The 113,190-nt window shown below is 65.6% G+C and carries 101 protein-coding genes, 3 tRNA genes, 1 pseudogene and 1 riboswitch (2 of these 106 running past the window's edge); of the genes and pseudogenes, 44 read left to right on the top strand and 61 right to left on the bottom strand.

Going from position 1 to position 113,190, the window contains the following annotated elements:
- Both ACOGXH_RS16480 and ACOGXH_RS16475 read right to left on the bottom strand, forming a co-directional pair.
- On the bottom strand, positions 1-1,771 hold the 5' portion of the coding sequence (locus ACOGXH_RS16480) for a hypothetical protein (RefSeq protein WP_419930174.1). It extends 1,334 nt beyond the left edge of the window; only the first 1,771 of its 3,105 coding nucleotides appear in the window; its start codon is at positions 1,769-1,771; the stop codon falls past the left edge of the window.
- Positions 1,772-1,881: 110 nt separating this feature from the next.
- Positions 1,882-3,063 (bottom strand): tyrosine-type recombinase/integrase, encoded by a 1,182-nt coding sequence (locus ACOGXH_RS16475; protein WP_419930173.1) that lies wholly within the window; start codon positions 3,061-3,063, stop codon positions 1,882-1,884.
- 299 nt (positions 3,064-3,362) lie between these two features.
- On the opposite strand from ACOGXH_RS16475, the gene ACOGXH_RS16470 reads away from it, so the two are divergent.
- Complete coding sequence (locus ACOGXH_RS16470; RefSeq protein ID WP_419930172.1) at positions 3,363-6,182, top strand: hypothetical protein; 2,820 nt, start codon at positions 3,363-3,365, stop codon at positions 6,180-6,182.
- Between the two features lie 14 nt (positions 6,183-6,196).
- Here ACOGXH_RS16470 and ACOGXH_RS16465 read toward each other — a convergent pair whose 3' ends face one another.
- The 7 genes and pseudogenes from ACOGXH_RS16465 to panB all read right to left on the bottom strand — a co-directional run bounded on the left by ACOGXH_RS16465 (position 6,197) and on the right by panB (position 12,171).
- On the bottom strand, positions 6,197-7,690 hold the full coding sequence (locus ACOGXH_RS16465; protein ID WP_419930171.1) for a hypothetical protein: 1,494 nt from the start codon (positions 7,688-7,690) through the stop codon (positions 6,197-6,199).
- A gap of 67 nt (positions 7,691-7,757) precedes the next feature.
- Entirely contained in the window at positions 7,758-9,134 is a 1,377-nt protein-coding gene (dnaB, locus tag ACOGXH_RS16460; RefSeq protein ID WP_419930170.1) for a replicative DNA helicase, read from the bottom strand.
- Between the two features lie 157 nt (positions 9,135-9,291).
- Positions 9,292-9,738 (bottom strand): 50S ribosomal protein L9, encoded by a 447-nt coding sequence (gene rplI, locus ACOGXH_RS16455; protein ID WP_419930169.1) that lies wholly within the window; start codon positions 9,736-9,738, stop codon positions 9,292-9,294.
- Positions 9,739-10,145: 407 nt separating this feature from the next.
- Positions 10,146-10,388, bottom strand: a pseudogene (gene rpsR / locus ACOGXH_RS16450) (30S ribosomal protein S18); the annotation flags it as partial.
- Positions 10,388-10,876 (bottom strand): single-stranded DNA-binding protein, encoded by a 489-nt coding sequence (ssb, locus tag ACOGXH_RS16445; protein WP_419930168.1) that lies wholly within the window; start codon positions 10,874-10,876, stop codon positions 10,388-10,390. The gene ssb and the pseudogene rpsR, both read right to left, overlap by 1 nt.
- Positions 10,877-10,892: 16 nt before the next feature.
- Positions 10,893-11,237: a 30S ribosomal protein S6 gene (rpsF, locus tag ACOGXH_RS16440; RefSeq protein ID WP_419930167.1), complete on the bottom strand. Its 345-nt coding sequence runs from the start codon at positions 11,235-11,237 to the stop codon at positions 10,893-10,895.
- Between the two features lie 79 nt (positions 11,238-11,316).
- The gene (gene panB / locus ACOGXH_RS16435; protein WP_419930166.1) at positions 11,317-12,171 is read right to left on the bottom strand and encodes a 3-methyl-2-oxobutanoate hydroxymethyltransferase; all 855 of its coding nucleotides are present in this window, start codon (positions 12,169-12,171) and stop codon (positions 11,317-11,319) included.
- A 129-nt stretch (positions 12,172-12,300) separates the two neighbouring features.
- Here panB and ACOGXH_RS16430 point away from each other — a divergent pair, with 129 nt between their 5' ends.
- Entirely contained in the window at positions 12,301-13,701 is a 1,401-nt protein-coding gene (locus ACOGXH_RS16430; RefSeq protein WP_419930165.1) for an amidase, read from the top strand.
- 71 nt (positions 13,702-13,772) lie between these two features.
- Here ACOGXH_RS16430 and ACOGXH_RS16425 read toward each other — a convergent pair whose 3' ends face one another.
- Positions 13,773-14,168, bottom strand: coding sequence for a DUF5318 family protein (locus ACOGXH_RS16425; RefSeq protein WP_419930164.1), 396 nt, complete (start codon positions 14,166-14,168; stop codon positions 13,773-13,775).
- A 205-nt stretch (positions 14,169-14,373) separates the two neighbouring features.
- On the opposite strand from ACOGXH_RS16425, the gene ACOGXH_RS16420 reads away from it, so the two are divergent.
- Genes ACOGXH_RS16420 through ACOGXH_RS16395 form a run of 6 tightly spaced genes read left to right on the top strand, consistent with a single transcriptional unit; the run spans position 14,374 to position 22,375 of the window.
- Positions 14,374-15,111, top strand: a complete 738-nt coding sequence (locus ACOGXH_RS16420) for a class II aldolase/adducin family protein (protein WP_419930163.1) — start codon at positions 14,374-14,376, stop codon at positions 15,109-15,111.
- Between the two features lie 28 nt (positions 15,112-15,139).
- Positions 15,140-17,560 (top strand): CaiB/BaiF CoA transferase family protein, encoded by a 2,421-nt coding sequence (locus tag ACOGXH_RS16415; RefSeq protein ID WP_419930162.1) that lies wholly within the window; start codon positions 15,140-15,142, stop codon positions 17,558-17,560.
- Positions 17,561-17,605: 45 nt separating this feature from the next.
- A complete protein-coding gene (locus ACOGXH_RS16410; RefSeq protein ID WP_419930161.1) occupies positions 17,606-18,481 on the top strand; it encodes a hypothetical protein in 876 nt (291 codons plus the stop codon).
- Positions 18,482-18,519: 38 nt separating this feature from the next.
- On the top strand, positions 18,520-20,772 hold the full coding sequence (locus tag ACOGXH_RS16405; RefSeq protein ID WP_419930160.1) for a molybdopterin-dependent oxidoreductase: 2,253 nt from the start codon (positions 18,520-18,522) through the stop codon (positions 20,770-20,772).
- Between the two features lie 36 nt (positions 20,773-20,808).
- Positions 20,809-21,897, top strand: coding sequence for a phosphotransferase family protein (locus ACOGXH_RS16400; protein ID WP_419930159.1), 1,089 nt, complete (start codon positions 20,809-20,811; stop codon positions 21,895-21,897).
- Between the two features lie 49 nt (positions 21,898-21,946).
- Positions 21,947-22,375, top strand: a complete 429-nt coding sequence (locus ACOGXH_RS16395) for a nuclear transport factor 2 family protein (protein WP_419930158.1) — start codon at positions 21,947-21,949, stop codon at positions 22,373-22,375.
- A 3-nt stretch (positions 22,376-22,378) separates the two neighbouring features.
- On the opposite strand, the gene ACOGXH_RS16390 is transcribed toward ACOGXH_RS16395, so the two are convergent.
- The 10 genes from ACOGXH_RS16390 to ACOGXH_RS16345 form a co-directional block, all read right to left on the bottom strand.
- A complete protein-coding gene (locus ACOGXH_RS16390; RefSeq protein WP_419930157.1) occupies positions 22,379-23,113 on the bottom strand; it encodes a hypothetical protein in 735 nt (244 codons plus the stop codon).
- Between the two features lie 66 nt (positions 23,114-23,179).
- On the bottom strand, positions 23,180-23,875 hold the full coding sequence (locus tag ACOGXH_RS16385; RefSeq protein ID WP_419930156.1) for a hypothetical protein: 696 nt from the start codon (positions 23,873-23,875) through the stop codon (positions 23,180-23,182).
- A gap of 309 nt (positions 23,876-24,184) precedes the next feature.
- A complete protein-coding gene (locus ACOGXH_RS16380) occupies positions 24,185-24,454 on the bottom strand; it encodes a hypothetical protein (protein ID WP_419930155.1) in 270 nt (89 codons plus the stop codon).
- Positions 24,455-24,456: 2 nt separating this feature from the next.
- Complete coding sequence (locus ACOGXH_RS16375) at positions 24,457-24,702, bottom strand: hypothetical protein (protein WP_419930154.1); 246 nt, start codon at positions 24,700-24,702, stop codon at positions 24,457-24,459.
- Positions 24,703-24,828: 126 nt separating this feature from the next.
- Positions 24,829-27,135 (bottom strand): arylsulfatase, encoded by a 2,307-nt coding sequence (locus tag ACOGXH_RS16370; RefSeq protein ID WP_419930153.1) that lies wholly within the window; start codon positions 27,133-27,135, stop codon positions 24,829-24,831.
- A gap of 32 nt (positions 27,136-27,167) precedes the next feature.
- Positions 27,168-27,950, bottom strand: coding sequence for a VOC family protein (locus ACOGXH_RS16365; RefSeq protein WP_419930152.1), 783 nt, complete (start codon positions 27,948-27,950; stop codon positions 27,168-27,170).
- A gap of 51 nt (positions 27,951-28,001) precedes the next feature.
- Positions 28,002-28,595 (bottom strand): hypothetical protein, encoded by a 594-nt coding sequence (locus tag ACOGXH_RS16360; protein WP_419930151.1) that lies wholly within the window; start codon positions 28,593-28,595, stop codon positions 28,002-28,004.
- Entirely contained in the window at positions 28,592-29,500 is a 909-nt protein-coding gene (locus tag ACOGXH_RS16355; RefSeq protein WP_419930150.1) for an amidohydrolase family protein, read from the bottom strand. Before ACOGXH_RS16355 ends, ACOGXH_RS16360 begins: the two co-directional genes overlap by 4 nt.
- The gene (locus tag ACOGXH_RS16350) at positions 29,501-30,220 is read right to left on the bottom strand and encodes a class II aldolase/adducin family protein (RefSeq protein ID WP_419930149.1); all 720 of its coding nucleotides are present in this window, start codon (positions 30,218-30,220) and stop codon (positions 29,501-29,503) included.
- A 13-nt stretch (positions 30,221-30,233) separates the two neighbouring features.
- The gene (locus tag ACOGXH_RS16345) at positions 30,234-31,337 is read right to left on the bottom strand and encodes an amidohydrolase family protein (RefSeq protein ID WP_419930148.1); all 1,104 of its coding nucleotides are present in this window, start codon (positions 31,335-31,337) and stop codon (positions 30,234-30,236) included.
- Positions 31,338-31,417: 80 nt separating this feature from the next.
- Here ACOGXH_RS16345 and ACOGXH_RS16340 point away from each other — a divergent pair, with 80 nt between their 5' ends.
- A complete protein-coding gene (locus tag ACOGXH_RS16340; RefSeq protein ID WP_419930147.1) occupies positions 31,418-32,281 on the top strand; it encodes an NAD(P)-dependent oxidoreductase in 864 nt (287 codons plus the stop codon).
- 28 nt (positions 32,282-32,309) lie between these two features.
- Here ACOGXH_RS16340 and ACOGXH_RS16335 read toward each other — a convergent pair whose 3' ends face one another.
- The 8 genes from ACOGXH_RS16335 to ACOGXH_RS16300 all read right to left on the bottom strand — a co-directional run bounded on the left by ACOGXH_RS16335 (position 32,310) and on the right by ACOGXH_RS16300 (position 39,626).
- Entirely contained in the window at positions 32,310-32,630 is a 321-nt protein-coding gene (locus ACOGXH_RS16335) for a hypothetical protein (protein ID WP_419930146.1), read from the bottom strand.
- Between the two features lie 44 nt (positions 32,631-32,674).
- Positions 32,675-33,859, bottom strand: coding sequence for a Fic family protein (locus ACOGXH_RS16330; RefSeq protein ID WP_419930145.1), 1,185 nt, complete (start codon positions 33,857-33,859; stop codon positions 32,675-32,677).
- 84 nt (positions 33,860-33,943) lie between these two features.
- Positions 33,944-34,768: an HpcH/HpaI aldolase family protein gene (locus ACOGXH_RS16325; protein WP_419930144.1), complete on the bottom strand. Its 825-nt coding sequence runs from the start codon at positions 34,766-34,768 to the stop codon at positions 33,944-33,946.
- Between the two features lie 54 nt (positions 34,769-34,822).
- Entirely contained in the window at positions 34,823-36,319 is a 1,497-nt protein-coding gene (locus tag ACOGXH_RS16320) for an ABC transporter substrate-binding protein (RefSeq protein WP_419930143.1), read from the bottom strand.
- A 67-nt stretch (positions 36,320-36,386) separates the two neighbouring features.
- A complete protein-coding gene (locus ACOGXH_RS16315) occupies positions 36,387-37,235 on the bottom strand; it encodes a phytanoyl-CoA dioxygenase family protein (RefSeq protein ID WP_419930142.1) in 849 nt (282 codons plus the stop codon).
- Positions 37,232-38,746, bottom strand: a complete 1,515-nt coding sequence (locus ACOGXH_RS16310; protein ID WP_419930141.1) for an alpha-L-arabinofuranosidase C-terminal domain-containing protein — start codon at positions 38,744-38,746, stop codon at positions 37,232-37,234. The genes ACOGXH_RS16315 and ACOGXH_RS16310 overlap by 4 nt, the downstream gene beginning before the upstream one ends.
- Positions 38,746-39,549, bottom strand: a complete 804-nt coding sequence (locus ACOGXH_RS16305) for a phytanoyl-CoA dioxygenase family protein (RefSeq protein WP_419930140.1) — start codon at positions 39,547-39,549, stop codon at positions 38,746-38,748. The genes ACOGXH_RS16310 and ACOGXH_RS16305 overlap by 1 nt, the downstream gene beginning before the upstream one ends.
- A gap of 3 nt (positions 39,550-39,552) precedes the next feature.
- Positions 39,553-39,626 (bottom strand) — tRNA-Ala (locus tag ACOGXH_RS16300).
- A gap of 94 nt (positions 39,627-39,720) precedes the next feature.
- Here ACOGXH_RS16300 and ACOGXH_RS16295 point away from each other — a divergent pair.
- Both ACOGXH_RS16295 and ACOGXH_RS16290 read left to right on the top strand, forming a co-directional pair.
- On the top strand, positions 39,721-40,845 hold the full coding sequence (locus tag ACOGXH_RS16295; protein WP_419930139.1) for an acyl-CoA dehydrogenase family protein: 1,125 nt from the start codon (positions 39,721-39,723) through the stop codon (positions 40,843-40,845).
- Positions 40,846-40,854: 9 nt separating this feature from the next.
- Positions 40,855-42,105: an acyl-CoA dehydrogenase family protein gene (locus ACOGXH_RS16290; protein ID WP_419930138.1), complete on the top strand. Its 1,251-nt coding sequence runs from the start codon at positions 40,855-40,857 to the stop codon at positions 42,103-42,105.
- 13 nt (positions 42,106-42,118) lie between these two features.
- Here ACOGXH_RS16290 and ACOGXH_RS16285 read toward each other — a convergent pair whose 3' ends face one another.
- The 4 genes from ACOGXH_RS16285 to ACOGXH_RS16270 are packed head-to-tail and all read right to left on the bottom strand — an operon-like array spanning position 42,119 to position 46,614.
- A complete protein-coding gene (locus ACOGXH_RS16285; protein ID WP_419930137.1) occupies positions 42,119-43,006 on the bottom strand; it encodes a hypothetical protein in 888 nt (295 codons plus the stop codon).
- Positions 43,007-43,056: 50 nt separating this feature from the next.
- On the bottom strand, positions 43,057-43,299 hold the full coding sequence (gene xseB / locus ACOGXH_RS16280) for an exodeoxyribonuclease VII small subunit (protein ID WP_419930136.1): 243 nt from the start codon (positions 43,297-43,299) through the stop codon (positions 43,057-43,059).
- Between the two features lie 13 nt (positions 43,300-43,312).
- The gene (xseA, locus tag ACOGXH_RS16275; RefSeq protein ID WP_419930135.1) at positions 43,313-44,725 is read right to left on the bottom strand and encodes an exodeoxyribonuclease VII large subunit; all 1,413 of its coding nucleotides are present in this window, start codon (positions 44,723-44,725) and stop codon (positions 43,313-43,315) included.
- Entirely contained in the window at positions 44,722-46,614 is a 1,893-nt protein-coding gene (locus ACOGXH_RS16270) for an ABC transporter ATP-binding protein (protein ID WP_419930134.1), read from the bottom strand. The genes xseA and ACOGXH_RS16270 overlap by 4 nt, the downstream gene beginning before the upstream one ends.
- Before the next feature lie 62 nt (positions 46,615-46,676).
- On the opposite strand from ACOGXH_RS16270, the gene ACOGXH_RS16265 reads away from it, so the two are divergent.
- Positions 46,677-47,273: a copper resistance CopC family protein gene (locus ACOGXH_RS16265; RefSeq protein WP_419930133.1), complete on the top strand. Its 597-nt coding sequence runs from the start codon at positions 46,677-46,679 to the stop codon at positions 47,271-47,273.
- A gap of 1 nt (position 47,274) precedes the next feature.
- Here ACOGXH_RS16265 and ACOGXH_RS16260 read toward each other — a convergent pair whose 3' ends face one another.
- Positions 47,275-47,724, bottom strand: coding sequence for a nucleoside deaminase (locus ACOGXH_RS16260; RefSeq protein ID WP_419930132.1), 450 nt, complete (start codon positions 47,722-47,724; stop codon positions 47,275-47,277).
- A 54-nt stretch (positions 47,725-47,778) separates the two neighbouring features.
- Here ACOGXH_RS16260 and ACOGXH_RS16255 point away from each other — a divergent pair.
- Positions 47,779-47,865 (top strand) — tRNA-Ser (locus ACOGXH_RS16255).
- A 39-nt stretch (positions 47,866-47,904) separates the two neighbouring features.
- Here ACOGXH_RS16255 and ACOGXH_RS16250 read toward each other — a convergent pair.
- Positions 47,905-49,374, bottom strand: coding sequence for an ABC transporter substrate-binding protein (locus tag ACOGXH_RS16250; protein ID WP_419930131.1), 1,470 nt, complete (start codon positions 49,372-49,374; stop codon positions 47,905-47,907).
- A gap of 131 nt (positions 49,375-49,505) precedes the next feature.
- Between ACOGXH_RS16250 and ACOGXH_RS16245 the strand changes: the two genes are divergently transcribed.
- The 4 genes from ACOGXH_RS16245 (at position 49,506) to ACOGXH_RS16230 (ending at position 51,872) form a co-directional block, all read left to right on the top strand.
- Positions 49,506-49,739, top strand: coding sequence for a type II toxin-antitoxin system ParD family antitoxin (locus tag ACOGXH_RS16245; protein WP_419930130.1), 234 nt, complete (start codon positions 49,506-49,508; stop codon positions 49,737-49,739).
- 10 nt (positions 49,740-49,749) lie between these two features.
- Positions 49,750-50,070: a type II toxin-antitoxin system RelE/ParE family toxin gene (locus ACOGXH_RS16240; protein WP_419930129.1), complete on the top strand. Its 321-nt coding sequence runs from the start codon at positions 49,750-49,752 to the stop codon at positions 50,068-50,070.
- Positions 50,071-50,402: 332 nt separating this feature from the next.
- Entirely contained in the window at positions 50,403-51,242 is an 840-nt protein-coding gene (locus ACOGXH_RS16235) for a TauD/TfdA dioxygenase family protein (protein ID WP_419930128.1), read from the top strand.
- Positions 51,243-51,428: 186 nt separating this feature from the next.
- Positions 51,429-51,872, top strand: a complete 444-nt coding sequence (locus ACOGXH_RS16230) for a Fur family transcriptional regulator (RefSeq protein ID WP_419930127.1) — start codon at positions 51,429-51,431, stop codon at positions 51,870-51,872.
- A 48-nt stretch (positions 51,873-51,920) separates the two neighbouring features.
- Here ACOGXH_RS16230 and ACOGXH_RS16225 read toward each other — a convergent pair whose 3' ends face one another.
- The 4 genes from ACOGXH_RS16225 to ACOGXH_RS16210 are packed head-to-tail and all read right to left on the bottom strand — an operon-like array spanning position 51,921 to position 56,406.
- Positions 51,921-52,937 carry a WD40 repeat domain-containing protein gene (locus ACOGXH_RS16225; RefSeq protein ID WP_419930126.1) on the bottom strand — a complete coding sequence of 339 codons (1,017 nt, stop codon included), beginning with the start codon at positions 52,935-52,937 and terminating at the stop codon, positions 51,921-51,923.
- Positions 52,934-53,914 carry a CobW family GTP-binding protein gene (locus ACOGXH_RS16220; RefSeq protein ID WP_419930125.1) on the bottom strand — a complete coding sequence of 327 codons (981 nt, stop codon included), beginning with the start codon at positions 53,912-53,914 and terminating at the stop codon, positions 52,934-52,936. Before ACOGXH_RS16220 ends, ACOGXH_RS16225 begins: the two co-directional genes overlap by 4 nt.
- Before the next feature lie 36 nt (positions 53,915-53,950).
- Positions 53,951-55,621, bottom strand: a complete 1,671-nt coding sequence (locus ACOGXH_RS16215; RefSeq protein ID WP_419930124.1) for a flavin-containing monooxygenase — start codon at positions 55,619-55,621, stop codon at positions 53,951-53,953.
- Positions 55,591-56,406, bottom strand: a complete 816-nt coding sequence (locus ACOGXH_RS16210) for an alpha/beta fold hydrolase (protein ID WP_419930123.1) — start codon at positions 56,404-56,406, stop codon at positions 55,591-55,593. The genes ACOGXH_RS16215 and ACOGXH_RS16210 overlap by 31 nt, the downstream gene beginning before the upstream one ends.
- 214 nt (positions 56,407-56,620) lie before the next feature.
- On the opposite strand from ACOGXH_RS16210, the gene ACOGXH_RS16205 reads away from it, so the two are divergent.
- The 3 genes from ACOGXH_RS16205 to ACOGXH_RS16195 all read left to right on the top strand — a co-directional run bounded on the left by ACOGXH_RS16205 (position 56,621) and on the right by ACOGXH_RS16195 (position 58,883).
- The gene (locus tag ACOGXH_RS16205; protein ID WP_419930122.1) at positions 56,621-57,730 is read left to right on the top strand and encodes a DUF1214 domain-containing protein; all 1,110 of its coding nucleotides are present in this window, start codon (positions 56,621-56,623) and stop codon (positions 57,728-57,730) included.
- Positions 57,731-57,825: 95 nt separating this feature from the next.
- Positions 57,826-58,749, top strand: coding sequence for a hypothetical protein (locus tag ACOGXH_RS16200; protein ID WP_419930121.1), 924 nt, complete (start codon positions 57,826-57,828; stop codon positions 58,747-58,749).
- 56 nt (positions 58,750-58,805) lie between these two features.
- Positions 58,806-58,883, top strand: a tRNA-Arg gene (locus ACOGXH_RS16195).
- Between the two features lie 6 nt (positions 58,884-58,889).
- On the opposite strand, the gene ACOGXH_RS16190 is transcribed toward ACOGXH_RS16195, so the two are convergent.
- Genes ACOGXH_RS16190 through ACOGXH_RS16170 form a run of 5 tightly spaced genes read right to left on the bottom strand, consistent with a single transcriptional unit; the run spans position 58,890 to position 67,035 of the window.
- The gene (locus tag ACOGXH_RS16190; RefSeq protein WP_419930120.1) at positions 58,890-59,078 is read right to left on the bottom strand and encodes a ferredoxin; all 189 of its coding nucleotides are present in this window, start codon (positions 59,076-59,078) and stop codon (positions 58,890-58,892) included.
- A complete protein-coding gene (locus ACOGXH_RS16185) occupies positions 59,078-60,364 on the bottom strand; it encodes a cytochrome P450 (protein ID WP_419930119.1) in 1,287 nt (428 codons plus the stop codon). Before ACOGXH_RS16185 ends, ACOGXH_RS16190 begins: the two co-directional genes overlap by 1 nt.
- Entirely contained in the window at positions 60,357-63,266 is a 2,910-nt protein-coding gene (locus ACOGXH_RS16180) for an ABC transporter permease subunit (protein ID WP_419930118.1), read from the bottom strand. Before ACOGXH_RS16180 ends, ACOGXH_RS16185 begins: the two co-directional genes overlap by 8 nt.
- A gap of 2 nt (positions 63,267-63,268) precedes the next feature.
- Positions 63,269-65,470, bottom strand: a complete 2,202-nt coding sequence (locus ACOGXH_RS16175) for an ATP-binding protein (protein ID WP_419930117.1) — start codon at positions 65,468-65,470, stop codon at positions 63,269-63,271.
- 44 nt (positions 65,471-65,514) lie between these two features.
- Positions 65,515-67,035 (bottom strand): ABC transporter substrate-binding protein, encoded by a 1,521-nt coding sequence (locus ACOGXH_RS16170; protein WP_419930116.1) that lies wholly within the window; start codon positions 67,033-67,035, stop codon positions 65,515-65,517.
- A 108-nt stretch (positions 67,036-67,143) separates the two neighbouring features.
- On the opposite strand from ACOGXH_RS16170, the gene ACOGXH_RS16165 reads away from it, so the two are divergent.
- The gene (locus tag ACOGXH_RS16165) at positions 67,144-68,343 is read left to right on the top strand and encodes a phytanoyl-CoA dioxygenase family protein (RefSeq protein WP_419930115.1); all 1,200 of its coding nucleotides are present in this window, start codon (positions 67,144-67,146) and stop codon (positions 68,341-68,343) included.
- Positions 68,344-68,361: 18 nt separating this feature from the next.
- Here the strand turns inward: ACOGXH_RS16165 and ACOGXH_RS16160 are convergent, their stop codons facing one another.
- The 3 genes from ACOGXH_RS16160 to ACOGXH_RS16150 all read right to left on the bottom strand — a co-directional run bounded on the left by ACOGXH_RS16160 (position 68,362) and on the right by ACOGXH_RS16150 (position 72,209).
- Positions 68,362-69,804 (bottom strand): hypothetical protein, encoded by a 1,443-nt coding sequence (locus ACOGXH_RS16160; protein WP_419930114.1) that lies wholly within the window; start codon positions 69,802-69,804, stop codon positions 68,362-68,364.
- A gap of 129 nt (positions 69,805-69,933) precedes the next feature.
- The gene (locus ACOGXH_RS16155; protein WP_419930113.1) at positions 69,934-70,758 is read right to left on the bottom strand and encodes a tyrosine-protein phosphatase; all 825 of its coding nucleotides are present in this window, start codon (positions 70,756-70,758) and stop codon (positions 69,934-69,936) included.
- Positions 70,758-72,209, bottom strand: a complete 1,452-nt coding sequence (locus tag ACOGXH_RS16150) for a hypothetical protein (protein WP_419930112.1) — start codon at positions 72,207-72,209, stop codon at positions 70,758-70,760. Before ACOGXH_RS16150 ends, ACOGXH_RS16155 begins: the two co-directional genes overlap by 1 nt.
- 155 nt (positions 72,210-72,364) lie before the next feature.
- On the opposite strand from ACOGXH_RS16150, the gene ACOGXH_RS16145 reads away from it, so the two are divergent.
- The 3 genes from ACOGXH_RS16145 to ACOGXH_RS16135 are packed head-to-tail and all read left to right on the top strand — an operon-like array spanning position 72,365 to position 78,443.
- Positions 72,365-74,587 (top strand): MFS transporter, encoded by a 2,223-nt coding sequence (locus ACOGXH_RS16145; RefSeq protein WP_419930111.1) that lies wholly within the window; start codon positions 72,365-72,367, stop codon positions 74,585-74,587.
- A 2-nt stretch (positions 74,588-74,589) separates the two neighbouring features.
- On the top strand, positions 74,590-77,616 hold the full coding sequence (locus ACOGXH_RS16140) for an ABC transporter permease subunit (RefSeq protein ID WP_419930110.1): 3,027 nt from the start codon (positions 74,590-74,592) through the stop codon (positions 77,614-77,616).
- A gap of 14 nt (positions 77,617-77,630) precedes the next feature.
- Positions 77,631-78,443, top strand: a complete 813-nt coding sequence (locus ACOGXH_RS16135) for a tyrosine-protein phosphatase (RefSeq protein ID WP_419930109.1) — start codon at positions 77,631-77,633, stop codon at positions 78,441-78,443.
- A gap of 1 nt (position 78,444) precedes the next feature.
- Here ACOGXH_RS16135 and ACOGXH_RS16130 read toward each other — a convergent pair whose 3' ends face one another.
- From ACOGXH_RS16130 to ACOGXH_RS16110, 5 genes are all read right to left on the bottom strand, one after another.
- Entirely contained in the window at positions 78,445-79,284 is an 840-nt protein-coding gene (locus tag ACOGXH_RS16130; RefSeq protein ID WP_419930108.1) for a MurR/RpiR family transcriptional regulator, read from the bottom strand.
- Positions 79,285-79,380: 96 nt separating this feature from the next.
- The gene (locus ACOGXH_RS16125; RefSeq protein ID WP_419930107.1) at positions 79,381-80,250 is read right to left on the bottom strand and encodes an SDR family NAD(P)-dependent oxidoreductase; all 870 of its coding nucleotides are present in this window, start codon (positions 80,248-80,250) and stop codon (positions 79,381-79,383) included.
- Entirely contained in the window at positions 80,247-80,705 is a 459-nt protein-coding gene (locus tag ACOGXH_RS16120; RefSeq protein WP_419930106.1) for a VOC family protein, read from the bottom strand. The genes ACOGXH_RS16125 and ACOGXH_RS16120 overlap by 4 nt, the downstream gene beginning before the upstream one ends.
- A 92-nt stretch (positions 80,706-80,797) precedes the next feature.
- Positions 80,798-82,105, bottom strand: coding sequence for a 30S ribosomal protein S1 (locus ACOGXH_RS16115; RefSeq protein ID WP_419930105.1), 1,308 nt, complete (start codon positions 82,103-82,105; stop codon positions 80,798-80,800).
- A gap of 48 nt (positions 82,106-82,153) precedes the next feature.
- Positions 82,154-83,083 carry a TIGR03621 family F420-dependent LLM class oxidoreductase gene (locus ACOGXH_RS16110; protein WP_419930104.1) on the bottom strand — a complete coding sequence of 310 codons (930 nt, stop codon included), beginning with the start codon at positions 83,081-83,083 and terminating at the stop codon, positions 82,154-82,156.
- A gap of 50 nt (positions 83,084-83,133) precedes the next feature.
- Here ACOGXH_RS16110 and ACOGXH_RS16105 point away from each other — a divergent pair, with 50 nt between their 5' ends.
- Entirely contained in the window at positions 83,134-85,365 is a 2,232-nt protein-coding gene (locus ACOGXH_RS16105) for a UvrD-helicase domain-containing protein (RefSeq protein WP_419930103.1), read from the top strand.
- 6 nt (positions 85,366-85,371) lie between these two features.
- On the opposite strand, the gene ACOGXH_RS16100 is transcribed toward ACOGXH_RS16105, so the two are convergent.
- Complete coding sequence (locus ACOGXH_RS16100) at positions 85,372-85,863, bottom strand: hypothetical protein (RefSeq protein WP_419930102.1); 492 nt, start codon at positions 85,861-85,863, stop codon at positions 85,372-85,374.
- Positions 85,864-85,986: 123 nt separating this feature from the next.
- Here ACOGXH_RS16100 and sucC point away from each other — a divergent pair, with 123 nt between their 5' ends.
- The 4 genes from sucC (at position 85,987) to purH (ending at position 90,268) form a co-directional block, all read left to right on the top strand.
- Positions 85,987-87,135, top strand: coding sequence for an ADP-forming succinate--CoA ligase subunit beta (sucC, locus tag ACOGXH_RS16095; RefSeq protein ID WP_419930101.1), 1,149 nt, complete (start codon positions 85,987-85,989; stop codon positions 87,133-87,135).
- The gene (sucD, locus tag ACOGXH_RS16090) at positions 87,132-88,016 is read left to right on the top strand and encodes a succinate--CoA ligase subunit alpha (RefSeq protein ID WP_419930100.1); all 885 of its coding nucleotides are present in this window, start codon (positions 87,132-87,134) and stop codon (positions 88,014-88,016) included. Before sucC ends, sucD begins: the two co-directional genes overlap by 4 nt.
- Positions 88,017-88,187: 171 nt before the next feature.
- Complete coding sequence (purN, locus tag ACOGXH_RS16085) at positions 88,188-88,751, top strand: phosphoribosylglycinamide formyltransferase (protein ID WP_419930099.1); 564 nt, start codon at positions 88,188-88,190, stop codon at positions 88,749-88,751.
- Positions 88,748-90,268 carry a bifunctional phosphoribosylaminoimidazolecarboxamide formyltransferase/IMP cyclohydrolase gene (gene purH, locus ACOGXH_RS16080; protein ID WP_419930098.1) on the top strand — a complete coding sequence of 507 codons (1,521 nt, stop codon included), beginning with the start codon at positions 88,748-88,750 and terminating at the stop codon, positions 90,266-90,268. The genes purN and purH overlap by 4 nt, the downstream gene beginning before the upstream one ends.
- A 42-nt stretch (positions 90,269-90,310) precedes the next feature.
- On the opposite strand, the gene ACOGXH_RS16075 is transcribed toward purH, so the two are convergent.
- On the bottom strand, positions 90,311-91,159 hold the full coding sequence (locus ACOGXH_RS16075) for a methylenetetrahydrofolate reductase (protein WP_419930097.1): 849 nt from the start codon (positions 91,157-91,159) through the stop codon (positions 90,311-90,313).
- A gap of 126 nt (positions 91,160-91,285) precedes the next feature.
- Here ACOGXH_RS16075 and icd point away from each other — a divergent pair, with 126 nt between their 5' ends.
- The 12 genes from icd (at position 91,286) to cobT (ending at position 101,940) form a co-directional block, all read left to right on the top strand.
- Positions 91,286-92,482 carry an NADP-dependent isocitrate dehydrogenase gene (icd, locus tag ACOGXH_RS16070; protein WP_419930096.1) on the top strand — a complete coding sequence of 399 codons (1,197 nt, stop codon included), beginning with the start codon at positions 91,286-91,288 and terminating at the stop codon, positions 92,480-92,482.
- Between the two features lie 57 nt (positions 92,483-92,539).
- Positions 92,540-93,526, top strand: coding sequence for a malate dehydrogenase (locus ACOGXH_RS16065; RefSeq protein WP_419930095.1), 987 nt, complete (start codon positions 92,540-92,542; stop codon positions 93,524-93,526).
- The gene (locus tag ACOGXH_RS16060; RefSeq protein WP_419930094.1) at positions 93,527-94,426 is read left to right on the top strand and encodes an aminotransferase class I/II-fold pyridoxal phosphate-dependent enzyme; all 900 of its coding nucleotides are present in this window, start codon (positions 93,527-93,529) and stop codon (positions 94,424-94,426) included.
- A riboswitch (cobalamin riboswitch) is annotated at positions 94,417-94,477 on the top strand. Its footprint overlaps the gene before it by 10 nt.
- Positions 94,478-94,584: 107 nt before the next feature.
- Positions 94,585-95,631 carry an ABC transporter substrate-binding protein gene (locus tag ACOGXH_RS16055; RefSeq protein ID WP_419930093.1) on the top strand — a complete coding sequence of 349 codons (1,047 nt, stop codon included), beginning with the start codon at positions 94,585-94,587 and terminating at the stop codon, positions 95,629-95,631.
- Between the two features lie 8 nt (positions 95,632-95,639).
- Entirely contained in the window at positions 95,640-96,737 is a 1,098-nt protein-coding gene (locus ACOGXH_RS16050) for a FecCD family ABC transporter permease (protein ID WP_419930092.1), read from the top strand.
- Complete coding sequence (locus tag ACOGXH_RS16045; protein ID WP_419930091.1) at positions 96,734-97,552, top strand: ABC transporter ATP-binding protein; 819 nt, start codon at positions 96,734-96,736, stop codon at positions 97,550-97,552. The genes ACOGXH_RS16050 and ACOGXH_RS16045 overlap by 4 nt, the downstream gene beginning before the upstream one ends.
- Positions 97,549-98,124, top strand: coding sequence for a cob(I)yrinic acid a,c-diamide adenosyltransferase (gene cobO, locus ACOGXH_RS16040; RefSeq protein WP_419930090.1), 576 nt, complete (start codon positions 97,549-97,551; stop codon positions 98,122-98,124). Before ACOGXH_RS16045 ends, cobO begins: the two co-directional genes overlap by 4 nt.
- Entirely contained in the window at positions 98,121-98,756 is a 636-nt protein-coding gene (locus tag ACOGXH_RS16035) for an adenosylcobinamide amidohydrolase (RefSeq protein ID WP_419930089.1), read from the top strand. The genes cobO and ACOGXH_RS16035 overlap by 4 nt, the downstream gene beginning before the upstream one ends.
- Positions 98,753-99,265, top strand: a complete 513-nt coding sequence (locus ACOGXH_RS16030) for a bifunctional adenosylcobinamide kinase/adenosylcobinamide-phosphate guanylyltransferase (protein WP_419930088.1) — start codon at positions 98,753-98,755, stop codon at positions 99,263-99,265. Before ACOGXH_RS16035 ends, ACOGXH_RS16030 begins: the two co-directional genes overlap by 4 nt.
- A gap of 5 nt (positions 99,266-99,270) precedes the next feature.
- On the top strand, positions 99,271-99,984 hold the full coding sequence (locus ACOGXH_RS16025) for an adenosylcobinamide-GDP ribazoletransferase (protein ID WP_419930087.1): 714 nt from the start codon (positions 99,271-99,273) through the stop codon (positions 99,982-99,984).
- Positions 99,981-100,898, top strand: coding sequence for an adenosylcobinamide-phosphate synthase CbiB (gene cbiB, locus ACOGXH_RS16020; protein WP_419930086.1), 918 nt, complete (start codon positions 99,981-99,983; stop codon positions 100,896-100,898). Before ACOGXH_RS16025 ends, cbiB begins: the two co-directional genes overlap by 4 nt.
- Before the next feature lies 1 nt (position 100,899).
- The gene (gene cobT / locus ACOGXH_RS16015; protein ID WP_419930393.1) at positions 100,900-101,940 is read left to right on the top strand and encodes a nicotinate-nucleotide--dimethylbenzimidazole phosphoribosyltransferase; all 1,041 of its coding nucleotides are present in this window, start codon (positions 100,900-100,902) and stop codon (positions 101,938-101,940) included.
- A gap of 8 nt (positions 101,941-101,948) precedes the next feature.
- On the opposite strand, the gene ACOGXH_RS16010 is transcribed toward cobT, so the two are convergent.
- Positions 101,949-102,323, bottom strand: a complete 375-nt coding sequence (locus tag ACOGXH_RS16010; protein ID WP_419930085.1) for an SCP2 sterol-binding domain-containing protein — start codon at positions 102,321-102,323, stop codon at positions 101,949-101,951.
- A 28-nt stretch (positions 102,324-102,351) separates the two neighbouring features.
- On the opposite strand from ACOGXH_RS16010, the gene ACOGXH_RS16005 reads away from it, so the two are divergent.
- On the top strand, positions 102,352-103,005 hold the full coding sequence (locus ACOGXH_RS16005; RefSeq protein WP_419930084.1) for a hypothetical protein: 654 nt from the start codon (positions 102,352-102,354) through the stop codon (positions 103,003-103,005).
- On the opposite strand, the gene ACOGXH_RS16000 is transcribed toward ACOGXH_RS16005, so the two are convergent.
- The 6 genes from ACOGXH_RS16000 to ACOGXH_RS15975 form a co-directional block, all read right to left on the bottom strand.
- Complete coding sequence (locus tag ACOGXH_RS16000) at positions 102,956-103,903, bottom strand: DUF368 domain-containing protein (RefSeq protein ID WP_419930083.1); 948 nt, start codon at positions 103,901-103,903, stop codon at positions 102,956-102,958. The genes ACOGXH_RS16005 and ACOGXH_RS16000 overlap by 50 nt on opposite strands.
- A gap of 15 nt (positions 103,904-103,918) precedes the next feature.
- The gene (locus ACOGXH_RS15995; protein ID WP_419930082.1) at positions 103,919-104,362 is read right to left on the bottom strand and encodes an OsmC family protein; all 444 of its coding nucleotides are present in this window, start codon (positions 104,360-104,362) and stop codon (positions 103,919-103,921) included.
- 15 nt (positions 104,363-104,377) lie between these two features.
- The gene (locus ACOGXH_RS15990) at positions 104,378-105,133 is read right to left on the bottom strand and encodes a succinate dehydrogenase/fumarate reductase iron-sulfur subunit (protein ID WP_419930392.1); all 756 of its coding nucleotides are present in this window, start codon (positions 105,131-105,133) and stop codon (positions 104,378-104,380) included.
- 8 nt (positions 105,134-105,141) lie between these two features.
- Entirely contained in the window at positions 105,142-107,064 is a 1,923-nt protein-coding gene (locus ACOGXH_RS15985; protein WP_419930081.1) for a fumarate reductase/succinate dehydrogenase flavoprotein subunit, read from the bottom strand.
- Positions 107,064-107,864, bottom strand: coding sequence for a succinate dehydrogenase cytochrome b subunit (locus tag ACOGXH_RS15980; protein ID WP_419930080.1), 801 nt, complete (start codon positions 107,862-107,864; stop codon positions 107,064-107,066). The genes ACOGXH_RS15985 and ACOGXH_RS15980 overlap by 1 nt, the downstream gene beginning before the upstream one ends.
- 119 nt (positions 107,865-107,983) lie before the next feature.
- Positions 107,984-110,095 carry a glycoside hydrolase family 2 protein gene (locus ACOGXH_RS15975; protein ID WP_419930079.1) on the bottom strand — a complete coding sequence of 704 codons (2,112 nt, stop codon included), beginning with the start codon at positions 110,093-110,095 and terminating at the stop codon, positions 107,984-107,986.
- 31 nt (positions 110,096-110,126) lie between these two features.
- Between ACOGXH_RS15975 and ACOGXH_RS15970 the strand changes: the two genes are divergently transcribed.
- Positions 110,127-111,536, top strand: coding sequence for a magnesium chelatase (locus ACOGXH_RS15970; RefSeq protein WP_419930078.1), 1,410 nt, complete (start codon positions 110,127-110,129; stop codon positions 111,534-111,536).
- Here ACOGXH_RS15970 and ACOGXH_RS15965 read toward each other — a convergent pair.
- Positions 111,518-112,759 carry a family 1 glycosylhydrolase gene (locus ACOGXH_RS15965; RefSeq protein WP_419930077.1) on the bottom strand — a complete coding sequence of 414 codons (1,242 nt, stop codon included), beginning with the start codon at positions 112,757-112,759 and terminating at the stop codon, positions 111,518-111,520. The genes ACOGXH_RS15970 and ACOGXH_RS15965 overlap by 19 nt on opposite strands.
- A gap of 50 nt (positions 112,760-112,809) precedes the next feature.
- Here ACOGXH_RS15965 and ACOGXH_RS15960 point away from each other — a divergent pair, with 50 nt between their 5' ends.
- Positions 112,810-113,190, top strand: partial view of a hypothetical protein gene (locus tag ACOGXH_RS15960; RefSeq protein ID WP_419930076.1) — the beginning only. The gene runs 1,719 nt beyond the window's last position; the window shows 381 of its 2,100 coding nt (coding positions 1-381); the start codon lies at positions 112,810-112,812; its stop codon lies beyond the right edge, outside the window.

Below are 113,190 nucleotides of genomic sequence, written 5' to 3'. Positions count from 1 at the left end.
TGATTGCGGGGGTAGTTCCGTCGTCGCCGTCATGATTGATCTGGGCGATGGGCAGATTCACGCTGTCCACCTCGGGCACCGAGAAGGAGGCCGTCTCCTGATCAGCGTTGTCGATGCTCAGATAGGGCTTCCTCGGCAACCTGATCGCAGCTGGGGTTCCATCAGTGTTGAGTGCAGGGCCTGTTGCAGGTTCAGGATCGACAAGCGGGTAGGCCAGCTCAGTCCAGGTGAAGGCGAGGTCGTCGCCGTCGGCGTCGAACCCGATACCCCGCAGCATGACCTGACCAGTAGGCAGGTTGAAGGCACCGATGGTGCCACCGTTAGGACCATCGCCAACGGTGATGGTCTCCGGCGCAACCGCCTCGGGGGCCGAGTTGCGGACGGCCACGATGGTCACCGTGGTCGTAGAGCTGCGCATCGGCGTACCGAGATTATCGGTGATGGTGATGTTGACCTCGTACTCAGTTCCCTGAGGAGCGGTTCGCGGAATCATCAGCGTGGCACTGGTCGCACCTTGCGCAGTCGGCCTGGCACCCTCAAACGAGGTAAGGAGGCCGGTGCTGCCACCAGCGGCACCGATATCGGCGTCAAATGGCATCGCCGTGATGGTCACAGTGTGGTTGGGCTCAACCAAGTACCGGTTGGGTCCCAGCTTGCTTTCAACAACAGCACCGTCATCCGCATCCGTATCAGCGTCGGGACCGTCGGCGGTCACGGTGATTGGGGCTGCGCGGGTGCCGGCCACCGGATCGTTGGGCTGGTCGTGGATGACGATCAGCACGTCGGCGGTGTCGGTGTTACCGCCATCGGTGGCACCGTTGTCGTCAATCGTCAAGCGGTAGTAGCTGAAGAACGGTTGCGGGCCGGAGCCGTCATCGTTGTACAGCGGCGCCACAATCCGGAGATTGGTTGGGCTGAGGGCTTCGGGGGTGCCGTCGGCAGCCGGGGTGTGGGAGCTGATCTTCATGCCGGTGGCGCCAGCGCCCTCAGCATCAGTGCCACCAGGCAAGGTGTCGTCCACAGCGCCAGCATTTGTCGAGACACCGGTGTCTTCGCTGCTGTCGTAGACACGGGTCCAGGTGAAGTTGGCATCAGTCAGGCGGGTGTCGGGGTCGGAACTGCCGGAACCGTCAATCGTCAGCAGGGCGCCTTCCTTGATGTGCCACTCGTAGTCAGAGTTGTCGCCTTCACCTGGGCGGGAGATGATGGCGTCAACAGTGAACTGCTCGTCATCCTCATCGACCATCCCGTCGCCGTCGTCGTCGTAATTCTCAACGGCGGTGGGGTTGGGCAACAAGGCGGTGATGGTGATGTCGGCGGTGGGGCTCTCGGCGGCCCGGAAGTTATAGGTCACCGTGTCGGAATCAGACAGGGCGCCAACAGATGTCCGCGGATCGGCGTCCCACACCGTCAACCGGAATTCAATGGTCTGGCCGTAGCGGGCGATGGATGCGTCGTTCGGAACGATGAACGATGCATTTGCCGCGTTGGGATTGGTGATGGCCAGCCAGTCCTTATAGGTATCGGTCACCACTTCCCAGCGGAACTGTGCGATCCCGTTGTTGGCGGCGCCGCTGGCCGCGTCGGGATCGAAGCTTCGATCTCCGGTCAACGCCTGGACCACATAGTCGTCCGTTGGGTCGGTGGCCGTGCCGTTGTCGTTCGGCGTGGCAGCGCCGAGGACACCGATCGCGACAGGGGGGATGTTGGGCGGGGTTTGCGCCTGGGAGCCGGGCGCGGCCCAGATCAGCACGCTTGCAACCAACGCCAACAGCGCCCCTAGCGCGAGCAAGGACCTGCGACGACCAGCAGCACTCCCGCCGCCGGAGCCAGATCGGGTCTATAGGGGCTGGTCAGCGGAATGCAAGATACGAATTGTTACTACTGGTGTGTCCTTCTTGGGATGCGGGCAAGAAAGTCGGCCCATTCCTCCATCAGGCTAACCCGCTTCTCAAACAGATCAGTTCTCAGGTAGGCCCGCTCCACCTTGGTGCCCACGGTGTGGCCCAGGGCCATCTCGGCGATCTCCCACGGGTAGTCGGTGGCCTCGGCCGCCCAGCTTCTGAACGAGCTCCGCAGTCCGTGGGGAACCATGCCCGCGCCCATCTCTCTCAACAGCTTCGACAGGGTGCTGTCGTTTTGCGGCCGCCCGGTGAGTGAGGGGAAGATCAGGCCGCTGTTGTCGATGATCTTCTCAGCCTCGTCCAGCACCTTTAGCGCCGCGTCGGTCAGCGGCACGCGGTGCTCGGTGAAGGTTTTGGTGCGGTGGGCTGGGATGGTCCAAACCCGAGACTCCCGGTCGATCTCTTCCCACGTTGCGAACCGAACCTCACCGGAGCGACACGCCGTGAGGGCCAGGAACTCAAAGGCCAGCTTGGTTCCCTGCCAGGCGCCCGACGCATAGACGGCGGCAATCACGTCGGCCACCCTTTCGGCGGGAATGGCGGGGTGGTGCGTTCCGCCGTTCTGTCTCGGCAGGGCAGCGGCCAGTGCGTCGCCCGCCGGGTTGTCTTTGCGATAGCCCTGGGCGATGGCCCACTTCATCACCGAGTTGATGCGCCGGCGCTGTTTTCTGGCGATCTCCGGCAAGGTGAGCCAGATGGGTTCCAACACGCCGAGAACGTCGCCGGGGGTGATCCTGTCCACCTTCTTGTCAGACAGGGGAGCGGCGTGGCGGGCGAGCTGGGTGCGCCATGCCTCGGCGGTGCCTCCCCCGTTCTTCCAGCCGGCGGAGTGCATGGCGATTACCTGCTCCACGGCCTCGGCAAAGGTGGGGATGCCGGCGCCGCGCCGGGGGTCGCCTCCCCTGCGGACCGTGCGGTGGTTGTCCAACGCCGCCTCGCGGGCCTCGGCGGGCGAAACCAGCCATGTGGGGCCCAGCCCCATGTGGGTGGGCCTGCCGTTGATGATGAGCCGTTGCACCCACGATTTGGTCACGCCCCCGTCCTTGGCCTCCCGCACTCGCAGGATCAGCCCGTGGGAGCCGTGGCCTCCGTCGCCGTAGGCTCCCGGCTCTTTCACTGTGGCCACGAACTTCGCCGTGAGCCTCTGCCTCGCTGCCATGGTGCCTCCCAGTTGTTAGTGGTTTTGTTACTGAGAGAAGCATCTTCAACGACGTGTCTCGCTATGTCCACCGCTTTCGAGGTCGCTTGGTTCAAGGACGTTTTCGTTGGTTCTGGCTCAAGTAAGAGCAATCTGTCGATAATATGGGGGTGTTATACGAAATGTGTAACGACTGCTAAAGATTTTCCCATCGAGACCGCCTGACTTCATTTCCAGGTTGGCTATCTCCTGCCACCGGCGCCCTGCGTCCACCCGTCTGGGCGATTGCAAGCATAAGACTGGCTATTATGCCCATCAGAATGGCATTTTCAATGGTGGCGCTGTCGGTGGCGCTGTCGGGGTGGGCTGTGCTTGGGGCGGTGGCGCAGGAACAAACCCAGGTGCGGCCAGTTGCGGTTGCCACAGTTGGTGGTGTGACGACAGATCGGGATGCCGGGACAACCACCGTTGAGCTGGACGGCTCGAGAAGTTTCGATATTGACGGCGACATCGTCAAGTACGAGTGGGAGGTGGTGACCGGGTCCCTTGCCGGAATCCCTATAACCCCGTCTCCTGCTGATGAGGCAAATGGAATTCCGGCCGGACGTACGGCGACCTTTGTGATCTTTACCAGGGCGCTGGTGAGAGAGAATGTCGATTCCATCGAGTTTCGGTTGACGGTGACCGACAATGGATTTCCCGAAGCCTCTCGAAGCACGACAGTGTCAGCCAGCGTCAATCACGACCCAACCGCAGTGATAACCGTGTCGGCCAAGCAGCCGGCTCCGAGAGGCCAGCAGGTGACCGGTTACGACGACAACGGCAATGGCCTGGTGGATGAGAATGAAGAGCGCTATACCGTGGAGGGAGTTATCCACGCCCCCGGTGAGGGCGGCAACCGGGATTTCGAGTGGGACATCCGCGAGGGCTCGCTCCTCGTGGTAGACGGATCGGCCAGCTACGATCCCGACGGCCCGTTGCCTGACAGCGCATTTCGCTGGGAGCGCATCTACGCCAGCGATGTGGCCTCAGTCACCGCCACGCTGCCCGTCTCTACCGACGGTCAAAGGACGCTGAGCACCGATGAGGATCCCGATGTCGTGGGCAGCATCACGTCGGAGACGGTGGGTCGGCTGCCGTTTGTACGCGGAGATACTGCCGATACCTACTTCTTGTATTACCGACTGACGGTGACTGACGAGCACGGAGCGTCGGCGCAGCAAATCGTCATGATCGTGATTCGCGACGCCCATGCCGCGCCCACTGTGGAAATCGAATTGTCCGCCACTGACCCCAATCCGTCGACCGCTGAAGACCGTTTGGTGGGAATCCAAGCCGCCGGCGAGAACCGCTATGTGATATCCCCCGAGGTGGCTGAGGACGGCATCACCCTCATCGCGGTGGGTACCGCCGACGGAACTGCCCGCACCAGGGTGTTGGAGCACACCTGGAGCGGCCAAGGAGTGGAGCCCGACGACGACAACCGACCTGGATCGCGCACCACCGCATTGTTCACCGCTCCCGAAGGCGTGCAGCAGGGCGAGTCGTTTACAGTCACCGTGGAGGTGGCTGATCCTGCCGACCACACAGGATCGACATCAGTGGAGCTGATGGTGGCCGACAACCTGCCCCCGGAGGCCGCGGCCCCCGAAGATATCGATACCCCCGACGGCAACAACGGTGGCTTCCCGGACACCGATCCGCCGAGCGGGGTCGTCGTGCTGCAAGGCCTGGGATTCGACCCTGATGGCTTTGAGCTGGACTATCGGTGGGAGCAAGTGCTCAACGCCTCGGGCAGACCGTTGACGCTTGCTTACAGGGGGCCGCGCTTGTCGCTGGCTGGCGCCGATACCCGTTCTGCCCAGTTCACCTTGCCCGAGGTCACCCGGGGTTCTCAATACGTTGTGTACATCCAATTGACCGTTACCGACCGGTGGGGTGTGTCGGATACTGACATTGTGCGGATCACCATTCGCGACGGCGATGACGACCTCAGGGCCGTACCCGGTCCGGATCAGCGAGTTTTCCCCGGCAGCTTCGTCCGCTTGCAGGGCCGAATCAGCACCGGGTTGGTCAGCGAAGAGGCCCTGGGCGCGGCGACCTACCAATGGGTCTATACCGGCATCGAAACCCATCCCCGCACCGAGGATCGACCCCAGATCACCCAGGCCGAAGCCGCCGAGGGCTTTGTGCTGGGGGAGTGGTTCCCCAATGCCGACGGCACCTACCACCCGACTGCCGGCGGCCGGCTCAAGTCCGTATCCGGGCGGTACCCCTATTTTGACGCTCCTCGGCTAGACGGGTTCAACAGCGTCAAGCTCGTCTTCGCCCTCACCGTCGGCAACGTGCCCGGCCAGCAAGCCCACACCGATACCGTGATCGTCACCGTGGTCAACGGCTACTTCTCTGGCCTCATAGAAGGTCCCGACTACTGCGCCAATCGCAGCCTGGGCGGACCGGAGACCTACCCGATGGACTCAAATGGCGATCACGTGGCCGACATCTGTGCCCTCAACTCCACCAGACGGGCCACCATCGCCCGCCAGCACGCATTGGAGCGCCTGGCCGCCCTCAACCCCGACGAGTACCGCAACGCCCTCCACGGGCCGCCCGATATACCGGCGACGCCCGATATCGACGAGTCCGATCCCTCCCTGGGCACTTGCATTGGCGCCCCTATGGATTTTCCCGGCGATACCGCAACATCGCTGGCGGCCGACGCCTGCGGGTCCAAAGGGGCCGACGAACGCCGGCTGCCCTCGGTGCCCGACCCGCTCGATCCCACCAAGGCCGCCCGGTTCTTTTCCGGCCCGGTGATCACCGGCCCCTACTTCTGCATCGACTTCAGCCTGGGCGGCGCCCGCCTCCACGCCTTCGACAGCAACGGCGACGGCGTGGCCGACATCTGCTCGCTCGCCCACACCCGCCGCGCGGCCGTAGCCCGACAAAACGCCCTCGAAGCCGCCTTTACCGCTGACCACCCCCAATACCACGCCGCCCTTGCCGCCGCCTGCGCCGCCCTCGGCACCCTCGACTTCGGCGACAGCGCAGCCGACCTGGCCACTGACCATTGCAGCGTGCCCCCAACGTCTATCCCAGACCGAGGCACACCGCTACCAACGGTACCGCCAGCCGCCTAGACCGAGCGGCTAGCTCAGGTTGCGCACCATTCGATATAGGGAAGGTTGGCCAGGTCGTCTGGCAGCTTGATCTCGATGCCGTCGATATCCGCATCGGCGACTGTGATGAATGCGGCTTGGTCGATGCGGCTGGTTAGGCCCTCGCCCCCGTGCCAGCCGATGAACGAGCACTCGTGGTATCGGTCTGCGTACAGGTGGATCACGAAAAAGCCGCTTACCACCCTGGTGAAGAACGAGCCGTCGGCGTCGGTGATGGCCCAGGCGCTGTTGGTGGATTCTCCGGGCCACATCCATAACAAGAAGTCCTCTATCGGCTGATCATCGGGCCCCAGCACCACGCCTTCCACGCTGTAGGCCGCGGTATCGACGGTCTCGTGGCACGAAGACGTGACTGTCGCGTCGCCGTACACTTCGTGCAAGAGGGCGGCCAGCGCCGGGTCGTAGTCGATCAGCTCAGCTCTGGTGTTGATGTTGTTGTGGGTTGGATTGGGAGGACCGTTCAGGTCGAACCATCCCACCGTTCCCTCGGCCCAGTACTCGTTTTCGTCAGTGGCGGCGTAGGTGTGCTTCCAGAGGCCCGCAGCGAGGGCGTTCTCATAGGCCGCCCTGACGCGGGACCGAAACTCGGTGTCTCCCATTTGGGCCTCGATCGCCATGTTGAGAACGGCATGGCCGATTTCATGGATCATGACGTCATCATGGGGGAACACATCGTGTTCCAGGCAGAGGACGTTCTCAACCGCCGCGGTCATCAGGGGGAGAGATGTCGTGGGCCCGAGACCCCCTCCCTTGGTTGTGACGTTCCAATCTCTGTCGGGGAAATCCTCATTCAAGTTGCTGAACTCCGGGATCTCGGTGATCACGGTGCCTTCGGCCATCATCGTGACGTGCATGCCTGATTTGGCCAGTGCCTCAATGAGGTCGGGCCGGTTGGCCAGTACTTCGAAGATGAGATCTCGGGTTGTGTACAGGGCCCGGTCGGGCACCGAAGCGGCCGTGACGATCGGAATGCCGCTGGCATCAAGGTACTTCTGATAGAAGGGATCGAAGCCCAGTTCGGCGGGCGGGGGCCCAAGCGGCGGAAGCTCTTGTTCTGCTGGCGCCGGTGCGGGAGCACCGTCGATGCATCCGCCGGGCACGATCTGGGTGTCGACGTCGAACCGGCAGCGGTAGGCGTTCAACAGGGCTTCCTGGGCCCAAATCAATAAGTCGCGGCCGGCAACGTCTGCGGTGGTTGGAGTGCCGGTGAACGGTGCCGGCCCCTCAGCGGGCTGTGCCGGCATGCCGTTTGTGCATCCGCCGGACACGATCTGGGTGTCGATGTCGAACCGACAGCGGTAGGTGTTCAGCAGTGCCTCTTGGTTGGCTATCAGCTGATCGCGGGCCTCGACGTCTCCCACTGTTTGCGCGGAGGCCGCAGGCGGCAGCGCAATGACAGCGATTGCCGCAATTGCGAGGGACAGAACCACACCAATGACGATGTGATTGCGCCGCAGTGCTCGAGGCATCGCAATGAGAATACCTATTATCCAACCCCTCCCCGCCGAGGCCGCTTAGCTCTTTTGGCTTGGTGGCTTAGGCGGTGCGGGCCATGTTGGCGAAGCGGGTGTAGTGCTGCTGGAAGGCCAGGCGGGTCTTGCCGGTGGGGCCGTTGCGGTGCTTGGCCAATAGCACCTCGGCGGTGCCCTGATCGGCGGTCTCGGGGTTGTAGAGCTCGTCTCGGTACAGAAAGATCACCAAATCGGCGTCCTGCTCAATAGAGCCCGACTCCCGCAGGTCGGCCAGGATGGGCCGCTTGTCCTGGCGTTGTTCCAGGTTGCGGGAAAGCTGCGAGAGCGCCACCACCGGGCATTGCAGCTCCCGGGCCAGGATCTTGAGCCCCCGGCTGATCTCCGACACTTCCACTTGGCGGTTCTCGGCGGAGTGGCGCCCGGTCATCAGCTGGAGGTAGTCCACCACCACCATGCCCAGCTCACCCACTTGGCTGCGCAGCCGCCGTGACTTGCCCCTGATCTCCATGATGGTCACCGCCGGGTTGTCGTCCACCCAGATGGGCGCCTCCGACAGCCTTCCGATGGCGGTTGACAGATCAGACCAGTCTTGGTCGGTGAGCTTGCCGGTGCGCACCCGGGAGGCGTCCACCCGGGCCTCTGAGCACAGAATCCGCTGGCTGATCTCGAGTTGGCTCATCTCCAGCGAGAACACCAGCACCGGCTTGCTGGCCCGCATGGCGGCATGGGCCGCCATGCCCAGGGCGAAGCTGGTCTTGCCCACGGACGGGCGGGCGCCCACCACCACCAGGGTGTTGGGTTGCAGGCCGCTGGTGATCTCGTCGAGGTCGTTGTAGCCGGTGGGGGTGCCGGTGACGATCTCGCCCTGGTCGTAGAGCTTCTCGATGCGCTCCAAGTTGGCCGGCAACAGCTCGGAGATGCGGGCGGTGGAGTCGCCCATGCGGTCCGCCGCCAGCCGGTACACCATGGCCTCGGCGGAGTCCACCGTTTTGACCACGTCGTCGCCGCCCTCGTAGCCCAACTCGGAGATCTCCCCGCCGATCTCGATCAGCTTTCGCAGGGTGGCCGCCTCGTGGACGATGTTGGCGTACTTGGCCGCATTGGCCGACGCCGGGGTGCCGGTTTGGAGCTTCACCAGTGCGGCGTTGCCCCCCACCTTGTCGGACAGGCCCCGCCGGTTCAGCTCGGCGGCCACCGTCACCGCATCGGCCGGCTCCCCCTCGGCGTACAGCGAGCACACCGCCTCGTACACATGGGCGTGGGCCGGGCGGTAGAAGTGCTCGGGGCGGATCAGGTTCACCGCGTCGGCGATGGCGTCGCGGTTCAACAGCATGGCGCCCAGCAGCGCCTCCTCAGCGTCGAGGTCGTGGGGCGGCACTCGCCCCAAGCGCCCCGGAGGCGGTGATCCGCCGTTGTCGGAATAGTCGAATGGATCGCTCACAAGCTGTACCTATTGTCCCGGCGGCGGTGACAATTTGGTTAGGCGACCGCATTCCACGGCTGCCTACTGTGGCAAACGACCGATGTGTAACGCTAGGGGAAGCCCTGTTGAAATCGGGGTATAACCTGGGGATTTGCCGAGAACGGCATTTTCAGGACTATTCGGCGGCGACTACCTCGACGGTGATGGGGAATTCCACCTCGGGATGGGGCTTGGCCGTTACCGAGTGGCTGCCCAGTTCCTTGATCCCATCGGAGTCGATGGCCCTGCGCTCGAGCATGATGTTGGCCTGCTCGGCCACCGCCCGCACTATGTCGGCGGTGGTGACCGAACCGAACAGCTTGCCCTCTTCTCCGGCCCGAGCGGCGATGTGGATGGGGGTGGACACCAGTCGGGAGGCCATCTCCTGGGCCTCGGCCAGCTCTTTGGCGTCTTTCAGCTCGCGGGCCTGGCGCATGCGCTCGGCCTGGCGCTCGGCGCCCGGTGACGACTTGAACGCCTTGCCGGCCGGGATCAGAAAATTGCGGGCGTAGCCGTCGGCCACATCCACCACGTCGCCCTTTTTGCCCAGGGCGTCCACGTTGTCGCGCAGCACCACCTTCATGACGCCGGCTCCTCGTCGCCAGCCTCATCAGACGCCGTTTCTTCGGCGGCTGGCTCTTCGGCGGCAGCTTCCTCAGCCGAGGGCTCTTCAGCCGCAGGCTCCTCGGCTACCGGCTCTTCAGCCGCAGCCTCGGGGGCCGGGGCTTCCTCGACTGGAGCCTCGTCGGCGGGCACCTCAGCGGGGCCAGCATCCACCGGAGCGGCATCAACCGGGCCAGGGGCTTCCTCGAAGGGCATCTCAGCAGGAGCGCCGTCCATGGCCATCTCGACGGCCTCGGGATCATCGGGGTCCATCTCCCCGGGCGCCCGCATGCCGGGCGGCGGGGTGGAGGGCTGGGGCACCGGCCCCTCGAAGCGGCTGTCGTCTCGCATCCTCGACGAACTGCGCTGGGTGGTGATCCGGTTGTTGTAGGGCAGAAGCGCCATCTCGCGGGCGTTCTTGATGGCCCGGGCGATCTCCTTTTGCTGCTGCTGGTTGTTGCCGGTCACCTGGCGGGCCCTGATCTTGGCCCGGTCGGACATGAACCGCCGCAGCAGGTTGATGTCCTTCCAGTCGACATAGCCGATGCCCTCTTGGGTGAGGACGCTGACCTTCTTCTTGCGCCGCCGGCTGATGTCCTTTGCCTTGGGCTTCTTGGGTCCCTTGGCCATTAGAACGGCTCCTCGTCAGGCACGTAATCAGACGACTGGCTGCGCTGCTGGCGGCCGCCACCGCCGCCACCCTGATAGCCGCCGCCACCACCCTGGTTGCGGCCCCCGCCGCCTCCGCCGTCGCGACGCTCGTTGCGGATCACCTCGACGGTGGCCCACCGCAGGCTGGGCGACACCTCGTCGGCGATGATCTCAACCTTGGAGCGGCGCTCGCCGTCCTGGGTCTCCCACGACCGCTGCTCCATACGCCCGCTCACCACCACACGGGTGCCCTTGACCAGGCTCTCGCTCACGTTCTCGGCCAGGGTGTTCCAGCAGGTCACGTCGAAGAACGACACCTGTTCCTCGGTCTCGTTGGTCTGGCGGTTCTGCCAGCGCCGGTTCCAGGCCAGCCCGAAGGTGGCCACCGCGCTGCCGCCGGCGGTGAATCGAAGCTCCGGGTCCCGGGTCATGTTCCCGGTAACGGTCACCGTGTTGTCGAATGCCATCTCTGTGTCTCCTTGGTTACCCGGCCGCAGCCAGGGGGGTGCCGTCGCCCAGAAGGCCGCGTCGGGCGGCCTCGTTGTCGGGCAGACGGATCAGCTTGTGGCGGACCACCTCGTCCGCAAGTTGAAGGAGACGTTCCAATGAGCCCATCTCGCGCGTCTCGGTCACGAATTCGAGAACCAGGTAATAGCCCTCGGATTGATGGTTGATCTCGTAGGCGAAGCGGCGCTTGCCCCACCGGTCTTCGGCCTTCATCTCGCCGCCGTTGGCGGTGATGTTCTCGGCCACCTGGGCGACGCAGGCATCCACGTTCGATTCCTCGACGCCCGCGTCCAAAATGATCATCAACTCGTATGCCCGCATGGCGAGCTCACCTCCCTGTGGACCCGGTGGCTACCGGGGCCCCGAAAACCGGGGCAGGGCCTTTATTTCAGCCAGAACTCTATCCGACGTGGCCGTAAAGGCCCAACGCCATCTCCTCGTCGGGATTCATCTCATAGCACTCGTCGATTTCGGGAAATGCGCCGGAGCGGACATCGGCCGCAAACTTGGTCAGAGCGTCCACCCCGTCGGCGTGCATGGCGGCGTAGCGGCGCACGAACCGGGGTACCATCCTGGTTTCCAGGCCCAAGACGTCGTGGAATACCAGAACCTGGCCGTCGCAGCCGCCGCCCGCGCCGATGCCGATGGTGGGCACGTCCACCGCGTCGGTGATCATCTGGCCCACCGCGGCGGGCATCCCCTCCAACACGATGGCGAAGCATCCGGCGTGGGCCAGTGCCTTGGCGTCGGCCACCAGGCACAGTGCCGCCTCGCTGCTGCGCCCCTGCACCCGATAGCCGCCCTGGGCCAGCATCGACTGGGGGGTGAGCCCCAGATGGCCCATCACCGGCACCTGGGCGGAAATGATGGCCTCGATCATGGGCACCCGCTCCGAGCCGCCCTCCAGCTTTACGGCCTGGGCCCCGGCCCGCACTAGTTGCGCCGCGTTGGTGACGGTGTCGGCGGTGGTCACGTGGTAGCTCATCCACGGCATGTCGGCCACCACCATCGCCTTGGGGCGGGTGCGAGCCACCGCCGCGGTGTGGTGGGCCATCTCGTCGACGGTCACGCTCATGGTGTCGTCGTGACCCAGCACCACCATGGCCACCGAGTCGCCCACCAAGATGAGATCGGCCCCGGCCTCATCGGCCATGCGCGCGCTGGGGGCGTCGTAGGCGGTGAGCATGACCAGGGGGTCGTCGCCAGCGCTGCGCTTGCGATGGCTGATAGCGGGAGCAGTGAGCTTCGAGCCCATGTTGTTCTCCTTTCCCGTCCAGCGCACTTCGGCTGCCGGCGGTTGCCGCCTACTGTAGTCCACCGTCCTGGCACCGGTGCCAACCCCTCGCCTGCAAATGCCCGGTGTTCGGCCGCTAGCGTGCCAAACATGGACGATTTGTTGGACCGAACCGACGCAGTGGGACTGGCCGATGCCATACGGGCCGGGGAGGTGTCGGAGGCCGAGGTGCTGGAGGCCACCATGGCCCGCATCGACGAGCGCAACCCCGAGATGAACGCCATCACCACGGTGGTGGAGCCCGAGCCGGCCGTCGACGGGCGGCTGCGGGGGGTGCCGTTCGCCATCAAAGACCTGCACTTCGCCATGCGGGGCACGGTGTCCACCCACGGGTCGCGGTACTTCGCGGATGCCCCGGTGGACGACCATGACGCCGAGGTGGTGAGCCGCTACCGGGCGGCGGGGATGGTGCTGGTGGGGCGCACCAACTCGCCCGAACTCGGCCTCTCGACTACCACCGAGCCGGTTCTGTTCGGCCCGTGCGCCAACCCGCTGGACCCTGGCCGCAGCGCGGGCGGCTCCAGCGGCGGGGCGGCCTCGGCGGTGGCCTCGGGAATGCTGACGGTGGCCCATGCCTCCGACGGGGGCGGCTCCATCCGCATTCCGTCGTCGGCGTGTGGGCTGTTCGGGCTCAAGCCCAGCCGGGGCCGGGTGAGCTTTGGCCCCGACGCCGGGGAGAACTGGAGCGGCTATTCCACCACCCATGTGGTTTCTCGCACGGTGCGCGACAGCGCCGTGCTGTTGGACCTGACCTCCGGTCTGGCTCCCGGCGATCCCTATGTGGCCCCGTCGCCCGATGGGACTTTTGAAGCGGCCCTCGGGGCGCCGCCGCCCTCGCTGCGGATCGCGGTGTGGGACGGGTCGGCCGACGGCATCGAGATCGATGCCACTGCCCGGGGAGCGCTGGACGCCGCGGTGGCGCTGTGCGAGGAGCTGGGCCACCGCCTGGAGGAGGAGACCCAATTGCCGGTGCGCCGGGGGATGGGCGGGCCCCAGGGCGTGATCACCTCATCGAACATCGCGGCCATGATGGCCCGGCGCGAGGCCGCCTGCGGGCGGGCCCCCGGACCTGACGACCTGGAGCCGGTGGCCGCCTCCCTGGCCGCCCGCGGGGCCACGCTCACCGGGCCCGAGTATGCCCAGGCCATTCTGGACAGCCACCTGATGGGCCGGCTCATGGGCGACTACCACGAGTCGGGCATCGACATGGTGCTCACTCCCACGCTGGCCCGGGTGCCGCCGCCGCTGGGCGAGCTGGTGGCCACCACCGACGACGTGGCCGAGTGGGGCGCCCGCCAGGGGGCCTACAGCCCGTTTTGCGCCATGGCCAACGCCACCGGCCAGCCGGCCATGTCGGTGCCCCTGCACTGGGACGACCAGGGCCTTACCGTGGGCAGCCACTTCATCGCCCCCTACGGGGCCGAGGCGCTGTTGTTGAGGCTCGCCGCCCAGCTTGAGGAGGCCCGGCCCTTCTGGCCCCAGCCCCGCTAGCCGCGGTGCCCGCCGGGAGGCGGGTGGGCTCAGGGGATCAGCTGGCGGACTGGTTGGCGACTAGCCGGCGGTCAGCGGGATTGCAGCACGTAGCTGCGCAGGAGGTGGTTCCAGTGGCAGTCGGGGCACACCTCCACCTCGTAGCAGGTGAAGCGGCCCTTGCGCCGGGCCAGCTTGGCGATCTCCGCCGCGTAGCTGATGCAGCGCCCGAAGGCCGGCAGCCGGGGCCCGAACACGTACGACACCAGCTTCAGCTCGTCGCCCTGGCACACCGGGCACGGCTCGTTGGCCGGGGTGCCAACCTCCCGGCCAGCCCGCACCAGCTCCGGATGGGCGTCGCACACCTGGTCGGCCATCCGGGTCCCGCTCTTGAGGCGGTGCAGCACATGGGCCCGCACGAGGCGATAGTCCACCGTTGAGGCGGGCTCGGGTTGAACCCCTACTGCTGCGGCCATCGGGTCGGCCATGGCGACAGAGTAGCCACAACTGTCAAGCGCGGTGCTCAACTTCTCTCCGACACCGCCAGCCTGCTTTCCGCTAAAATCCGGCGGCTTTGCTCTTCGCCGGGCGACGGCTTCCGGCGGTCTTGATCTTGCACCGGCGACTCCCTCGGGCGGCTTTGCCCGCGGGGCGGAAGGGCCATTTGTCATCGGCAACCACTACTGTGAGGCCATGGCGTTCACCCCCACCGCTGAGAAACTGATCCCCGACATGACCACCGCCGAGGAGCTGGTGCTGCTGGCCCGATGCCTGTGGTCCGAGGGCTACAACGACCATCTGGCCGGCCACATCACCGTGAACATGGGCGACGGGACCCTGATGTGCAACCCGTGGCTCATCACCTGGGACGAGCTGCGCCCAAGCCAGGTGATCCGCATCGACCTCGACGGCAACGTGGTGGAGGGCGACTGGCCGGTGCCCCCCGGCATCCCGCTTCACCTGGAGCTGCACAAGCTCCGCCCCGGCGTGGCCTGGGCCATGCACAACCACCCGCTGTACGGAACGGTGTGGGCCGACATGGCCGAGGTGCCCCCCGCCATGGACCAGTCGTCGTCGCTGGGCGGCGGCGAGCTGGTGCTGGTGGACGAGTACGACGGTGCGGTCAACGACCCCGCCTCGGCCCGAAGCGCCTGTGTGAAGATGGGCGACGCCGAGCTGGCCCTGTTGGCCGGCCACGGGGTGTTCGTGCTGGGCAACTCGGCCCGGGCAGTGCACCAGCGGGCGGTGGCCCTCGAGCAGCGCTGCCAGCGGGCCTGGCACGTGCGGGCCGCCGGCGGCAAGCTGACGCCGGTGCTGCCCGACAGCTACGTGGAGATGATGAAGCGCAGCTCCGGCGACAATTTCATCGGCTTCTGGGAATCCATGGTGAGAACCGAGCTGCGCCGCGACCCCGACCTGTTGTCGGGCTGATCGCCGGCCGAGCACCGAGACCGCAGCCATGAGCGGAGCACTCGACGGCGTTCGGGTCCTCGATCTGACCACCCGGATGGCCGAGGTCGCCGGCAAGACGATGGCCGACCTCGGCGCCGAGGTCATCAAGGTGGAGCCGGTGGTGGGGTGCGACGCCCGCACCACCCCGCCGTTCGCCGCCGATGGCCGCTCGCTGTTCTGGGAGGCGTGGGGGTTGGGCAAGCACAGCGTGGTGTGCGACGTGGACGCCCCCGGTGCCCGCGACCAGTTCCGGGCGATGGTGGCCGGCGCCGATGTGCTGTTGGAGTCGTTCGCCCCTGGCTACATGGCCGGTTTGGGCCTCGGCCCCGACGACCTGGCCGCCATCAACCCCGGGTTGGTGTACGTGTCGGTGACCCCGTTCGGCGCCGACACCCCCGACGCCGGGGTGCCCATGACCGACCTCACCCTGTCGGCCGCCGGCGGGCTGTTGGCCATGCAGGGCGACCACGACCGGGTTCCCACCCCGGTGGGCTATCCCGAGACGTCGTTTCTGGGGGCGATGCAGGCCGCGGCCGACGCCATCATGGCGCTGTGCGAGCGCGACCGCAGCGGCCTGGGCCAGCACCTCGACAGCTCCATCCAGGCCGCGGTGATGTGGTCGCTGATGTCGATCACCAGCTATGCCGCTTTGGGCGAGGACTTCCCCGGCCGCGGCGACGACCGGGCCCAGGTGACCCACCCCGAGATCGCTCCGGGTTTGCGGATGCCGTTCATCGAGCCCTGCGCCGATGGGTATGTGGGCATGACCCTGGTACTGGGCGACCAGGGCAACCGGGGGATGAAGTCGCTCATGGCCTGGGTGATCGCCGAGGGCGCCCTCGACGACGACCTGGCCGAAGTGGACTGGGAGCGGTATCTCGAGATGCTGGGCGACGAGACGCTGAGCGTGGCCGACGCGGGGCGGGCGCTTGATCAGATGCTGGCCTTCATCAAGACCAAGACGCAGGCTGAGATCCAGGAGCAGGCGGTGGCCGGCAAGATGCTGGTGTCCCCCTGCTACACCGCCGCCCATCTGGCCGCCGACCCCCAACTTGCCGCCCGGGACTTCTGGGCGGAGGTGGACGGCGCGGTTCATGCCGGGCCGTTCGCCCGCCTGTCGGCCACCCCCATCGCCTTCCGCCACCCCGCCCCCGCGCTGGGCCAGCACCAATCGCTGGTGGACGACTTGGCACCGGTTCGTGCGTCGGCCCCCAGCAAGGTTTGGGCCGAGCCCCGGGGCGCGCTGTTCGAGGGGCTGAAGGTGGCCGATCTGTCGTGGATCGCGGCGGGGCCGCTCATCGCCAAAGACCTGGCCAACTTGGGGGCCACTGTGATTCGGGTGGAGACCGAGGCCCGCCTCGACACCCTGCGCTGGATACCGCCTCATCTGCCCCACGCTTCGCCCATGAGCGCCGGGCACCCCATGGCCAACATGAACCAGTCGAAGCTCGGCCTGGGGCTCAACTTCACCATTCCCGAGGCCAAGGCGGTCATAAACCGGATGATCGAGTGGGCCGATGTGGTGGTGGAGAACTACACCCCTGGCACCGCCGACCGCCTGGGCTTCGGCTACGAGCGGGTGCGCGAGCTCAACCCCGCGGCGGTGATGCTGTCGAGCTGCATGCGAGGCCAGACCGGTCCCGAGGCCCGCCACACCGGCTTCGGCCTGCACGGGGCCTGTTTGGGGGGCTTCACCGCCATCACCGGCTGGCCCGATCGGCCGCCCCATCCGCCCTGGGGGGCCTACACCGATTTCATCTCCCCCCGCTATGCGCTCTCTGCGCTGGGCGCTGCCCTGCACTACCGCAACCGCACCGGCCAGGGCCAGTACATCGACCTGTCCCAGATCGAGGCCTCCATCCACTTCCTGGCCCCTTTGGTGCTGGAGTACCGCGACAGCGGCCAGGTGCGAAACCGGCCCGGCACCGATTGCGAGCGGGCCGCCCCCCACGGGGTGTTCCGCACCGCCGGCACCGAGCGCTTCTGCGCCGTCGCGGTGGAGACCGATGAGCAGTGGGAGGCGCTGCGCTCGGTGGTAACCGACCTGGGCATGGTGGACGACCGGTGGTCGGAGATGGGGATCGCCAACGCCGAGGAGCTGCTGACGGGCTGGTTCGCCGAACAGGACGGCTTCGAGGCCGCCCAGAAGCTGCGGGCCCGAGGCGTGCCCGCCTATGCGGCGCTGCGGGCCAGCGACTTCTATGCCGACCCCAACCTTGTGGCCCGGGAGTTCTTCATCGAACTCGACCACGGCGCCATCGGCAAGATGACTTTCGACGGGTCGGTCACCTTGTTCTCGGCCACCCCCGCTCGGCCCTGGCGAGCCGGCCCCCTGGTGGGCGAGCACACCCAGCAGGTGATGTCGGAGATCCTCGGCTTCTCCGACGAGGAGATCACCGCCCTGGCCGCCACCGGCGCGCTGACCTAGCCGCCGCATTCCCAGCCGTCGCCCACCGACCCGAGGAGCCATGCCATGACCGCCAGCGAGCCTGATCGAACCCCGGCCGACCGGTCGGTGTATGAGCGCCTGGCGCTGCACCTGCCCAACGACATCGGAATTGGCAGCGCTCTCATCACCATGGTGGAGCCGCACGTGGGCCAGGAATACGAGTACAACCGCTGGTACGAGGACGACCACTTCTTCTCCGGGGCCATGCACGGTCCCTGGGTGTACGCCGGTAGACGCTGGGTGGCGCCCCGGGCGCTGCGCGACCTCCGCCCCGTCGTTGACGAGCCCGCGTTCGAGCCTCCCGACGCCGGCTGCTACATCTCGCTGTACTGGAGCACGCCCGGCCACGAGGACGACACCGAGCGGTGGAGCTTCTTGGCCATGGCCGAGGCCCTCATGCCCCACGGCCGGGGCTTTCCCCAGCGCGATCACGTCTACACCGCCTTCCACCACTACCGATTCGGCGTGGTGCGCCCCAACAGCGGCCCCATGAAGCCCCACCTGGCCCTCAACCACCCCTTCGCCGGGCTGGTGGTGGAGGTGGTGGACGCCGCCACCGTCGCCGACCAGGACGACCTCGAGCAATGGCTGGCCCGCGACCACCTGCCCTCGGTGCTGCTGGGCTCGCCCGCGGTGATGTGCCTGGCCTTCGCCCCCCGGGAGTTCGCCCAGGGCCGCATCGAACAGCCCGGCACCCCGCCGGTGGCCCCCACCGCCAAGGTGGGCCAGCGCCTGTGTCTCTTGTGGTTCTTGGAGCAGGATCCCGCCGAGGTGTTCCCCGACGCCTTCGCCTCCCACCACAACGCCCTGGCCGCCCACCCCAAGGCCTCGCTGGCCCTGTCGGCCCCCTTCATCCCCACCATCCCCGGCACCGACGCCTACGTCGACCAACTCCGCTGAATTCCGGGGTGTAACCGGCTCTAACTAACATCGCCTGCGTGACTGTGGAGACCCATTCCCCTGAATCTGCTGGCTCCGGCGACCAGGTAAAGACCCATTTCCGGACCTGTCCGCTGTGTGAGGCCATGTGCGGGCTGGAGATCAAGACCGACGGCGAGAAGGTGCTGCCCCCCATTCGGGCCGACCGCGACGACGTGTGGAGCAAGGGCTTCATCTGCCCCAAGGGCACCACGCTGGGCCATCTGCACGAGGATCCCGACCGGGTGCGGGTGCCGCTGGTCAAAGACGAGAATGGCACCTTCCAAGAGGCCACCTGGGAGGAGGCCTACGCCCGCTGCGAGGAGCTGCTCCACGTTGTGCGCAACACCCACGGGGTTGACGCCATGACCTACTACATCGGCAACCCCGCGGCCCACAACTTCTCCATCAGCCGCTATGTGGGCGCGCTGGTCATGCAGTCGGGCGTGCAGATGGGCTATTCGGCGGGCACCGTGGACCAGTGGCCCAAGAACGTGTCGTCGGAGTGCATGTACGGCAACTCCTGGACCTTCCCCACCCCCGACATCATGCGCACCCAGTACCTGGTGGTGATGGGGGCCAACCCCCACGCCTCCCAGGGCAGCCTGCTGGCCTGTCCCGACGTGCTGGGCGAGATGGACAAGATCCGCGAGCGGGGCGGCAAGTGCGTGGTGGTAGACCCCCGCCGCACCGGCACCTGCGACCACGCCGATGAGTGGGTGCCCATCACGCCGGGCACCGACGCCGCCTTCCTGCTGGCGTTGTGCCATGTGCTGTTCGACGAGGGCTTGGTGGATATGGGCACCATGGCCAATCACGTCAACGGCCTCGACGAGGTGGGGGCCCTGGTGGCCGACTGGACCCCGGAGAAGGTGGCCGACACCACCCAGGTGCCCGCCGAGACCATCCGCCGCTTGGCCCGGGAGATCGCCGCGGCCGACAGTGCGTGTGTTTATGGGCGCATCGGTTTGTGCAACCAGGAGTTCGGCACGCTGGCCTCGTGGCTCATCGACGTGGTGAACCTGCTTACCGCCAACTTCGACGTGCCCGGCGGGATGATGTTCGGCAACCCCGTGGCCCCGGCCATGGTCACCCTCAACTTCGAGGCGCCCAAAGAGCCCGAGTTCGGCCGCTGGCACAGCCGGGTGAGGGGCGCTCCGGAGGTGCTGGGCCAGGTGCCGGTGTCGTGTCTGTCCGAGGAGATCATGACGCCGGGCGAGGGCCAGATAAAGGCGCTGGTGGTGGTGGCCGGCAACCCGGTGATCAGCTCGCCCGAGGCCGGCCGCCTGGATGAGGCCCTGCCCATGCTCGATGCCATGATCTGCATCGACAACTGGGTCAACGCCACCACCCGCCACGCCGATGTGATCCTGCCCGGGCTGTCCCCGCTGGAGCAGCCCCACTGGGACGAGATGATCTGGTCGTGGGCCGCCCGCACCGCGGGCAACTGGTCAGACCAGATATTCGACTACGGCGACCGTCCCGACGAGTGGGAGATCCTCGTGCGGGTGGGCGCTTTGATGGGCGGCCAATCCAACGACGAGATCGACGAGCGCGCCATCGACGACGGGTTCTTCGCCGGGCTGTGCATGTTCTTCGGCCTCGACGCCGAGCATGTGCTGTCGCACTACGACGACGGCGGCCCCGAGCGGATGACCGACTTGATGATCCGCATCGGCCCGAAGGGCGACCGCTACGGCGAGAACCCCGACGGGCTCACCCTCCAAGACTTCAAGGACAACCCCCACGGCCTGGACTTCGGGCCGATGGTGCCCCGGGTGCCCGACATCATCCACACCCCGTCGGGCAAGATCGAGATGGCCCCGCCCTACATCACCGCCGACGTCGGCCGGCTCCAGCGCCGGCTGGGCCGCGACGACGGGATCGTGCTGGTGAGCCGTCGCCACGTGCGCTCCAACAACTCGTGGATGCACAACGTGAAGGCGCTGGTTAAGGGCAAGGACCGCTGCACGCTGCTGGTGCATCCCGACGACGCCGACGGCATCGGACTGGCCGACGGCGCGGTGGCCCGGGTGAGCACCGAGATCGGCAGCATCGAGGTGCCCGTTGAGGTGAGCGACGAGATGATGCCCGGCGTGGTGAGCCTGCCGCATGGCTGGGGTCACAACCTCGACGGGGTGCAGCTCTCGGTGGCCAAGGAATTCGCCGGCGTCAACAACAACTTGCTGGCGCCGGGCGAGCTGGTGGACGAGATCTCCGGCAACGCCATCGTGAACGGGATCAAAGTAGAGGTGGTCCCCGTCCCCGCCTGATGTTTCAGCGGCTTAGCTAAGTATTCTCAGGCTTCTATGGCTATTCCCCAAGACCGCGACATCGAGGCCATCAAGGCTTCGCTGTCCGATTGGATGAACACCCGGCCGGGCGTGTCCGGCGCCGAGGTGACCGAGCTGGTGAATCCCGAGGCCTCCGGGTTCAGCAACGAGACCCTGGTGTGCGACGCCGTCTACACCCGTGACGGCCAAACCCGCGACTCGGGCATCGTGGTGCGCAAGCGGCCCACCGACTACGCCATCTTCCCGGCCTACGACATGAGCGTGCAGTACCGGAGCATGCAGAACATGGCCGCCTGCGGCAGCGTGCCGGTGCCCGAGGTGCTGTGGGTGGAGGACACCGGCGAGGTGCTGGGCGAGCCGTTCTTCATCATGGATCGCCTGCACGGCCGGGTTCCCTCCGACAACCCGCCGTTCTTCCAGGAGGGCTGGGTGTTCGAGGCCACGCCTGAGCAGCAGGCCGCGCTGTACAACTCGTCGGTGGACACGCTGGCCGCGGTGGCCTCCACCGACTGGCAGGCCAACGGGTTCGACTTCGTGGGCCGCCCCGAGTACGGCGGCCCGGGATTCGCCCAGCAGCTCGGCTACCAGCGCTACTACGCCGACTGGGCTGCCGAGGACCGGCCCAAGCCGCTGATCGACGCCGCCTTGGACTGGTTTGTGGCCAACGACCCCTCAGGCTCGATGCCCACCGAGTTGAACTGGGGCGACGCCCGGCCCAGCAACCTCATGTACGGCGACGACTTCAAGGTGATGGCCGTGTTCGACTGGGAGATGGCCGACCTGGGCCCCGGCGAGGTGGACCTGGGGTGGTTCCTGTACATGAACCGGTTCTTGAGCGAGGGCGCCGGCATCGACTGGCTGCCCGGCTTCGCCGACCGGGACGGCACCATCGCCCGTTGGGAGCAGGCCATGGGCCGCAAGGCCGAGCACGTCGACTACTTCGAGGCCTGGGGCTGCTTGCGCTTTTGCATCATCATGGTGGCCATCGTGAACATGCAGGTGAAGTACGGCACCTTCCCCGCCGATTTCGGCGCCCAGTACGAGCGGGTCAACCCCTCCACCCAGATGCTGGCCCAGTACCTGGACATGCCCGAGCCCGAGTGAGCCTTGCCTTGGCCAGTCAATTCCCCGTCCATTTCCGAGTGAGCCACCCATGAGCGAAGCTGAGAATCGAGCGCTGGCTGAAGCCCTGTTCGCCGCCCTGGAGGCCATGGATTGGGCGGCGGTGGCCGAGCTGTTCACCGACGACGGCGTGTACCAGGACATGCCGTTCGAGACCGACTCCGGCGGCACCGTGGGCCACGCCGGCATCGTCGCCAAGCTGGAGGTGGGCCTGTCGATGCTGGACCGCTTCGAGATGGGCGTGTCCGACATCTGGGTAGACGGCGACAACGTGGTGGTTGAGCGGGTGGAGGTGTGGTACCACCCCGACGGCACCGTGGCCAGCCTCCCCGTTCTGTGCCGCCTCCAGATCCGCGACGGCAAGATCGCCCACTGGCGCGAGTACTGGGACTACAACTACCTCATCGCCCAGCAGCCTGATTCCTGGCTCCCCCAATCCCCCCGCCCCCGCTGGGACTGACCCCTACCAGTAGTTCCGCTTCTTGAGTACCGCCTCGGCGGAGCGGAACAGCAGCAGCCAGGTGAGTACGAGCCCCATGGCCATGAGCGCGAGGTAGACGAAAAGGCCGATCACTCCGACAAAGAGAATGAGGGGCAGAAAAATCAGCGAAAAGTTGATGGATTCATTCACCGAAAAGCTCCGTGAGGGTGATGCCACGGTCTTGGCTGCGGCGATGCCCAGCGAAAGGCCGGCTGAGATGACACCGCCCAGCAGAACGGCCGCAAACGCCGACCGCCGGGTTGGGTTGAGTCCTACCTTGGCCAGATAGCGGGTGGTTGCCTCGGGCCTGACCTTGGACGCGGCTACGCAGAGCATGGTGGATATCAGGGCAAGGACCCCGGGAATGCTCAGCAGACCCAACCAGCCATAGACGTTTACTTCGTCTCTCTCGGTGATGCCCATGGTGGCGTATCTTCCCGCCAGCCCGGCGTAGATCCCCAGCATGCAAAGCGGTCCCAGAACGAAGAACCACCATTTGCGCCAGTACTCCAGCCAATACTCCACCGTCAGCCAGATGAGCGCGGCCAACACCGCCAGCGAGGCGATGAGCCCAATCGGGTGGGCCAACTCATTCAGCCACCCCGGCGCCCGCCAGATGAAGTACAGCTGTTCGGAGCCGGAGTAATCCGTCTGATCCCCAAACAGATGCCACACAGCCACCGGCAGCAAGACCACCAGCCCCACTGCCGGAATCACATGCCGATACCCCGGCCTCCGCCTCCAAACTCTTATCGCCCCATTTTGCCCCGCTGGGACTGACCGCTACCAGTAGGCCTTTCGCCGCAACACCAAGTCGGCGGAACGGAACAGGACGAACCAAGCGGAGATCATTCCTGTGACGAGGAACACTGTTTTGACCAGAAGGAACGGCGAAAAGACCACCATAATGACCGCAGCGAAAATCAAGGAGTCGAAAATCTCCACAAGATAGGTGTGAATTGAGGGCTCCGAGAAGAATTTCCACGTGATTACTGCCAGTAAGGCGAGAAATCCTGGAACGAGCGATAAGCCGGACAACAGGAAATCGGATTTGATCTTGGTCTTGGCTTTGAGGGCCGCAATGTATGCAGGGTCGATCTTGTAGATGGCTCCGGCCGCAATGATGAGCAAGGCTCCGTAAACGACGGGGGCAGCCAAGAAGAACTCCGAGCCGAATGCGTTGGGCCAACCGGGATCCCCTGGGTCAGGTCGGCCTCGGCCGGCTGTGGCATCTCTGCCTACCTCTGCGGTGTATATCCCCATGAGGCAAAGTGCGCCCAGAGTTACGAACCACCAGTGGCGCCAGCCGCGCAGCCAAAACTCCAAAACCAGCCAGCCGAACGCACCCAACACCGCTATCACGGCAAGGAGGCCAACTGGGTGAGGCAGTTCGCTGAGCCAGTTTGGTGCTTTCAGCGAATACTCAGGGTCGGAGACGTAATCGCGTTGGCCCCGGAGGTGCCACACGGCAATCGGCAAGAACACCACTAGCACCGCAGCCGGAATGAACACCCGATTGCGCGGCATTTGAAGGCTCTCCGGGATCGAAGGAAGTTGAGGTGTTGGAGGGCTCCCTGGCGGGGGCGGTGGCGGGAGCGACCGGTCGATCCCATCGGGATCAGAAGCGCTCACGTCTTCTAAACGCTTGTCGCCCGGATTTGGTTCCATCAGTGGACTGCCTGCAAGCTCGACAAGCCCCCCGCCAAACGTTACACCCCCTTACAACCAATGCCGTGTCGCCCCAGCCTCTCGGGACTAAACGCGGCGCCCCGATGGCGCTCCGTCAGGTCACAGATAGGAGTCGAGCGCGTCTCGGATGACTTGGCTCTCGGACGTGTTGTCAGATGCTGCACGCTTCTTGATACGGCTCTTGTAGCTCGGTGGGGCTCGGAACGTGTACACCTCAGCCCTGGCCTCGCCGAGCCTGGGCGACCGGCGGCGAGTCTTCTTGATCCCAACTAATTCCTCAGGTGTGAACTGGCGGTTTTCAAAATCAGCAGAGATTGCCTTGATGTCCTCGTCGGAGATCTTCTGTTTGGGACTGGTGTCGCTACTCATTGTCAAGCGCCACTTAGGTAAGCCCGGAACACAGGTCGTAGCGGCATCGCGTGGATAACCAAGTCTTCGTCGGCGAACTGTAGGTACAGGATTTCGAGCAGGTTGCCCGCGATGCTGGGGCCGATGCAGAGGCTCTTGGGTGGTTCATGTTCGATGTCGATGTCGAAATAGCCCAGCGCGTTTGCCCAGGCATGCTGGATATCTTCGTCAGTAAAACCGTGTCGGTAGGCCGACTCGAATATCCTCAATGTCTAAGTGTAATACGTTTTAGCGGCGAGGGCACCTTGGATCTCCCAAATTCACAGGTATGCCACTTTCTCCCCTATGCATACCACTGCGAATTACGAATTTCAATGAGTTTTATGTTATTCCCTTTATTCGAAGCGGGCGCCCATTTCTTTGAGGATTTGGGCGGTGTGGATGGAGGCCAGGGGGCCTTGTTGGCCGGGGGTGTAGGTGACGGCCTCGATGGCATTGGTGTAGGGGAAGGGGCCGTGGCGCTCATACACGTCCCATGACACGGGGGAGCGGCGGTCGATGCCCACGTCGATGCCCTCGAACGGGGCCATGGTCCACATGCCCATGAACCCCTCGCCGGAGTCCTTCTCATCGCCGTCCACCAGTATCCGCAGATCCCAGGCGAAGCCATCGGTGATGGTGAAGTCGAGCCGCACCGAGCGCCGGCCCTCGGCCAGCGGGCCGCCCGACAGGCGCCGCATGTGGCCGTAGCCGTTGTGGACGTATACCACCTCGCCACCTTCGACATAGCAGGCGTAGCCGCCGCCCTGGTCGCCGTGGGCCACCAGCATGCCCTCGTCGCCAGAGGCGTAGTCGAACTCGATGTCCACGGTGAACGACCGGGCCTGGATCATCTTCATGCTGCGATAGCGCTCCAGGGTGTCGGTGCCGGGCACGATCCGCACCGGCGTCTCGTACACCTCCTCCGACGGCGGCCGCTGCACGTACTTGAGCATCGACCCCTCGTCCAGCGGGTACACCTGGTAGCGATGGGCAGCCTGTTCCCAGGCGTCGATGAGCTCTTGGCGCCGCTCGGGCTCGGCCTCTGAGAGATCCACCGTCTCGGTGGGGTCGTCGCTGAGGTTGTACACCTCCCACTCGTGGTCGCCGAACGGGGTCATGGGCAGATGCAGGGTGACCGCCTCCCAGCCGTCGCGGTAGAACCCCCGGTGGCCGCCCTGCTCGTAGTACTGCTCGCTGTGGTGCTCAGCCGCCTCGGCTTCGGCGAGGGTGGGGGCGAAGCTGGCCCCCACCAGCGGGCCCTTCAGCGGCTGGCCGTTGCGCTCGGTGGGGGCTTGGAGCCCCACGATGTCGAGCACGGTGGGCAGCACGTCGGTGATGTGCAGGTACTGGCGGCGGAACCCGCCGGGATCGGCCACCCGCTCGGGCCACGACGAGATCATGGCCACCTGGTGGCCCCCGGCATGGGTGTTGATCTTGTAGAGCCGGAAGGGCGTGTTGCCGGCCATGGCCCAGCCCCGGGGATAGTGGGCCAGGGTCTGGGGCCCGCCCAATAGGTCGAGGCGGGCGTGGTCTTCGTCGATGTCGACTGGGGTGGGCGACAGCACCTCGAAGTATTGCGAGCAGCCGGTGTCCTCGCCCTCTCGAGAGGCCCCGTTGTCGGAGGTGAACAGCACCAGCGTGTTGTCCCACTCGCCCAGCTCCTCCAGCGCGGCCCGCAGTCGCCCGAGGTTCTGGTCGACGTTGTCCACCATGGCGGCGAACACCTCCATGTAGCGGGCGAACACCTCCTTTTGGGTGGTTGACAGCTCGTCCCACGGGGTGACGTCGTTGCGCTCCTCGGAGTTGCGGGGCGGCAGCGTGGTGTCGGCGTCGAACATGCCCAGCTCGATCTGGCGTTGGAAGCGGCGCTCTCTGATCTCGTCCCAGCCGGCGTCGTAGGCCCCGCGGTACTTATCGATGTCGGCCTGCTTGGCCTGGAGCGGGGCGTGGACCGCCCCATGCGACAGGTACAAAAAGAACGGCTGGTCGGGCCGGGCCGCCTTCTGCTCGCGCACCATGCCGATGGCCTCGTCGGTGATGTCGTCGGTGAAGTAGTAGTCGTCGGGGTATTGGTCGGTGCGCACCACGCTGTTGTCGCGGATCAGCCGGTGGGGGTGGTGGAAGTTGGTGAACCCGTCGAGGAAGCCGTAGTAGTGGTCGAAGCCCCGCTGGAGCGGCCACGAGTGCCGGGGCCCCACCAGGTTGGAGTCCTTGCACAGGTGCCATTTGCCCACCATCAAGGTGGCGTAGCCCGCCGCCCGCAGGATCTCGGCCATGGTGGCGCAGTGCTCGGTGAGCTCGGAGCTGTAGCCGGGGTAGCCGGGGTCGAGGTGGCACACGTTGCCCACCCCCACGTCGTGGTGGTTCAGCCCGGTGAGCAGCGACGCCCGCGTGGGCGAGCACATGGGGTTGACGTGGAAGTTGAGGTAGCGCAGCCCCTCGGCGGCCATCCGGTCGATGTGGGGGGTGTCGATCTCCGAGCCATAGCAGCCCAAGTCGGCGAAACCCAGATCGTCCACCAGCACCACCACGATGTTGGGCGCCCCTTCGGGAGCCCGCACCGCCTCGGGCCACCACGGGTCCGATCCGGCGATGGTGCGCCCCGCTCTACCCTCCCAGCCCTCATACGGCTCGTGCCTTCTCGCGGTGTCGTCGCTCATAGGAGCCTCCTAATGGGTGGTATCGGCCGGTCTCAGACCGGCGAGAAGGTGGGGTCGAGGGCGATGACCCAGAACATGGCACCGGCGTTGTCCACCAGCTGGGCCATGCGCCCCGGCGGGGTGTCCATGGGCGGGACCACCACATGGCCGCCCAGCTCCAGGCACTGCGCCGCGGTGGCATCGCAGTCGTCCACCGCGAAGTACACCGCCCAGTGGGAGGGGATGGCCGGCGCGGGCAGCGGCCCGGCACTGGCGATCATCTCGCCGTTGAGCATGATGCCCGTCGAGTCCTCCATGTCGAGGGGCACCGGCGTCCAGCCCAGCACCTCGGAGTAGAAGCCCAGGGCCTTGTCGACATCAGAGGAGAGGAGCTGGTTCCAGCACAGCGTGCCGTGCTCGCTCTTCAGCGCGGCGCCGTCTTGGCCCACCGCCTCCCACAGCACCACCACGGCGCCGGAGGGGTCGGCCACCACCAGCATCCTCCCGGCGCCCGACGGCTCCATGACCGGGCCCATCGGCGTGCCCCCGGCCGGCCCCACCTTGGCCATGGCCTCGTCGGCGCTGTCCACGGTGATGTAGGTCTCCCACACGTTGGGAATCCCCATCTCGCACATCTGCTGGGGCTTCTCCATGAGCCCCAGCACCGGCTTATCGCCCTTCAGTCCCAGGGTGTAGACCACCTGATCGCCCTCGAGCTCGTCGTGAAAGCTCAGACCGAACAGCGCCGAATAGAACTCCCGGGCCTTGTCAGGCTCCTCAGTACACAGGTCGACCCAGCTGAAATCCCCATGGGCGTAACCGTCTATCTCAGGCATGGTCGTGCTCCTTACGCCTGTTCTCGGCTGAATTTCAGGCAGCGTACAAGCTCAGATGGCGTCGCCCACATTGGTGCGGCGGGCGGCGATGGCCCAGGTCAACAGCGACAGGATGATCAGGGGATCGATGACGTTCCACGCGCCGCTGTCATTGGTGAAGTAGGCGTTGACGAAAACTGCCACGGCCATCCCCGTGGCGATGACCGCGGCGATGAAGACGAACGGGTTGGTCGGTTCCATGCCTTGGCGCTGGGCCATAACCCGGCGCCATCCAGTGCAGATGGCCACGGTGGCGCAGGCGATGAACAGCGGATTGACGGTGTTCCAGATATTGCCGCTCTCCTTGAAGACGTCGGTGTAGTTGTTGAGCAGGTAGGCCACAGCCAGCGCCACCAGGCACACTGTGCGCACCCACGGCACCTTGCTGGTGTTGCGCCACAGCAGCCAAACGCCCACGATGGCCAACACGACGGTGCCCATCTGCCAGAGTTGCCACTTCCAGTTGTCAGGCCCCTCGGCGTTGGCGTCTACCTCCACCGATCGCTCGGCCCACATGAAGACGGCGACAGCCAGCATGCCCGCCCCGATCAGGGAGTCGATGATTCCCAGATCCCGCCGTCGGAAGATGTGCTCAATCATGCTCATGCCATATTGAACACCCGCAGGGCGTTGTCCCGCAGGAATTTGGTCCAAACATGGTCGCGAAATCCCACGTCGCGCATCTCGGTCATGATCCGCTCCAGCGATAGCCCCGAGGGAAAGTACCCCGCGTACATCACCTTGTCGGCCCCCCGGGTGTTGGCGTAGTCGATGATGGCCCTTGGATAGTGCTTGGGGGCGAACGCCGAGGTGGAGTAGTGCAGCCCCGGCCATTTCAACATGAGCTTCACCATGAGGTCTTCCCACGGCTCCGAGCCGTGGCGGGTGACCAGCACCAACTCGGGGAAGTCGTAGCACACCTGATCGAGGTGCTCGACGTGCTGGGGGCCGAATGGGAATCGGGGCCCGGGCACGCCGGCGTTGATGCACATGGGGATCTCCAGCTCGCAGCACGCCGCGTAGATCGGGTACATCAGCGGTTCGTTGATGTCGACTTGGGGGTGCAGCCCGGTGGGGAAGCAGGCCGCAGCGATCACGCCGAGCTCGTCAACCGCCCGGCGCAGGTCGCGCACTGCCTGCACGCCCAGGTTGGGGTCCACCAGATAGCTGCCGTAGAGGCGATCGGGGTGCTCGGTGACCCCTCGGGTGCCCCAGGTGTCGCCGAAGTTCACCGGCAACAGCCCCTTGTCGATGCCCCAGAGGTCCATCTCGGCCAGCAAGTAGGCGATGAAGTCCACCGTGCCGTCCACTTGGGGCAGGTCTTTGAACATGTAGGCCGCGCCGTGGCCGAAGCTGCGGCTCTCGGTGTCCTTCAGCAGCCCCTGGAAATTGGCGTACCAGGAGTCACGGTCCGACGGCACGCCCAGCATGAGGTCGACCACACCAATGCTGTCCATGGGATGGGGGGCCATGGGGTGGGGGGTTGGGGCCGCCCCAGAGTCGTCGGCCATTCAGTCGGCCAGCGTCTCGAACAGGTCGGCGTCGGTCTTGCGCAGCCGGCGGTAGTTGGCCTCCCACATCATGGGGATGAAGTGCTTGTGGTACGCCTTCTTGGCCCGGGCCGCCTCGGCCTCGACCATCTCGTGGCCCCCCACGATCTGGGCCTCGAAGTGGGCCCGAGCCGAGGTCTCATAAGCGATGGCCTTGATGGTGGCCTCCTCTAGCGAGGGGCACACGAAGCAGGCGCCGTGGTTGCCGATGAGCACCACCGACTTCTGGCCCAGCGCCTCGGCCATGAGGGGGCCGTCCACCGGGGTGCCCGTTCCGTCGTCGGCGTAGTGGGCCTGCTCTTGGTAGAACAGGCAGGCGTCGGCCGAGTACAGCCCCACGTCTTTTCCGGTGGTCGACAGCACCTCTACGTAGTGGGAGTGGGTGTGGATCACCGAGTTGGCGTCGGGACGGGCCTCATAGAATCCGGCGTGGAACCGCACCGCGGGTGAGGCCGGCGTGTCGCCGTCGAGCAGGTTCAGCTCCATGTCGTAGCAGTTCACGTCGCTGGGCAGCGTCTCGCTGAAGTAGCCGAACGGCGACACCCAGAAGGCGTCGGCCCGTTCGGAATCGCGCACCGACACGTGGCCCGCCACCCGGCTCTCGCAGCCCTCCCGGGCCAAAATGCGCCGGGAAGCGGCCACCTGGAAAGCGGGATGGTCTTCGGTCCAGGTCTTGGTCATCGGCCCTCCCTGGTCATATTTGGATGTCGTAGAGCTGGCGAACGTTGCCTGACACGATGGCATGGCGCACATCATCGGGGGCGTCGGCGAAGTGCTCGGCAATCACCGCTTGGCTGTGGGGCCAGGTGGACACGTGGTGGGGGAAGTCGTTGCCCCACATCATGGTCTCGGTGCCGATGATGTCGCGGGCGGCCACGCCGGTGAGGTCCCGCATGAACGTCACCCGGAAGTTCTTGCGCCAGTAGTGCGACGGCTCCTGCTCGCAGTTCATGTCCTTGAGGAGCTGGGAATGGCGGTGGAACCAGTAGTCGGCCCGCTCCAGCAGGTTGCCGGCCCAGCCCACGTCGTTCTCGGCCGACACGATCTTGAGATCGGGGAAGCGGTCGAACACCCCGCCGAAGATGAGGTCGAGCACTACCTCCTGGATGTCCACTGTTTGCAGCACCGAGCGGGTGGAGGTGCCCTGGTCCCAGGCCTTCTTGGGATCCCGGGTGGTGGCGGCGTGCAGGTTCACCGGCATGAAGTGCTCCACTGCCGCGGCCCACAGCGGGTCGAACGCCGGATCCTGGTAGGGGTTGTCCTCCCCGCTGACCACCGGGATCATCACTCCTTTGAGCCCCATGTCGCGGCACCGCTTGATCTCCTTGGCGGCCCGCTCCAAGTCCACCGGCGACAACAGGGCGATGCCCACGAAGGTGTCGGGGATCTGGCTGACGAACTCGCCGACCCAGGTGTTGTAGGCCTCGAACAGGGCCCACTGGAACTCCACGTCTTGGATGGGGTACATCTGCATGGCGATGGTGGGGTACAGCACCTCGCCGGTCACCCCGTCGGTGCGCAGGGCCTCCATGCGGACCTCGGGGTCCCAGCCCACGTCGGGCACGTCCTCGTCCCAGCGGCCCTTGGCCCTCACGTTGTCGTCGGTGCGCATACACCCGGCCAGCAGCCCGATCGGGGGAAGCCGGGCCTGGTCGCACACCAGCCGGTCGGTGGTCTCCTCGTGGACCAGGCGGGGCGCCCGGTCCCGGTAGGCCTCCACCGTGTAGATCTGCCACAGATCGTGGGGCTCGATCACATGCGAGTCAGCAGAGAACACGTCGAAGCCGTTGTCGCTCATCGCCTTTGATGTTATGGGAAGGCTGTTGCAGCCGCCCATCGCCGGGGGTGCAGGGCAATGGGACGGTTATCGTGGCCGACGTGAGCATTTGTGCATTCATCGGACTGGGCAACATGGGCTTCCCCATGGCCGGGCATCTGGCGGCCGCGGGCCACGAGGTGAGGGTGTTCAACCGGACCGCGGCGGTGGCCAAGCGCTGGGGCGAGCAGCACCGCGGGACGGTTTGCGCCACCCCGGCCGTGGCGGCCGACGGGGCCGAATTCGTTTTCACCTGTGTGGGGGCCGACGACGACCTGCGGGCGGTGGTGCGGGGCGACGACGGCGCTCTGGGGACGATGGCCGCCGGTTCAGTGCTGGTAGACCACACCACCGCATCGGCCGAGGTGGCCCTTGAGTTGGCCCAGGTGTGCGCCGAGCGGGGGATCGGTTGGCTGGACGCCCCCATCTCCGGGGGCCAGGCCGGGGCGGAAAACGGCGTGCTGACCGTGATGTGCGGGGGCGAGCCGGAGCATTTCGAGGCCGCCTGTCCGGTGATGGACGCCTATTCCTCGGCGGTCACCCTCATGGGCCCGGCCGGATCGGGCCAGCTCACCAAGATGGTCAACCAGATCCTGTGCGCCGGGGCTGTGCAGGGGGCGGCTGAGGCGCTGGCCTTCGGCGAGCGGGCCGGACTCGACATGGAGAAGGTCCTGGCCGCGGTCACCAAAGGGGCAGCGGGCTCCTGGTACCTGCAAAATCGGGGCCACACCATGGTGGCCGACGAGTTCGACTTCGGCTTCGCCGTCGACTGGATGATCAAAGACCTAGGACTGGTGGCCGACGCCGCCGCCGAGCTCGGCGCCCCAATCCCCCTCGTCGAGCTCTGCCAGCGCTACACCCAAGCAACCGCCGCCGCCGGCGAGAACCGCCTCGACACCACCGCCATCATCCGCCGCTACCGCTAGCGGAGTCGGCTGGGGTGAGTTGAAGCCCTTAACCGGCGTATTTGAGGTGGGAGGGGGCGAAATCGTCGACGAACAGCATGATCTCCCCGGGTTCTAGGGCCTGGTCGTTCGGCTCGAGGTCCAAAGGTTGCACGCCAAGGAGAACAGCACCGAGTTTGGCAGTGTGCAGAGGCTCCGTCGGGAGATCGAATGAGAAAAATCCCTCTTCGTTTGTGATCGTCTCCAGCGTTGAGGACTCACCCGCTGTGGTCTTGGTTGCCAGCCAGACTTCGACGTTAGCGACATAGGCCTGGCCGGTTACCCCGACAAGCCGCCCGTGAAGGATGCGAGATGAAGTCTCGTCTGTCATCGCTTGCATTTTGCCACGGGTGCTTCTCAAGTGGTCCGCCGAGGTCAGGCGGAAATGCCTGGCAACATTCTTTGGGGGAGGGTGACGTAGGGGTCGTCGTTCGTTCGGGGGGGTCGATCGGCTCGGATATTGATCCATAGGTCACGCAGTTCTTGAGAGCCGTGATAGGTGCGACCTCGGCCCGCGCCTCTCGGCTCGAGGATCCTGGCATCGACCATTGCTTTCAAGTCTCGGCTCGCAGTGAGGTCAGAGATTGGGTCTCCGTCGGTCATCTCAACTAGGCGTGAGTAGATCGGTCGGCGCAGTCTTCGACCACGTGCTGCATCGGCTAGCGCGCCGGTCACTCGATTCGGCAGGTTGTACCGGTCGACAAGTTGGGTGATGACGTCGTAGAGCTCCTCGGTCTCGCGGATGCGCCTCTGCAATGTCCATGCTTGTCGGTAGTGGGCCCTGAGCATGAAACGTATCCACGGTCGGGCTGAATTCTCCGGGTGCCAGTTGCCTTGGCCAACTTCAGTTAGGACTGCGTAGTAGTCGTCGGTGTTGCGGCCCAGGTACTCCTCGACCGAAGAGAAGATCGGGGAGACAATGCCCTCACCTGAGAGCACCATTGTCTGCAAGGCCCGGGCCATCCGTCCGTTGCCATCGCGGAAGGGGTGGATCATGACCAGGTTGAGGTGAGCCATTGCGGCCCGGAATATGACGGGTACAGAATCATCGTTGTATAGAGATTCGATGAGTTGGACCATGAGTGGCTCGACAAGTTCCACATCGGGCGCGTCATAGACACGGTCCCCGTTCTCATCTTCCACCCAGACCGGTCCTTGTCGGTAGAGGCCGGGTCGGGCGCGAAGGTCGTGTTTGGTCATCATGAAGTGGAGAGACCTCAATAGAGATTCGTCGATTTGAGTTTCGGCTTCGGCTAGTTGAAGGACATACGTCATGGCATCCCGGTAGCCAACTAGAGCCAGCCTGGTTTCCTCTGTGGTATCAAGTGGCTCTTCTCCCTCGATGGTGTCGAGCACGTCGTCGAGGGAGGCTCGGTAGCCCTCGATCCAGTTAGAGCCTCGTACTGCCCGGGCAAGACTCATTTTCCGCAGATGGCCAGCCCACCTTCGAGGCTTGTGTCGTACAAAAATGGAGAGGTCTCGCCGCAAACGCTCGATCTCTTCAATCACTATGAGGTCGGCGTCGTCCGGTTCTGGTGTGATGAAGATAATCAAGGACATGGCTTAGAACATATCATATTATGATAGGAAAAAGCTATCAACATGTCTTGATATCCGACGCAGGGACACTGGTGGAGCTAGGACCTAGTAGAGAGACTCGCCGCCTGCTTGGGTGCTGGGGTCGGTATTGCCGCTGAGGGCGTCGAGGACGGATTGGCGGTGGGCGGTGACGCTGGCGGAGAGGGCGGCGTTGTCGGCGGTGACGGTGACCAGGCGGAAGCCCTGCTCGACCCGGGTGGGGGTGAGCGATGGAGTGGAGTGGATGCCGGGGACCACGCCGTGGTTCTGACAGGCGGCCACGATGGCGGCCAGGGCATCGTCAAACGACGTTTCGCCATCGTTGTTGCCGGGAGGCAGGCCCAGGCTCACCGACAGGTCAGCCGGGCCGACGTACACGGCGTCGACCCCCGGGGTGGACACGATGTCGTCCAGATTCTCCAGGGCGGCCACCGTTTCCACCATGGGGATGCATTTCACCGCCTGGTTGGCCCCGGCGAAGTAGCCGGGCCCGTCGCGCAGCGCCACCCGGGTGGGGCCGAAGCTGCGGGAACCCTCAGGGGCGTAGCGGCAGGACCGCACCGCGGCCTCGGCCTCCTCACGGCTGTTGACCATGGGGATGATGACGCCCAGCGCCCCGGCGTCGAGCACCCGGCCGATGATGCCCTGCTCGTTCCACGGCACCCGTACCACCGGGGTAGATGCGCCCAGGTCGATGGCGGCCAGCATCGCCAGCGCGTCGGAATAGTCGGCAAAGCCGTGCTGCATGTCGATGCACACGTAGTCGAACCCGGCCCGAGACATGATCTCGCAGCTCATGGCCGAGGGCAGGCCCGCCCAGGCGCCCAGCGCCGGGCGCCCTGAAGCGAAGGCTTCGGCCAGCGGGTGGGATGGGGATGCCGCGTTGCTCATGGCCGCAACCGTATCCCTCCAATATGGCGGCTTGGTCAGTTCAACTGAGCCCGCCTATGGCGTGGCGTCCCGCATCGGGCCGGCCGGGACCAGCTGGCCTCGGGCACCAAGATCGGGGTCTTGCTCCAAGAGCTGGAAGGAGTCGTTGCTGGAGAGCTTGTCCGGCCCCAACGATGCGTAGGGCTGGCTGACAATCGAGAACTCTCCAACGTTGGCGATGGCCTCGGCGAAGGTCTCATGGGTCAGGTTGGGCCCGGCCGCGGTCGCCAGCAACTCGAAGAGCTGGAGGAACCGGCAGTGGGCGGAAAGGGCAGTAAACCAAAGCGGCTCGCCCTCTTCGAGGGTGTCGGGGTGCTTGATCTCGATGTCGGGATGTTTGGAACTAAACGCGTCCAGGCATTCCTTGAACCGGGGATCGGTCTCGAATGTCTGGGCATTTGTCATAGCCCCCACGGTGATCACACCCCGGGCCGACTCAGGGTCGACGTTGTTGCCGATGTTGGGGCCCAGCCCGGAGGCGTCAGTAGCCCAGATATCCACCTCGAGACCGTTGAGCCTGGCATTCTCAATGCCGGCCGAGGCGTTGCCGACGAGCAGAAGGGTGTCGGCGTCAGCCGCCCTGATGCGCTCGGACAACGTGGCCCACTCCTGATTCTGGGCAATGAGATCGGCCACTTGCGAGGAGGTGGCGATCTCAAGTACGGGCTCGACTCCCCGATCCCGCAGCAGGTTGGCAACCTCCTCGAGTTGGGGAGCCGCAGTTATGTCGGCAACCACCGCAATCGATCTTCCCTGAAGCATTCCCTCCGCATCCAGCAGGGTGAACAGGGCACCCGTGCTGACATCGCGCGTCACCCGCTCGTTGACCCAGGGGGCCCGAGCCACGGCCAGTCGTTCGGGGGTGATGGTCCCGCCGACCAAGATCGTCTCCTGTTGATCGACGATGCAGGTGTTGGCCACCTCGGCCGGGCCGAGGAATCCGAACAAGATTGCGAACACCTCGTTGTCCTCGGCAATGCGGAGGCAGGCGGCCTCGGCTTCGGTTGCGCCGATGGGGCTGTATTTGTCCATGATGACTTCCAACCGCCGGCCGTTGATGCCGCCCCGGTCGTTGACGTCGTCGACCAGCGCTTGGATGACGAGCTCCTGGTCGCCCCAGGTGGCTGGCGAGAAACCGAGTTCCACCAGTTGCTCGATGTCGAGGTAGGTGACGCCGATGGTGATGGTGTCGGCGGTCACGCCTCGCCATGTGGCGGTGAGGGGAATCTCCGGCTCCGGCTCCTCGGTAGGGGCCGGTTGGAACTCGGGCTCTTCCTCTTCGGGAGCATCCTCTAACGCTGGCTCTGGCTCCGGTTCGGGGGAAGCCTCTTCTGGCTCGGGTTCGGCCGCTTCAGGTTCTGGTTCCGGCTCGGGCGCGGCTGGTGCCTCAGTGGCTGGCGCAGGGGCGGGAGCGTCGGTATCGCCATCGTCGTCGTTGCCACCGCATGCCGCGGCGACCATGGCCAGAGCCACGAGCACCCCGACAAGCCAGCGCATCTTCTTGGTCTTCATGAGGTTCCCCTTCTGTGTCCCTCGCGGGTCCCGGGCTCGGGTCAGCTCAGGCCGCCCGACTGAGGGATCATATTCGATCAGGGGTTACCGGTCCCCCTGAGCGGATCACCGCGTACTGGCGCTCGGGGGCGTCGCAGGGTGCCCGGCCGGTGGGCGGTCCCTGGGTTGGATCGCCGGTGAGCAGTTCGGCTCCGGCGGGGGCGTATTGGAGGATGTAGGCCTTGCGCACCTCATCGGTGGTGTTGGGACCAGTGAGATGGGGCGTGAGCGACGAGAACACCACCGCGCCCCCGGCGGGCACCGGGGCGGCTACCGGATTCTCGCACTGCTCGAAGCACTCAAAGCCCAGAGGATCGACATAGGTGTGGGCCAGCGTCCCGTGGAGATGGACCCCGGGGGCCACCCACGGGCAGCCGTTTTCGACGGTGGCGTCGTTGAGGGCCAGCCACACGGTGAGGTACTGCTGGGGCTCGATGAAGGTGTAGCCGTTGTCCTGGTGCCAGGGGAATCGGCGGGGCTTCTCGGGCTTCTTGTACACCGCCTGGTCCCAGTACAGGTTCACGTCGGGGCCGACCAGGTCGAGGCACACCGCGCCGATGCGGGGATCGGCGGCCACTTGGCGCAGGGTGTTAGACCGGGCCACCAGATGGGGTGTGAAGGTGATGGCTCCGGCCTCGGCGATCATCAGCCGCTCGCCTTCGATTTGGCGAAGGCCGGCCTCGGTCTCGGCTTCGATAGCGTCGATCTCGTCTGTGACTGCGGTGATGGTGTCGGCGTCGAGCAGGTCCTCCATCACGAAGAACCCCTGGCGGTTGAACTCTTCGGTCTGCTCGGGGGTGAGAGCCGCGGGCGTCGAGGTAGCCGGACGCCAGGCGAAGTCCTGGTTCCAAGGGTGGGGGGTGTGGCGGCTGCTCATTGTGAACCGAGGAACACCAGGGTGACGTGGCTGTGGGGCGGCATCACTAGCGGGCCGTCAATGTCGATCTGGTCTTCGGTCGGCACCACCCGGTCGGGGGCTTCGGGCGTGTTGGCGGCGGCCGGGTCGTCGGCCCACAGGGTGATGCGCTGAGCCTGCCCTGCGATGCCGTCGAGGCCTACCAGCAACTCGTCGTCGGGCAGGCGGTTGACCAGCGATAAGTGGACTTGGCCGGAGTCGGGGTCGACGGTGCCCGCCGCGTCCAGCGCCGACAGTGATCCTCCCGGGGCATTCGTAGCGTCGATCCCGGCCTCGGTCAGCGCTCCCACATCCAGGCCGGTGCCCAGGGCGAAGTGTCGGGCCACGGCCAGGGGGTGGAAGGTGGTTTGGCGCACCACGCCGTCGGGAGTGGTGAGGATCGGGCCCAGCACGTTCACCATCTGCGCCTGGGTGGCCAAAGACACCTTGTCAGGATGACGCCACAGCACATGCAGCCAGGTGGCGTGGGCCAGCGCGTCTTTGAGGTCGAAGTGGTACTCGATCATGGGAACGGGCTCAGTATGCACCGGCGGCCCGACTTCGGCCCGCAGCCGCCGATTGATCACCTCGGGCTGGTTGGTCATCGACAGGTAGGGCTCAGGCCACACCCCCCACTCGTCGATGCAGATCCGCAGATCGTGATTGAGCTTGCGCCGCCGCTTGGCTGCCCCGATGAGCCCCCAGGTGTCGCAGATTTCTGCCTCAGAGGCCATCGGGCCGGCCAGAGCGCCTTCGTAGCTGAGCTCATTCCAGTAGAAGTGCAGCGACAGCCAGTCGAGCACCACTCCGGCCTCGTTGAGCACCGTCCAATTCCAGTCGGGGTCGTCGGCGCCCACCCCCACCAGCGAGATGCGGTTGTCGGCCCACCGCAGCAGCTTGCCCCACTCCCGGGTCAGCTCGGCGTAGGAATCGGCCGAGGTGTGCAGGTGCTGCCACCACCCGAAGTTCTCGTTGCCGATGCCCCAAATGGGAACGTTGTGGCGCTCGGGGTGGGGGCCAGCCTGCCGCAGCGCAACCTCGGGAACCGGCAGGTCGCTATTGCAGTAGGCGAGCCACTCCAGGGCCTCGTCGATGGTCCCGGTGGAGGCGTTCAAGTTGAGATAGGCAGGGGCGCCCAGCAGTCGGGCGTAGGCCAGAAACTCCTCGGTGCCGAACCGGTTGGTTTCCAGCATCGACCAGGCCAGATCGAACCGGGCCGGGCGGTCTTCTGCCGGCCCGATGCCGTCTCGCCAGTGGTAACCCGAGGCGAAGTTCCCACCCGGCCAGCGCAACACCGGCGGGGCCAGCTCCCGGGCCGCTTCCAGCACGTCGATGCGGTACCCGTGGGCGTCGGCCAGCGGGGAGTCCGGCTCGAAGACCCCGCCGTAGATCGCCCGCCCCATGTTCTCCAGGAACTGCCCGTACACCCGGTCGTCCACCACCCCCGTCGTGCGCCGGGAATCAACCAGAACGGTGGCGGTTGGCGTGGGCATTACCCCACCAGCTGGCCGTTGCGAAGCAGGGGGTCGAAGCGGTACATGGGGTTCTTGAAGCCGTCGAACTGCTCGAATCCCAGATCTTCGGTGCCGGCCGGGCAGCAGTGATACACCATGGCGGCGCGGATTCCGTCGGACACGTTGTCGGTGGAGCAGTGCATGAGGTGGCTGTCGAACACCAGCAGGTCGCCGGGCTGCATCATCACCGACTGGCTGTCGGACATGTCGTGGTCGACGATCTCCACATACCCCAGGTTGGCGTTGGGCCGCCGGTCGGGGACGTGCTCGTGGACCGGTTCGGCGTGGCTGCCGGGCAGGATGTGCAGGCAGCCGTTCTCCAAGGTGGCCTCGGTCACCGCCAGCCACAGCCCCACGATGGGCCGGGCCGGTTCGAAGGGGAAGTAGAAGCTGTCTTGGTGCCAGGGCTGGCCCCAGGCACCGGGGTTCTTGAAGATGAACTGCGACAAGAAGCAGTCCACGTCGGGGCCGATCAAGTCGCGCAGAATTCCCGTGATCCGCTCGTCGTGCAAGAACGACAGGAACGCCGGCCGGTCGTGCAGGGTGAACACCTTCGACACGGTGTCCTCTGGGCGATCGCCGCTCAGGTTCCCCTGGGACTCCGGGGCGACATGCATGCCCTCTGGGGTGATCCCCGACTCGTCCACCTCGCGCACCACGCCCACAACATCGTCGAGCATCCGGTTCCCCACCTCGGCCGGTGCAAACTCGTCCAAAATGAAAAACCCCTGAGCGTGGTAGCTGTCGAGCGCGGCGGGGGGCAGGGTGGACGTCGTCGCCATGAGTGGAGCTGATGGGACTCGAACCCACGACCCCCTGCTTGCAAAGCAGGTGCTCTAGCCAGCTGAGCTACAGCCCCGGACCTCTCAATCGTAATGGTCTCGATTCTGAGGGGGCGATCCAATACCCGTCTCAATGTGACCGGTTGGCGCTGTCGTGGTGGAATGGCCCCGGTGAGAGTCGATCTGAGCGACGATCAGGAGTTCTTCCGGGAGACGGCTCGTCGGTTCATCGAGGCCGAGGTGCCGGTCAGCGTGGTGCGGGAGTGGCACGACCTGCCCGACGGATACCCGCCGAGCTGGTGGCAGGCCGCGGCCGAGCTGGGCTGGACCTCGCTGATGGTGCCCGAGACGCTAGGCGGCGGCAGCATCTCGGGGCGCCCGATTGTTGACTTGACCATCGTGGCCGACGAGATGGGCCGGGGTGTGGTGCCGGGGCCATTCATGCCCACCAATGTGGTGGCCGACACCCTGGGCCGTTCGGGCACCGACGATCAGCAATCGCTGCTCGAGGGGGTCATGGCCGGCGAAGTGGTGCTGGCCTGGGCGCATTGCGAACCGGGTGGCGACTGGTCCGCCAGCCATGTGGCCGCCGCAGCGTCCTCGTCGAACGGCGGCTATTTGATCACCGGAACCAAGACCGCGGTGGAAGCCGGAGCCCAGGCCAATCACCTGCTGGTGACCGCTAGGACTCCCGATGGTTTGGCCCAGTTTCTGTTGCCGTCTGACGCTCCCGGCATCACCATCACCCCCCAGGATTCGCTCGATCTGGGCCGGCGATTCGCCGAGGTGCGCTTCAAAGGAGTAGCCGTCGGCCCCGAATCTATGGTGGGCGAGCCGGGGGCGGCCGCTGAAGCCGATGTGGAGCGCCAGCGGCTGGTGACCGTGCTGCTCCAGTGTGCCGACAACGCCGGGTCGGCGGCCAAAGTGCTGGAGTTCACCGTGGAGTACGCCTTCGACCGGTACTCGTTCGGGCGGCCCTTGGCCTCGTATCAGGCTCTCAAGCACCGTTTCGCCGACATGAAGCTGTGGTCGGAAGCCTCTCAGGCAGCGGTGGACGGGGCCGCCGATGCCCTGGCCGCCGGCGACGACGAAGCCCGCATGGTGAGCGTGGCCAAGTCGTATGTGGGCGACCACTCGGTGGATCTGATGCAGGACTGCGTGCAGATCCACGGCGGCATCGGGGTCACCTATGAGCACGACCTGCATCTGTATCTGCGCCGGGCCACCGTCAACCGGGGCCTGTTCGGCACCCCAGCCGAGCATCGGGACGCCCTGTCGGAAATGGTCGGGTACTAGGAGGAGACGATGGACGACTTTGTATACGCCGCCACCGATCCCGCCGAGTTGGCCGAGTACCGGGACGAGGTCGAGACGTGGATGAATGAGAACATGCCTCGGCGCGACCCGGTCAACCCCTGGCACCCCACCCATGACGACGACCTGAAGAGCACCCGAAATCGGGAGCTCCAGCGCCGGCTCTCCGACGGGGGATACGCCGCGGTGTGCTACCCCAAGGAGTACGGGGGCCAGAGCCTGACCATCGCCCACCAGCGGATCATCGACGACGTGAGCATGGACTTCGACATGCCGATCCTGTTCAGCGTGCCCACCCTGTCGATCTGCGGGCCGACCATTCTGGAGTGCGGCACCGAGGAGCAGAAGCAGCGCTATATCCCGGCGTGGATCCGAGGCGATGAACTGTGGGTGCAGTTCATGTCTGAGCCCAGCGGCGGCTCCGACATGGCTGGGGCCTTGACCCGGGCCGACCGGGACGGCGACACGTTCGTCATCAATGGCTCCAAGATTTGGAGCACGTTCGCCCAGCGCTCCGACTATGCCCTGATGCTGGCCCGCACCAACTGGGAGGTGCCCAAGCACCGGGGCCTCACCATGTTCATCGTGCCCATCCACCACCCGGGCATCGAGATTCACCCCATCCAGATGGTGGACGGCACCGAGGAGTTCTGCCAGGAGTACTTCAACGACGTCATTATTCCGGCCGAGAACGTGGTGGGCGAGGTGGACGACGGTTGGACGGTGGCCAGCCGTCTGCTGTTCCACGAGCGGGCCGCGGTGGGCAATGCCTCTCCCTACACCCAAGGCCGCCACCGGAACCGGTCGGCCGACGGTCTGGATGATCTGGCTGACATCGCCCGGGACTTCGGCGGCAACGTGGGCCGTCAACGCCAGCGCTTGGGAGAAACCGAGACGTTGAGTCGGGTGGAGGTTCTGCTGTCCGACCGGGTGGTGAAGGGAATCGAGAGCGGCTACTTTCCGGCGCCGGCCGGATCACTGGTTCGGCTGTTCCACGGCGTGTCCCGAGCCGACCGGTTGACAGTGGCCATGGAACTGCACGGCGATCGGGCCCTGGTGTGGAATCAGGGCGAGGACACCGGCTCCTACGGCGTGGAATTCGTCCAGCGCCAGCAGACCTGCATTGGTGGCGGCACTACCGAGATGGCTCGCAACATCATCAGCGAGCGGATCCTCGGCATGCCCCGCGAACTCGCCGCCGACCGCGACCTCCCCTTCAACCAAGTCCCCCGCAGCGGCTAGCTGCGCTGAAGCGCTACGACGCCAGGGGGCGGCCGAAGGGAAGGGAGTCTTGCCAGGTGCTGAGGAAGCTCTCGGCCCGGTAGGCGGCGGCTAGGAAGAGGCCGTCGGAGTGGTCGGCGATTTCCTCTAGCGACGCGGTGATCTGGGCGGCGGCGTCGGCGGCGATGGCGTCGGGGGTGGAGTCGCCGGTGGGCCACCAGGCGAACAGCGATCCGGCGGTGGAGATGAAGTCGGGGACTACGGTGGTGCCGGCCCGGCCGAGGATGGCCAGCGCCCGGGCGGTGACCGGGATCGGGCCGTAGGGGACCAGAGTGCCCACTTGGAGTTGTTCGGCTGCGGTGTGGTCGATGGCCCCCATCTTGGAACCGGCGAACAGCACGTCGACTTGGCCGTTCATTTCCACCATTGAGCCGCCCCGATCCTCAACTGCGGTAGTCAAAGCGTCGCAAACCGGTCCTGAGCCCTCGATGGCCACGGTGCGGCCGTCCAACCCGCCAGCCGCAGACGTCGCTGCGGCCACCACCCCCGCGATGGTCGCCCGATCGGCCACGTCTCCTATGGCGGCTCGGGGATCAGCCTCGGCCAATGACTCCAAAGCGGTTCGAGGCACCCGGGTGCCGGGCTCAGGCAGAAAGCGGCCTGAGGCCACCATGGGGGCGATCTCGGCGGTGAATTTGGCTACTGCGTCGGCTCGGTCGTCGTCGACGGCGTTGATCCCCGCCGAGGCTCCGCTGCGCTGCATCTCGAAGGTGGCGAAGGCGTAGGTCATCGACCGGGCCAAGTCGCTGGCCCCGCCGGGGAGGATCTTGCGGGCCGATCGGACGATGCCCACCGACTCGGGCGCGTCGGCCAAGTCGAAGACGATGAAGGCGTCGACCGTGTCGAGTTTCTCTATGGGCAAGACCTGCTCCCCGCTTGGTCTGTTGTCGGCGAAATACCGACTGTGTCGTTCTAGTCGTCTGAGGAAGCGTCTTCCGAGTCGGATGACGAGGACTCGTGGTCCAGTCCGGCCACGATCTCTTTCACCCGCACCTCGGCGTCGTTGATCCGCCCCCGGCACACCCGAATCAGCTCCGCGGCCCGCTCGACTTTCACGGCCAGCACGTCGATGTCGATGTCCTCGGCCTCCAGCTCACCCAGAATCTGCTGAAGCTCGCTCAGCGCGTCGGCGTAGCCGATCTCTTGTGTACTCATCGTCTCGTACTCCTCATTGTTCTTCAGACACGGTGCTGTGCAGCTCGCCTTCGGCCAGGGTGGTCACCAGCTCATCGCCTGCGGCAACCGCCGATGAGTTGCGCACAACTTTGTCGCCGTGACGGGTGATCGACCAACCGCGGGCCAAGATTGCCCGGGGATCGAGAAGTCGAGCCCGGCCCTCCAGGTTGACCAACTCTTTGGTGGCTGCCCTCGGGATTCGCAGAGCCTGGGCCATCACGCCTGACATCTTCATTTCCAGCGTGCGCCGCCCGTCGACAATGGCCGCAGTGGCCCGGTGGCGCATGGTCCCCGCGCAGTCGTCCACCTTGCGGGTTTCGCCCCGGGTTCGGGTCTCGGCCAAGTCTCGAACCCGCCCTGCCCGGCCCTCCAACCGGCTGCTGGCGCGATGCAGATGGCCCTCGGCGGTTCTAGCCGTGGTCTGGCTCACTGCCAGCAGTCGCCGGTTGGCGTCTTCCACCAGTCGTTGGGCCCACTCGGCAATTCCATCCCACGCCGCCTCAGTTGCCTGCAAATGGGCCCGAGCCACGCCCACAATGAACACCGCCGCCGCGGTGGGCGTCTTCTGGGCCTCGTGAGCTACCTCGTCGATGATGGTCCGGTCGATCTCGTGGCCAACCCCGGACACCACCGGCACCGGGGCGTTGGCGACGGCCCGGGCCACCGCCTCGCTGTCGAAGGCCACCAAATCGGTGCGGGCCCCGCCCCCTCTCACCACCGCGATCACGTCCACTCCGGCTCGCCCCACCGCGGCTATAGCCGCGGCGATAAGCGGAGGCGCGTCGGCGCCCTGCACCGGGGTGTCGGCCAACAGCACCTCCCAGGCCAAGCCGCTGTTCACCAGCTCGTCGCAGAAGTCGTGATGAGCCGCGCTGCCGTTGGAGGTCACCAGCCCGATCCGCAGCGGGGCTACGGGAAAGGGCACGCCCTGGTTCATGGCCAAGAGCCCCTCGTCGCGCAGCTTCTCCAGCAGGCGCAGCCGCTCGGCCTCCAGCTCGCCCAGCGTGAAGTTGGGGTCGATGCCCGACATGTACAGCTGGAGGCGGCCTCCGGGAGGCCAGAAGTCCAGCTTGCCCAGGATGCGGATCTTCATCCCGTCTTCCATGGCCATGCCACCGTGGCGGCGCAGCGTCTCCTCCACCCGCTCGCGGTTGAACCGGAACAGCGCCACCGACACTGATGCCTCGGGCTGCTTGCCGGCGCCGTTGTCGGGGTCGGGCTCCACCAGGTCGAAGTACATGTGCCCGCTGCGGGCCCGGCTCAGGTTGCGGATCTCGCCCTCCACCCACAGCTCGTCGCCGAAGGCGTCGCTCAGCACCTGCTTGATTCGGTCGGCCAGCTCGGCGACGGTGAACGTCACCGGGCCGGCCGCGGCCCTCGGATCAGCGGAGTCGAACAGGCTCATGCCGTGCTCTCAGCGGGAGACCGCTGCTCGTTGCGCACCAAGGTGCGGTACAGCTCGGCGTACAGCCCGTTGGCGGCCAGCAGATCCTCGTGCTGCCCCGATTCCACCAGCTCCCCTCGGTCGAGCACCAAGATCAAATCGGCGTTGGTCACCGTGGACAGCCGGTGGGCGATTACCACCGCGGTGCGCCCTTGAAGGGCAATCCCCAAGGCCTGCTGCACCAGCGCCTCGTTCTCGCTGTCGAGGTGGCTGGTGGCTTCGTCCAGCACCACGATGGCCGGGTCTTTAAGCAGCACCCGGGCGATAGCCAGCCGCTGTTTCTCACCGCCCGACAGGCGGTAGCCCCGCTCGCCTACCACCGTGTCGTAGCCCTGGGGTAGTGAGGCGATGAGGTTGTGGATGTGGGCTGAACGGCAGGCGGCCTCCATCTCGGCCTCGGTGGCGCCGGGCCGGGCATAGCGCAGGTTGTCGCCCACCGTCTCGTGGAACAGGTGGGGATCCTGGGGCACCACCCCCATGGAGGCTCGCAGCGACTCCTGGGCGACGTCACGCACGTCGGTGCCATCGATCAGCACCGCTCCGGTGTCCACGTCGTAGAGCCGGGTCAACAGCGCGGCCAAGGTGGTCTTCCCCGCTCCCGATGGCCCCACCAATGCCACCAGCTGGCCCGGTTCGATCACCGCCGACAGGTGGCGCAGCACCGGCTGGCCGGTGGCCTCCGGGGCGGCCGTGTCGGTTTGCAGCGAGGCCAGCCGGTCGTCGCTGGGCGGATAGGTGAAGGTCACGTCGGCTAGTTCGATGCGCCCCTTGGGCTGTTGCAGGGCCATCGCATCGGGCCGGTCGGCGATGGGGTTGGGGGTGTCCAGCACCTCGAACACCCGCTCGAACGACACCAGCGCGGTCATCACATCCACCCGGGCGTTGGTCAAGCTGGTGAGCGGGGTATAGATCCGCACCACCATCAGCCCCATGGCGGCCAGCGTTCCCACGGTGATGGCCCCAGAGATCACCAGCTGGGCCCCCACCCAGTACAGCACCGCGGCGCCCACCGCCCCCACCAGGCTCAAAGCGATGAAGAACGTCCGCCCGTACATGGCGCTGCGCACCCCGATGTCTCGCACCCGTCCGGCGGTTGATCCGAACCCGTCCCGCTCCTGGTTGTGGCGCCCGAACAGCTTCACCAGCAGTGCCCCCGACACGTTCAACCGCTCGGTCATCACCGTGTTCATGGAGGCGTTGTGCTCCATGGACTCCCGGGTGAGGGCCTGGAGCTTCCGGCCCACCCGCTTGGTGGGCAAGATGAACACCGGCAGCAGGGCCAGCGCCATCAGCGTGAGCCGCCACTCCAGCAGGAACATGGCCACCAGCGTGGTGGCCAGCACGATGGTGTTGGACACCACCGACCCCAGCGTGCCGGTGAACGCCCGCTGGGCGCCGATCACGTCGTTGTTCATGCGGCTGATGAGCGATCCGGTCTGCACCCGGGTGAAGAACGCCATAGGCATCCGCTGCACGTGGTCGTACAGCTTCACCCGCAGGTCGTAGATCAGCCCCTCGCCGATGCGGGCCGACCAGTAGCGCTCGACAAACGACAGCGCCGCCTCGCCGAAAGCGGCCAGCACGATGATCCCGGCCAGCAGATGCACTTGGCCCCGGTCGCGGTTCTCGATGGCCTCGTCGATGATCTGCCGGAACAGCAGCGGGGGCACCAGCGACAGCAGCGCTCCCAGCAGCAGCACCACCACGAACCCGATGAGCATGGCCCGGAAGGGGCGCGCAAAGCTGGCCACCCGGCGGATCGTCTGCCCGGCTATCTGCTTGCCCCTGACCCCGGTTGGGTCGTGGCCGATGGCGCCGTGGGCGCCGCCCATCGCATGCACTGACTGCACGATACGCCCCGCTAGTGACAGTCGGCTGTTTGGAGGGCCAAGTTGGGTCGTAGGGTTGGGAAATGCGGGCTCGGACCCAAAAGGCAGTGGCGCTGGTGGTGGCCATCGCCATCGTTTTGGCCTTGCTGCTCTCGCTGTTGGTCGTGTTCAGTGACACTGCCGCGGCTCATGCCGAGATGCGCCGGTCGGCCCCGAAGCCCGATCAAGCAGTCGGAGGACTGGTCGACCGGGTGGAAATGGAGTTCCGGGAGCCCATTGAGCCCCACGATCAGAACGGGGTGGCGCTGCAATATCCCGACGGCACCCGCGCTTTGACGGCGATTGAGGTGAACGGCCACCTAGTGCGGGGCCACTTCGACCCGCTTACTGAGCCCGGCACCTACAAGGTGATCTGGGAACTGCTGGACCAAAGCGATGGCGATTGGGCCACTGAGGAGTGGGAGTTCACCTACGACCCGGCTGCCGCCCCACCAGAGTGGCTTCCCGAGTCGGCCGCCGAAGGGTCGGGCGGCGATGGCGGCATCAGCGGGGCCACCGTGGCGTTGATAGTGATCATCCCCGTGGCCGTGGTGTTAGTCGTCTGGCTGTTCTGGCCCCGCCGCCGAGGGGAAGATCGGGCCCAGCAGCGGAGGAGCGCCCGCACCAAGAAGCGCCGCTGATTCAGCGGCGTTCGGCAAAGAACTCCCGGAGCAGGGCGGCGGACTTCTCTCGGCCCACCCCGGCCACCACCTCGAAGTTGTGGTTGAGCCGGGGATCGGCGCCCAGGTTGTAGAGGGTTCCGCAAGCCCCCGCCTTGGGGTCTTCGGCAGCGAACACCACCCGGGCCACCCGGGCCATCACTGCCGCGCCGGCGCACATCGGGCACGGTTCCAGGGTGGTGGCCAGCACCGCCCCGTCGAGCCGAGACGTGCCCTGTACCTTGGCTGCGTCCCGCAGTGCCAGGATCTCGGCGTGGGCGGTGGGATCGTTGGTGCTCAACCGCTCATTGTGACGGGCGGCCACCACTTTCCCGTCGATGGCTACCACTGCGCCGATGGGCACCTCGCCGCCCTCAGCGGCCCGCCGAGCCTCGGCCAACGCCAGATCCATGAGCTGGCGATCATCGGTCACGTGGTCAGGATATGGGCTGGGAGGCCGCCGACACCGCTCACTATTCTGAAGGGCGGAAGGTTGCCAGAGCGGACGAATGGGGCGGCCTCGAAAGCCGTTGTGGCCTCCGGGTCACCGTGGGTTCGAATCCCACACCTTCCGCGCTAGCCGATGAGGCTCATCGGGATCACGCCGTGCATCTCATCGGGGAACGAAGGCATCCAACTCCGCGTCGTAGACGAACAGCGCCGGCTGGGCGTTGGACACCCACGGCTTGTCGGGGGCCAACGACCCGCTCGGCGACCCGGTCATGGGGAATGTTCCGAGGTTGTAGCCAGCCTGGAGGAAGCTCTCCGGGGTGAGGTTGGGCCCGGCGGCTGTCGCCAGCGCCACAAAGACGTCCCACGCCGCGCAAACCTCGATCGCGGTCCCGGCTTGGGCATCTTCGGCTTTGCCGGACGTTCCCAAGCCCTGATCGGTCGCCGCGTTGATGATGTCGAAGCACTCGGGAATGCCATAGAGGCCTTGGGCGGCCAGTTCTTCGGCGCCGGGCTCACCGGTGGCAATCAGATTGGAAAACAGGCTCAGATCGGCGCCCATCGCGTTATTGCTAGGCGCGTCGTTGGCCGGGGTGACGATGTTCCAGTCGGTTAGCCCTGCCCGCACAAGCCCTTGCAGGCTTCCGGCCACTGCGCCGTCGACGTTGATGATCCAGTCGGGGTTGCGCGTCCGCCACCGCTCGACGTGGATGTCGATCTCGGCCTCCGCAGCAATAAGATCCTCCCCGCCGACCTGCTGTCTGGTGACCTCGACAATCTCGGCCCCGAAACTGCGCAGCAGTTCCTCGGCGGTCTCGATCCGCCCGTCGACAGAAGCGCCGTAGATGACCACCCTGGCTCCCTCAAGCTCGGGCCTCAACAGTTCCAGTCCGGCGAGCAGCGAGCCGAACTGGTACGGGCGGGTGGTGATCAAGCGCCCGTCGCTCATATCGAGATCCTGCTGATCCAAGTCGGAGGTGTTGATGACGATGGTCTCGTTGAGGTCGATGTAGCAGAAGATGCTGCCCCAGCCGGCGGGCATAAAACCGAGCACCAAGAACACCTCGTTGTCTTCGGTGAGAGCCACGCAGGCTGCTTCGAACGCCACCGAATCGAGGATGTCCCATTGTTCGGTGATGATCTCCACCTGACGCCCATTGATCCCGCCGGCAGCATTGGTGGCGTCGACCAACGGCTGATACCGGGCCAGGATGTCGCCCACATCGGCAAAGACGGTCACATCGGTGATGGCAACGCCCAAAGTGATTGTGTCGGCCGTCACGCCCCGAGCAGTCGCCATCAGCTCGACAACTTCTTCTTCGTCCTCGTCGCTCTCTTCGGCGTCGCTCTCCACGGCGCCGCTTTCCTCAGGAGCGTCTGCGGGGGAGCTGTCTTCCTCTGAAGCCCCGCTCTCGGCCGTGCTGCTCTGCTCAGAGTCTCCGTCGGCAGCGGCCGAGTCGCCCCCGTCTTCTGGCGCGGCACTGTCCTCATCAGGAGCGGTCGTGGGCTCCGGTGCCGCCGTCGCCTCACTCGCGCCCGCCGAATCGGTTGGGGACTCGTCTGAATCCCCACCGCACCCGGCAAGAAACAGCGCCATCACAACCACTAGGGCCAGCCATTTCCCTCGGCGCATCACTTCCCCCTCGCGGCCTACTAGTGAATTCCGCGACAATGGTAATTCGCTTACTCCGCCTATCAGCCAAAGAGTAGCCGGAGATCGTGTAGTGCTTTGGCAAGGTTTGCCAAAGCACTACACTCTGAGCGATGACCACGATGAATGTGTCGCTCCCCGATGACCTCAAGTCCTTTGTCGACTCCCAAGTCAACGATGGCAACTACGGCTCGACAAGCGAATACGTGCGCAACCTGATCCGTCGCGACCACGGCCGCCTCCAGCTCCGCAACGCCCTCCTTGAAGGCGCCCGTTCCCCCATCGCCAACAACGCCGACTCCGACTACTTCGCAGCACTCCGAACTCAGGCCCAAGCCAGCTCCTGAGTTCACGCCAGTGCAAGCCAGCCTCCGCGCCGCCGCAGCGGCCGACATAGCCTCCGCGGTGAGCTACTACCGCGACCAAGCCGGTTCTGAAACAGCAGTCGAATTCGTCGATCAACTCGAAGCCGCAGTCGAGCACCTCCGTCGACACCCTCTCACCGGATCCCTCCAATTCTCCTATGAACTTGAGATTCCAGACCTGGGGAGCTGGCCTCTACGCAAGTTCCCGTACCTGATCTTCTACGTGCCTGACGACAATCACATAGACATCTGGCGCGTCCTGCACGCCCGACGAGACATTCCAGCCATCCTCACATCTGAGCCACCGGAGTGAGCTTCGCCCGGGAGGAACACCGCCAAGCCAGCCAGTGATCTTCACCGGAAGCAGCGGGAAATCGACCGGGGTTGGTCAACTACTGAAAGCGGAATCAGCCAGAGACGTCGAGGATCAGGCCCAGCACTCCACCTCGATCTCCACCTCTGACGCAAACCCTCGAAGTTGCGAAGTCAGCGGCACGACCTGAATGACATTGGGCATATCGATGGCACTACGGCGCCACCCGCCGCGCTCTCCTCGATTGCTCGAACCAGAGATATCGATCATCATCGACCGGAACTAAGCTGGCTTCGCACCCTACTTGTGCATGGTCGATGGAGAAGGCACGTATGAGAGTCACCCCCGTCTCGGGATCGCTGGGCGCTGAGCTATCCGGGGTGGACCTGGTCGATTTGGACGACGACGCCAAGAAGATGCTTCGCGAGGCCATTGTGGAACATGAGGTGGTGTTCATCCGCGGCGCCTTCCTCGACGAAGAACAGCACTTTGCTCTGGGCCGGGTACTCGGCGAGCCCAACATCTGGCCCCTGTTTGCGTTGATGGGCGTCACCGAGCCGACCATGGCCGTTATCGAAGACGGCCCCGACAGCCCGCCCGAGGCTGACTATTGGCACACCGACGTTACCTATGTGGCCGAACCACCCGATTTCGCCCTGCTGCAGGCCAATATCGTGCCCGAACGCGGCGGCGACACCCTGTGGGCTTCGATGACCGCCGCATTCGAGGCCCTGTCGGAGCCCATGAAGGGCTTCTGCCGCGGCTTGACCGTCCGACACAGCTGCGACGGCTTCATTGCCGGTATGGAGCGCAAGAACCCAGGATCGTCGGCCGAGAACGACATCGGACGGCGATTTCGCGATGCCTACCCCCCCGTGGACCACCCCTTGATTCGCATACACCCCGAGTCAGGCCGAGAGGTGCTCTTCCTTGGCGGAACGTTTATGCAGCGAGTCAACGAGCTCACCGAGCACGAGAGCGCAGCGCTGCTGGATCTGTTGGGGCGCCACATCGATGACGCCCGCTTTCACTGCCGGTGGCGCTGGCAGCCCGGCGACCTCGCCATCTGGGACGAGCGCTCCACCAACCACCGATCTGCCGCTGACCACTTCCCCCAACACCGCCAAATCCGCCGCTGCGACGTGGGCAGCGCCCGCCCAACCCGCCACTAGCGGCGGCTAGTGGGCAGCCACGCCATGCCATTCTTCCTGCATTTCCCAGTAGCTGGTTTCGCCGCGGAGCAAACGGCAAGCTATTTCGGGAAGCTCGCTGCATGGGTCCTCTCCGAACCAGCGATGGTGGATGGTCGACGACAAGCCCAGGTCAAGCAGCCCAGGGCGGTTCAGTAGGATAAGCCGATGGGCCCGCGGCTTGTCGATACTCACAACTTGGTATCGGCCCGCCTTCGTGAAGCCGGCCAGCTCTACACCAAAGGCCGGCGGGAACTCGTCGATCTCCTCCTTCGCGCCGGTCGGCCAGCAACCATCCCTGAGATGCTGGAACTGCGTCCTCGTCTGACTCAAAGCTCGCTTTATCGCAATATGGCCGACCTCGAGAGCGTGGGCGTCGTGCGACGAGTCGCCGGAGTCGACGACTCGACTCGCTACGAGTTCTCCGTCGACATAATCGGCCATCACCACCACACCATCTGCACCGTGTGTGGAGGGGTTGACGACTTCTTCATGCCTGCTGCGGCTGAACGCAGTCTTGAGACAGCACTCGACGAGGCGCTGAGCACGACGGGTTTCCAACCGAAATCTCATCGGCTTGACGTGTTCGGAACCTGTCCCGCCTGCTCCTAGCCGCCACGGCTCGCCGACGTCCTCTGAACCAACCAGAAAACCGCGCTGTCAGATGGCGAGCTTGACGACGCCTCCGTCGGCCCGCCCGATCAGAAGGTCGTCGTCGCTGACCCACTGAATCCGGCTAGTCGAGACATCGGACTCGACCGCAGTGGCTGGAGAGAGATCCTGGCCGGCGCGCGTCGGGGCACCCCATACGATGGTGCGACCATCGCCTCCCCCCGTAGCGATGTACGCGCCCGATGGGCTCCATGCGAGGCCCTCAATGTGCTTGTCGTGACCGGATGAGGATGCCGGAGCCGTGCCGGCTGGTCCGCTACCGCTGAAGTCCCAGACAGTGAGCTCGCCCAGGCACGCCACCGCGAGCCAACGGCCGTCGTCCCGGAACGCAAGTCGCTCGATCTTTGACGGGTAGCCATCCATGGAGAGTTCCCGACCGCTCCACAGCTTCCACAGATGGACGGTTGAGTCTTGTGCCCCGGCGCAGGCCCACTTTCCATCGGGCGACAGTACGAGCGCGAGCAGCGAACCTCTCCAGTCGAAGCGCCGGCTACGCCCGCTCCGCGGTCCGACAACGTCGTGCCAGTCGACGCCGCCGTACGCGGCCGCACCGACGCGCGTGCCGTCGAGCGACCAGGCAACCGCCGTGACTGTGGAGGGTTGATCGTCGAAGTCGTGGAGGAGCGCGCCGTCCTCGTCGACGATGAGCAGGCGACGGCCGGCGCCGATCGCCAGCAGAGGGGAATCTGGCGACCAGGCCAGCGCCGTCGCCCACTCAGACCCAGCGACGAACCCCGCAGGGGCCCCTGTGTGGTCGTAGATCCGGACATGTCCGTCCTGCCCACCGACCGCGAAGCGGCTCCCATCAGAAGACCACGCCGCGCTCAGAGCACCCATTTCATGGCGTTCCAACGGTTTGGCTGATCCGTCAGCGGTGTCGATGAGCACGACGTCGCCGCCCAACGACCCGGCCACGGCCTGGTGGCGGGGCGGCGAGAGTTCGAGTACGCCCACATAGTCCTCGAGGTCCACCCGCCATTGAGCGGCAGGCGAGGTGTCGGTCATACGAGGCAGGACCGGAAGCTTGCCTCTAGCGATGCCCGGTCGAGATTGCGCCCGATGAACACAAGGCGATTGCGCCGCTTTTCGCCACCCCAAGTCCCGTGGGCCTGACCATCGATGAGCATGTGGACACCCTGGAACACATACCGCTCCTCCCACCCGGCGATAGACAAGATGCCCTTCGAGCGGAATATGTCGGTGCCCTTCGTACCTAAGAGATTGCCCATCCACTCGTTGAGCCGGTCAATGTCGAGGTCGCCATCCACCTCGATGCCAACCGACGTGACCGTCAGGTCGTGCTGGTGCTCGGCATCGGGATCCAGGAACTCCGGATCATCGGCCAACACCCGGTCGAGCGAAAAGGCGCCGACCTCGAGGATCGCATCTAAGTCCACCTTTCCATGCTGGGTCCGGATGATCGGAGCAAGCGGGTTGACCTCTCGGATCCGGGACTCGACCTCGTCAAGCTCGCGATCGTCGGCAAGGTCAATCTTGTTGAGCACAATCCGATCGGCGAAGGCCAGCTGCTCGACAGCTTCGTTCTCCACGCCCTCGGGCTTCTCTTCGTCCAGGTGGGGTAGGAGGTGCTTGGCGTCAACCACGGTGACGATGGCGTCGAGCCGCAACTGGTCAGCCATCTCGTCGTCAACGAAGAACGTCTGGGCCACCGGCGCAGGGTCGGCAAGCCCGGTCGTCTCAATGAGGATCTGGTCGAACCGGTCTTTGCGTCGCATCAGATTGCCGAGGATGCGGATCAGATCGCCTCGCACGGTGCAGCAGATGCAGCCGTTGTTCATCTCGAAGATTTCTTCCTCGGCATCGAGCACGATCGCATCGTCGATGCCGACCTCGCCGAACTCGTTCTCGATTACCGCAATCCGCTTCCCGTGCTGCTCGGTGAGAATGTGGTTCAACAACGTGGTCTTGCCCGCGCCCAAGAACCCCGTCAGCACCGTTACAGGAACTCGCTCATCAGCCATGGCTTAATGATAATGGTTCCCATTCCCGTGTCTATTTCAGCGCTGATTCCATCGTAGGTGCGGTTTCCGGGCGGCAGTGTGGTGAGCTTCCCGAAAAACGAAACCCTTGTAGCCGTTGGCGGCGTTTTCTTCGCAGATCTCGCGGTAGGTGTGGGTGCCGCCGAGGTAGAAGGTGACCCCTTGGGGCTTGCCTTCGATATTGGCGCCCGTCCACCAGGAATCCGTTTTGCCGACGATGCTCTGGGCGGCGATGTCGTGGACCTGCTGGGTCCATTGGGCTTCGGCCTCGGGGTCGGCGTCTATGCGGTGGAGACCGTGGTCGAGCATGTGGGCGAGGCAGTCGGCGATCCAGTCGACATGCTGTTCGATGGAGAAGATCACGTTGCTGAACACCGCGGGGCTGCCGGGACCGGTGATCATGAAGAAATTGGGGAATCCCGACGCCACCAGGCCCAGATAGGCGCCGGCCCCTTCGGCCCATTTGGCCCGGAGCGGCAGTCCGCCGACTCCCCGGATGTCCATGGCCAGCAAGGCGCCGGTCATGCCGTCGAAGCCGGTGGCGTACACGATCAGGTCGAGTTCGTAGGAGTCCTCGGTGGTTCGCAGTCCTTGAGGGGTGATCTCCTCAATGGGGGCAGTCGCCACGTCTACCAGCGTCACGTTCTCCCGGTTGTAGGTTTCGAAGTAGTCGATTTCCACGATCAGCCGGCGGGCGCCGAGGGGGTGGTCGATGGCCAGGAGGCTCTCGGCCACCGCCGGATCGGCGACCTTCTCTTTGATCTTGTCCAAGACGAACTGCGACGTGATCTGGTTCGACTCGGCGTTGGTCATCACGTCGTCGAAGGTTCGGGCGAAGCCCGGCCCGCCCAGCGCCCACGAGTCCTCCATGATCCTCGTACGGGTGGTCTCGTCGACTTCGAGAGCCGACGAGACCTCGGGAGGCCGACGCCCCATGCCGACCGGGTTGGATCGCTTGAGCTCCCACCGCTCGCGGTAGTTGTGCTTCAGCTCCTCAAGGTGGTCGGCGTCGATTGGCCGATTGCGGGCCGGGATGGCGAATTGCGGGGTGCGCTGGAACACGAACAGGTGGTCGGCCTGTTTGGCCAGCTGCGGGATGGCCTGCACGGCCGTTGACCCGGTGCCGATCACGCCGACCCGCATGCCGGTGACGTCGATGCCGCCCTTGGGCCAGCGGGCGGTGTGGATCTGTCGGCCCTCGAACGTTTCGACGCCCTCGAACCGGGGCGTGTTCACCTCCGACAGGCAGCCCGCGGCCGAAATGAGAAACCGAGCCGAGACTGTCTCGCCGTTCGATGTACTGATCAGCCAGCGGCACTGGTCGTCGTCGAAGCGGGCCTGATCCACGCGGGTCTCGAACTCGATGTCGCGGCGCAGGTCAAAGCGGTCGGCAACGTGGTTGAAGTATCGCTCCAGCTCCGGCTGGGTAGGGAACCGCTCAGTCCACTCCCACTCCAGTTCGAGCTCCTCAGAAAACGTGTAGCAGTAGTCCCAGCTCTCCACGTCGCACCGAGCGCCGGGGTAGCGGTTCCAGTACCAGGTTCCGCCCACCCCATCGCCCTTCTCGTAGACCTTGGCCGACAGTCCGAGCCCGCGAACCCGGTGGAGGGCATAAAGCCCGGCAGCGCCGGCGCCGATGATGACGACGTCGAAGTCCACTAATTCTCCTGATTCCGGTCGCCAAGCCATCTCAGCACAACCGCAGCGACTGCCTCGGGTTGTTCGGGCAACAGGGCGTGACCGGCGCGGGGGATGGTGGCGAGTGTGGCCCGGTCGCCGAGCTGTTCCACGATGGTGCTGGCGTTGGTTGGCAGGGCGACCATGTCGTCCTCGGGCTGCACGACCAGCACGTCGGCCTGGCCGGCTTGCCACCAGTGGCTCGGATCGAGCGAGGTCGACGCATGTGCCTGGCCCCCCGAAGCGTTGCGGTGCCATCCGTCGAACCAAACCGAGGCGTCGTTGCCGGGGGCGAAAAAGGCCTTGGCCACCGCGGCTTGGTGCTCAGCGTCGGAGGCGTCGGACATGAAGACGGTCCGAAGGGCTTCGAGGTGCTCGGGCGCCGCCGGTATGAGACCCCCGCAGGCCAGCAAGACCACGCTCTCCACCAACTCGGGGTATTCGGTGGCGGTCATCCGGGCCACACGATTACCGAAGGCGTGGCCCACCAGCGTGGCCGGGGCAATGTCGAGGGCCTTGATGACGGCGGCGATGTCGGCAGCTAGATCGAACATCGAGAGATCGTCGAGTGGGCCGGTGCTGGCCCCGATGCCCCGGGGCTCGGGGGCAACGGCCATGTAGCCGTGGTCGGCCAGGCGCACTGACAGGTCGTCGAAGTCGTCGGCCCCGCGGCCCAGCGATGGGATCAGCACCACCGCGGGACCCTCCCCGGCGATCTTCACCTCTATGGGACCCGCCGGGCCGTCCATGATCTCGGTGCGTCGATAGCCGTCGGCAACATCAATCCCGCTCTGCATACCGCCGATCTTTACACGGCTTCGCAGTTGCCGCAGGTGGCTTGGGCGTTGGGCATTGCGGATGACTGTCTTCCTGCGGAAGTAGTATCCGGCACATGGGTGACGCACTTGGCATCGAACATCTCTTTGATCTCTCCGGGTCGGAGAAGGTGCCCTACCGCATCTTCCCCGGCGTGTACTAGGAGGACGCTCCTCTACGGGATCGAGCGGGTAGGTGGCTGCTGACGTGGATCCCTCAATCGAGGCCTGGCGGGCGTACTGCCAGGCGATGGCCGACGCCGGGGAGTTGGTGCTGGCCGAGGGAGCGCCGGATCATGCCAATGCCCGCGCCGAGGGCATTCGGGCGCTAAGCCGATTCTTTGTTTTCGGGTTGGAGAATTGCCTGGAGCGGGCCGATCCGCAGCGACCGGAGTTCGTAGACGTCCAGACCACCATCCGCAAGTACATGGGTGACAACCCCGACCAGACTTATTTCTCTGCTTCCATCAGCGGCGATCGGTCGTACCGGATCAACGCCACGATGGCCGGGGCAGTGGCCGTAGAGATCGGGGTATACGCCGGCAGCTTCGCCAGCGGTGGAGGACGACGATTGGTGGACGCGGTGGAGGACACCACGCTGTTGGTCGACCCCGACGGGAGCTATGAGCTGCTGCTCACCCCCGACCCCGAGCCCGACAACCCCAATCAGCTCCGTTTGGAAGCCGACGCCAGCTCGGTTCTCATCCGCACTTACTTCACCGATCTGGCCGTGAGGTTGGCCCATCCCCGGCCTACCATCGAGGCCATCCCCTCCGCGGGGCCTGCCCCCATGCTCACACCTGATCAGCTGCGCCAGGGGCTGGAGATATCCGTACTCATCGCCACCGGTTCGTTCGGCTGGTGGGTACAGCAGAGGAAGAAGGTGCCGAGTGACGTGCCCGTCAACACCTTCCCGCCGCTGCCCGACGAGGGCGACCTGCTCACCCCCGAGAACGTGCGCTACCTCTCCGGCGACTGGGAGCTCGCCCCCCACGAGGCGCTGGTTTTGGACTTCGACCCGTCGGGCGGGGCCGACTACTGGGCGTGGGTGCTGCTGAGCCACTGGGGCGAAACGGTGGATTGGCGAAATCGAACCGCGGTCATCAACGGAGACACCGCGGTGCGCCGCGACGATGGCACAGTGCGCCTGGTGGTGGCCCACCAAGACCCCGGTATGCCCAACTGGCTGGACACCGCCGGTCACCCCCAAGGATCGCTCAGCCTGCGCTGGTTCCGCTCTGACGCCCCTCTGCCCGTCGCCGATGCCCGGGTAATTCCCTTCGACCAGCTGCCCACTGTCGAATAGCCGATCAGGTCGCCCTTCGACCTGATCGATTCGAGACCTTGACCCGTGGTGCCGGGAGTACGCTGGGAACGTTGTCAATCGGGAAGGGAAGAACCATGAGTGACGACGCTTTCACCACCAGATCCGAGGAACCTGCGTCGCAGGACTTCGCCGACCAAGAACCCGAAGACGCCATGGCCGAAGGCTCCCCCGAAGCCGCTGATGCGGGTGGCGACGATGGGGGCGGCACTGGGATGTTGGGGCCACTCGAGCTTCCTTCTACAGGACGCATGTTTGTTGTGGTTGGCGGGGCGGCGATGGCTCTGTCCACGCTGCTTAGTTGGCTCGAGGTGGGGAACGACAGCTTCCCCAACATTGCCGGTGTTGGTGTTTCGACTTTCGGTGTTGGAACGATTGTCTTTCTGGCGGGCTTGTTGCTTGTCCTGAGGCGCCTGACTTCTGGCGTCGCAATGGGAATTGCTCTGGGTGCACTCGGAAGTACGTTGGTATACATCACGATTGTCGGGTTAGACAATGGTCTTGCCGCGGGGGTATGGGTCGGTTTGGCAGGTTCGGCGATTGCCGTCTTGGGAGCATTGATTCTGGTCTTCGAAGAGGAGGATAGACCACAACTGCAACTGCGTCCCTCGGCAGCTGCTCTTGGTGCCGCTTTGGCCGTTGTCGCCTCATTTTGGCTTGATTGGGTGCTCAATTCCTCTGCATTGATAGCCAATCGCAGAACAGGTGAGGAGGCGTTCAATGGTCTGCATTCAGAAGTTCTCTTTGGCTTTCCTATCCTCATTTTGGGGGGGATTGTCCTAGTTCTTCTCACCGAATTGACGACAATGCAAACCCCATTTGCGAAAGACAGACAGCAGTGGATCTACCTCATGATCCAGATGGCCGGTGTCGCCATTGCGGTGACTGCTGGCTCCAACGTTGTGGGGCTGATGATGCTTGGGGTCTTCGCGTTCGGCTCTGGGCCTCTGGTGGCATTGGTGGGCGGGGTCATAATCACCCGCTCGATCAAGGAGGCGTGATCGCGCCAATCCGGTAGCGGGCACGGGTTATGGGCCGGGTACACTGGCTGCTGCCCGCGCTTGTAGCTCAGTTGGATTAGAGCGTCTGACTACGGATCAGAAGGCCGGGGGTTCGAGTCCCTCCAAGCGCGCCACGCCCCTCAATCCACCCGGATAGCCCGGGTAGGGCACCGCACCTCAGCCTCTCGCACCGCGGCCTCGTGTTCCGCCGGCACTTCTTCGACTGTGGCTCGGGCATAGCCGGCGTCCTCCAGCACGAAGACTTCGGGGCACAGCACTGTGCACACGCCGTGGCCGCCGCATACGTCGTCGTCCACCGACACCCTCATCAGGAATCGGCGCCCACCGGAGTGAACTCGAGGCCCAAGAAGGCCAGTCCTCGCAGGATGTGAGTGGGCACGTAGACGAAGCGCCGCTCGCCGGGCGGACCGTGCGTCGCCTCGGAGACTCGGATATCGGCCATGCGGTCGAGGATGCGGTTGAGGCTCACCCGGGCCTCGGCCCGGGCCAGGGGGGCGCCGGGGCAGGTGTGGATGCCCCGGCCGAAGGCCAGGTGCGACCGGGCGTTGTCTCGCTCGATGTCGAGGGTGTGGGGATCGGGGAAATGCCGGGGATCGCGGTTGGCCGCCCCGTTGATCACCATGACCGTGGTGCCCGCGGCCAGATCAACCCCGCCAACGGTCACCGGGCGCTGGGTCAGGCGGAAGTCTCCCTTGATCGGGCTCTCGATGCGCAGCGCCTCCTCCACCAAGTTGGGGATCAGCGAGCGGTCGCTGCGGATTCGGCTCTGGAGCTCGGGATCCTCGGCCAAGAAGAACAGCATGGTGCTGAGCAGCCGCACGGTGGTTTCGGTGCCGGCCGCAAACACGTTGGCGGCGATCCGGACCGCATCGATCACCTCAGGGGTGGACCCGTCGGGAAAGGTGGCGCTGGCCAGGCCGGTGAGCACGTCGTCGCGGGGGTTGGCCCGGCGATCCTCGATGTAGGTGCTGAACTGGTTGTAGAGGAACTCGAGGGGGTTGTGGGCCATGGCTTGCTCGTCGGTCGAGCCGATGCCGTGGTCGTCGGGTCGGCGCAGAAGCTGCTGGGTGAAATTGTCCCGGTCGTCGTCGGGCACTCCCAGCAGGTCGGCCACCACCAGCAGGGCGAACGGCTGGGCGAAATCGCGGATGAACTCGCACTGGCCCTGCTCGATGAAGGTGTCGAGTTGGCGGTCGGCCAGCCGCCACATGAACTCCTCATTCTCGCTCAGGCGCTTGGGGGTGATGAGCCGCATGAGCAGCGACCGGTGGTCGGTGTGGGCGGGCGGGTCCATGGTGGGGAGCTGGTCGGACATGGGCAGCTTGTCGCGGTGCTCGGCAATGAGGCCGCTGATGTCGTCGCCCTCCAACGGAACCGGAAACCCAGGAAAGGGCCCCGACACCGCGTTGCACGCCGAGAAGCCGTCGTTGTCGTTGTAAACCTCGATGGCCTCGGCGTAACCGGTGATCATCATCACGTCGTGGTGGGGCTCGGGATGCACCGGGCACTGGGAGCGCAGGTGGTCGAAGTACCCGTAGGGGTCGGCCACCAGATCCTTGTCGGTGAAGAAGTTCCGGCTGTCCATCTCAGTCATGGCTCGTCTCCTCTGGGGAATCGAGTCTGTCACGGGGCGCGGCCGCGCCGCTGCGGGCGATGGCCCGCTCGTCGGTGCCCAGGTAGCTGGCAATTACCAGCGGGTCGTTGCGCACCTCGTCGGGCGTGCCCTCGGCGATGATGGTCCCGGCTTCCAGGCAGTACACCCGGTCGCTGATGCCCATGATGAAGGGCATGTCGTGCTCGATCACCAAAAGCGACGCGCCCAGCTCCTCACGGATCCGCAGCACCAGCGGGGCGAATGCCTCCGTCTCCCGCTGGGCCACCCCGGCAGTGGGCTCATCCAGGCACAGCACCCGGGCTTCCAGCGCGATCAGGCACGACAGTTCCACGATGCGGCGGGTACCGGTGGACAGCTCGCTGATAAAGGAGTTGGCGTAGCGCCCCAATCCGAAAAAGCTGATGAGCTCATCGCCTTCAGCTTGTCGGGTTCGCTCCTTGCGTCGGGCGCTGGGCAGCCCCAACAACGTGGGGATGACCTGGGAGCGACCTCGGGCTTCGAGTGCCACCTGGATGGTCTCCCGCACGCTGAGGTCGGGGAACAGGTCGGCCCGCTGGAAGGTGCGACCCAGTCCCAGACCGGCCCGACGGCTGGGGGAGAACCGGGTCACGTCGGTGCCGAATATCTCCACTTGGCCGTCCGACGGCACAAACCCGCCAACGGCGTTCATCAGCGTGGTCTTGCCCGCGCCGTTGGTGCCGATGAGTCCCACCACCTCCCCCGGCTGCATGTTGAGGTCGACGTTTTCCACCGCGTGCACCCCGCCAAACTGCACCGATACCCCGGTGGTGGCCAGCGCGGGAACCCCTGACGGGGAAGACCGGTCGGCCAGCGCGGCCGACACGGCCCGGGCCGGGATGGGGGCGGGCTCCCGCTCCACGGTGGTGTCGGGTATGCGCTTGGCCGCCGCCGCGAAGATGGCGTCGCGAATCGAATAGGCCACCTGGATCAACCCGCCGGGTAGATACATGAGCAGGATCAGGACGCCCGCCCCTGAAGTGAGCAAGCGGACCTGCTCGGACTCGGCGAAGAACGACGGGATGCCCACCACCCACAGCGCACCCAGGACCACCCCCCAGATCGACGACAGTCCGCCGATAACCGCGATGGCCACCACCCGCAGCGATTCGTCGGGGGAGAAGGCGGTGGGCCCGAACTGCACCCGCAGCCCGGCGATGAGGCCGCCGGCCAGACCGGCCAGCGCCCCGGAGATGGCGAACGCCACCAGCTTCATCCGGGTGGGCGACACAGTGAACGCCGCCGCGCTCTGTTCGTTGTCGCGCACCGCGATCAGCGACCGGCCCACCCCGCTGCGGCGGATACGGCTCACCAAGATGGCGCACAAGCACAGCACGGCCAGGCACACGTAGTAGTAGGTGCGCTGCGACCGGAGGTCGAAGGTGTCGCCCCACCGGGCCCGGGGCAGTCGCACCACCAAGTCGCCCCCGGTGAGCACATCGCGCTCAAGCAGCCAGTTTTGGGCCGTTACCGCGAAGCCCAGAGTGATTACAGCCAGAAACAGCCCCCGGACGCGCAGCGCGGGCAAACCCACCACCACTGCGGTCAGCAGGCAGGCGAAGGCGGCCAGGAACACCGCCCCCTCGAAGGGGACCACGGGCAGTTCGAACTCGCTGTCGCCGATGGTGAAGTTGACGCCCCGAACCATGGCGGTGGTGAGCATGGCCCCGAGGCCGGCGAATGCGAACTGACCCAGCGAGAGCTGACCGGCCCAACCGGTGAGCAAGGTGAGCGACATGCCCACGATGGCCAACAACAGCATGAGGGAGTAGAGGAAGTGGCGAGACGGGCGGGTCACGATCAGCGGGAGCACGATGGCCACCGCCAATGCAACGGTCACGGTGATTTGGGGCAGATAGCGCACCCACCAGAGCTGCTGAAGCTGGCGGGGCACCGGCCTCACCCGGGGGGCGAACGACATCGATTGGGCCCCTTCGCCGCCTCCCTGGCGCCGGTAGTACGACAGCACCGAGATCAGCATGGCCCCCAACAGCGCCGCGTCGATCAATCCGGGTTCATCGAAGTAGTTGAACAGCAGCGTCGCCTCGGCCCCGCCGATCACCGCTCCGGCCACAAGCGCCACCGGCAGCGAGTGCATCCGGGCGATCAAAGCGGCGGCAAGGGCCCGCAGCAACAGCCCCGGCCCCAGCGTGGCCGCCTCGATGACAGTTCCCTGGCCCTTGAGCGGGGCCACCAGCACCGCGGTGATGGCCGAGAGCAGTCCGGCGATGATCCACACCGCGGTGGACATGGCCTTGGTGCTGATGGCCGACAGTCGGGCGGCGTCGGGATTCTCGGCCGAGGCCCGGATGGCCGTCCCGTACTTGGTGCGCTCCAAGAACAGCGCCAGCACGGCGACAACTGCTGGCACCACAATCAGCACCAGCAGCTGCGCGCTGCGAATCCTGATGTCGAACAGCTCCCAGCGCCCATCGAACGGGGTCGGGAAGCTGGCGATGGCGGTGTAGTTGGGTAGCCAGAAACCGGCCAGAAACACCACCTGCGCGGCGCCCATGGTGGCCACGAACAAAATCACCTTGGGAGCGTTGGCCAACCGCCGCACCACGGTGAGCTCGATGATCCCGCCGAAAGCGGCTCCTGAGGCCAGCCCGGCGATGAGAGCGATCGGATAGGGCACCCCGTATTTGGCCACCAGCAGTCCCAATAGCGCGCCGCCGAACGCCCCGACCTCGGCATGGGCGAGGTTGACCACCCGCGTGGATCGGAAGATCAGCACCAGGCCAACGGCCATCACCCCGTAGGTGATGCCGGTGACCAGCCCGTTGAACAAGATCTGCCGGTTGAAGGTGAACGCCAGCACACCATCCACGGTGCCCAGCACAGCGTTTGCGGCTGCCAGCACGCTCAGCCGCCCGATCCCGACTGTCCGAGGAACACAGCTCGGGCCAAGTCATCTCGCTCGGCCAACTCCTGGGCCGGCCCCTCAAAGCGGATTTGCCCCTTCTCCAGGAAAATGGCCCGGTCGGCTACGGCTAGGGCCACGTTCAGCGACTGCTCCACGATGATCATGGTCTGACCGTCGGCGCGGAGCCGCTCCACCACTTCCAGCAGCGACTGCACGGTGACGGGAGCCAAGCCGAGCGACAGCTCGTCGATCATCAGGATCTCCGGGTCGTGCATAAGCGCCATAGCCAGCGACAGCATCTGCTGCTGCCCGCCGGAGAACTCCCCGGCGACCGCGTTCCGGCGCTCGGCGACAACCGGGAACAGGTCGTAGGCCCGTTCCAGGCGAGGCTCGAGCTCGGCCTGGCCGTAGCGGAACCCGGCCATGCGTAGATTCTCCTCCACCGACAAGCCGGGGAAGATGGCCTTGCCCCCGGCCAGCTGCACGATCCCGATCTTGGCCCGCATTCCAGGGTCGGCATAGGTGATGGTGCGCCCGTGGAGCCGCACCACTCCTCTCTGGGGCACCCCCAGGCCGCTGACCACCCGCAGCACCGTGGACTTGCCCGCGCCATTGGTGCCCAACAGCGCCAGCGACTCCCCCTGGCGCACTTCGAAGCCGATGTCGAACAGCACCTGCACCTTGCCGTAGGAGAAGTCCAGGTTGCGCACTTGCAGCACCGGGATGTCGGCTGCGTCGGCGGCCTTAAGGCGCTCCGCCTCGTCTTGCTCTTCTTCCAGTTCCTCGATGACCAGTGCGATGTCACCTTCGATGAACCGGGAGCCATAGGCCATGAGCGTTCCCCCCACCAGCGTGGCCGGCAGGATCACGACGGTGATTGCGGTCTGCTCGCCGTGGACATCGCTGAGCATGCCGGTGATCACTGCGCCCAGAAACGCCCCGAACAGGAACATGTAGATGCCCACCAGTGCGGTGCCCCGGGACCTGAGCCGGTAGGGGATGACCGAGGCGATCACTCCCGGCAGAATGGCGAAGGCGGCCCGGGCGAAGGCGTTGGAGGCGCCCAGGAATATCCCGAGCAGCCACACCGCGGGCATCCATATCCCCACCACTTGGATGGCGCCGAAGGTGACGACGAGGACGCCGATGAAGATCATGGCCCGGGAGGGGTGCTCTTTGAACAGGGCGTCGGCCCGCTTGCCCGATACCGCGGCCCCCACGAAGCCGGGCAGCACGGTCAGTGATCCGAACACGCCACGCTCGAAGGCAGTCAGCCCGAAGTGGTCCTCCAGATGGAGGTTGATGAAGATGATCGTGGTGAAGATGGCGAAACCGATAGCCGCCATCCCAGTGAGGTAGTAGTAGAACGACTTGATCTTGCGGAGCCGCTCAAAGGCCACCGACAGCGAGATGGGCAGCTCGCCTTCGGTCTGCTCCAGTTCCTTGCCCAGAACGGCCTGCATCTCGTGGCTGCCCCGCCGGGGCTCCCGCACAAAAAACGCGCTGATGGCCAAGGGAATGCCCATGATCCCCATGACGAGAAACACCCACCGCCAGCCCTCGTCGCCGGTGGCGATCAGCACCACCAGCCCGGCCACCAGCGGGCCCAGTGCTTGGCCGGCCATCTGGAACCAGCCGTTCAGGGCGAAGACCTTGGCCCGAGCCCCGATCGGGTAGCCGTCCATCAGCATGGGCCCGGCCACCGGGATGTAGTACGACTGCCCGAGCCCGGCGCCCATTCGGGCGATGAACAGCAAGAACGCATTGGAGATGGCGCTGGTCACCATGACCACCACAGACCACAGCGACATCGCCGCCCCCACCACCAGCTTGCGGGGCATGCGATCGGCCAACGAGCTCAGCGGTATGGAGCCCAGCAGGAACAAGATGCCGAAGGCGCCCCCGATGGCGCCGATAACTCCGTCGGAAACGTCGAGTGACTTCTGGATGTCGGGGGCGATGACCGCAAAGGCCGATGTCTCCAGGGTTTCCACGAAGCCGAGCAGGCCGATAAACCCGATCAGCCCCTTCCCGCCCCGGCGCAGACCTTGGCGCAACGTGATCTGTTCGGCGTCGAAGCTGCCCTGCGGGCCGCGCTGGGCGGCCTCAGCGGCGGCTATCTCTTGTTGGCGGCGTTCCTCTTCGTCGAAGACCCTGGCGACCAAGTCCGCCGGGGTCTCCGACCGTGGGGATTCGGTCATCCCTTCAGATGGGCCACGAACGCTGTCTGATTAGTGGGGTTGGCCTATTGATCAAGCATCATGCGAGCGCCGTCGACCTCCACCCAGCAGGAGCAGTCGGCCCTGTACTCCTTGAGCGTGACCGCGTTGGGGGCGTCGTGCTTGGTGGGAGTCCACGAGCCGGAAATGTCGCCGAGCTGGTAGCCGCCGAGCGACTCGAAGCCCTGGATGAGCGTGGTCTGATTTACGGTTCCGTAGGTCTCCTGAGACCAGTTGGCTGCCGCTTCCACGTTCTTGATGAACAGGCAGGTGCTGCCCACCGCGCTCCAGGCGTCTTGATTCTCGACGGTGTCGTACTCGATGCCGGTGACCTCGGTGAATACGGCATTGCACTCGATGGTGTGCTCGTCGGGGCTCAGTCGGTCGAGGCCGTAGCTCAGCCCGTACAAGCCGTAGAAGGCGGTGGGGTCGGGGTTCCTCTGATAAACCGCCTGGGCTACCGAGGCAAACACCAGGTTCTCAATATCGCTGACCAGCCATTGCGGCCTGAAGTCATTCTGAGTGCCCAGAAAAACCGCGATTCCGAACGGCGAAGGAGGCAGCAGAGAGAACACGGTGTCCACGTCGGCGGCCTGCATGCGCTCCAAGCCGATGTCCACCTGCCCACAGGAAGTGCCTTGGCAGGGCAGGGCCACTTCGTCGGCCAGTTCGTATCCCGCGTCGGCCAGTGCCGCCTTGAGCACGCCAGCAGCCACCTCGTGCTCGCCGATGTCGCCGCGCATCAGTCCGAGTGTGCGGCCTTCGAGCAGGCCCTGGGCATCGGCTGCGGCAGGCCAGGCCCCGACCAGCCGCTCGGTGGTCATGGCCTGGGAGAACAGCCGCCCGTTGGAGCGGTCGTATATCTCTTGGGGCAGGATGCCCGACAGCATGTAGGCGATCCGCTCATGGCCCTCGGTGGCGCACAGCACGGTCTCGGCTGTCACCCCGCCCACGTAGTGGACAATGGCCACCTGATCGTCCTCGGTGGCCGCGATGCAGGCGGCCTGCTGGTCGGTGGCCGACGCTCCCGGCGGATAGGTGTGGAACACGATCTCGATGTTGCGCCCGCCCGCGCCTCCTCGGGCGTTGACCTGCTCGGCAAAGACCTCGTAATTGCGAGGTATGTCGCCGGTGTCAGGCAGGATGCCTGCTTCTTCAAGCTGCTTGCTATCGCTGCGCAAAATAGCGATCTTGATGGTGTCGTCGGTGATGCCCACAGTTGACCCGTCGGGCACCGGGATCGGAGTGGGAGCTTCCGTCGGCTCGGGATCGGGCTCAGGCTCGTCAGCGGGCTCGGGGTCGGGGTCGTCGGCCGGCTCTTCGACTGGCTCGGGCTCGTCAGCGGGCTCGTCGGCCGGCTCGTCGGCTGGCTCCGGCTCCGGAGCGGGCTCATCCGCGGGCTCATCGGCCGGGGCTGGCGCGCTGGTGGGAGCCGGTTCGGCAGCCGGAGTGTCGTCGGCGTCCTCCGAGCTACTGCACGATGCTGCGACCAGCGCAAATACCGCGACCAGGACGAATAGGGCATTGCGCCACTTTGTGCGATTCATGACATCCCCCTGCAAGGTCACTGCCTGTTGTGATGAGATGGTTTCCGAGCCGACGCTAACAGAGCGGAAGTAGCGTTGCCAGAAAACGGATATGAGGTTTTCACAGTAATGACAACCACGCCCCTAGGAGTTCGCCAAGCCCTCGCGGGCGAGGCTGCGGTGACCAGTCGTGAGGGGTTTGACCTCGGCGATTTGCGCTCCATCGTGGAGGTTGAGGTTGCTCTGGACGAGTACCCGCTGGCCGACGCGGTGGTGGACCGGGCGCTGGTGTACCGAACCGAGGATCTGCGGGGAGGTCTGCGCGATCTGGACCAGGCCGCCGCCGTTCGCAGTGAGCTGACCCGGGCGCTGCACGACGGTCCAGGGGTGATTGTGATCACCGGGGCCATCGAGCCCGCAGTGGTCGACCGGGCCACCGAGGTATTCGAACAGATCATCGCCGAGGAGGGAGAGGCCGGAACCGGCGGGGGCGACCACTACGCCGAGCCCGGCGCCAACGACCGGCTGTGGAATGCGCTGGAGAAGCTGGCCGTGGCCGACCCCGAGGTCTTCGTGGACTACCACGGGAGCGACATGATCGACTTGGCCTCGCTGGCCTGGCTCGGTCCCGGCTACCAGATCACTGCCCAGGTGAACGCCATCAATCCCGGTGGGGCAGCCCAGATGCCCCACCGGGACTACCACGTGGGGTTCATGACCGACGATGTGGCCGAGCGCTATCCCATCCACGCCCACCGCCTGTCGCCGCTTCTGACCCTGCAAGGGGGCATAGCCCACTGCCACATGCCGCCGGAAACGGGGGCCACCATGCTGTTGCCCCATTCCCACAAGTACGAGCTCGGTTACCTGGCGTGGCGGCGCCCCGAATTGATCGAGTACTTCGCCGAGCACCATGTGCAGATCGAGCTGGACAAAGGCGATTTGGTGTTCTTCAGCCCAGCGGTGTTCCACGCCGGCGGTCACAACCGCACCAATGACGTGCGGCGGATGGCCAACTTGCTCCAGATCTCTTCGGCTATGGGCCGGGCCACCGAGGCGGTGGACCGGGAGCGCATCGTCAACGCCATCTACCCCGTGCTGCTGCGCCGCCAAGAAGAAGGACTTGATCCCACGGTCATCGCCTGCGCGGTGGCGGCCAGCGCCGAGGGCTATGCCTTCCCCACCAACCTCGACCGCGACGTGCCCATCGGCGGACTCACCCCTCCGTCACAACAAGACTTGGTGCTCGAGGCCCTGGCCAACAAGACGACCCCCGACGAGCTGGCTGCTCAACTCACTGCCCACCGCCACCGCCGAGCCACGCACTGAACCGCTATGCGATGCCCATCAGCCGGCTGACACAAATTCCTCTTTTTCGGCATCCCATATCACCTTGACCAGCGGGGAGTCGTCGGCGCCTATCTTCCCCTCCCTCATTGAAGCCGCAGACATGCCCGGCAGGTCGATCGACCCGAGATTGGCCGCCGCCTCCAGGAATGTCTCGTTGGTGAGGTTGGGGCCAGCTGCGGTGGCAATGGCGGCGAACAGCCAGACCGTCTGACAGGCCCTTACCACCAGATCGAGGTTGATGGGCTGGCTGGGATCTTCGGTCACGTTGACCGTTTCGACGTTCCCGTCCTCATCGGTGATCTGAGCGTTGTTGTAGTTCTCCACGCACTCATTGAGCAGGGGATCGTCCCCCCGGTCCCAGAACGTCTTAATCTGCGCCGGTGCGTACACGTGAAGCTGGATAGCGGTGGGATCGACGCCCAAGTTCAAGTAGAGGTCTTCGCTAGACTCGCTGGTGATCTGCGGGATGTCGATCCCCGCCCTGATCATGGCCCCAGACATGAGCGCAGGCTCCAGCGAATACACCAAATCAGCATCCTCATCGACGATCCGCTGGACGATCACGTCGTGATTGGCCTCGGCGGCCTGCACATCGTCAACCGCGGTCACCCTGCTCACCGAGGTGATGGTGGCGCCGTGAGCCTCCAGCGATTCGACGAGGGGGTCGGTGAGAGAGTCTTCGCTGGCCAAGATGCTGAAGTGGACCCTCTTGCCATCGATGAGCCCGTCGGCCGCGGCGGCGGCGATCAAGTTAAGCTGGATTCCCAACTTGGTGGCCTCGGTGGCGAAGAGCAGGCCATTGGAGCGGCTAATGGCCTCCGGTGTCACATCGTTGCCGTTGACGGCGATGGTGTTGTTGCGCTCGGTGTAGCAGAGCTCATTGTCCTCGCGAAGCCAACCGACGAAGGCGAAGACCATCTTGTCTTCTACGAACTTCACGCAGGTGGCGTCGGCCTCCACTGTTCCGATGACGTCGAGGACATCAATGAAGGGAACGAGCATCCGGCCGTTGATTCCGCCGGCGGCGTTCACCGCGTCCACAGCCACCTGCCACTTGGAGGCCAGGTCGCCCTGGTCGAATCCGAACATCTCGGCATCGAGGGAGGTCATGCCGATGCGAATCTCCGTTTCGGTGACCCCTCGGAATGAGGCGGTCAGCGGCACTGGAGTCGCCTCGGGTTCGTCGGCTGGCTCATCCGCGGGCTCGTCGGCGGGTTCGTCGGCTGGCACATTCGCGGGCTCGTCGGCGGGTTCATCCGCGGGTTCATCCGCCGGTTCGGGCTCATCCGCGGGTTCTTCGGCCGGGGCCGGCGCGCTGGTGGGCGCCGGTTCGGCCGCCGGAGCGTCGTCGGCGTCCTCCGAACCGCTGCACGATGCTGCGACCAGCGCAAATACCGCGACCAGGATGAATACGAGATTGCGCCATTTTTTGCGATTCATGACATCCCCCTGCGATGTGACCACCAATTGCGATGAGATGGCTCTCGCAGCGAAGCTAACAGAGCGGAATTTGCGCTGCCAGAAGGCGGATGCGAGGACTTTGGCGGGGATCGGCAGCCGTCAAGAGGCCTATTGAGCGGAGCTGAGATAGGTCGACTTGAGTCCGGCAATCGTCTCGTCGGTGAGATGAAGGTGCGTACGGGCGTAGCTGTCGATGCCGCCGCACTCTGAATCGATGTGGTCGAGAAATGCCTGCATCTGCGGTTCATGGGCGCCGAGTATGGGCCACAGCGAAGGGGGGGCCAATCGACGGATTTCTTCGATCTCCTCGGCCCCGACTGTGTTGGTGGCGAGGTAGTCGTCCATCACCGCCTCACGCTGGACGCCGAGCACTCTGAGCAGCAAGGCGGTGGCCACTCCAGTGCGATCGACCCCGCCTTCGCAGTGAAAGAGGAGGGGTCGGCCCATGGCCGCGACCAACTCTGCGAAGAACGCGGCGAAGACGGGAGCGAAATCAGTGGCGAAGCTCACGTACCGTTTCACGCGGTCGCCAGCGATGTCGATGCTCAGTTCGTCGACCATCTTGCTCATGGCTTCGAAGTCCCGGTTGAGCCAAAGACCGATAATCTCCGCCCTGTGCTCCGACTGATTCCTTTGTCCGACGGTAATCGAACTAGCGTTTCCGGGGTTGTCGATAGGCAGGTTCACCCACCGCACGTCGAGGTCGTCGAGCTGGTCGGGCCGGCGCTGAACCTCGGCTTCACTGCGGAAGTCGACCACGCATGCAAGGTTTAGACGAGCCAAGTCCTCCACCTCCGCTTCATAGAGAGTGTCGGAACGAAACAGCAGCCCACTTCGCACCACCAGGCCATCAGGGGTGGCGATGCCACCGATGTCGCGGAGGTTCTTGGTGCCCCTCACGGGGACTAGCTGTTTGAAGACGTCTACTCCCATCAGCCGGCTGGCACAAACTCCTCTTCTTCTGCATCCCAAATCACCTTGACCATCGGTGAGTCGTCGGCGCCGATCTTGCCCTCGCCAAGAGATGCCGAAGACATGCCAGGCAAGTTGATAACCCCGAGGTTGGCCGCCGCCTCCAAGAAAGAGTCGTTGGTGAGATTGGGACCAGCAGCGGTGGCAATGGCGGCGAATAGCCAGACCGTTTGGCATGCCTTGACGACCAGATCGAGGTTGATGGGCTGATTGGGATCCTCGGTCACGTTGACCGTTTCGACGTTCCCGTCCTCATCGGTGATCTGGGCGTTGTTGTAATTCTCGACGCACTCGATGAGCAGGGGATCGTTCCCCCGATCCCAGATCGTCTTGTTCTGCTCCGGCGCGAAAACGTGAAGCCGTACGGCGTTGGGATCGACGCCCAAGTTCTGATACTCGTCTTCGTCAGATTCGCTGGTGATCATCGGGATGTCCAAACCCGCCCTGATAAGGGCCGCGGCCATGAGCTCGGGCTCAAGCGAGTACACCAAGTCGGGATTCTCGTCGGCGATCCGCTGGACGATGACGTCGTGGTTGGCCTCGGCGGCTTGCACGTCGTCTACCGCGGTCACCCTGCTGACCGAGCTGATAGTGGCGCCAGCAGCCTCTAGCGAGGCAACGAGGGGTTCGACGAGCGCCTCTTCGGTGGCCAAGAGGCTGAAGTGGACCCTCTTGCCATCGATGAGCCCGTCGGCCGCGGCGGCGGCAATCATGTTCCGCTGGATGCCCAGAGTGGTGGCCTCGGTGGCGAATAGCATTCCGTTGGAGCGGTTGATGGCATCTGGGGTCACATCGTTGCCGTTGACGGCGATGGTGTTGTTGAGCTCGGTGTAGCAGAGTTCGTTGTCCTCGCGCAGCCACCCCACGAAGGCGAAGACCATTTCGTCTTCGACAAACTTCACGCAGGCGGCATCGGCCCCAACCGATCCGATCACATCGATGACTTCGATGAAGGGGACCAGCATCCGACCGTTGATGCCGCCCGCCGCGTTCACCGCGTCGACGGCCACTTGCCACTTGGATGCCAGATCGCCCTGGTCGAATCCGAACATCTCAGCATCGAGGGAGGTCATGCCGATGCGTATCTCTGTCTCGGTCACCCCTCGGAAGGAGGCGGTCAGGGGCACCGGGGTCGCCTCGGGCTCGGCCGCTGGTTCGTCTTCGTCGGCGGGTTCGGGCTCGGCCGCTGGTTCGTCTTCGTCGGCGGGTTCGGGCTCGGCCGCTGGTTCGTTTTCGTCGGCGGGTTCGGGCTCCTCGGCCGGTTCGTCTTCGTCGGCGGGTTCGGGCGCGGCGGGTGCGTCCGTCGGTTGTTCGGCCGGCGCGTCGTCGGCGGAGCCGGTGTCGGAGTCCCCCCCGCAGGCGGTGACTAATACCGATAGAGCGATGAGCACCCCTAGAAGCCGCTTGTACATTTGAACCCCCCAAGTCTCAGTGGTGACCACAACGTAGCGAAAAACGGCGAATCCTCGTCGCGGTCCAACCCGAATTTCGCAATATTTTCGATGAGTGTAGTCAAAAATCGAAAGTCTGTCTTTCGCGATGCGGATTTAGGTGCTAACCATCTGTCGTGGCCGTCGAAGGGAATGCCCCAGACAACCCGAATCAGGATGCCGCCTCCCTTCTGAGCTCCACCATCCTTGACAACGAAGAGACCCGGCTGTACGCCGCGCAGGCTGCCAAGCGAGATGTGGTGTATGAGGATGCCGCGCTGCCCGGCGTTGGCGTAGAGGAGATGGGCCTCCGAGACGGTCTCCGCCGGGGTGGGATGATCACTTTCGGCACCTTGGCCGCCATCGAAGCCTTCGACGAACTGGAAGGAGCCGCGCTCAGCGTTCTGGGCCCCGACATTGCCGAAACATTCGACGTCTCCGACGGCACCATCACCTTCATCTCGGTGGCGGCGGCTGCCTTCTTGATGCTCGGTGCCGCCCCCATGGGCTGGCTGGCCGACCGCATGCGGCGAACCCCCATCGTGGCCATCGCCACCATCGTGTTCTCGTTCTTCTCCTTTGCCACCGGCTTGGCGGTGAGCGCCTTCATGTTGTTCTGGCTGCGTTTCGGTGCCGGCATCGCCAAGGCGAACAGCCTCACCATCCACCCTGCGCTCTTGGCCGACGCCTATCCGATTGCCATCCGGGGCCGCATGTACGCCTTGGAAAAGGGCATCTCCCGCGTGGCCGGAACGATCAGCCCGATCCTGGTGGGCGCGGTGGCCACCGTTGCCGGGGGCGATGAGGGATGGCGCTGGGCCTATCTGGTACTCAGCATCCCCATAGCAGTGATGGGGTTCTATGCCCTGCGCCTACCCGAGCCCGAGCGGGGCCAATGGGAAAAGCGCGAGGTTCTCGGCAAGGGCCTCGACACCGACGACGGCATCGAGATATCCGTAGAAGCTGCCTTTGCCCGGATCTGGCGTATCGACACCATCCGGTACATGACCATCGCGCTGGCAGCGCTGGGGTTCGCGCTCTTTCCGGCCAGTTCCATTGAGAGCTTCTTCCTGGAGGAGGAGTTCGGCTTGGACGCCTTTGAGCGGGGGTTGGCCATATCGCCGACCGCCTTCGGCCTGCTGCTGTTCCTGCCGTTCATCGGCAAGCGGTTCGACCAGACGTTCAAACGCGATCCCAACCGAGCTCTGCGCATTCTCGGCTCACTGCTGTTCCCGCTGACGGTAACGGTGCCCATCCAGTACTTCATGCCCAACGTCTATCTGTTCGTGGCTTGGGCGGTGGTGAACGGGACGCTTCTGGGGGCGTCGTTCTCGATGATCGGACCCGCGGTGCAGACGGTTCTGCCCTACCGGCTGCGCGGCATGGGGATGGCCATCATCTTGTTCTTCATGTTCGCCGTAGGCGCGGTGGGCGGTGGTCTCCTCGCCTCCCTTTTGCAAGACGAAATCGGGGAGCGGTCCACGATCATCACGATCACGGTGATCGCCATGCCCCTCGGCGCCTTCTACATCATGCGGGGGGCGAGCCGGATGCGCCGCGACTTGTCTCTAGTGGTGTCCGAGCTTAAAGAAGAGGAAGAAGAGCAGCGGCGCCGGGCCGAGCCGGGTGCCACCGTCCCCGCCTTGCAACTCAACAACATCGACTTCAGCTATGGCCAGGTGCAGGTGCTGTTCGACCTCAGCTTCGAGGTGCAACAGGGCGAAACGCTGGCCCTGTTGGGCACGAACGGTGCGGGCAAGTCGACCGCCCTCAAAGTCGTCACCGGCTTGAGTACACCCGAACGGGGCATCGTCCGCTTCAAGGGCCAAACCATCACTTTCGCCACTCCAGAGCAGCGAGTGGCCATGGGAATCCAGATGTTGCCCGGCGGTGGCGGGGTGTTCCGGTCGATGACGATCGCCGACAACATCCTGGTCGGGGCGGGCCCCTACCGCCGCGACCGGGCCGCCCTGAGCCAGAGACTCGACTACGTCTTCGAACTGTTTCCCATGTTGAAGGACCGTCAACTCGAGTTGGCTGGCGATCTCTCCGGCGGTCAGCAGCAGATGCTGGCGCTGGCCCGGATCATGCTCCACCAGCCTGAAATCCTGTTGATCGACGAGCTTTCGCTCGGGCTGGCCCCGAGTGTGGTGGCCGAGCTTCTGGAGCTGGTCGAATCCCTGAAGGCGGCCGGCCAGACCATGGTCATCGTTGAGCAGTCGTTGAATGTGGCGTTGTCCATTGCTGAGCGAGCCGTCTTCTTGGAGAAAGGCGAGGTGCGGTTTGAAGGGCGAACCGCCGACTTGGCCGAACGCGACGACATCGCCCGAGCGGTGTTCCTGGGAGAAGAGGGCGGGTAGCCGTGCTCACAGCCGTCCTGGCGGTAAGCCGGATCAACCCCCAAGTGATGTTCAACGGCGCGGTGACGGGCATTGTCATCGGCCTGTTGGCCATGGGAATCGTGCTCACATACCGATCGACGAAGGTGATCAACTTCGCGGTGGGGAACATGGGACTGATCGGCGGCGTGCTGTTGCCGCTGCTCGTGCTGCAATACAACTTCCCGTTTTGGGTGGCTGTCGCGCTGGTTCTGGTGATGGGCGCGGTTTTCGGGGGCATCGTCGAGCTCACCATCATCCGGCGGCTGTTCCGGTCGCCCCGTGTCATCTTGCTGGTGGCCACGGTGGGGGTCGCCCAGCTCTGCCAGGTGATACCCCTGACTTACCCCGAGCTCGACGTTGAGGGAATTCGGCGCTATCCGGTGGTGACGTCGGCCAGCTGGCGGCCCTTCGAAGCACTGGGGGTGAGCGAAATCCAGCTCTGGACTGTGCTGGCTGCTCCGGCGGTGATCGCCGCGGCGGGCTGGGGGCTGTTGGCGCTTCGCCCTCTCAGAGACCGCTCCGGCCGGCGGAGCATTTGGCTTAGGACGTGGGTTGTCGGGTTGGCGGTGACATTTGGGGTGCTTGCCCTGGTCTCGGGTGAGGGTGAGCCCAAAGGCATTCGCATCTCCGGCACTCAGCTCACCATTCTCGTTGCCGTTCCGCTTGTCGCTCTCGGCCTCTATGTGGTTCTCAATCGCACGTGGTTCGGCAAGAACGTGGCTGCCGCGGCCGAGGACGCCGACCTCTCCCGGCTGGCGGGCGTCAACCCCAAAGTCGTCTCAACGTTCGTGTGGGTGATGGCCGGGCTCATCTCCACGATTGCCATCGTCTTGCTGTCAGGACAGAGCGGCAGCGTGTCCGGCCTCGGGGGGCTTGGCTCCTCGACGCTGGCTAGGGCCCTAGTTGCCGCGGCCATTGCCGGGATGACTTCGTTTCCTCGGGCCATGGCGGCCGGCATTTATCTGGGCATCATCGAGTTCACGATTCAGTTCAACTTCCTAGACCAGCCAGGATTGTTCGATTTCTTGCTGCTCTTGGCCGTGTTGGGTGCGGTGGCTTTGCAGCGAAGCCAGCGCCTGTCGACCGAGTCGTTCTCGTTCACACCGAAAATCCCTCCGATTCCCAGTCACCTTCGCCAAATTTGGTGGATACGCAACATGAGTCGGATCGGGTTCGGAGTCGTGCTACTGGTTTTGATCCTGTTGCCGCTAATCATCACCCAGCCGAGCCGGAATCTGGCCTACGCGTCGGTTCTGGCCTTTGCGCTGTGCGCCAGTTCGCTCACCGTCATCACCGGATGGTCGGGCCAGGTCTCGCTGGCCCAGATGAGCTTTGCCGGAATCGGCGCGCTGACTGCCGCCGCGTTGACCCGCGGCTTGGAAATGGACTTCTGGTTCATCGATTTCAACGCCGCCCCCATACCGTTTGCCCTAGCCGTGTTCATCGCGCCCCTGGCCATTGCCCTGCTGGCGGCGTTGGTGGGAGTGGGCGCTCTTCGGGTGCAAGGACTCATGCTGGCCGTCACCACCCTTGTGCTTGCCTTGGCCGCGTCGCTCTATATTTTCCGGCGGCCGATATTCGCCGACGGCAACGCCCGGACTGTCCCGTTTCATCGCGGCAGCCTGTTCGGCATCGATCTGTCGAGCCAGCGCAACTACTACTACTTCTGCCTGGCACTGCTGACCGTCGTCCTCTTCGTTTTGGCGCGGCTTCGCCGGTCCGGCGTGGGCCGGGGGACTATTGCCATTCGAGACAATGTGGACGCGGCGTCGGCCTATACCGTCAGCTCTACTCGCATGAAGCTGGCGGCCTTCGCATTGGCTGGCGGCATCGTCGGACTCGGCGGGGCTGTGCTCGCCGGACTGGTCCAGAGCGTCCCATTGTCTGAGCGATTCTTCACCGTGGACGACTCAATCAGGCTGGTCGGCATCGTGGTTATTGGGGGACTTGGGACGATCATTGGACCGTTCCTCGGCGCATTGTGGATCGAGGGGCTCCCATCCCTGTTCAATAACAGCAGCGTGGTGGCGCTCTTCACTTCCAGCATCGGCCTCTTGCTGGTGGTTATGTACTTTCCCGGCGGTTTCGCCCAGGTCGTCTATTCGTGGAGGTCATCGACGCTGCGATGGGCGGAATCCCGCTATGGGCTGTCGGCGCCTCCGAAGGGGGCTCAGGGTTCGGTCCGGCTGCCCGCGTCGCATCGCGTCCGGTCTGACGGCGGCCACCCGGTTCTCGAAACCAATGATCTGTCGGTGGCGTTTGGCGGCAACCAGGCCCTGAACGGAGCGTCGCTATCGATCCCGCCCAACCGCATCGTCGGGCTCATCGGAACCAACGGTGCGGGTAAGTCGACGTTTATGAATGCCGTCGGGGGGTTCGTCTCCGCCGTCGGCCAGGTCAGGCTCAATGGCACGAATATCAGCCGCCTGGCTCCGCATCGGCGCGCCATGCTCGGTTTGGGCCGGACGTTCCAGGGGGCGACCCTGTTTCCGGAGCTCACCGTGCGCGAAACCGTGCAGGTGGCCCTTGAGGCCCGGGAGCGGACGCCGATCCTGGCCACTGCCGCCTGCCTTCCCGCCTCAACCAGGATCTCCCGGGCGCAGAGAAGCGCCGCCGACGAGATCATCGACTTCCTGGGCTTGGGCCGCTACGGCGACTCCTATGTGGGCGACCTGTCAACGGGGACTCGGCGAATCGTGGAGGTCGGTGGACTCCTGGCTCTCGACGCCCACCTGCTGTGCCTCGATGAGCCCACCGCTGGCGTCGCCCAGCGCGAGGCTGAGGCATTCGGCCCGCTGCTGGTGAGCATCAATAGCGAACTCCAGTCATCGATGCTGATCATCGAGCATGACATGCCGCTGATCATGAGCGTGAGCGACCATGTTTATTGCCTGGAGGCGGGGCAAGTAATCGCCGAGGGGAGCCCAGATCAAGTGCGATCTGATCCCCTTGTCATTGCCAGCTATCTGGGAACAGATGAACGGGCCATCGCCCGATCCGACCTCTAGAGTCAGAGAGAGACATGCCGCCAGCCCAAAACAACCCCGATGCCGCGGTCGGCCAGGTGCCGCTGCACCTTCGCCGGATTCTTCAGTTTGACGGCGCCCTCAACGTGAGAGACCTCGGCGGTGTGACCAACTCCATCGGCCAACAAGTGAAATTCGGCATCGCCTATAGATCCGACGATCTGGCCGAACTCAGCGCCCTTGACCTGGCTGAACTCGAAAAGCGATCAGTCCAAACCATCGTCGATTTCCGCAGCTCCGAGGAGGTGGAAGCCCGGCCATCGAGGCTCCCCCCTGGAGCCACTGTGGTGTCCGCACCATTCGCCCGAGGGGAACGAACCGCGGGCGAGGTGATGGAGTCAATGATTGCGGGGAAGCTGACCCGGGAGGACGCCCACCAGATACTCCTCGATTCCTATCGGCATATCGCGGAGATTGGCAGCCCGGCGTTTGCCTTGCTGATCCGCGCCATCATCGACCGCTCCCCGGTCCTGTTCCACTGCGCGGGGGGCAAAGACCGCACTGGTGTGGCGACCGCGGTCATCTTGTCGATTCTCGGAGTCGACCGCGACCAGATTGTCGAGGACTACATGCTGACCAATGATCGGTTGGCCGATCAGTCCAGCACGTTCCAGCTCCGGCTGGCCGGATACCCCGAGGAATCACGCGACGTGCTCTTGGCATTGGGATTGGCGAAACCCGACTACATCGAGCTGGCGCTCGACGTCATCGACCGTGATTTCGGGGGCATCGACGCCTATGCCCAGGTACAGCTCACGCTTACCCAAGCCGAGGTCGATGCTCTGAGGAATCTCCTGCTGGAACCTTAGGTCAGTCGGCAGGCTCTCGTCGGGTGGCCCACGGGGGGCTGAGCCGGTGCTCGGCGATCATGTCGCCCCACAGTTCTTGGGCGGCCCGGGCCCGCTCCGGTCGCAATCGTGCCGCGGCAACGAATAAGGCGTCTACCACGGCCAGGTGGGCCAGTCTGCTGGACACGGCCGCAATCCGGAACTCCGACTCAGTGCCACCGGCCAGCAACACTTGGTCGGCGAGTTCGGCCAGCGGCGATCGGGCGAACGTGGTGATGGCCACGGTATGTGCCCCACCGCTTGAGGCCGCCTCGAGGGCGGTCAGCGTCTCGCGGGTTGACCCGGAGTGGCTGATGGCCAGGGCCACGTCTCCCGGGCGAAGGAAACGGGCCGCGGTGAGCTGCATATGCGAGTCGTTGTGGAACTCGGCTCGGTGACCCAGTGTACGGAATCGAAATGCGGCGTCGAACGCCACCGCAGCGCTGGCTCCCGCACCGAGGAAGATGATCGAGCGGGCATTGACCAGCAATTCGGAGACTTGGTGGAAGCTGGCCTTGTCCAGCGTGTGTTGCGTGTGGCTGATCGCGTCGACGGTCGAGGAGAGCACCTTGGAGAGAATCGACTCGCCGTCGTCGCTCTCTGACGGCTCGGTGACGCCAGTCGTCGATACTTCGGCGGCCAGTCGCAGCTTCAAGTCCTGGAATCCCCGAAGCCCGAGCTCTTGGCACAGGCGCACAATGGTGGACATCGAAGTCCCGGTGCGCTGGGCCAACTCCGACACCGATTGGCGGACCACGATGGTCGGGTCGGCCAAGATTTCCTCGGCCACCACCGCCAGCTTCGGCGTCAAGCTCGGCAGCAAGCTCCGAAGGTGAATCGTCGGCGGGATTGCAGGGTTCTCAGATTCGTCCAATCCGAGGACTCCTTCGATCGGGTCAGAATTCAAGGCAACAGTTCCTCATGTTCCAGTCTCTGGCGGCCAACCCTCGACAAGCCCGAGCTCGGCGCACAACTCCAGGGAATTCAGGTTGCGTCCTCGCCATTGGGCTGCTCGCTCGGGTTCCTCGGCCAGCCAGGCCACCACCTTCCCGGTGGCCTCGGGAGGCGCTCCGCCGAAATTGTGCAGGTCCAGCGCGGCCATGGTCTCGGTCCAGGTGAAGCCGGGGTCGATGTTGACCGCGGTGATCCCGTCAGACTCGTGCTCGGCTTGCAGCATCGGCGCCATGCGGTGGAAGGCGCCCTTTGAGGCGCAGTGGGCAAAGCCGAGCATCTTGAGTTCGACCACCTGATAGGGGGGATCGTCGACCTGGCCGGCTGATGAGGTCAGATTCAAGATGAGCCCCGATCCCTGCTCGATCATCGACGGCAGGATGAGCTGGGTGAGGAGAACTTGGCGCAGCACATTGGCGGTGAACGCGGTGTCGAGGGCTTCGAGGTTCAGCACCCCGACGGGGTCGAGCAGGCCAGGGCCGCTCCAGATGGCGTTGTTCACCAAAACGTCGACCCGGCCCCATTCGTCGAGGGCAGTTGCGGCTGCGGCCCGCACCGACTCCGCCGACAGGAGATCCATGGTGATGGGCAGTGCCCTTTGGCCCCGTTCGGTGATCTCGGCGGCAGTCGTCTCCAGGCTCCCGGGCACGGTCACGTCGCCTCCACCATCCGAGGTGGGCGGTCCGACCGTTCCCTCGCCTTCCCGCACCGTTCGGGCGGTGATGGCTACGTCGAATCCAACATCAGCCAGGGCCAGCGCGCTGGCCCGGCCGATTCCCCGGCTGGCCCCGGTGACCAGCGCAATGGGGCTAGGCGCTGGCGAAGACTGCTCGCTCATGACAGCGGTCCCGAAAGTTCGACTCCAGGAGGCGGTTGGGAGATCTCGATCGCAACGCCGTCGGGGTCCATGATCATGAACTGCCAGAACCCCTTGATTTCCGACGGGCCGCTGACGATGGGCACTCCATGAGCGGTGCAGGCGTCGGCCGCCTCGTTGATATCGGCTACTCGGACGGTGAAGCCCCGCAGGCCGCGCTCGTTGTCTTGAAAGCCGCCCAGGTCCGGGTCGCCGAGATTGACGAACTCCACCTTCTGGCCCCCGACCAGGCCGACCACGACCCGCCCCTGGACCCCTTCTCGGCCCACGATGGCGTCCAAGCCCGGTCCTGAGATCGTCTCATCGGACAGGACTTCGTAGCCCAGCAGCTTGGTGTAGAAATCCAGCGAGGCATCGACGTCCTCTGGGTGAATGATCACGTGCGACCAATGACGCACTCCGACTGCTCCTGACATGCTCACGTCCTCTCAGAAATCGGCGTCGGCAGGATACTCCACAAATTTAACCAAAAAACGAAATCTTTTCGATTATTCGCCAGGGAGTTTCTCTAGCCGGCGATGGCTTGGGCGATTGAGAGGTCGACGCGGCGGCGTTTGCGGTCGACGGCGAGGACTTTGACCCAGACCTCTTCGCCGGGGAGCACTATCTCTTCGGGGTGGTACACCCGGTACTCGGCCATTTCGGTGATGTGGACCAGGCCCTCAATGTCGTCGCTCACGGCCACGAAGGCGCCGAAGTCCGCCAGTCGGGTGACTCGTCCGGCGATCAGCCCGCCCACTTCGAGGTCACCCAATGGGTCGGGGGTGAGCTTCATGGTGAGGTTCACCCGCTGCTTGGGCTTCTGCACCGACTTGACCCGCACCTGCACCTCGTCGCCCACGCTCACTACCTCATTGGGGTGCTGCACCCGCTTCCAGCCCAATTCGGTGGCGTGTACCAGGCCCCGCACGCCGTTGATGTCGACAAAAGCGCCGAAATCCTGGATGTCCACCACCTTGCCGGTGAACTCGTCGCCCGCCGACATGGTCTCTAGAAACGCCTTGGCCGCCTTGCGCTGCTCGGCCCGGACGACCGCTTTGCGGGACAGCACCAGGCGGCCCGACACCTGATCGGCCTCCACCACCTTGCACTGCACTTCCCGCCCGACCAGCGCCTGAAGGTTCTCCACCGGATCAACATCGATCAGCGATGAGGGGATGAACCCCCGCACGCCCACGTCGCAGGAAAGCCCGCCCTTGACCACCGCCGTGATCGTGCCGGTGACCGCCTCGTTGGCCGCTGCGGCCCGGGCAATATCCACCCAGGCGATCTGCTGCATGGCCCACAGCCGCGACAGCACAATGCGGCCCTTGTGGTCTTCCCGCACCAGCACGGCGGCGTTGACCACCTCGCCCAGCACGCACTCCCGGGTCAGGTCGGCAGCCGGATCGTCGCCCCAATAGCGCTGGCTGATGACCCCGATCCGATCCCCGCCTAGATCCAGCTCGATTTCGTGGGCGGCCTTGGTCTTGACCTTCCCCGACACGATGGTCCCCCCGGTCAACCCATCCACCGTCGGCGATGCCGGCTCCCCCGGCGGCGCCTCTGGTTTCGGTTCCTCCGCACCTGCGGCGGCGGCTTCGGCCTCGGGTTCTGGTTCGGGCTGGGGTTCGGCTTCGGCCTCGGGTTCTGGTTCGGGTTCTTCGGCGGCGGGCTCTTCGGCCTCGGGTTCTGGTTCGGGTTGTTCGGGTTCTTCGGGTTCTTCGGCGGCTTCGGCCTCTACGGCGACGTCCTCGGGCTCGGGTTCTGGCTCCGCGGCAGGCTCGGATTCGACCTCAGGGGTCTCGGATTCCAGGGTGGTCTCCGCCTCAGACATAGGGGCATTAACACTAATGGGCTGGACCGGAACACAGATAAGGCAAACTCAGGTTCCGACTAGGCGGGCGACCACTGGGGCCATGTCCTCCATGGACTCGATCGACAGGCCGATGTAGCTGATACCCAGTTCCTCGCGCTGGCTAACCAGCTTGTCCACCACCTCTTCCACGGTTCCGATCATGCTATGGGGCGACTCCAGCGCTTGGTCGGTATCCAGCCCCAGCGCCGGGGAAAGCGCTCCGGCAAAGCTCCGCTTGTCGTCGGTGATCGAGGCCACGTGGACCCGGCTGTGCAACTCCAAGTCCTCGAACCGCTCAGCGGCGCTCTCCCGGATCCAGTTGATCTTGGCGGCGGTGGCCTCGGCCGTGGCCGACGGCCCGACACGGCTGTCGATGACTCCGGCGGCCATATTGGGGTTTACCCCCACAATGTCGGCCGTTCGGGCCGCCAATCGCAGCACTCGCTCCGAGCCTCCGGCCACAAACAGCGGTGGGCCTCCCGGTCGCACCGGCTCGGGCAGCCCATCCAGCCCGTCGATGGTGTAATGCTGGCCCGAGAAAGTGACCGTCTCGCCGGCCAACAGCCCCTTGATGATGGCCACCGCCTCACCCAGTCGCTCGATCCGCACGCCGGGCCGGTCCATAGCGATGCCGGTGCTGTGGTAGTCGGTGTTCTGCCACCCGGCCCCAATGCCCAACTCGAACCGACCGCCCGACAGCACATCCAAGGTGGCCGCCTCCTTGGCCAGCGCCGCGGGGTGGCGGAAGTCGTTGGCCAGCACCATGGTGCCCAGCCCCAGCGTGGTGGTGGCCTCAGCGGCAAAAGCCAGCGCCACCATTGGCGCCGGCCCTTGGTCGAAGTGGTCGGGCATGGAGAAGACGTCGTAGCCCAACCCCTCAGCCCGCCGAGCCAACTCCCGCCATTCCCTAGCGTCGGCAAACCCTCGAGCCTGCACCCCAAACCGGAACCTGCGCACCCCGGCGACACTACCCGTCAAACTGACATACCCATCAGTAGTGTGAGTCAATGCCAATGACCGCGCTTACCGAGGGCCTGAACCCGGCCCAGATCGACGCGGTCACCCACCCCGGCGGCCCCATTCTGGTGGTCGCCGGCGCCGGCTCGGGCAAGACCCGCGTCCTCACCCACCGCATCGCCTACCTCATCGAACACCAGGGCGTTTCCCCCTTCGCCCTGTTGGCCATCACCTTCACCAACAAGGCGGCCCAGGAGATGAAGCACCGGGTGGGCAACCTAGTGGGCCCGGTGGCCGACAAGATGTGGGTGAGCACCTTCCACTCGGCCTGCGCCCGGATCCTGCGCTACGAGTCCGAGGCTATCGGCTTTCCCTCCAGCTTCACCATCTACGACCAGGCCGACTCGGTGAGGCTAACCCGCTACATCTGCCGGGATTTCAACCTCGATCCCAAACGGATGCCGCCCCGCTCGATCCATGCCGCCATCAGCGGGGCCAAGAACGAGATGATCAGTGTGGCCCAGTACAAGGACCGGGCCGCCAACCTGTTCGAGCGCCGCATCGGCGAGGTCTACGACGAGTACCAGGAGCGCCTCCGCCGGGCCGGGGCCATGGACTTCGACGATCTGTTGGGCACCACCGTCGACCTTTTCCGACAGCAGCCTGATGTGCTGGACCGCTACCGCCGCCGATTCGAGCATGTGCTGGTGGACGAGTACCAGGACACCAACCAGGTGCAGAACCAGCTCGTGCTGCTGTTGGGCCAAGAGCACCGCAACGTTTTCGTGGTGGGCGACGCCGACCAGTCGGTGTACCGCTTCCGGGGGGCCGACATACGCAACATCTTGGAGTTCGAACAGGCCTTCGAAGACGCCACCGTGGTGCTGTTGGAGCAAAACTACCGCTCCACCCAGCGCATCCTCAGTGCGGCCAACGCGGTGATCGTCAACAACCTCAGCCGCAAGCCCAAGAACCTGTGGACCGACCAGACCGGGGGCGAGCCCATCGTGCGGTTCTGCGGCTCTGATGAGTATGAGGAGGCGCGCTGGGTGGTGCGGGAGGCGTTCCGGCTCCACGACGACGAGCAGTACCGCTGGGATGAGATGGCCGTGTTCTACCGCACCAACGCCCAGAGCCGGGTGGTGGAGGAGCTGCTGATGGAGGCCGGCGTTCCCTACCAGCTCATCGGCGGCACCCGATTCTACGATCGCCGGGAGATCAAGGACGCGCTGGCCTATCTGCGGGTGACGGTCAATCCCGGCGATGCGGTCAGCCTGCTACGAGCGCTGAACACCCCCAAGCGGGGGGTGGGCGACGGTTCGGTGGCCAAGCTGGCGGCCTGGGCCGATGCCCACGGCCTCACGTTGATGGACGCCCTGGCCCACGCCCCGGAGGCCGGTGTGAAGGGGAGGGCGCTGAGCGGCATCAGCGCCTTTATGAAGGTGATCGCCGAGGCCCGCGAACGATTGGACGACGGCCCGGTGGCGGTGGTGGAGCACTTGCTGGATACCAGCGGCTATCTCGACCAGCTGGAGGCCGAGGCGGCCAGCGAGACCACGGGGGAGACCGACGTCAGCGTGCAAGCCCAGGGTCGGCTGGAGAACCTCGACGAGCTGATCAGCGTGGCCTCAGAAAGCGACAACGTGAGCGACTTCCTCGAGTTGGTCAGCCTGGTGTCGGACACCGATGAGATGGCCGACGATTCCATGCTGACGCTGATGACCCTGCACTCGGCCAAGGGCCTGGAATATCCGGTGGTGTTCTTGATCGGCATGGAGGAGGGCATATTTCCCCACATCCGCTCAGTCACCGAGCCCGACGAGCTGGAAGAGGAGCGCCGCCTGGCCTACGTGGGCATCACTCGAGCCCGCCAGCGGCTGTATATGACCCATGCCTGGACTCGAAACGTCCATGGTGCGTCGATGTACAACGCGCCGTCCCGGTTCTTGGAGGAGATTCCCGAAGAGCTGGTCGACGACAGGGGCAGCAGCCGACCCCGATTTCACCAGTCTGGCTATGGCCGGGATACCGTCCAGGAAGCCCGCTCCTTCGCCGGGCGGGAGCGGGTGGTGGACGCCGCCCTGGCCGCTCGCACCCCAGTTGAAGCCGACCTCAACCCGGTCGACCTGGTGGTGGGCGACGACGTGAACCACGCCACCTTCGGCCTCGGGGTGGTGACCGACGTGAAGGGGACCGGCGGCGACGCCGAGATCACCGTTAACTTCACCACCGCCGGCTCGAAGGTGCTGATGGCCTCGTTCGCCCGCCTGGAGAAGGTCTGACCCCCGCTATTCCTCAACTGCCGGATCAGGGGACAGGTCGTTGGCGTTCACGTCCACGATGAGGTCGCCGTCGTCCACCCACACCCCGAACTGGGTCAGACCTTCGCCGGTGGCCGAGTACACCAGCGTGGAATCGCAGGTGTCCACAAACAGTCGCCGCTCGGCGTCCCAGTCGACTACGCAATCGCCGCTCGCCCCGGGCGACTGCACGTCGAAAGCAAACCAGCCCTTCTCGGGGTTGTCGCCGATGTGGTTGATCCAGATGCTGCGTCCCCGGCTTAGCGGGGCCCACGGCACCGGGCCCCGCTCGGCGATCTCGGCGGCCAAATTCTCGGCGTCGCCGGCGTTGAAGTCGTCGTCGCCCAGCTTCACCTCGATCTGGTCGGACCCGGCCAGCGACACCACGGCGAACACCAGCCCCACCCCGAGCCCGATGCTCACCACGGAGTAGAAAACCGCTCGCAGCGGCGTGATCTTGGGGCCAGATGCGACGGGCACGAGTCCTTCCTCGGTTCGTTCCACTAGACGACGTTGCTCCTAGTATCGCGGCGAAGCAACGGCGGTACGAACCATCGCCGAACCACACCGCATACTTGGCCATCGCGCTGCATTGGGGAGCCCGTGGATCTATTCGAATATCAGGGAAAACAGTTCTTCGCGTTGTACGACATGCCGGTGTCGCCCGGTGAGGCGGTCACCACCGTGGACGACGCGGTGGCCGCCGCCGAGCGGTTGGGAACGCCGGTGATGGTCAAAGCCCAAGTACACACCGGCGGGCGGGGCAAGGCCGGGGGCGTGAAGTTCGCCGCCGACATCGACGCCGTGCGCACCCACGCCGCCAACATCTTGGGGCTCGACATCCGAGGCCACATCGTGGAGAACCTTTGGATCGAGAAGGCCTCCGACATCGCCGAGGAGTACTACGTGAGCTTCACCCTCGATCGGTCGGCCAAACAGCACCTCGGGATGCTGTCGGCCGAGGGCGGGGTGGAGATCGAGGCGGTGGCCGAGGAGAACCCTGACGCCATCGCCAAAATCTGGGTTAATCCCGTGGACGGGCTCACCGAGGACGAGTGCCGCCAGTGGGTGCTGGCCGCCAATCTCAACCCCGACGTCACCGACCAGACCGTGGAGCTGCTGTTGAAGCTCTATGAGGCCTACACCGGCGGTGACGCCGACCTAGTGGAGATCAACCCGCTGATCGTCACCCCCGAGGGCCGGGTGCATGTGCTCGACGCCAAGGTCACCCTTGACGGCAACGCCGGCTTCCGCCACGATCTGGCCCCCTTCGACGCTACCCAGCCCCGCGACGAGCGGGAGGCCGCCGCCCACGCCAAAGGCCTGCAATATGTCGGCCTGGAGGGCTCCGTGGGGGTGATCGCCAACGGCGCCGGTCTGGCCATGAGCACGGTGGATGTGGTCAACCAGGTGGGAGGCCGCCCGGCCAACTTCTTGGACATCGGCGGCGGAGCCAACGCCGACGTGATGGCCGGGGCGCTGGAAGTGATCAACAACGATCCCGACGTGCAGTCCATCTTCATCAACATCTTTGGGGGTATCACCCGGGGCGAAGAGGTGGCCAACGGCATCATCGAGGCCATGAACCGGGTGGACATCACCTCGCCCATCGTGATCCGCCTCGACGGCACCAACGCCGACGAGGGGCGGGCGCTGCTGGAGCCCCATCTGAGCGACCGGCTCATGATGGCGCCCACCATGCTGGAGGCGGCCCAAGAAGCCGTCGCCCTCGCGAAGGGAGCCGCATCATGAGCATCTTTGTCGACGAGAACACCAAGGTGGTCTACCAGGGCCTCACCGGGAGCCAGGGCCGGTACTACGGCATGCTTAACCGGGATTACGGCACCCAGGTGGTGGCCGGCACCAACCCCAAAAAGGCGGGCACCGACGTGGAGGGCGTGCCCATCTTCGCCACCGTGGCCGACGCAGTTGAGGCCACCGGCGCCAACGTGTCGTGCGTGTTCATCCCCGCCGCCGGGGTGCGCAGCGCGGTGCTGGAGGCCGCCGAGGGTGGGGTGGAGCTGATCGTGGTCATCACCGAGGGCGTGCCCATGCACGACGAGGCCTACTTCTACAACAAGCTCAAGTCTGACTATCCCGGAGTGCGGCTGCTGGGGCCCAACTGCCCCGGCCTCATCAGCCCCGGCAAGGCCAACATCGGCATCACCGCCGGCCACATCGCCAAAGAGGGCGGCCCGGTTGGAATCGTCAGCCGCTCGGGCACCCTCACCTACCAGGCGCTGTACGAGCTGAAGCAAAAGGACATCGGCTGCACCACCTGTGTGGGCATCGGTGGCGACCCGGTGCCGGGCACCTCGTTCATCGACTGCCTGGCCGCTTTCGAGCAAGACCCCGAGACCGAGGCAGTCATGATGATTGGCGAGATCGGCGGGTCGGCCGAGGAGGAGGCCGCCGAGTTCATCGCCGCCAACGTGACCAAGCCGGTGGTGGCTTATATCGCCGGTCTCACCGCCCCGCCGGGCAAGAAGATGGGCCACGCCGGGGCCATCGTGTCGGGGGGCAAGGGCACCGCCCAAGCCAAGATGGACGCCCTGGCCGATGCCAATGTGCGTATTGGCCAGAGTCCCAGTGAAGCGGGCGACATCATGGCTGAGGTGGTCGCAACCCTCTGAAAGCAAGGGCGCTTGCACGGGCGGCGGGTCCTGTCGCCTGACGGCGGCCTGACGTGCTTCGCGTGCGCCAGGTCCGCCTCCGGCGCCACCCACCGCCCTCCGGGCGATTTCCCCACATCCCGACCATCGACATCGTTTGTAGGACAGGAAGCGGGTGGTAGGTTCGGCTCGATGCGACTAGCGGTGCTGGCCTCGGGCAGTGGGACGATCCTCGATGCCATGGCCCGCAGCGGATTGCCCATCTCGCTGGTTCTGGTGGACCGGCCCTGCAAGGCCGAGAAGGTGGCGGCCGATCATGGCCTGGCGTGTGAGCTGGTGGAGCGGACCAGCTTCGGCCCCGAATTCGACCGGGTCGACTACACCCGCCAGGTGACCGAGCGTTTGCTGGCTGCCGAGATTGAGCTAGTGGTCATGGCCGGGTTCGGCACGGTGCTCGATCAGCCAATCCAAGATGCCTACAGGGGGCGCATCTTGAACACCCACCCGTCGCTGCTCCCCGCCTTCCCCGGCTGGCATGCGGTGCAAGACGCCATGGACTACGGGGTCAAGGTCACCGGCTGCACCGTGCATGTGGCCACCCTGGAGGTAGACGCCGGGCCGATCTTGGCCCAGCAGGCCGTGGCCGTTGAGCCCGACGACACGGTCGACACGCTGCACGAGCGCATCAAGACGGTGGAGCGCGACCTCTACATCCGCACTGTCCAAGAGATCATTGATCGGGGATATGTCCGATGAGCCAAGGAGCTGACCGGCCGCCCCGGGCGCTGGTGTCGGTGTACGACAAAACCGGAGTCATCGATCTGGCCCAGCGTCTGGTGGCCCTGGGCTGGGAGATCATCTCCAGCGGGGGCACATCCGCCGCTTTGGCCGACGCCGGGATCCCGGTCATCCCAGTAGAGGAAGTCACCGGTGCCCCTGAGATGATGGACGGGCGGGTCAAGACCGTCCACCCCGCGATCCACGGAGGCTTGCTGGCCGACCTGTCCAACCCCGGCCACGTAAAGGACCTGGGCGACCGGGGCATCACCCCCATCGATCTGGTGGTATCCAACCTCTACCCGTTCCGCTCCGACCCTTCGGTAGAGCAGATCGACATCGGCGGTCCGGCTATGGTGCGGGCCGCGGCCAAGAACCACGAGCGGGTCGGTGTGGTGGTGCAGCCCGACGACTACGACGCTGTGCTGGAGGAATTGGAGAGCGACGGCGCGCTGTCAGACGCCACCCGGCGGCGGCTGGCCCGAGCGGCATACGCCCACACCAGCGCCTACGACACGGCCATTGCCGACTGGTTGACCGATGCCGACGACGAGGAACTACCCCCAACCTTGGCGCTGACCCTGGAGCGCCAAGAGGTGCTGCGCTACGGCGAGAACCCCCATCAGACCGGCGCCCGATACCGCATCGCCGGCCAGTCGAGTTGGTGGGACCAGGCCCAGCATCTTCAGGGCAAGGCCATGTCGTACCTCAATGTGTTCGACGCCGATGCTGCCTGGCGGCTGGCCCACTCGCTGGGCGACGACCCGGCCGCCGTGGTGATCAAGCACGCCAACCCCTGCGGAGCGGCCGTGGCCGACGACATCGCCACCGCCTACCAGCGGGCCCACGAGTGCGATCCGGTCTCGGCGTTCGGGGGGATCGTGGCCGTCAACCGCCCGGTGACCGCGGCGATGGCCGAGGCCATGGCCGACGTGTTCACCGAGGTGCTCATCGCCCCGAAAATTGAAGAGGCCGCACTGGTCCTGCTGGCCAAGAAGAAGAACTTGCGGGTGCTCCACGCCCGGCCGCCCGAGGGCGCCGAGCTAGAAGTCCGCACCCTCGGGAGCGCCGCTCTGGTGCAGACCCCCGACACGGTAACCATGGACCGCTCAGCCTGGCAGGTGGTGACCGAACGGGCGCCCACCGACGAGCAGTGGGCCGACTTGGAATTGGCCTGGCGGGTGGCGGCCCGAGTTGGATCCAACTGCATCGTGTTGGCCAAAGACCGCCAGGCCGTGGGCATCGGCGCCGGCCAGCAGAATCGGCGCGACGCGGGGCGCATCGCGGCCGAGAAGGCCGCGGGTCGGGCCGCGGGCGGGGCTTGCGCCAGCGACGCCTTCTTCCCGTTCCGCGACGGACTGGACGCGGCGGCCGAGGCTGACTGCGCCACCGTCATTCAGCCCGGTGGCTCGGTGCGCGACCAAGAGGTGATCGACGCCGCCAACGAGCACGGTATGTCAATGGTTTTCACCGGCGAACGCCATTTCCGCCACTAAACCTGGTTGATCCCCGGCATGGCTGCGGGAGTGGTGTTCGCCTTATTTCGGGAAGAGTTCCCTCGCGATCTGGAGGGAGGCCTCAGGTCGGTTAAGCGTGTAGAGGTGGATGCCGGGGGCGCCGGCGTCTAGCAGGGATTGGGAGAGTTCGGCGGCGGCTTCGGCGGCAGCGGTTATGCGGTCGGCGGCGGGCAGGGACTCGAGGCGGGCGAACAGATCCTCGGGCACTGTGGAGCCGTTTATGTCGGCATAGCGGCGAATGCTCTTGGGCCAGATCACCGGCATTACGCCGGGGACCACTGGTTGCGGGTACCCCAGCTCGGCCAGCTCATCGCACAGCCGGGTGTAGTCGGTGGGGTCAAAGAAGAACTGGGTTATGGCGAAGTCGGCTCGGCTCAACTTGGCGGCCAAATGCCGGCGGTCGGAGGCTCGATCGGCCGATCGGGGGTGGACCTCGGGGTGGGCGGCCACTCCCACGCTGAAGTCAGCCGGGTGTTCCCGGATCACCTCCACCAGCTCGGAGGCGTAGCGGAAGTCGCCGCTGATGGCCGATCCGTCGGGCGGGTCGCCGGCCAGGGCCAAGATGTTGACCACCCCGGCGGCGGCATAGTCGTCCAGCAAGTCAGCGACGCCCTGTTTGGTATGGCCCACACACGTCAGATGGGCCATGGCCGGGAAGGGCCGATCCCGACAGATATCGGTCACGATGTCGCGGGTGCGGTCGTGGCCATCGCCCCCCACCCCGCAAGTTACCGACACGAATGAGGGCGACAACCCAGCCAGCTCATCCAGTGTCTTCTCCAGTTGCTTGGCAGCAATCTCGTCGGCCGGGGGGAAGAACTCGAACGACAGCGTCGGCCGGTCGCTCAGCAGATCGGATATCCGTGCCATCAAATAGGCAGCGTATGGCCGGATCAATAGCAATCCGGCATTGTTTGCCGCTGTCCTACGAGCCCTTGCTGCCACTTGTTTCTTGGCTTCGTTGGGTGCGAAGGCTCGTCGGTATGCTCGCCTTATATGGGCGACAAGATCACAATCGGAGCTGATGGCAAGCTCAACGTCTCTGACAATCCCACTATCCCGTTCATCGAGGGCGACGGAACCGGGGTGGACATCTGGCCGGCGGCCAAGCACGTTCTGGATGCCGCGGCGGGCAAGCACGGGCGCAAGATCGACTGGATAGAGGTGCTGGCCGGCGAGAAGGCCTTCAATGAGACCGGCGACTGGCTTCCCCAGGACACCATTGAGAAGTTCACCGAGTACCTCATTGGCATCAAGGGCCCGCTGACCACTCCGGTGGGGGGCGGATTCCGCAGCCTCAACGTTTCGATCCGCCAGATCATGGACCTGTACGTGTGCCTGCGCCCGGTGCGCTGGTTCACCAACGTGCCGTCGCCGGTGAAGAACCCGCAGTTGGTGGACATGGTGATCTTCCGGGAGAACACCGAGGACATCTACGCCGGGCTCGAGGTGGAGGCCTTCACCCCCGAGGCGGCCAAGTTGCGCGACCTGCTCCACGACGCCTTGGGCTGGAACATCGCCGAAGACGCCGGCATCGGCGTGAAGCCGGTGTCCAAGACCGGGTCGCAGCGCCTTCAGCGGGCCGCGCTGAACTACGCCGTTCGGCGGAATCGCAAGCGGGTCCACTGGGTCCACAAGGGCAACATCATGAAGTTCACCGAGGGAGCGTTCCGCGGTTGGGGCTATGAGCTGGTGCGCGAGGAATTCTCCGACGTGGCCGTGGGCTGGGACGACTGCGGCGGCGACGCCGGCGACAAGATCCTGGTGCAGGACGCCATCGCCGACATCGCCCTCCAGCAGGTGCTCACCCGCCCGGCCGAGTTCGAGGTGATCGCCACCATGAACCTCAATGGCGACTACCTGTCCGACGCCTTGGCCGCCCAGGTTGGCGGCATCGGCATCGCCCCGGGGGCCAACATCAATTACGTGACCGGCCACGGCGTGTTCGAGGCCACCCACGGCACCGCCCCCAAATACGCCGGGCAGGATAAGGTGAACCCGTCGTCGGTGCTGCTGTCGGGCGTGCTGATGTTCGAGCACTTGGGATGGGACGACGCCGCCGAAGACATCATCAATGCGGTGGAAGCCACCATCGGCGAGAAGATCGTGACCTACGACTTCGCCCGCCTCATGGACGGGGCCACCGAGGTGAAGTGCTCGGAGTTCGCCTCGGCCATCGTCGACCGGCTCTAGTCGCCTGACGACAACCACACTCCTCAGTTCCGCACTCAGACCAAAGGAGACCTGTCGGTGAGCGATCCCAAGCGAGTGGCGGTGACCGGCGCGGCCGGCCAGATCGGCTACAGCCTGCTGTTCCGCATCGCCAGCGGGCAGATGCTCGGGCCCGACGTGCCCGTGGTGCTCCAGATGCTGGAAATCCCCCCGGCCATGGACGCCCTGACCGGCGTGGCCATGGAACTGGACGACTGCGCCTTCCCGCTGTTGGCCGGAACGGTCAGCACCGACGATCCCAACGAGGCGTTCGACGGCGTGGACTACGCCCTGCTGGTGGGGTCGCGGCCCCGGAGCAAGGGTATGGAGCGCCGCGACCTGCTGGAGGCCAACGGCGCCATCTTCACCACCCAGGGCCAGGCGCTGGCTGCTGGTGCAGCATCCGATGTGCGGGTGCTGGTGGTGGGCAACCCGGCCAACACCAACTGCCTCATCGCCATGAACAACGCGGAGGGGATCCCAGCCGAACGGTTCACCGCCATGACCCGGCTCGACCACAACCGAGCGGTGGCGCAGCTCTCAGCCAAGTTGGGGGTTACCGTGGGCGAGGTGAGCCGCATGACCATCTGGGGCAACCACTCAGCCACCCAGTACCCCGACTTGTACAACTGCCAGGTGGGCGGCCAGTCGGCCGCTGAGGCAGTGGGTGATGAGGCGTGGATTGCCGACGAGTTCATCCCCGCGGTGCAGCAGCGAGGAGCGGCCATCATCGAGGCCCGGGGCCTCTCCAGCGCGGCCTCAGCCGCCAACGCCGCCGTCGATCACGTTAACGACTGGGTCCACGGCACGTCGGCGGGCGACTGGGTGAGCATGGCCGTGCCCTCCGACGGCTCCTACGGCGTGCCCGAAGGCCTCATCTCGTCGTTCCCCTGCACCACCGCCGACGGCCAGTGGTCGATCGTGGGCGGCCTAGAGCTCAACGACTTCTCCCAATCCCGCCTCGACGCCACCGTGGCCGAGCTAGCCGAAGAGCGCGACACCGTCGCCGAATTGGGCCTGATCTAGTTGGGAGACATCCCTCCCGCCGGTCCCCACGGCGGTGATGGGCCGCGCATCGCCCGGGCGTTGGATATCGACCCCGGTACCGTTCTCGACCTGTCACAGAGCCCTAACCCGTTTGCTCCCGATGTGTCTTCGGTGCTGGGTCGCCATCTCGACTCGCTGCGGCGGTATCCCGATCCGACCGACGCGGCTGCGCTCTTGGCCGAGGCGATCGGGATCGACACGCAGCGCCTGATGCTGACCAACGGGGGGAGCGAGGCCATTTGGTTGGTGACTCAGGAGATCGGCGGACGAGTGTGGACAGAACCCGAGTTCGGCTTGCATCCCCGCAAGCCCGACGGGCCGGTATGGCGCAGCGATCCCCACAATCCCAGCGGGCGTTTGGCCGACCCCGACGAGGCAGCAGACGTGTGGGATGAAGCCTTCTACCCGCTGACCACCGGGCGATGGACGGCGGGCCGGGCCGGTGTTGTGGTCGGCTCGCTGACCAAGGTGTTTGCCTGCCCTGGACTGCGACTGGGCTACATCATCGCCGACGACGTTGAGCGGTTCGCCCACCGCCAGCCCCAGTGGTCGGTGAATTCGCTGGCTCTCGCCGCGCTGCCTGAGCTGCTGGAATTGGCCGATCTGCCCTCCTGGTCGGAAGCCATCGCCATCGCTCGCAAGGAGCTGGCCGAATTGCTTTGGCGATTCGGTTTCGAGTTGGAGGCTGCCGATGCGCCCTGGGTGCTGGTTCGGGCCCCGGGATTGCGGGAGCGATTGGCACCTCATGGGGTGGTGGTTCGGGATTGCGCCAGCTTCGGGATGCCGGAGCATGTACGGGTTGGGGTGCCCGATTCTGATGGGCTGGCTCGGTTGGAGTCAGCTATGCTGCGGAGCGGCGTGGAGGCGAAGTCCGGTTAGATTCCGGCACTGTCCCGCAACGGTGAACTGGCCCTGAGCCAGCGAGTCCGGTCGAGCTTTGCGCCGAAACGAGCCATAAAGCCCCGAGGGTTGGGTTGGCTCGAGGGCAGAGCACCTGCCGGTCGAGCTTCCGTTCCTCGATCTACAGGAGGTGTTGAATGCCCCGACGTTTGTTCCGACTTTTCTCTGCGCTGCTGTTCGCGCTCGCCTTGGTGGCGACCGCCTGTGGCAACGATGACGATGGCCCTGCGGCCCAGGTAATCGAGGAATCTGCCCCCGAGGCAACTTCGACACAGGCTGCGCCATCGCCGACCGAGGCGGCTGCTCCCGAGCCGGCTCCGACCGAAGCCCCACCGGCACCGGCTCCGACTCAGACTGCGCTGGCTCCGACTGAGGCGGCTGCTCCCGAGCCGGCTCCGACTGAGGCGCCGCCCGACCGACCCCAGCGGATCGTGTCGCTGTCGCCCACTGCCACCGAGATCTTGTTTGCCATCGGCGCGGGCGAGCAGGTGGTGGCGGTTGACGAGTTCTCCTACTACCCACCGGAGGCCCCGGTCACCGACTTGTCGGGATGGAATCCCAATGTGGAAGCGGTGCTTTCCTACGAGCCCGACCTGGTGGTCATCGCCAATGACGCCAATGATCTGATGGCTGGGCTCGACGCGGTAGGGGTCGAAGTCTTGTTGAGCCTTGCTCCAGCAGACTTCGAGGGCGGCTATGCCTCAATCGCCGAATTGGGGGTCGCAGTTGGCCGAATCGATGAGGCGGCTGTGCTGGTGGCCGACCTGCGGGCCGAAATCGACGCCGCTTTGGCCGATGCTCCCGATGTGCCGATACGGGTGTACCACGAGCTGGACAACACGTACTTCTCGGTCAGCTCTAACAGCTTCATCGGCGCGGTCTACGCCGCAATGGGTGCGATAAATATCGCCGATGAGGCCGATGCCGACGGCTACGGGTACCCCCAGCTCACCGAGGAGTACATCGTGGAGGCCGACCCCGAACTGATCGTGATCACTGATCTGGTGGGCTACACCCCCGAGGATGTGGCGGCCCGGCCCGGCTGGGGCGATGTGACCGCAGCGCGCAATGGCAACATTGTGGTGGTCAATTCCGACATCGCCTCCCGGTGGGGACCCCGGTTGCCCCAGTTCATCGCCGCAGTAGCCGAGGCCCTCCAGACGGTGACGGCTTCCGCCTCCTAGGCAGAATCATGGCCGAAGCATCCCTCCCCACAGCCGCTCTATCTGAGGATGAGGCTGCCTACACCGCAGTACGGCGGGCCTTCGGGATGTCGGCAACCGCGTCCGTTCTCGGCGTGGTGGTGCTGGTGGCGGTGGGGCTGCTCAGCGCCATCAGTGGCGCTGCCGGGCTGCCGGTTCGTGGAGTGGTCACTGCCTTGCTCGACTGGATCCCCCTGCTAGGAGTGGAATCGTCGTTGTCGGACTACCAAGAGAACATCCTGTTCGAGATACGGCTTCCTCGAGCGGTGCTGGGCATGCTGGTAGGGGGGTCGCTCAGCGTGGCCGGGGCGGCCTATCAGGGGGTGTTCCGAAATCCGCTGGCCGACCCCTACCTATTGGGCGTCTCCGCCGGGGCCGGCTTCGGCGCGGTGTTGGCCTTGGGGTTCGGACTCGACCTGGGCTGGGGACCGTTTGACACAGTGCCGGCGGCTGCCTTCGTCGGGGCGCTAGTAGCAGTGGTGGCGTCGATGGCCATCGCCCGAGGCGGCGGGGCATCACCGGCCACCCTGCTGCTCGGCGGGGTGGCCATGGCCGCACTGTTTGCTGCGGCGCAGACCTATGCCATCCAGCAACTGGATGAAACGCGAGCCCGAGAGGTGCTCTCGTGGCTATTTGGCCAGCTCAACACCACCGGTTGGAAGGAGGTTTGGATTCTGCTGCCCTATGTCGCAGTGTGCGGGACGGTGCTCTTCGTCCACCGAAGGCATCTCGACGTGTTGAGGGTGGGCGACGACGAAGCTCGTTCGTTGGGCCTCGATCCAGTCCGATCCCGGCTTCTAGTGATTGTGGCGGCCTCGCTCGTGACTGCGGCAGCCGTTTCGGTAAGCGGGTTGATCGCCTTTGTCGGCTTGGTCGTCCCCCACATAGTGCGACTTCTGGTCAGCCACAGCTATCGGGTGATTGTGCCACTGTCCGCCGTGTTGGGGGCAGCATTTCTCGCCTTTGTCGACATCCCTGCCCGCACCCTCTTTGCTCCAGAGGAGCTGTCAGTGGGCGTCATCACCGCGATTGTCGGAGCGCCGATCTTCGCAATTGTGCTGTGGCGCGACCGGTGGAGCACCACATGAGCTCCGCCGGGCTGTTGGAGTCCTTCCCAGCGACACCTGCCTTGTCGTGTCGAGATGTCCGGGTTTCCTTCCGCGACAACGAGGTGGTCTGTGGTGTCGATCTCGAATTGGCCCCGGGTGAGTGGCTCGGCATCATCGGTCCGAACGGAGCCGGCAAGTCCACCTTGCTGCGGTCCATCGTCGGCTTGGCCGATTTCCTTGGCACGGTGGCGTTGGGCGACGGGCGGGTCCCGGGGGCTGTCGACGTCGCTCTGGTGCCGCAATTCCCGGTACTGCCCAAGGGCATGACCGTGGCCGAGTATGTGCTGTTGGGGCGGACCGCGCACCTCGGCTGGCTGGCCCGCGAATCGCAGGCCGACCGGGAGATCGTGTCTTCGGTTCTGCACAGGCTGGAGCTCTCGGCCTTTGCCGAACGCTTTGTGTCCACCCTCTCGGGCGGGGAGGCTCAGCAGGTGGTGGTGGCTCGGGCGCTGGCCCAGCAATGCCCGGTGCTGTTGCTGGACGAGCCCACCAGTGCCCTCGACGTGGGCCATCAGGTATCGGTGCTGGAGTTGGTGGACGATCTGCGCCGCACCGAGGGTCTCAGCGTATTGGCGGCCATGCACGACTTGAGCGCGGCGGGCCGATTCGCCGACCGATTGATCCTCATTGACCACGGCAGAATCGTGTCCCATGGCACCCCTCCGGAGGTGCTGCAATCCGACCTGCTGTCCACGGTGTACGCCACGCCGCTTACTGTTCAATCCATCGACGGCGATCTGGTGGTCTTGCCCGCACCTCGCCGTCGGACCAACCCCAAGAAGGAGATCTCATGAGCACTGACGCAGCCCCCCAAGAGGAGCGCCCCTACGACCTGTCCGCCATGAAGACGGCTTCCTCGCTGGTGCTGGTCAATACCGGCGACGGAAAGGGCAAGTCCACTGCGGCATTCGGCACCATTTTGCGAGCGGTGTCGCAGAGCTGGCCGGTGGCTGTCGTCCAGTTTCTCAAGAGCGGCGATTGGAACACCGGCGAGGAGAAGGTGTGCCGAGAACTCGGGGTGCATTGGTTCTCGGCCGGTGACGGGTTCACATGGGACTCCAACGATCTCGACGAGTCCCGGGCCATGGCCGTGGCGGCCTGGGAGTTCTCGGCCCAGCTCATTGCCGGAGGCGAATATCGCCTGGTGGTATTGGACGAGGTCAGCTACGCCATGACCTGGGATTGGATCGACGCCGCAGAGGTGGCATCGGCTCTCGAGTCTCGACCGGAGCGGGTGAGCGTGATTCTGACTGGCCGGGACATGGCCGATGAAGTGATCGAAGTGGCCGACACCGTGACCGAGATGGTCAAGGTTAAGCACGCCTTCGACAGCCAGATCTTGGCCAAGAAGGGCCTCGACTATTGACCGAACTGGTCAATCCCCGACTGCATCCTGCTGCATCCGGCCATCGGGGGGTGTTGGAGTGGTGCTGGGAGACGCCGATGATGGCCGTGTCGTCGGCGGCGGTGGGCGGGGGAATAAGAGAGATCAGCTGGTTAGTAAACATCGGCGTTGCCTCGGACTACTCCCGGACCGACCTGGACGATCACGCCGCAGAAGTGGCGGAGGAACTCAAACTCGTCGGCCCCGGAGCAGCCTTGTTCACCGCCGCCGCCGTTGACCAGGCGACTCGGGCCGAGCAAGGTGGGGTAGTGGTGGACGCCACCGTCGGGGTCTCCCATCCCACCTGGGCCGCCGGTCTCGCTGCGGTCGGCCAGGAATGGGCGCCGGGCACGATCAACTCGGTGGTCCAGCTAGCGGTGGGTCTTGAGCCCGGCGCAGCGGTCAACGCCGTGGCCACCGCGACCGAGGCCAAGGTCCAGGCCCTGGCGGAGAGGGGCATCCCCGGAACGGGAACGGCCAGCGATGCAATCGCTGTTGTTTGGCCCGCCAATGCTGAGGTCGAGCGGTTTGCCGGACCCCGGTCGACGGTAGGTGCCAACATCGCCCGGGCAGTTCATGAGGCCGTTTGGAAGGGCGCGGGGGGCTCGTCATGATCGTGTTGGTGTTGGGCGGAACACGCTCGGGCAAGTCGGGGGTGGCGGAGTCGATTGCCGAATCCTTGGGGCTGGCCGTCACGTACGTGGCCACTGCTGCTGTGGATGTGAATGATGCGGACCACGCCGCCCGAGTGGCTGCTCACCAAGCTCGTCGTCCTGCACATTGGAGCACCGTGGAATGCGAGGAACCCGATGACTTGCCCCGATTTTTATTTGAAGTCGAGGGCGTGGTGCTGGTCGACTCTTTGGGCACCTGGGTGGCCCACCATGTCGATCTGACGGTGGAGGCCGACGGGTTGCTGGACGCGCTGGCCCAGCGGGCTGATCCTGCGGTCGTCGTTTCCGAAGAGGTTGGGCTCTCGGTCCACGCTCCCACCGAGGTGGGCCGCCGCTTCGCCGATGTGCTGGGGACGCTGAACCAGCAGGTCGCCGCCGTGGCTGATCGAGTCTTGTTGGTGGTGGCCGGCCGGACGCTCGAGTTGCCCGGTTCCGACGGGGCGATTTGAGGGCAATGAAGCGGCCTGCGGTGATGGGCGCAGTGGCATTTCTGACTGTGGCCGGTCGAGGTCAGAAGCCCCAAGCCCGATCCTTGTGGTGGTTCCCGGTGATCGGCGCCGGACTGGGTGGGGTACTGGCGGCCATCCACTGGGGGGCGGGTGAGCTGTGGCCATTGTTGGTGGTCGGGATCTTGGTGGTGGCCGCCGACCTGGTGCTCACCGGGGCGCTGCACCTCGACGGCTTGGCTGACAGCGCTGATGGGCTCCTGCCCCCTATGGATAAGGATCGGCGGCTGACGGTGATGAGCCGCCCCGATGTGGGCGCGTTCGCGATAGCCGCAGTGGTAGTCGTGCTGGGGGCTCGGTGGGCGGCATTGGGGGTTGAGGGCGTCGAGTCGCTGTCTTTGGTGCCAATCTGGGCCCTCAGCCGTACCTTGGTTGCGGTGGTCCCGGCCATCGTCCCCTACGCTCGGCCCGGTGGATTGGCTGCCCCGTTCCTGGCCGGGGCAAGGCGCTGGCTGGTGTTGTGGCTGGTGCCTGCGGTGGCGGGGCTGGTGTTGATCGAAGGGGCGTCGGGAGCGGTGGCGGCCGGGGCGGCGGTGGCAGTCTCGGCTGGTGTTGTGGCGCTGGCCTGGCGGCGGCTGGGCGGTTTCACCGGCGACGTGCTCGGCGCAGTGATCTTGATGGCTGAGACCGCGGCGTTGCTGGCCTTGGTGGCCGACCCATGAGCCGGTTGGGTCAGACATGTCTGGGCGCGGCCGCTGGCCTGTTAATCGACCGAGTGGTGGGCGAGCCGCCCGCCGACGTCCACCCGGTGGCCGAATTCGGGAAGGCCATGGGGCGTGTCGAGCAAGCGCTCTGGGCTGACCGGCGTCTGGCCGGAGTGGCCTATGCCGCGGTGGGCGTGGCCATCGGCGCAGCCGGAGGCCGGCTGATGAAATCCACCGCAACGGCGGTAGCGGTTGCCGCCGCGGGCCGCGAGCTGCGCCAGGTGGCGGTGCGAATTGGAGAAGCAGTGGCCAGCGGTGATCTTGTTGCGGCCCGAGCTGAGCTGCCCACCCTGGTGGGGCGCGATCCCGCGGGGCTCGACGATTCCGGCATCGCCGCCGCGGTCATTGAGTCAGTGGCGGAGAACAGCGTGGACGCGGTGATCGCCCCAGCGTTCTGGGGTGCGGTGGCCGGCGCCCCCGGTGCCGCGGCCTATCGGGCCATCAACACCATGGATGCCATGGTCGGCCGGCGCAATGAGCGGTACTCAAACTTCGGTTGGGCCGCCGCTCGCCTCGACGATGCCGCCAACTACATCCCGGCCCGAATCTTTGCGGTTCTGGTTGCTGTGCTAAATCAGGAACGGGCTCGCCAGGTCATCGATGCAGTGCGCCAAGACGCCCCTGCCCACCCGTCGCCCAACGCCGGCGTCGCCGAGGCCGCGATGGCTGCCGCTCTGGATCGAGAGCTCGGCGGACCCCTCAGTTACGAGGGTGTGGCCGAAGAGCGCCCGTTTCTGGGCCGCGGTTCCCAACCAGAGCCCGACGACATTGAGTCCGCCGTCCGTCTGGCCGACCGAGTGGAGATCGCCGCGGTTGGATTGTTGGTGTTGATCGGGCTCATTGATCGGCTCTTGGATCGAAGTAGTGGCTGAGATGGGCCCGCACTTGTTTCCTTCGGCGCCTCCATTGGACGTTCAGGCCATGGAAGAGGCTCGGGCCCGATGGGCGACTAGGGCCATGCCCCCGGGCGCGCTGGGGCGCGTGCAGGATTTGGCCGTCCACCTGGCTGGGATTGCCGGCGTCTGCCCTCCGCCTGTGCCCCGCAAGCCAGTGGTGGTTGTGTTCGCCGGCGACCACGGCGTTGTGGCTGACGGGGCCAGTGCGTGGCCGTCGGAGATCACCGCGGCCATGGTGGCCACGGTGAGCAGCGGCAGCGCCGCCATCTCGGTGTTCGCCGAGGCGTTAGGCGCTCCGGTGGTGGTCGTCGATGTCGGTGTGAAGACCCCGCTCGATCCCCTTCCGGGTGTGCGGACCGAGCGAGTGGCCGACGGCACCGCCAGCATCGCCACTGGGGCGGCTATGACCCCTAGTCAGGCCGAAGCCGCCGTAGACATCGGCACTCGGATCGCGTCCGAGCAGATTGAAGCGGGTGCCGATTGCCTCATCGGCGGCGACTTGGGCATCGGAAACACCACCGCGGCGGCCGCGCTTATCGGGGCTTTCACCGGCCGGTCGGCAGTAGAAGTCACCGGCGCCGGTGCTGGCGTTCCTGCCGGGGGCATCGACCACAAGCGCCGGTTGGTGGCCATTGCCTTGGAGAGAGCTGAGGCCTGCGCCGGACCGCTAGATGTGCTGGCCACGGTGGGAGGGTTGGAGATAGCGGCCCTCGCCGGGTTTTACATCACCGCCGCCGAGCACCGGATTCCCTTCATCGTGGACGGCGTAATTGCCGGGGCCGCCCTGTGCGCCGCCGATGCTCTGGCCCCCGGTACCGCAGCCCACGCCATCTCCGGCCATCGCTCCAGCGAGCCGGCCGCATCCATCGTCCTCGATTACCTGGCCCTGGATCCTCTGCTGGACCTCCAACTGCGGCTGGGAGAGGGAACCGGCGCTTGCCTGGCCTTTCCTCTGGTCCAATCAGCAGCTCTGGCGCTGGCCGACATGGCTGACCTGCCTGAGCCTGGGCCAGCGTGATCTGAAAACTACTTGTCCCAGACAGTGCGGGATCGCACGTCGGCGAACACGTCTTCGGCCCTGGTCAGTAGTCGACGGTGGGACAACAGGGCCATGGGGTCACCCTCAAAGGTGATTTCCCCGTTCAAGACCGCTTCCTCAGCTGACTGCTCTCCTTGGGCAATCGCCACCGCCGTGTCCCGGCTCTGGCAGAACACCACCGCCGGATCGGCGGCAGCTCCGGTGCGGACGCTGGCGCCGTCGCTGTCGAACACCAAGTGGAACACCACCTGGCCTACCCGCTGCTCGACTGCGAATCGCTCACCGTCTGGAGCGCGCAGCCCCGATGCCCGCAACGCGGCGTCAGCTTCTTGGATCCACTCGTCGCTCAAATACTCCAGCACCAAGCCTCTACGGTACTGAGGATCCTTCATGACGACTGCACCGACGCACCCACTGTGGGCCGAATCGTGGTACGGCGATTTTGCCGCGCCCGACGGATCGCTGGGGGGTTACGCGCAGCTCACGCTATGGCCCAACCTGGGGCGGAGTTGGTTCTGGTCGGCGCTGGTCGGACCCGACCGCCGGCCGGTGTATCTGGTGGAGACCGACGCCCCACTGCCCCGGCCATCCACTTTGGAGCTGCGAGCCCCTGGACTGTGGACCGAGTTCATCGAGCAGATCCCCGATGAGCACTTCACCGTGGACCTGGAGGCGTTCGCGGTGGCGTTGGACGATCCCGAAGAAGTGTTCGGGCCGGGCTGGGGCGATCGGGTGCCCTACGGCCTGGAATTGGAGTGGGAAGCTGAACCGGGTTCGCTGGACGTGGTCCATGGCCAAGTGCTGGTGGGCGACGAGGTAATCGAGCTGGACGGCCGGGGTCGTCGCTTCCACTGGGAGGGCCTGCCCGCGTGGTGGGATCGGGAGTGGTCAAACGGCCCCACCGACGGCACCGTCGTCGCCTCAGCCCCCCTCCCCGTCGACCACCCTGACACCGCCCAGCGCACCCGCCTAGAGCGCTCCCTGGTCGCTACTCCTACGGGTCCCGCTTGGACCGAGCAGAACCACCCTGCCCCGCAGCCATAGCGGCAAGCACGAGGACCAGGGAGGCGGCGGCGACGGCCAGAAGGGCGGGGAGCCACAAGTCGGCGGCGGGGGCCCAGCCCAGGCCGGTGCCGTCGATAGCCTCCTCGGCGTGGCGGCTGATCACGCCCACTCCGGCGGGCCAAGGCCACAGCACCCGGAGCGAGCCCAACAGCAGCCCCACCATCACCGCCAGAGTGGGGTCGGGCCAGCGGTTGAGCACGCTGCCTATCACGTTGGAGAAGAGGGCCAGCCCCAGCGCTGCTCCCGCGGCAAGTGCGGCAAGATCACCCCAAACCCAGTCGTCCACCGCGGCGATCGCCGCCGGGTAAACCCCCATCATCAACAAGATGAACGACCCGGAGATGCCGGGCAGCAGCATGGCGCACACCGCCACGATGCCCGAACCGAACAGAGCGATCTCCGTCTGGTCGGCCACCGGCGCCGATTGGAGTCCCAGCAGCCAGAAGAACAGCCCGCCCACGGCCAGCGCCGTCACCGCCAACCCCGCACTGGGCTTGTCCACCAGATTCCAGGCCATCACCACCGATGCCGCCACCAAACCGAAGAACAGCCCGGCCATGGCCTCTGGCTCGTCGACCAACAGCTCGTCGATCACCGATGCCAGAGCGGCAACGGCGACCACAATGCCCGCCACCAGCGGCGCGGCAAACCACCAGTCGAAGCTCCGGAGCCGGTCCCCCGTCTCGCTCCACTTGCCTCGCAGCAGTGATCCCAGCACGCCAGCTCCAGCCCGCACCGTGTCGATCAGCCGGGTGTAGATCCCCAGCAGTAGGGCAACCGTGCCCCCCGACACCCCGGGCACCACATCGGCCGCCCCCATCAGCACACCCCGCGCCACATGGCGGACGGTTTCATTGGCCTTGCTGGCAACCGACATGGACCAAGATGGGCGTCAGCCCGCGAACACCGCTTCGGTGGTGAAGGACATGCCCCCTTCGAGGGTCCGGCGCACGGGGCAGCGGCGGGCGATGTCCTCCAGACGGGTCCGCTGGTCGTCGTCGAAGTCGCCCTCGATGAAGATCTGGCTGCGCACCCGGTCGACGTAGCCCGCGGCGTCGGCCTCGCAGTCGTCGCAATCCCGGGCATGAACCCGGTCGTGCTCGAAGCGGGCCGATATCGAATGGAGCTTCCACCCTTTGCGCTGGCAATACATCGACAGGGTGATGCAGGTGCAGGCCGCCACCGACGAAAGGAGGATCTCATAGGGATTCGGGCCGGTGTCTCCCCCTCCCAGGTCTTCGGGCTCGTCGGCTGCCCACAGGTGGGAACCCGAACGGAGTTCGACAGCGAAGTCTTGGCCGCTCTCGACCTCGAGGTCGGCGGTAATGGTGGTCATACTCTGACGCTAACGCTAGCCAGCCAGTTTGCGGTTCTTGACCTTGGCCTTGATGTAGTCCCGATTGGTCCAGGCGATGAAATCGATGGGGATCTCCTTGGGGCAGGCTTCTTCGCACTCGCCGTGGTTGGTGCACGAGCCGAAAAACTCTTCCATGGTTTCCACCATGGCCTCGGTGCGGGCCCACCGCTGGGCCTGACCCTGGGGGAGTAGGTTCAGATGCTGCACCTTGGCCGCGGTGAACAGTTGGGCCGCGCTGTTGGGACAGGCGGCCACGCAGGCCCCGCAGCCGATGCAAGCCGCCGCGTCGAAGGCGGTGTCGGCCGTCTCCTTGGGCACCGGGGTGAGGTTGGCGTCGGGAGCCGCCCCGGTGTTCACCGAGATGTAGCCGCCGGCGGCGATGATGGCGTCCATGGCCCGGCGGTCCACCGCCAAGTCCCGAAGCACGGGGAACGACGTGGCCCGCCACGGCTCGATCACGATGTGGTCGCCGTCGTTGAAGCTGCGCATGTGGAGCTGGCAGGTGGCCGTGCCCTTCTGGGGGCCGTGGGCTTGGCCGTTGATCATCAGCCCGCAGGTGCCGCAGATGCCCTCCCGGCAGTCGGACTCGAACACGATGGGCTCGTCGCCCATTTCGATGAGCCGCTCGTTGACGATGTCGAGCATCTCCAGAAACGAGGCGTCGGTGCTGATGCCGCTGGCCTCATAGGTCACGAATCGGCCCTCGGCCAATGGTCCGGGCTGTCGCCACACCTTGAGCGTGAGGTTGATCTCCGAGCTCACTTGTAGCTCCTCTGGGTCAGCTCGACGTTCTCAAACTCCAGTTCTTCCCGGTGGCGGGTTTGGGGGGTTCCCTCGCCGTTCCACTCCCAAGCGCCCACGTGGGTGAAGTTGTCGTCGTCGCGCATGGCCTCGCCCTCTTCGGTCTGGTGCTCCTCCCGGAAGTGGCCCCCGCAGGACTCCTCCCGGGTCAGGGCGTCGCGGGCCATGAGTTCGGCCAGCTCGAACAGGTCGGCCACCCGGCCGGCCTTCTCCAATGACTGATTGAGCGTGTCGGCCGAGCCCAGCACCCGCACGTCGCGGTGGTACTCCTCCCGCAGCGCGGGTATCTCCGACAGGGCCTTCTCCAAGCCGGTCCTATTACGGGCCATGCCGATGTAGTCCCACACCAGCTTGCCCAGCTCCCGGTGGTAGTGGTCCACCGAGCGGGTGCCCCCGATCGACAGCCAGCGGTTCACCTCATCGGCCACCGCCTGCTCGGCGTTGGCGAATGCCGGCTCGGAGGTTCCCAGGGCCGGATCGCCCAAGAAGTCCGACAGGTAGTTGCCGATGGTGTAGGGCAGGATGAAGTACCCGTCGGCCAGCCCCTGCATGAGGGCCGAGGCGCCCAGCCGGTTGGCCCCGTGGTCGCTGAAGTTGGCCTCGCCCAGCACGAACAGACCAGGCACGTTGCTCATCAGCTCGTAGTCCACCCACAACCCGCCCATGGTGTAGTGAGTGGCCGGGTAGATGCGCATGGGCACCCGGTAGGGATCCTCGCCGGTGATGCGCTCGTACATGTCGAACAGGTTCCCGTACTTGGCCCGAATCACCGACTCGCCGTCGCGGGCCATTGCGCCGGAGAAGTCCAGGTAGACGCCGTTTCGCAGCGGGCCCACGCCCCGGCCCTCGTCCACCACGGTCTTGGCGTTGCGAGAGGCCACGTCGCGGGGCACCAGGTTGCCGAAGGCCGGGTACTTGCGTTCCAAGAAGTAGTCCCGGTCGGAGTCGGGGATCTGGTCGGGCTCCCGCCCGTCTTCGTGGGCCACCGGCACCCAGATGCGCCCGTCGTTGCGCAGCGACTCCGACATGAGGGTCAGCTTCGACTGAAAGTCGTCGCTGGCCGGGATGCAGGTGGGGTGGATTTGGGTGTAGCACGGGTTGGCGAACAGCGCCCCCTTGCGGTGGGCCCGCCACGCCGCGGTCACGTTGCACATCTTGGCGTTGGTCGACAGGAAGTACACGTTGCCGTAGCCGCCGGTGGCCAGCACCACGGCATGCGCCGAATGCGAGACGATCTCGCCGGTAATCAGGTCGCGGGTCACCACGCCCACCGCCCGCCCGTCGTGCATCACCAGTTCCAGCATCTCCGAGCGGGTGTGCAGCTCCACCGTGCCGGCCGCCACCTGGCGCATAAGCGCCGAGTAGGCCCCCAGCAGCAGCTGCTGGCCGGTCTGGCCCCGGGCATAGAAGGTGCGGGACACCTGGGCTCCGCCGAAGGAGCGGTTGTCGAGCAGCCCGCCGTATTCACGGGCGAATGGCACACCCTGGGCGGTGGCCTGGTCGATGATGTCCACCGACACCTCGGCCAGGCGGTACACGTTGGCCTCCCGGGCCCGGTAGTCGCCCCCTTTGATGGTGTCGTAGAACAGCCGGTACACGCTGTCGCCGTCGTTCTGGTAGTTCTTGGCCGCATTGATGCCGCCCTGGGCGGCGATGCTGTGGGCCCGGCGGGGAGAGTCGTGATAGGTGAGCACCTTGACCCGGTAACCCAGCTCGCCAAGGGAGGCGGCGGCCGATGCCCCGGCCAGGCCCGAGCCCACCACGATGATGTCGAAGCGGCGCTTGTTGTTGGGGTTCACCAGCCGCATGGAGAACTTGTGGTCGGTCCACTTGCTGTCCAGCGATCCGGCTGGAATGCGGGCGTCGAGCGAGCCGAGCATCAGTGGTCCTCCCCCTCAGCGGCGCCGTGTTGGAGCTCTTCCACGATCGAGCGGCCGTTGTCGTCGATCACCCCGGCCTGCACGAAGATGGGGAAGCTCAGGTTGCCCACCAGGATGATCCCGGCTAACCCGGCGGCCAGATAACGGCGCAGATGGTTGTAGCGGGGGCTGTTCACTCCCAGGCTCTGGAACATGCTCCAGGTGCCGTGGAAGATGTGGACGGCCAGAGCGGTGTTGGCCACGATGTACAGGATCGCCACCGGGATGCTGCTCAGGCTCTCCGACACGTTGTGGTAGGGGTCGCCCCGCACGAAGTCGGGGTTGAACCAGCCCCAGGTGAGATCGGCCAGGTGGTAGAAGAGATACAGCCCGATGATGGGGCCGGTCCACCGCATGGTGCGGGAGGCGAAGTTGGCCGCGATGTAGTTGCGCCCCCCGGGATAGCGCTGGTCGGCGGCGATGCTCATTCGGCTGAGGGAATAGGCCGAGTGGATGTGAAGGGCGAAGGCGATGATCAGCCCGATGCGCATGATCCACAGCAGCCAGGTGCGGGGCAGGAGCTTGGTGCCCAGGTCCCGCAGCGTCTCGGCGTATTCGTGGATCTCGAGCGGCCCCTCATAAAGGTGGAGGTTGCCGATCATGTGGACCACGATGAATCCCAAAAGCGCAATCCCGGTGAGGCCCATCACCCATTTCTTGCCCACCGCGGTCTGGTAGATGTTGAGCGGCCATGGGAGCCTTACCCTGGGCTCCGACCGCACCGGAGGCGGCGTGCTCACTCTGGTTATGGCTTGGGCCATCTTCTGCCTCCGCTCCGGGCTACCCGCAGCCCGGAAGCACTCGCGCTCATGCCGACGGTACCGGCGCCCCGCTCCCTGCGACTAGCTGTACCGGGGCTTCGCCTGGCAAGTCCACTCCGTCAACCGAAGATCACCGCGTCGTAGCGGTTGGAGGCTTCGACGGGGCCGGTGAGGCGCAGGTGAAGGGCGGCGGGGCCGGAGGCGTCGGGGACCCTCCAGTGCAGGGTTCCCACCAACACGCACTCGTCGCGGCCCACGGTTCCCTTCCAGCTCCAGGTTTGGCTGCCACCGGGCCATTCCAGGGTGGCCTCGGCATGCAGCCCGGCTATCGGCTCGCGGCAGTCGCTCACCACGTGGACGCCGATGGATAGCTCTTCGCCGGGGGTCAGCTCGGCGGGTGGCCGGTCGGCCACCACGATCACCGGCTGGCAGGCCTTGGCCAGCGCCTCATAGGCCGGTTTGGGCCATCGCTGCCAGTCCACCAGCGCGGTGGACACAGCGGGGTGGGAATCGGCAAAGAAGTGCTGGCAGAACCCGCCGGCCGGCCGGTACTTGAGCCGCCGCAGGGTTTCGATGTGCCGTCGCACCAGCATGGCCTGATAGGCCCAAGCCGCTTCCTGCCATCCCTCCAGGGTGGTGTGGTCGCGGGGCGGGACGTGGTGGTTCATGGCCGCGGCGTTCAAGCCGTGGCTGCGGGCCAGCCCGGCCCAGTCCAAGTCGGGCCATGCCTGCGAGCTGAGCAACGGCATCTCCCGGGGCGGCGACTGGGCGCCGAACTGCGACACGAATCGAACCGCTCGGGGCCATCGGGCCGCGAATTGCTCCAAATCCCGCTCTTGGCCCCGCTTCCAGCCCAGCCACAGGTGGGTATCGGTGCCGTCCAAACGGGGCAGATGGGGGAGCACCCCCGAGTAGGCCACCGCCGGGCGGGTCGGATCGCGCCGCTCCAGCTCCCGCTTGATGCTTCTGTCCAGCACCGACAGGTTCCAGCTCGGCCGTTGATGGGTGGCCAGTCTTCGGACGACGCCTTGCTGGCTCGACGGATCTGCGCTGTCGCCCAATGGGTCCACGTGGCCGCACCACATGATCACGCTGGGATGCGCGCCCACCGTTCCCACGGCAGCTCGGGCGCAATCGGTGGCCCCATCCCGGTTGCCCCGGGGAAACGGTCCCACCAACGGAAGATCCTGCCATATCAACATGCCGGCCTCGTCGGCGGCGTTGTACAGCGCGGGCGGAGCCACATGGCCGTAGGCCCGGATCAGGTTCAGCTCCGCTTCCTTGGCCAGTTCCACGTCGCGTCGCAATCCGGCCTCGTCGGCTTCGGCCCACCACGGGGTGGACGGCCCGAAGCTGGTGCCCTTCAAGAACATCGGCACGCCGTTGACCGAGAACTGCCAGTTGTCCATCTGCACCGCTCGCAGCCCGGTGCGGACCCGACGCCGGTCGCTCAAGCCGCCCTGGGTGGTGCCCACCTCCACGGTGACGTCGTAGAAGGACTGGTCCCCGAGCTGGTGGGGCCACCACCGGCGGGGCTCGGGCACCTCCACCCGCCACTCCACATGGTTGAGACCGGCGGCCAACAAATGGTCGCCGCTGTGCTCCACCTCGACGCTGTCCACGTTGCCGATGGCGGTGTGCATTCGCACAAGGCCCGCTCGAGAGACATCCAAATCGGCTTGTAGGGCTACCACTGCCCGACGGTCAGTGGCGCTCTCGGTGCCCACCCGCAGTTCCAAGATGCGGACTTCGCCGGTGCTGTCCATCCTGACCGGTGCCCACAGCCCACCGGGGTTACCCGGCGGCAGCAACTCCGGGGCCTGCCCCAGCGATCCCAGCATGTGGCCGGTGGAGACGTCCGACGACCGCGCCGGGCACGACAGCTCTAGGGCGAGAAGGTGCTCTCGGCGACCGGCCATGGCCTCGGTCACGTCGAACTGGTGGGCCATGAAGTAGCCCTCCACGTCGCCCAGATAGCTCCCGTTCAGCCAGACGTCGGCCTGATACAGCAGCCCCTCGAATACCAGCCACCGCCGCTCGCCCCCCGCCGGAGGCTGCTGGCTGAACCGATGGCGATATCGCACCGAGGTGGCATCGGCCAGCTCCGAAACCCGACCCCAATGGCCTGGCACCTCAATCGGCACCCAGTCGGAGTCGTCAAACCCCAAATCCGGAAACCCCGATACCGCCCCACCCCCCAAGGCCGCCACCCACTTCCCACCTAGGTCCACTCGCTTAATCTATGGGCTAGGTTTCACCTCTATGTCTCAACCCTCCACGCTCGGAGAGCTCAAAGAAGCCGGCTGGCAATCCGTCTCGGTCAAGCACGAGATCCGCCAGAACGCCATTCGCCGCATAAGAGCTGGCGAAGACCTATTCCCCGGCATATGGGGCTACGAAGACACCGTCATACCCCAGATGGAGACCGCCCTGCTGGCCGGTCACGACGTGATCTTCCTGGGCGAGCGCGGCCAGGCCAAGACCCGCATGATCCGACTGGTTCTTGACCTGCTCGACGAGTGGCTCCCCATCGTGGCTGGCTCCGAGGTGAACGACGACCCCTACAACCCCGTCTCCAAGCACGCCAAAGACCTGATCGCCGCTGAAGGAGACAACACTCCGCTGACCTGGGTCCATCGCAGCGAGCGCTACGGGGAAAAGCTGGCTACTCCGGACACCTCCATCGCCGACCTGATCGGTGAGGTCGACCCCATCAAGGTGGCCGAGGGCCGCTACCTTTCCGATGAGCTCACCATCCACTACGGCCTGGTGCCCCGCACCAACCGGGGAGTGTTCGCCATCAACGAGCTCCCCGACCTGGCCGAGCGCATCCAGGTGGGCCTGCTCAACGTGCTGGAGGAGAGGGACGTCCAGATTCGGGGCCACAAGATCCGCCTGCCCCTCGACATCTTGCTGTTTGCCTCGGCCAATCCCGAGGACTACACCAACCGGGGTCGCATCATCACCCCGCTGAAGGACCGCTTCGGCGCCCAGATCCGCACCCACTATCCCACCGACGTGGACATCGAGCTGGACATCACCGAGCAAGAGGCCACCATGCCCGAGGCCGACCTGCCGGTGGTCATGCCCGACTTCATGAGCGAGGTGCTGGTGTATCTCAGCCAACTGGCCCGCCAGAACCCGCATATCAATCAGCGCTCGGGGGTATCGGTGCGGTTGACCGTCTCCAACTACGAGACGCTGGCCGCGGCGGCCATCCGTCGGGCGCTGCGTACCGGCGAGGCCTCTGCCGTGCCCCGGGTGACCGACTTGGACGCTCTCGACCCCTCTACTTTGGGCAAGATCGAGATCGAGACCATCGACGACGGCCGCGACGGCGAGATCGTGGGCAACCTTCGCAAAGAGGCGGTCCGCCTGGCCTTCAGGGATGCGGTGGAAAACGACGTGCAGCACGAGGTGGTTGAGGCCTTCGAAGAGGGTCGGGTGGTCAACGCGGGTGACGACATCTCCTCCTCCGACTACGCCGCGCTGGTGGAGGATGTGCCTGCCTTCTCCAGCGCCCTGGCCGCGCTGGGCTACGAACCCGGCGACCTGGAGAACCCGGCGTTGGTGGCCAGCGGCATCGAGTTCGTGCTGGAGGGCCTCCACCTCTCCAAGCGACTCAACAAGGAATCGGTGGCTGGCGCGGCTGTCTATCGAGGCAGAACCTGATCTGGATCGATCCCCCGGATGCGGTCGCTCAGTGTGAGGGCGGCATCTTTGGGATTGCGGTCCCGGTCGAAAAGGCCGCGGGCCGATGACCTGCCCAGGTTCCACTGGTAGCCGTCTACCGCGGTGTCGGCGAAGAACCCCACCACATTGATGCCGTCGGCCCTTGCCGCGTCGACCTGATCCAGCGTCCGACCAAGGAGCTGGTCGCGCCAGGTTTCGTCGGTGGTGGACACGCCGGTACCGGCCACCGCCAATGGCAGATCGCCCAGCATGTCGGCCAGACGGGCCAGCGCCCGGCCCAGTTCCTCGGGTTCGGGGGCCAGCCCCGAGTCATCGCACCGAGCGGTGACCGGATACGGCCCAAGTCGGCCGTGCTGGTCCACCGACGCTGGAGCGTCGAAGCACATGCCTACCAGGTCGAGGGCCTCTCGGAATTCCTCGCGGTCCACCACCGGGCGATCGGGCACTGCGATCTCCCCGTCGGTCAGCGCTGAAGTCCAGCTCCGCCACAGCAGACGGTCCCACCATCCCTGCCAAGCGAGGGTGTCGGACCGCTGGTCGGCGGCGAACACGGTGTGGAGGCCGAACACCCCCATGATCGGCTGACTGCCGCTGCGGAGCAGCCGGCAAGCCTCGAACATGGCCTCAAGCCCGTGCTGGGCCGCCTCCGCTCCGGCAGTAACGCTGCGCCGTCCCGGAGGGCGCTGGGCCAGAATACGGCTTCGCACTGCCCAGCCCACCGGGTCCTCCACCGGAACCCAACCGGCCACCCGGTCTGAGAACCATTCGCCGCAGCGGTCCACCCATCGGGCCCACCACAGCATCCGCCCCTGTCGGGTGCTCCAACCGCCCTCATCGTCGGCAAACCACCCCGGCAGCGTGGTGTTCTGAAGCACCAGCCACGTTTGCAGACCGGCGTCGCGGGCCGCGCCGAGCATGTCCAGATACCGGTCGACGGCATCGTGGTCCAGCTTGCCCGGCAAGGGCTCCACACGGGCCCATTCCACGGGAAGCCGGCAATGGGTGAAGCCCCACTCGGCCAAGAGCTCTAGGTCGGCCCGGAAGTCGATGCCGAATCCGCACCCCTCGCCTGATTGGGGTGCCCGCCCCTCCCGCTCCCACACCGACCAGTCCGCCGCGGGGCCGACTCCTTCCAACGACACTGAGTCCGCGGTCCACCCCCAGGCGAACTTGTCGGCACTATCGCTCCTGGTATCAGCCACCGTGTTCAGGATATTGCCTGTTCAGGACATTGATAGGGTAGGTTGGCGGGATGCTTCGGAGATGGCGAATGGCCCGCCGTCGATCAGCCCACCGCGTGGCCTACTCCCGCTGGGACGGCTCCCAAACCGGGTTCGACTTCTCCACCACCGACCTGTTCGCCCAGATGAACGACGATCTCCTCTACCACGGAGACGTGAACGCCGCCCTGCGGCGGCTCCTCCAGCAGGGCTTTGAGGTCGATGGCCAGCAGGTGCAGGGCTTGCGGGAGATGATGGAGCAGCTTCGCCAGCGACGCCAAGAGCGCCTAGAGCAGCACGACCTCGGCGGAGTCTACGACGACATCGCCCAAGAGCTGCGCGACGTGGTCGACATGGAGCGCGATGCCCTGGACGACTTGGCCTCCTCGGCGGCTGAATCGGGCGACGAGCGC

This window comes from Candidatus Poriferisocius sp. (assembly GCF_965208355.1).
GTDB lineage: Bacteria > Actinomycetota > Acidimicrobiia > Acidimicrobiales > Bin134 > Poriferisocius.
This window is presented reverse-complemented; position numbering and strand designations above follow the sequence as displayed.

What these genes read in the sequence shown, in the direction of transcription:
- ACOGXH_RS16475 (WP_419930173.1), bottom strand. Translation starts at nt 3,063, where the DNA reads ATGGCAGCGAGGCAGAGGCTCACGGCGAAGTTCGTGGCCACAGTGAAA.
- ACOGXH_RS16470 (WP_419930172.1), top strand. Translation starts at nt 3,363, where the DNA reads ATGGCATTTTCAATGGTGGCGCTGTCGGTGGCGCTGTCGGGGTGGGCT.
- ACOGXH_RS16465 (WP_419930171.1), bottom strand. Translation starts at nt 7,690, where the DNA reads ATGCCTCGAGCACTGCGGCGCAATCACATCGTCATTGGTGTGGTTCTG.
- rplI (WP_419930169.1), bottom strand. Translation starts at nt 9,738, where the DNA reads ATGAAGGTGGTGCTGCGCGACAACGTGGACGCCCTGGGCAAAAAGGGC.
- ssb (WP_419930168.1), bottom strand. Translation starts at nt 10,876, where the DNA reads ATGGCATTCGACAACACGGTGACCGTTACCGGGAACATGACCCGGGAC.
- rpsF (WP_419930167.1), bottom strand. Translation starts at nt 11,237, where the DNA reads ATGCGGGCATACGAGTTGATGATCATTTTGGACGCGGGCGTCGAGGAA.
- panB (WP_419930166.1), bottom strand. Translation starts at nt 12,171, where the DNA reads ATGGGCTCGAAGCTCACTGCTCCCGCTATCAGCCATCGCAAGCGCAGC.
- ACOGXH_RS16430 (WP_419930165.1), top strand. Translation starts at nt 12,301, where the DNA reads ATGGACGATTTGTTGGACCGAACCGACGCAGTGGGACTGGCCGATGCC.
- ACOGXH_RS16425 (WP_419930164.1), bottom strand. Translation starts at nt 14,168, where the DNA reads ATGGCCGACCCGATGGCCGCAGCAGTAGGGGTTCAACCCGAGCCCGCC.
- ACOGXH_RS16420 (WP_419930163.1), top strand. Translation starts at nt 14,374, where the DNA reads ATGGCGTTCACCCCCACCGCTGAGAAACTGATCCCCGACATGACCACC.
- ACOGXH_RS16415 (WP_419930162.1), top strand. Translation starts at nt 15,140, where the DNA reads ATGAGCGGAGCACTCGACGGCGTTCGGGTCCTCGATCTGACCACCCGG.
- ACOGXH_RS16410 (WP_419930161.1), top strand. Translation starts at nt 17,606, where the DNA reads ATGACCGCCAGCGAGCCTGATCGAACCCCGGCCGACCGGTCGGTGTAT.
- ACOGXH_RS16400 (WP_419930159.1), top strand. Translation starts at nt 20,809, where the DNA reads ATGGCTATTCCCCAAGACCGCGACATCGAGGCCATCAAGGCTTCGCTG.
- ACOGXH_RS16395 (WP_419930158.1), top strand. Translation starts at nt 21,947, where the DNA reads ATGAGCGAAGCTGAGAATCGAGCGCTGGCTGAAGCCCTGTTCGCCGCC.
- ACOGXH_RS16380 (WP_419930155.1), bottom strand. Translation starts at nt 24,454, where the DNA reads ATGAGTAGCGACACCAGTCCCAAACAGAAGATCTCCGACGAGGACATC.
- ACOGXH_RS16370 (WP_419930153.1), bottom strand. Translation starts at nt 27,135, where the DNA reads ATGAGCGACGACACCGCGAGAAGGCACGAGCCGTATGAGGGCTGGGAG.
- ACOGXH_RS16365 (WP_419930152.1), bottom strand. Translation starts at nt 27,950, where the DNA reads ATGCCTGAGATAGACGGTTACGCCCATGGGGATTTCAGCTGGGTCGAC.
- ACOGXH_RS16360 (WP_419930151.1), bottom strand. Translation starts at nt 28,595, where the DNA reads ATGAGCATGATTGAGCACATCTTCCGACGGCGGGATCTGGGAATCATC.
- ACOGXH_RS16355 (WP_419930150.1), bottom strand. Translation starts at nt 29,500, where the DNA reads ATGGCCGACGACTCTGGGGCGGCCCCAACCCCCCACCCCATGGCCCCC.
- ACOGXH_RS16350 (WP_419930149.1), bottom strand. Translation starts at nt 30,220, where the DNA reads ATGACCAAGACCTGGACCGAAGACCATCCCGCTTTCCAGGTGGCCGCT.
- ACOGXH_RS16345 (WP_419930148.1), bottom strand. Translation starts at nt 31,337, where the DNA reads ATGAGCGACAACGGCTTCGACGTGTTCTCTGCTGACTCGCATGTGATC.
- ACOGXH_RS16335 (WP_419930146.1), bottom strand. Translation starts at nt 32,630, where the DNA reads ATGACAGACGAGACTTCATCTCGCATCCTTCACGGGCGGCTTGTCGGG.
- ACOGXH_RS16330 (WP_419930145.1), bottom strand. Translation starts at nt 33,859, where the DNA reads ATGTCCTTGATTATCTTCATCACACCAGAACCGGACGACGCCGACCTC.
- ACOGXH_RS16325 (WP_419930144.1), bottom strand. Translation starts at nt 34,768, where the DNA reads ATGAGCAACGCGGCATCCCCATCCCACCCGCTGGCCGAAGCCTTCGCT.
- ACOGXH_RS16320 (WP_419930143.1), bottom strand. Translation starts at nt 36,319, where the DNA reads ATGAAGACCAAGAAGATGCGCTGGCTTGTCGGGGTGCTCGTGGCTCTG.
- ACOGXH_RS16315 (WP_419930142.1), bottom strand. Translation starts at nt 37,235, where the DNA reads ATGAGCAGCCGCCACACCCCCCACCCTTGGAACCAGGACTTCGCCTGG.
- ACOGXH_RS16310 (WP_419930141.1), bottom strand. Translation starts at nt 38,746, where the DNA reads ATGCCCACGCCAACCGCCACCGTTCTGGTTGATTCCCGGCGCACGACG.
- ACOGXH_RS16305 (WP_419930140.1), bottom strand. Translation starts at nt 39,549, where the DNA reads ATGGCGACGACGTCCACCCTGCCCCCCGCCGCGCTCGACAGCTACCAC.
- ACOGXH_RS16290 (WP_419930138.1), top strand. Translation starts at nt 40,855, where the DNA reads ATGGACGACTTTGTATACGCCGCCACCGATCCCGCCGAGTTGGCCGAG.
- xseB (WP_419930136.1), bottom strand. Translation starts at nt 43,299, where the DNA reads ATGAGTACACAAGAGATCGGCTACGCCGACGCGCTGAGCGAGCTTCAG.
- xseA (WP_419930135.1), bottom strand. Translation starts at nt 44,725, where the DNA reads ATGAGCCTGTTCGACTCCGCTGATCCGAGGGCCGCGGCCGGCCCGGTG.
- ACOGXH_RS16265 (WP_419930133.1), top strand. Translation starts at nt 46,677, where the DNA reads ATGCGGGCTCGGACCCAAAAGGCAGTGGCGCTGGTGGTGGCCATCGCC.
- ACOGXH_RS16250 (WP_419930131.1), bottom strand. Translation starts at nt 49,374, where the DNA reads ATGCGCCGAGGGAAATGGCTGGCCCTAGTGGTTGTGATGGCGCTGTTT.
- ACOGXH_RS16245 (WP_419930130.1), top strand. Translation starts at nt 49,506, where the DNA reads ATGACCACGATGAATGTGTCGCTCCCCGATGACCTCAAGTCCTTTGTC.
- ACOGXH_RS16235 (WP_419930128.1), top strand. Translation starts at nt 50,403, where the DNA reads ATGAGAGTCACCCCCGTCTCGGGATCGCTGGGCGCTGAGCTATCCGGG.
- ACOGXH_RS16230 (WP_419930127.1), top strand. Translation starts at nt 51,429, where the DNA reads ATGGGCCCGCGGCTTGTCGATACTCACAACTTGGTATCGGCCCGCCTT.
- ACOGXH_RS16225 (WP_419930126.1), bottom strand. Translation starts at nt 52,937, where the DNA reads ATGACCGACACCTCGCCTGCCGCTCAATGGCGGGTGGACCTCGAGGAC.
- ACOGXH_RS16220 (WP_419930125.1), bottom strand. Translation starts at nt 53,914, where the DNA reads ATGGCTGATGAGCGAGTTCCTGTAACGGTGCTGACGGGGTTCTTGGGC.
- ACOGXH_RS16215 (WP_419930124.1), bottom strand. Translation starts at nt 55,621, where the DNA reads ATGGCTTGGCGACCGGAATCAGGAGAATTAGTGGACTTCGACGTCGTC.
- ACOGXH_RS16210 (WP_419930123.1), bottom strand. Translation starts at nt 56,406, where the DNA reads ATGCAGAGCGGGATTGATGTTGCCGACGGCTATCGACGCACCGAGATC.
- ACOGXH_RS16200 (WP_419930121.1), top strand. Translation starts at nt 57,826, where the DNA reads ATGAGTGACGACGCTTTCACCACCAGATCCGAGGAACCTGCGTCGCAG.
- ACOGXH_RS16190 (WP_419930120.1), bottom strand. Translation starts at nt 59,078, where the DNA reads ATGAGGGTGTCGGTGGACGACGACGTATGCGGCGGCCACGGCGTGTGC.
- ACOGXH_RS16185 (WP_419930119.1), bottom strand. Translation starts at nt 60,364, where the DNA reads ATGACTGAGATGGACAGCCGGAACTTCTTCACCGACAAGGATCTGGTG.
- ACOGXH_RS16175 (WP_419930117.1), bottom strand. Translation starts at nt 65,470, where the DNA reads ATGACCGAATCCCCACGGTCGGAGACCCCGGCGGACTTGGTCGCCAGG.
- ACOGXH_RS16170 (WP_419930116.1), bottom strand. Translation starts at nt 67,035, where the DNA reads ATGAATCGCACAAAGTGGCGCAATGCCCTATTCGTCCTGGTCGCGGTA.
- ACOGXH_RS16165 (WP_419930115.1), top strand. Translation starts at nt 67,144, where the DNA reads ATGACAACCACGCCCCTAGGAGTTCGCCAAGCCCTCGCGGGCGAGGCT.
- ACOGXH_RS16160 (WP_419930114.1), bottom strand. Translation starts at nt 69,804, where the DNA reads ATGAATCGCAAAAAATGGCGCAATCTCGTATTCATCCTGGTCGCGGTA.
- ACOGXH_RS16155 (WP_419930113.1), bottom strand. Translation starts at nt 70,758, where the DNA reads ATGGGAGTAGACGTCTTCAAACAGCTAGTCCCCGTGAGGGGCACCAAG.
- ACOGXH_RS16150 (WP_419930112.1), bottom strand. Translation starts at nt 72,209, where the DNA reads ATGTACAAGCGGCTTCTAGGGGTGCTCATCGCTCTATCGGTATTAGTC.
- ACOGXH_RS16135 (WP_419930109.1), top strand. Translation starts at nt 77,631, where the DNA reads ATGCCGCCAGCCCAAAACAACCCCGATGCCGCGGTCGGCCAGGTGCCG.
- ACOGXH_RS16125 (WP_419930107.1), bottom strand. Translation starts at nt 80,250, where the DNA reads ATGAGCGAGCAGTCTTCGCCAGCGCCTAGCCCCATTGCGCTGGTCACC.
- ACOGXH_RS16120 (WP_419930106.1), bottom strand. Translation starts at nt 80,705, where the DNA reads ATGTCAGGAGCAGTCGGAGTGCGTCATTGGTCGCACGTGATCATTCAC.
- ACOGXH_RS16115 (WP_419930105.1), bottom strand. Translation starts at nt 82,105, where the DNA reads ATGTCTGAGGCGGAGACCACCCTGGAATCCGAGACCCCTGAGGTCGAA.
- ACOGXH_RS16105 (WP_419930103.1), top strand. Translation starts at nt 83,134, where the DNA reads ATGCCAATGACCGCGCTTACCGAGGGCCTGAACCCGGCCCAGATCGAC.
- sucD (WP_419930100.1), top strand. Translation starts at nt 87,132, where the DNA reads ATGAGCATCTTTGTCGACGAGAACACCAAGGTGGTCTACCAGGGCCTC.
- purN (WP_419930099.1), top strand. Translation starts at nt 88,188, where the DNA reads ATGCGACTAGCGGTGCTGGCCTCGGGCAGTGGGACGATCCTCGATGCC.
- purH (WP_419930098.1), top strand. Translation starts at nt 88,748, where the DNA reads ATGAGCCAAGGAGCTGACCGGCCGCCCCGGGCGCTGGTGTCGGTGTAC.
- ACOGXH_RS16075 (WP_419930097.1), bottom strand. Translation starts at nt 91,159, where the DNA reads ATGGCACGGATATCCGATCTGCTGAGCGACCGGCCGACGCTGTCGTTC.
- icd (WP_419930096.1), top strand. Translation starts at nt 91,286, where the DNA reads ATGGGCGACAAGATCACAATCGGAGCTGATGGCAAGCTCAACGTCTCT.
- ACOGXH_RS16055 (WP_419930093.1), top strand. Translation starts at nt 94,585, where the DNA reads ATGCCCCGACGTTTGTTCCGACTTTTCTCTGCGCTGCTGTTCGCGCTC.
- ACOGXH_RS16050 (WP_419930092.1), top strand. Translation starts at nt 95,640, where the DNA reads ATGGCCGAAGCATCCCTCCCCACAGCCGCTCTATCTGAGGATGAGGCT.
- ACOGXH_RS16045 (WP_419930091.1), top strand. Translation starts at nt 96,734, where the DNA reads ATGAGCTCCGCCGGGCTGTTGGAGTCCTTCCCAGCGACACCTGCCTTG.
- cobO (WP_419930090.1), top strand. Translation starts at nt 97,549, where the DNA reads ATGAGCACTGACGCAGCCCCCCAAGAGGAGCGCCCCTACGACCTGTCC.
- ACOGXH_RS16030 (WP_419930088.1), top strand. Translation starts at nt 98,753, where the DNA reads ATGATCGTGTTGGTGTTGGGCGGAACACGCTCGGGCAAGTCGGGGGTG.
- ACOGXH_RS16025 (WP_419930087.1), top strand. Translation starts at nt 99,271, where the DNA reads ATGAAGCGGCCTGCGGTGATGGGCGCAGTGGCATTTCTGACTGTGGCC.
- cbiB (WP_419930086.1), top strand. Translation starts at nt 99,981, where the DNA reads ATGAGCCGGTTGGGTCAGACATGTCTGGGCGCGGCCGCTGGCCTGTTA.
- cobT (WP_419930393.1), top strand. Translation starts at nt 100,900, where the DNA reads ATGGGCCCGCACTTGTTTCCTTCGGCGCCTCCATTGGACGTTCAGGCC.
- ACOGXH_RS16005 (WP_419930084.1), top strand. Translation starts at nt 102,352, where the DNA reads ATGACGACTGCACCGACGCACCCACTGTGGGCCGAATCGTGGTACGGC.
- ACOGXH_RS16000 (WP_419930083.1), bottom strand. Translation starts at nt 103,903, where the DNA reads ATGTCGGTTGCCAGCAAGGCCAATGAAACCGTCCGCCATGTGGCGCGG.
- ACOGXH_RS15995 (WP_419930082.1), bottom strand. Translation starts at nt 104,362, where the DNA reads ATGACCACCATTACCGCCGACCTCGAGGTCGAGAGCGGCCAAGACTTC.
- ACOGXH_RS15985 (WP_419930081.1), bottom strand. Translation starts at nt 107,064, where the DNA reads ATGCTCGGCTCGCTCGACGCCCGCATTCCAGCCGGATCGCTGGACAGC.
- ACOGXH_RS15980 (WP_419930080.1), bottom strand. Translation starts at nt 107,864, where the DNA reads ATGGCCCAAGCCATAACCAGAGTGAGCACGCCGCCTCCGGTGCGGTCG.
- ACOGXH_RS15970 (WP_419930078.1), top strand. Translation starts at nt 110,127, where the DNA reads ATGTCTCAACCCTCCACGCTCGGAGAGCTCAAAGAAGCCGGCTGGCAA.